General features: G+C 57.4%; 118 protein-coding genes (2 of these 118 running past the window's edge). 47 read left to right on the top strand and 71 right to left on the bottom strand.

Features of this window, described 5'->3' with window-relative positions; all coding sequences use genetic code 11:
- The 8 genes from dagF to ACJ8HT_RS14990 all read right to left on the bottom strand — a co-directional run.
- Positions 1–547, bottom strand: partial view of a 2-dehydro-3-deoxy-phosphogluconate aldolase gene (dagF, locus tag ACJ8HT_RS15025; protein WP_194572449.1) — the 5' portion only. 194 nt of this gene lie to the left of the window's left edge; the window shows 547 of its 741 coding nt (coding positions 1–547); it begins with the start codon at positions 545–547; its stop codon lies beyond the left edge, outside the window.
- Positions 544–1,662 (bottom strand): DgaE family pyridoxal phosphate-dependent ammonia lyase, encoded by a 1,119-nt coding sequence (locus ACJ8HT_RS15020; RefSeq protein WP_126180454.1) that lies wholly within the window; start codon positions 1,660–1,662, stop codon positions 544–546. Before ACJ8HT_RS15020 ends, dagF begins: the two co-directional genes overlap by 4 nt.
- Positions 1,646–2,785 carry an amidohydrolase/deacetylase family metallohydrolase gene (locus ACJ8HT_RS15015; RefSeq protein WP_055316837.1) on the bottom strand — a complete coding sequence of 380 codons (1,140 nt, stop codon included), beginning with the start codon at positions 2,783–2,785 and terminating at the stop codon, positions 1,646–1,648. The genes ACJ8HT_RS15020 and ACJ8HT_RS15015 overlap by 17 nt, the downstream gene beginning before the upstream one ends.
- A 63-nt stretch (positions 2,786–2,848) precedes the next feature.
- Positions 2,849–3,499, bottom strand: a complete 651-nt coding sequence (locus tag ACJ8HT_RS15010) for a DUF4310 family protein (protein ID WP_004937013.1) — start codon at positions 3,497–3,499, stop codon at positions 2,849–2,851.
- A gap of 11 nt (positions 3,500–3,510) precedes the next feature.
- Positions 3,511–4,287 carry a DUF4311 domain-containing protein gene (locus ACJ8HT_RS15005; RefSeq protein ID WP_197653042.1) on the bottom strand — a complete coding sequence of 259 codons (777 nt, stop codon included), beginning with the start codon at positions 4,285–4,287 and terminating at the stop codon, positions 3,511–3,513.
- A gap of 30 nt (positions 4,288–4,317) precedes the next feature.
- Complete coding sequence (locus ACJ8HT_RS15000; RefSeq protein WP_004937003.1) at positions 4,318–4,614, bottom strand: DUF4312 family protein; 297 nt, start codon at positions 4,612–4,614, stop codon at positions 4,318–4,320.
- Positions 4,614–4,979, bottom strand: a complete 366-nt coding sequence (locus ACJ8HT_RS14995; RefSeq protein ID WP_019453148.1) for a glycine-rich SFCGS family protein — start codon at positions 4,977–4,979, stop codon at positions 4,614–4,616. The genes ACJ8HT_RS15000 and ACJ8HT_RS14995 overlap by 1 nt, the downstream gene beginning before the upstream one ends.
- A gap of 36 nt (positions 4,980–5,015) precedes the next feature.
- Positions 5,016–5,342, bottom strand: a complete 327-nt coding sequence (locus tag ACJ8HT_RS14990; RefSeq protein ID WP_369803947.1) for a glycine dehydrogenase — start codon at positions 5,340–5,342, stop codon at positions 5,016–5,018.
- Positions 5,343–5,786: 444 nt separating this feature from the next.
- Here ACJ8HT_RS14990 and rnk point away from each other — a divergent pair, with 444 nt between their 5' ends.
- Positions 5,787–6,197, top strand: a complete 411-nt coding sequence (gene rnk, locus ACJ8HT_RS14985) for a nucleoside diphosphate kinase regulator (protein WP_004936993.1) — start codon at positions 5,787–5,789, stop codon at positions 6,195–6,197.
- 37 nt (positions 6,198–6,234) lie between these two features.
- Here the strand turns inward: rnk and ACJ8HT_RS14980 are convergent, their stop codons facing one another.
- The 3 genes from ACJ8HT_RS14980 to ACJ8HT_RS14970 are packed head-to-tail and all read right to left on the bottom strand — an operon-like array spanning position 6,235 to position 9,348.
- Positions 6,235–7,023 carry a sulfite exporter TauE/SafE family protein gene (locus ACJ8HT_RS14980; protein WP_197653043.1) on the bottom strand — a complete coding sequence of 263 codons (789 nt, stop codon included), beginning with the start codon at positions 7,021–7,023 and terminating at the stop codon, positions 6,235–6,237.
- Entirely contained in the window at positions 7,016–7,897 is an 882-nt protein-coding gene (locus tag ACJ8HT_RS14975) for a formyltransferase family protein (RefSeq protein ID WP_194572451.1), read from the bottom strand. The genes ACJ8HT_RS14980 and ACJ8HT_RS14975 overlap by 8 nt, the downstream gene beginning before the upstream one ends.
- A complete protein-coding gene (locus tag ACJ8HT_RS14970) occupies positions 7,894–9,348 on the bottom strand; it encodes an FAD/NAD(P)-binding protein (protein WP_194572452.1) in 1,455 nt (484 codons plus the stop codon). Before ACJ8HT_RS14970 ends, ACJ8HT_RS14975 begins: the two co-directional genes overlap by 4 nt.
- Before the next feature lie 283 nt (positions 9,349–9,631).
- On the opposite strand from ACJ8HT_RS14970, the gene ACJ8HT_RS14965 reads away from it, so the two are divergent.
- Positions 9,632–10,414, top strand: coding sequence for an AraC family transcriptional regulator (locus ACJ8HT_RS14965; RefSeq protein WP_194572453.1), 783 nt, complete (start codon positions 9,632–9,634; stop codon positions 10,412–10,414).
- A 4-nt stretch (positions 10,415–10,418) separates the two neighbouring features.
- Here ACJ8HT_RS14965 and cybC read toward each other — a convergent pair whose 3' ends face one another.
- Together cybC and pmbA are read right to left on the bottom strand one after the other, a co-directional pair.
- Positions 10,419–10,805: a cytochrome b562 gene (cybC, locus tag ACJ8HT_RS14960; RefSeq protein ID WP_049273716.1), complete on the bottom strand. Its 387-nt coding sequence runs from the start codon at positions 10,803–10,805 to the stop codon at positions 10,419–10,421.
- A gap of 138 nt (positions 10,806–10,943) precedes the next feature.
- The gene (pmbA, locus tag ACJ8HT_RS14955) at positions 10,944–12,284 is read right to left on the bottom strand and encodes a metalloprotease PmbA (RefSeq protein WP_194572454.1); all 1,341 of its coding nucleotides are present in this window, start codon (positions 12,282–12,284) and stop codon (positions 10,944–10,946) included.
- 179 nt (positions 12,285–12,463) lie between these two features.
- Here pmbA and yjgA point away from each other — a divergent pair, with 179 nt between their 5' ends.
- Positions 12,464–13,012, top strand: a complete 549-nt coding sequence (yjgA, locus tag ACJ8HT_RS14950) for a ribosome biogenesis factor YjgA (protein ID WP_049198541.1) — start codon at positions 12,464–12,466, stop codon at positions 13,010–13,012.
- 30 nt (positions 13,013–13,042) lie between these two features.
- Here the strand turns inward: yjgA and ACJ8HT_RS14945 are convergent, their stop codons facing one another.
- The 5 genes from ACJ8HT_RS14945 to aaeX all read right to left on the bottom strand — a co-directional run bounded on the left by ACJ8HT_RS14945 (position 13,043) and on the right by aaeX (position 17,208).
- A complete protein-coding gene (locus ACJ8HT_RS14945) occupies positions 13,043–13,342 on the bottom strand; it encodes a barstar family protein (protein WP_047730838.1) in 300 nt (99 codons plus the stop codon).
- A 5-nt stretch (positions 13,343–13,347) separates the two neighbouring features.
- Positions 13,348–13,815 (bottom strand): ribonuclease, encoded by a 468-nt coding sequence (locus ACJ8HT_RS14940; RefSeq protein ID WP_141960343.1) that lies wholly within the window; start codon positions 13,813–13,815, stop codon positions 13,348–13,350.
- A 279-nt stretch (positions 13,816–14,094) separates the two neighbouring features.
- Entirely contained in the window at positions 14,095–16,062 is a 1,968-nt protein-coding gene (aaeB, locus tag ACJ8HT_RS14935; RefSeq protein WP_049273719.1) for a p-hydroxybenzoic acid efflux pump subunit AaeB, read from the bottom strand.
- On the bottom strand, positions 16,062–16,997 hold the full coding sequence (aaeA, locus tag ACJ8HT_RS14930) for a p-hydroxybenzoic acid efflux pump subunit AaeA (RefSeq protein ID WP_123892736.1): 936 nt from the start codon (positions 16,995–16,997) through the stop codon (positions 16,062–16,064). Before aaeA ends, aaeB begins: the two co-directional genes overlap by 1 nt.
- Positions 16,998–17,004: 7 nt before the next feature.
- A complete protein-coding gene (gene aaeX, locus ACJ8HT_RS14925; protein WP_004936952.1) occupies positions 17,005–17,208 on the bottom strand; it encodes a p-hydroxybenzoic acid efflux pump operon protein AaeX in 204 nt (67 codons plus the stop codon).
- A 314-nt stretch (positions 17,209–17,522) separates the two neighbouring features.
- Here aaeX and aaeR point away from each other — a divergent pair, with 314 nt between their 5' ends.
- A complete protein-coding gene (gene aaeR / locus ACJ8HT_RS14920; RefSeq protein ID WP_194572455.1) occupies positions 17,523–18,434 on the top strand; it encodes an HTH-type transcriptional activator AaeR in 912 nt (303 codons plus the stop codon).
- Here aaeR and ACJ8HT_RS14915 read toward each other — a convergent pair.
- A complete protein-coding gene (locus tag ACJ8HT_RS14915; RefSeq protein ID WP_194572456.1) occupies positions 18,425–18,769 on the bottom strand; it encodes a hypothetical protein in 345 nt (114 codons plus the stop codon). The two genes, aaeR and ACJ8HT_RS14915, sit on opposite strands and share 10 nt — an antisense overlap.
- Positions 18,766–19,041, bottom strand: coding sequence for a zinc-ribbon domain-containing protein (locus tag ACJ8HT_RS14910; RefSeq protein WP_197653044.1), 276 nt, complete (start codon positions 19,039–19,041; stop codon positions 18,766–18,768). Before ACJ8HT_RS14910 ends, ACJ8HT_RS14915 begins: the two co-directional genes overlap by 4 nt.
- Positions 19,042–19,248: 207 nt before the next feature.
- Here ACJ8HT_RS14910 and uriH point away from each other — a divergent pair, with 207 nt between their 5' ends.
- The 3 genes from uriH (at position 19,249) to ACJ8HT_RS14895 (ending at position 21,625) form a co-directional block, all read left to right on the top strand.
- A complete protein-coding gene (gene uriH, locus ACJ8HT_RS14905; RefSeq protein ID WP_197653045.1) occupies positions 19,249–20,190 on the top strand; it encodes a uridine-preferring nucleoside hydrolase UriH in 942 nt (313 codons plus the stop codon).
- 186 nt (positions 20,191–20,376) lie between these two features.
- Positions 20,377–21,156 (top strand): winged helix-turn-helix domain-containing protein, encoded by a 780-nt coding sequence (locus ACJ8HT_RS14900; protein WP_195873713.1) that lies wholly within the window; start codon positions 20,377–20,379, stop codon positions 21,154–21,156.
- Positions 21,137–21,625, top strand: a complete 489-nt coding sequence (locus tag ACJ8HT_RS14895) for a hypothetical protein (RefSeq protein ID WP_195873714.1) — start codon at positions 21,137–21,139, stop codon at positions 21,623–21,625. Before ACJ8HT_RS14900 ends, ACJ8HT_RS14895 begins: the two co-directional genes overlap by 20 nt.
- A gap of 69 nt (positions 21,626–21,694) precedes the next feature.
- On the opposite strand, the gene ACJ8HT_RS14890 is transcribed toward ACJ8HT_RS14895, so the two are convergent.
- Positions 21,695–22,471: a winged helix-turn-helix domain-containing protein gene (locus ACJ8HT_RS14890; protein ID WP_195873715.1), complete on the bottom strand. Its 777-nt coding sequence runs from the start codon at positions 22,469–22,471 to the stop codon at positions 21,695–21,697.
- A gap of 461 nt (positions 22,472–22,932) precedes the next feature.
- On the opposite strand from ACJ8HT_RS14890, the gene ACJ8HT_RS14885 reads away from it, so the two are divergent.
- From ACJ8HT_RS14885 to ACJ8HT_RS14830, 12 genes are all read left to right on the top strand, one after another.
- Positions 22,933–23,490, top strand: a complete 558-nt coding sequence (locus ACJ8HT_RS14885; RefSeq protein WP_195873716.1) for a fimbrial protein — start codon at positions 22,933–22,935, stop codon at positions 23,488–23,490.
- An 82-nt stretch (positions 23,491–23,572) separates the two neighbouring features.
- Positions 23,573–24,118, top strand: coding sequence for a fimbrial protein (locus ACJ8HT_RS14880; RefSeq protein WP_195873717.1), 546 nt, complete (start codon positions 23,573–23,575; stop codon positions 24,116–24,118).
- A gap of 37 nt (positions 24,119–24,155) precedes the next feature.
- Positions 24,156–26,696: an outer membrane usher protein gene (locus ACJ8HT_RS14875; RefSeq protein WP_197653046.1), complete on the top strand. Its 2,541-nt coding sequence runs from the start codon at positions 24,156–24,158 to the stop codon at positions 26,694–26,696.
- 11 nt (positions 26,697–26,707) lie between these two features.
- Positions 26,708–27,472 carry a fimbria/pilus periplasmic chaperone gene (locus ACJ8HT_RS14870; RefSeq protein ID WP_274611581.1) on the top strand — a complete coding sequence of 255 codons (765 nt, stop codon included), beginning with the start codon at positions 26,708–26,710 and terminating at the stop codon, positions 27,470–27,472.
- A gap of 36 nt (positions 27,473–27,508) precedes the next feature.
- Positions 27,509–28,156, top strand: coding sequence for a fimbrial protein (locus ACJ8HT_RS14865; RefSeq protein ID WP_197653047.1), 648 nt, complete (start codon positions 27,509–27,511; stop codon positions 28,154–28,156).
- Between the two features lie 94 nt (positions 28,157–28,250).
- A complete protein-coding gene (locus ACJ8HT_RS14860) occupies positions 28,251–28,739 on the top strand; it encodes a fimbrial protein (protein ID WP_197653048.1) in 489 nt (162 codons plus the stop codon).
- A 10-nt stretch (positions 28,740–28,749) separates the two neighbouring features.
- Positions 28,750–29,283 (top strand): fimbrial protein, encoded by a 534-nt coding sequence (locus ACJ8HT_RS14855; protein ID WP_195873721.1) that lies wholly within the window; start codon positions 28,750–28,752, stop codon positions 29,281–29,283.
- 62 nt (positions 29,284–29,345) lie between these two features.
- Positions 29,346–29,867 carry a fimbrial protein gene (locus ACJ8HT_RS14850; protein WP_195873722.1) on the top strand — a complete coding sequence of 174 codons (522 nt, stop codon included), beginning with the start codon at positions 29,346–29,348 and terminating at the stop codon, positions 29,865–29,867.
- Positions 29,868–30,006: 139 nt separating this feature from the next.
- Positions 30,007–30,831, top strand: a complete 825-nt coding sequence (locus ACJ8HT_RS14845; RefSeq protein WP_197653049.1) for an MrpH family fimbial adhesin — start codon at positions 30,007–30,009, stop codon at positions 30,829–30,831.
- Positions 30,832–30,929: 98 nt separating this feature from the next.
- Positions 30,930–31,538 (top strand): helix-turn-helix transcriptional regulator, encoded by a 609-nt coding sequence (locus ACJ8HT_RS14840; protein ID WP_197653050.1) that lies wholly within the window; start codon positions 30,930–30,932, stop codon positions 31,536–31,538.
- 266 nt (positions 31,539–31,804) lie between these two features.
- Complete coding sequence (locus ACJ8HT_RS14835) at positions 31,805–32,053, top strand: hypothetical protein (RefSeq protein ID WP_195873725.1); 249 nt, start codon at positions 31,805–31,807, stop codon at positions 32,051–32,053.
- A 215-nt stretch (positions 32,054–32,268) separates the two neighbouring features.
- Positions 32,269–33,951, top strand: a complete 1,683-nt coding sequence (locus ACJ8HT_RS14830; protein ID WP_197653051.1) for a PglL family O-oligosaccharyltransferase — start codon at positions 32,269–32,271, stop codon at positions 33,949–33,951.
- A 60-nt stretch (positions 33,952–34,011) separates the two neighbouring features.
- Here ACJ8HT_RS14830 and ACJ8HT_RS14825 read toward each other — a convergent pair whose 3' ends face one another.
- The 10 genes from ACJ8HT_RS14825 to csrD all read right to left on the bottom strand — a co-directional run bounded on the left by ACJ8HT_RS14825 (position 34,012) and on the right by csrD (position 48,184).
- Positions 34,012–34,776 carry a CDP-diacylglycerol diphosphatase gene (locus ACJ8HT_RS14825; protein ID WP_194572964.1) on the bottom strand — a complete coding sequence of 255 codons (765 nt, stop codon included), beginning with the start codon at positions 34,774–34,776 and terminating at the stop codon, positions 34,012–34,014.
- Positions 34,777–34,884: 108 nt separating this feature from the next.
- A complete protein-coding gene (tldD, locus tag ACJ8HT_RS14820) occupies positions 34,885–36,330 on the bottom strand; it encodes a metalloprotease TldD (protein WP_197653052.1) in 1,446 nt (481 codons plus the stop codon).
- Between the two features lie 7 nt (positions 36,331–36,337).
- Positions 36,338–37,198 (bottom strand): deaminated glutathione amidase, encoded by an 861-nt coding sequence (gene nit1 / locus ACJ8HT_RS14815; RefSeq protein WP_194572963.1) that lies wholly within the window; start codon positions 37,196–37,198, stop codon positions 36,338–36,340.
- On the bottom strand, positions 37,195–40,998 hold the full coding sequence (gene yhdP, locus ACJ8HT_RS14810; protein WP_197653053.1) for an AsmA2 domain-containing protein YhdP: 3,804 nt from the start codon (positions 40,996–40,998) through the stop codon (positions 37,195–37,197). Before yhdP ends, nit1 begins: the two co-directional genes overlap by 4 nt.
- Positions 40,999–41,084: 86 nt before the next feature.
- Positions 41,085–42,554: a ribonuclease G gene (gene rng / locus ACJ8HT_RS14805; protein WP_025304418.1), complete on the bottom strand. Its 1,470-nt coding sequence runs from the start codon at positions 42,552–42,554 to the stop codon at positions 41,085–41,087.
- A gap of 38 nt (positions 42,555–42,592) precedes the next feature.
- Positions 42,593–43,177 (bottom strand): Maf family protein, encoded by a 585-nt coding sequence (locus tag ACJ8HT_RS14800; protein ID WP_004936921.1) that lies wholly within the window; start codon positions 43,175–43,177, stop codon positions 42,593–42,595.
- 10 nt (positions 43,178–43,187) lie between these two features.
- Positions 43,188–43,676, bottom strand: coding sequence for a rod shape-determining protein MreD (gene mreD, locus ACJ8HT_RS14795; RefSeq protein ID WP_004936918.1), 489 nt, complete (start codon positions 43,674–43,676; stop codon positions 43,188–43,190).
- Entirely contained in the window at positions 43,673–44,698 is a 1,026-nt protein-coding gene (mreC, locus tag ACJ8HT_RS14790) for a rod shape-determining protein MreC (RefSeq protein ID WP_038879731.1), read from the bottom strand. The genes mreD and mreC overlap by 4 nt, the downstream gene beginning before the upstream one ends.
- Before the next feature lie 94 nt (positions 44,699–44,792).
- Positions 44,793–45,836, bottom strand: coding sequence for a rod shape-determining protein MreB (mreB, locus tag ACJ8HT_RS14785; protein WP_003855260.1), 1,044 nt, complete (start codon positions 45,834–45,836; stop codon positions 44,793–44,795).
- A gap of 413 nt (positions 45,837–46,249) precedes the next feature.
- Positions 46,250–48,184: an RNase E specificity factor CsrD gene (gene csrD / locus ACJ8HT_RS14780; protein WP_049201458.1), complete on the bottom strand. Its 1,935-nt coding sequence runs from the start codon at positions 48,182–48,184 to the stop codon at positions 46,250–46,252.
- Positions 48,185–48,388: 204 nt separating this feature from the next.
- Here csrD and acuI point away from each other — a divergent pair, with 204 nt between their 5' ends.
- From acuI to fis, 11 genes are all read left to right on the top strand, one after another.
- Positions 48,389–49,366: an acrylyl-CoA reductase (NADPH) gene (acuI, locus tag ACJ8HT_RS14775; RefSeq protein ID WP_126179170.1), complete on the top strand. Its 978-nt coding sequence runs from the start codon at positions 48,389–48,391 to the stop codon at positions 49,364–49,366.
- A 156-nt stretch (positions 49,367–49,522) separates the two neighbouring features.
- Positions 49,523–50,524: a protein-methionine-sulfoxide reductase catalytic subunit MsrP gene (gene msrP / locus ACJ8HT_RS14770; RefSeq protein ID WP_197653054.1), complete on the top strand. Its 1,002-nt coding sequence runs from the start codon at positions 49,523–49,525 to the stop codon at positions 50,522–50,524.
- Positions 50,525–51,124, top strand: a complete 600-nt coding sequence (gene msrQ, locus ACJ8HT_RS14765; RefSeq protein WP_064290496.1) for a protein-methionine-sulfoxide reductase heme-binding subunit MsrQ — start codon at positions 50,525–50,527, stop codon at positions 51,122–51,124. It begins immediately after the preceding gene.
- Between the two features lie 287 nt (positions 51,125–51,411).
- Positions 51,412–51,864: a type II 3-dehydroquinate dehydratase gene (gene aroQ / locus ACJ8HT_RS14760; protein WP_004936891.1), complete on the top strand. Its 453-nt coding sequence runs from the start codon at positions 51,412–51,414 to the stop codon at positions 51,862–51,864.
- Positions 51,865–51,896: 32 nt separating this feature from the next.
- Entirely contained in the window at positions 51,897–52,364 is a 468-nt protein-coding gene (gene accB, locus ACJ8HT_RS14755) for an acetyl-CoA carboxylase biotin carboxyl carrier protein (protein ID WP_019453176.1), read from the top strand.
- Between the two features lie 12 nt (positions 52,365–52,376).
- Entirely contained in the window at positions 52,377–53,726 is a 1,350-nt protein-coding gene (gene accC / locus ACJ8HT_RS14750) for an acetyl-CoA carboxylase biotin carboxylase subunit (protein WP_004936886.1), read from the top strand.
- Between the two features lie 152 nt (positions 53,727–53,878).
- Entirely contained in the window at positions 53,879–54,121 is a 243-nt protein-coding gene (locus ACJ8HT_RS14745) for a YhdT family protein (protein WP_004936865.1), read from the top strand.
- On the top strand, positions 54,111–55,556 hold the full coding sequence (gene panF / locus ACJ8HT_RS14740; RefSeq protein WP_042785452.1) for a sodium/pantothenate symporter: 1,446 nt from the start codon (positions 54,111–54,113) through the stop codon (positions 55,554–55,556). The genes ACJ8HT_RS14745 and panF overlap by 11 nt, the downstream gene beginning before the upstream one ends.
- A gap of 11 nt (positions 55,557–55,567) precedes the next feature.
- Positions 55,568–56,449, top strand: a complete 882-nt coding sequence (gene prmA, locus ACJ8HT_RS14735) for a 50S ribosomal protein L11 methyltransferase (protein WP_194572962.1) — start codon at positions 55,568–55,570, stop codon at positions 56,447–56,449.
- 393 nt (positions 56,450–56,842) lie between these two features.
- Positions 56,843–57,847 carry a tRNA dihydrouridine synthase DusB gene (gene dusB / locus ACJ8HT_RS14730; RefSeq protein WP_004936856.1) on the top strand — a complete coding sequence of 335 codons (1,005 nt, stop codon included), beginning with the start codon at positions 56,843–56,845 and terminating at the stop codon, positions 57,845–57,847.
- A complete protein-coding gene (gene fis / locus ACJ8HT_RS14725; RefSeq protein ID WP_000462905.1) occupies positions 57,829–58,125 on the top strand; it encodes a DNA-binding transcriptional regulator Fis in 297 nt (98 codons plus the stop codon). The genes dusB and fis overlap by 19 nt, the downstream gene beginning before the upstream one ends.
- 176 nt (positions 58,126–58,301) lie before the next feature.
- On the opposite strand, the gene ACJ8HT_RS14720 is transcribed toward fis, so the two are convergent.
- Entirely contained in the window at positions 58,302–58,991 is a 690-nt protein-coding gene (locus ACJ8HT_RS14720; protein WP_197653055.1) for a hypothetical protein, read from the bottom strand.
- Between the two features lie 107 nt (positions 58,992–59,098).
- On the opposite strand from ACJ8HT_RS14720, the gene ACJ8HT_RS14715 reads away from it, so the two are divergent.
- On the top strand, positions 59,099–59,797 hold the full coding sequence (locus tag ACJ8HT_RS14715) for a hypothetical protein (RefSeq protein ID WP_197653056.1): 699 nt from the start codon (positions 59,099–59,101) through the stop codon (positions 59,795–59,797).
- 9 nt (positions 59,798–59,806) lie between these two features.
- On the opposite strand, the gene ACJ8HT_RS14710 is transcribed toward ACJ8HT_RS14715, so the two are convergent.
- The 6 genes from ACJ8HT_RS14710 to ACJ8HT_RS14685 form a co-directional block, all read right to left on the bottom strand.
- Positions 59,807–60,349 (bottom strand): hypothetical protein, encoded by a 543-nt coding sequence (locus tag ACJ8HT_RS14710; protein ID WP_197653057.1) that lies wholly within the window; start codon positions 60,347–60,349, stop codon positions 59,807–59,809.
- Between the two features lie 151 nt (positions 60,350–60,500).
- Positions 60,501–61,085 carry a hypothetical protein gene (locus ACJ8HT_RS14705; protein ID WP_197653058.1) on the bottom strand — a complete coding sequence of 195 codons (585 nt, stop codon included), beginning with the start codon at positions 61,083–61,085 and terminating at the stop codon, positions 60,501–60,503.
- Between the two features lie 398 nt (positions 61,086–61,483).
- Positions 61,484–63,304, bottom strand: a complete 1,821-nt coding sequence (locus ACJ8HT_RS14700) for a lytic transglycosylase domain-containing protein (protein ID WP_197653059.1) — start codon at positions 63,302–63,304, stop codon at positions 61,484–61,486.
- A gap of 14 nt (positions 63,305–63,318) precedes the next feature.
- A complete protein-coding gene (locus ACJ8HT_RS14695) occupies positions 63,319–63,783 on the bottom strand; it encodes a hypothetical protein (RefSeq protein WP_197653060.1) in 465 nt (154 codons plus the stop codon).
- A gap of 20 nt (positions 63,784–63,803) precedes the next feature.
- Entirely contained in the window at positions 63,804–64,574 is a 771-nt protein-coding gene (locus ACJ8HT_RS14690) for a hypothetical protein (RefSeq protein WP_306377770.1), read from the bottom strand.
- 12 nt (positions 64,575–64,586) lie between these two features.
- A complete protein-coding gene (locus tag ACJ8HT_RS14685) occupies positions 64,587–64,763 on the bottom strand; it encodes a hypothetical protein (RefSeq protein WP_197653061.1) in 177 nt (58 codons plus the stop codon).
- A 193-nt stretch (positions 64,764–64,956) separates the two neighbouring features.
- On the opposite strand from ACJ8HT_RS14685, the gene ACJ8HT_RS14680 reads away from it, so the two are divergent.
- Positions 64,957–65,406, top strand: coding sequence for a hypothetical protein (locus tag ACJ8HT_RS14680; protein ID WP_197653062.1), 450 nt, complete (start codon positions 64,957–64,959; stop codon positions 65,404–65,406).
- Positions 65,407–65,465: 59 nt separating this feature from the next.
- Here ACJ8HT_RS14680 and ACJ8HT_RS14675 read toward each other — a convergent pair whose 3' ends face one another.
- Positions 65,466–65,756 (bottom strand): DUF3892 domain-containing protein, encoded by a 291-nt coding sequence (locus ACJ8HT_RS14675; protein ID WP_129993453.1) that lies wholly within the window; start codon positions 65,754–65,756, stop codon positions 65,466–65,468.
- A gap of 298 nt (positions 65,757–66,054) precedes the next feature.
- Here ACJ8HT_RS14675 and ACJ8HT_RS14670 point away from each other — a divergent pair, with 298 nt between their 5' ends.
- Entirely contained in the window at positions 66,055–66,555 is a 501-nt protein-coding gene (locus ACJ8HT_RS14670; protein WP_129993454.1) for a hypothetical protein, read from the top strand.
- 101 nt (positions 66,556–66,656) lie between these two features.
- Here ACJ8HT_RS14670 and ACJ8HT_RS14665 read toward each other — a convergent pair whose 3' ends face one another.
- The 6 genes from ACJ8HT_RS14665 to ACJ8HT_RS14640 all read right to left on the bottom strand — a co-directional run bounded on the left by ACJ8HT_RS14665 (position 66,657) and on the right by ACJ8HT_RS14640 (position 71,165).
- Positions 66,657–67,799 (bottom strand): Fic family protein, encoded by a 1,143-nt coding sequence (locus ACJ8HT_RS14665; protein ID WP_197653063.1) that lies wholly within the window; start codon positions 67,797–67,799, stop codon positions 66,657–66,659.
- A 585-nt stretch (positions 67,800–68,384) separates the two neighbouring features.
- Positions 68,385–70,115, bottom strand: a complete 1,731-nt coding sequence (locus ACJ8HT_RS14660) for a DNA primase family protein (protein ID WP_197653064.1) — start codon at positions 70,113–70,115, stop codon at positions 68,385–68,387.
- Complete coding sequence (locus ACJ8HT_RS14655; RefSeq protein WP_047729758.1) at positions 70,112–70,450, bottom strand: hypothetical protein; 339 nt, start codon at positions 70,448–70,450, stop codon at positions 70,112–70,114. The genes ACJ8HT_RS14660 and ACJ8HT_RS14655 overlap by 4 nt, the downstream gene beginning before the upstream one ends.
- On the bottom strand, positions 70,450–70,737 hold the full coding sequence (locus ACJ8HT_RS14650) for a hypothetical protein (RefSeq protein ID WP_197653065.1): 288 nt from the start codon (positions 70,735–70,737) through the stop codon (positions 70,450–70,452). The genes ACJ8HT_RS14655 and ACJ8HT_RS14650 overlap by 1 nt, the downstream gene beginning before the upstream one ends.
- Positions 70,730–70,903 carry a hypothetical protein gene (locus ACJ8HT_RS14645; protein WP_197653066.1) on the bottom strand — a complete coding sequence of 58 codons (174 nt, stop codon included), beginning with the start codon at positions 70,901–70,903 and terminating at the stop codon, positions 70,730–70,732. The genes ACJ8HT_RS14650 and ACJ8HT_RS14645 overlap by 8 nt, the downstream gene beginning before the upstream one ends.
- Positions 70,896–71,165 (bottom strand): host cell division inhibitor Icd-like protein, encoded by a 270-nt coding sequence (locus ACJ8HT_RS14640; protein ID WP_197653067.1) that lies wholly within the window; start codon positions 71,163–71,165, stop codon positions 70,896–70,898. Before ACJ8HT_RS14640 ends, ACJ8HT_RS14645 begins: the two co-directional genes overlap by 8 nt.
- A gap of 130 nt (positions 71,166–71,295) precedes the next feature.
- On the opposite strand from ACJ8HT_RS14640, the gene ACJ8HT_RS14635 reads away from it, so the two are divergent.
- Positions 71,296–71,475, top strand: coding sequence for a hypothetical protein (locus ACJ8HT_RS14635; protein ID WP_037431781.1), 180 nt, complete (start codon positions 71,296–71,298; stop codon positions 71,473–71,475).
- A gap of 106 nt (positions 71,476–71,581) precedes the next feature.
- On the opposite strand, the gene ACJ8HT_RS14630 is transcribed toward ACJ8HT_RS14635, so the two are convergent.
- From ACJ8HT_RS14630 to ACJ8HT_RS14610, 5 genes are all read right to left on the bottom strand, one after another.
- Entirely contained in the window at positions 71,582–71,797 is a 216-nt protein-coding gene (locus tag ACJ8HT_RS14630; protein WP_197653068.1) for a helix-turn-helix transcriptional regulator, read from the bottom strand.
- A 114-nt stretch (positions 71,798–71,911) separates the two neighbouring features.
- A complete protein-coding gene (locus ACJ8HT_RS14625; RefSeq protein ID WP_197653069.1) occupies positions 71,912–72,793 on the bottom strand; it encodes a DUF6387 family protein in 882 nt (293 codons plus the stop codon).
- Positions 72,790–74,010: a tyrosine-type recombinase/integrase gene (locus ACJ8HT_RS14620; RefSeq protein WP_197653070.1), complete on the bottom strand. Its 1,221-nt coding sequence runs from the start codon at positions 74,008–74,010 to the stop codon at positions 72,790–72,792. Before ACJ8HT_RS14620 ends, ACJ8HT_RS14625 begins: the two co-directional genes overlap by 4 nt.
- Before the next feature lie 274 nt (positions 74,011–74,284).
- Positions 74,285–74,446, bottom strand: a complete 162-nt coding sequence (locus ACJ8HT_RS14615; protein ID WP_194572961.1) for a hypothetical protein — start codon at positions 74,444–74,446, stop codon at positions 74,285–74,287.
- Positions 74,447–74,664: 218 nt separating this feature from the next.
- Positions 74,665–75,006 (bottom strand): hypothetical protein, encoded by a 342-nt coding sequence (locus tag ACJ8HT_RS14610; RefSeq protein WP_049201465.1) that lies wholly within the window; start codon positions 75,004–75,006, stop codon positions 74,665–74,667.
- Positions 75,007–75,254: 248 nt separating this feature from the next.
- Here ACJ8HT_RS14610 and lpxO point away from each other — a divergent pair, with 248 nt between their 5' ends.
- From lpxO to ACJ8HT_RS14590, 4 genes are all read left to right on the top strand, one after another.
- Positions 75,255–76,160: a lipid A hydroxylase LpxO gene (lpxO, locus tag ACJ8HT_RS14605; protein WP_194572960.1), complete on the top strand. Its 906-nt coding sequence runs from the start codon at positions 75,255–75,257 to the stop codon at positions 76,158–76,160.
- Positions 76,161–76,460: 300 nt separating this feature from the next.
- Positions 76,461–77,381, top strand: coding sequence for a kdo(2)-lipid IV(A) palmitoleoyltransferase (lpxP, locus tag ACJ8HT_RS14600; RefSeq protein WP_126179224.1), 921 nt, complete (start codon positions 76,461–76,463; stop codon positions 77,379–77,381).
- A gap of 113 nt (positions 77,382–77,494) precedes the next feature.
- The gene (locus ACJ8HT_RS14595) at positions 77,495–78,190 is read left to right on the top strand and encodes a CTP synthase C-terminal region-related (seleno)protein (RefSeq protein ID WP_422663509.1); all 696 of its coding nucleotides are present in this window, start codon (positions 77,495–77,497) and stop codon (positions 78,188–78,190) included.
- A 701-nt stretch (positions 78,191–78,891) separates the two neighbouring features.
- Positions 78,892–82,830 (top strand): non-ribosomal peptide synthetase, encoded by a 3,939-nt coding sequence (locus ACJ8HT_RS14590; RefSeq protein WP_194572958.1) that lies wholly within the window; start codon positions 78,892–78,894, stop codon positions 82,828–82,830.
- A 40-nt stretch (positions 82,831–82,870) separates the two neighbouring features.
- On the opposite strand, the gene ACJ8HT_RS14585 is transcribed toward ACJ8HT_RS14590, so the two are convergent.
- The gene (locus ACJ8HT_RS14585; RefSeq protein ID WP_004936833.1) at positions 82,871–83,560 is read right to left on the bottom strand and encodes an LrgB family protein; all 690 of its coding nucleotides are present in this window, start codon (positions 83,558–83,560) and stop codon (positions 82,871–82,873) included.
- Positions 83,553–83,975, bottom strand: coding sequence for a CidA/LrgA family protein (locus ACJ8HT_RS14580; protein ID WP_004936830.1), 423 nt, complete (start codon positions 83,973–83,975; stop codon positions 83,553–83,555). Before ACJ8HT_RS14580 ends, ACJ8HT_RS14585 begins: the two co-directional genes overlap by 8 nt.
- A 140-nt stretch (positions 83,976–84,115) precedes the next feature.
- Between ACJ8HT_RS14580 and ACJ8HT_RS14575 the strand changes: the two genes are divergently transcribed.
- Positions 84,116–85,003, top strand: coding sequence for a LysR family transcriptional regulator (locus tag ACJ8HT_RS14575; RefSeq protein WP_025304429.1), 888 nt, complete (start codon positions 84,116–84,118; stop codon positions 85,001–85,003).
- A gap of 76 nt (positions 85,004–85,079) precedes the next feature.
- Here the strand turns inward: ACJ8HT_RS14575 and ACJ8HT_RS14570 are convergent, their stop codons facing one another.
- From ACJ8HT_RS14570 to ACJ8HT_RS14550, 5 genes are all read right to left on the bottom strand, one after another.
- The gene (locus ACJ8HT_RS14570; RefSeq protein WP_025304430.1) at positions 85,080–86,729 is read right to left on the bottom strand and encodes a Na+/H+ antiporter; all 1,650 of its coding nucleotides are present in this window, start codon (positions 86,727–86,729) and stop codon (positions 85,080–85,082) included.
- A gap of 198 nt (positions 86,730–86,927) precedes the next feature.
- Entirely contained in the window at positions 86,928–88,289 is a 1,362-nt protein-coding gene (locus ACJ8HT_RS14565; protein WP_110158506.1) for an NCS2 family permease, read from the bottom strand.
- Between the two features lie 332 nt (positions 88,290–88,621).
- Positions 88,622–89,029, bottom strand: a complete 408-nt coding sequence (locus ACJ8HT_RS14560) for a VOC family protein (RefSeq protein ID WP_038874298.1) — start codon at positions 89,027–89,029, stop codon at positions 88,622–88,624.
- Positions 89,030–89,076: 47 nt separating this feature from the next.
- Complete coding sequence (locus tag ACJ8HT_RS14555) at positions 89,077–89,745, bottom strand: glutathione S-transferase family protein (protein ID WP_049201475.1); 669 nt, start codon at positions 89,743–89,745, stop codon at positions 89,077–89,079.
- Positions 89,742–90,185 (bottom strand): lipocalin-like domain-containing protein, encoded by a 444-nt coding sequence (locus ACJ8HT_RS14550; RefSeq protein ID WP_194572957.1) that lies wholly within the window; start codon positions 90,183–90,185, stop codon positions 89,742–89,744. The genes ACJ8HT_RS14555 and ACJ8HT_RS14550 overlap by 4 nt, the downstream gene beginning before the upstream one ends.
- A 196-nt stretch (positions 90,186–90,381) precedes the next feature.
- Between ACJ8HT_RS14550 and bhsA the strand changes: the two genes are divergently transcribed.
- Complete coding sequence (gene bhsA / locus ACJ8HT_RS14545) at positions 90,382–90,642, top strand: multiple stress resistance protein BhsA (RefSeq protein ID WP_060440954.1); 261 nt, start codon at positions 90,382–90,384, stop codon at positions 90,640–90,642.
- Between the two features lie 55 nt (positions 90,643–90,697).
- On the opposite strand, the gene ACJ8HT_RS14540 is transcribed toward bhsA, so the two are convergent.
- Positions 90,698–91,615: a LysR family transcriptional regulator gene (locus tag ACJ8HT_RS14540; RefSeq protein WP_049201481.1), complete on the bottom strand. Its 918-nt coding sequence runs from the start codon at positions 91,613–91,615 to the stop codon at positions 90,698–90,700.
- 132 nt (positions 91,616–91,747) lie between these two features.
- Between ACJ8HT_RS14540 and ACJ8HT_RS14535 the strand changes: the two genes are divergently transcribed.
- On the top strand, positions 91,748–92,497 hold the full coding sequence (locus ACJ8HT_RS14535; RefSeq protein WP_197653071.1) for a 3-oxoacyl-ACP reductase family protein: 750 nt from the start codon (positions 91,748–91,750) through the stop codon (positions 92,495–92,497).
- A gap of 62 nt (positions 92,498–92,559) precedes the next feature.
- Here the strand turns inward: ACJ8HT_RS14535 and ssb1 are convergent, their stop codons facing one another.
- Complete coding sequence (gene ssb1 / locus ACJ8HT_RS14530) at positions 92,560–93,090, bottom strand: single-stranded DNA-binding protein SSB1 (protein WP_004936793.1); 531 nt, start codon at positions 93,088–93,090, stop codon at positions 92,560–92,562.
- A gap of 277 nt (positions 93,091–93,367) precedes the next feature.
- On the opposite strand from ssb1, the gene uvrA reads away from it, so the two are divergent.
- The 3 genes from uvrA to ACJ8HT_RS14515 all read left to right on the top strand — a co-directional run bounded on the left by uvrA (position 93,368) and on the right by ACJ8HT_RS14515 (position 98,366).
- Entirely contained in the window at positions 93,368–96,196 is a 2,829-nt protein-coding gene (uvrA, locus tag ACJ8HT_RS14525; RefSeq protein WP_049201484.1) for an excinuclease ABC subunit UvrA, read from the top strand.
- 329 nt (positions 96,197–96,525) lie between these two features.
- Positions 96,526–97,332 carry a MipA/OmpV family protein gene (locus ACJ8HT_RS14520; protein ID WP_204276035.1) on the top strand — a complete coding sequence of 269 codons (807 nt, stop codon included), beginning with the start codon at positions 96,526–96,528 and terminating at the stop codon, positions 97,330–97,332.
- 236 nt (positions 97,333–97,568) lie between these two features.
- Positions 97,569–98,366, top strand: coding sequence for a M48 family metallopeptidase (locus ACJ8HT_RS14515; RefSeq protein ID WP_197653072.1), 798 nt, complete (start codon positions 97,569–97,571; stop codon positions 98,364–98,366).
- Positions 98,367–98,381: 15 nt separating this feature from the next.
- On the opposite strand, the gene maa is transcribed toward ACJ8HT_RS14515, so the two are convergent.
- The 5 genes from maa to ACJ8HT_RS14490 all read right to left on the bottom strand — a co-directional run bounded on the left by maa (position 98,382) and on the right by ACJ8HT_RS14490 (position 101,739).
- Positions 98,382–98,939 carry a maltose O-acetyltransferase gene (maa, locus tag ACJ8HT_RS14510; RefSeq protein WP_049201487.1) on the bottom strand — a complete coding sequence of 186 codons (558 nt, stop codon included), beginning with the start codon at positions 98,937–98,939 and terminating at the stop codon, positions 98,382–98,384.
- Between the two features lie 151 nt (positions 98,940–99,090).
- Positions 99,091–99,444 (bottom strand): MmcQ/YjbR family DNA-binding protein, encoded by a 354-nt coding sequence (locus ACJ8HT_RS14505; RefSeq protein ID WP_038874311.1) that lies wholly within the window; start codon positions 99,442–99,444, stop codon positions 99,091–99,093.
- Positions 99,445–99,448: 4 nt separating this feature from the next.
- A complete protein-coding gene (locus tag ACJ8HT_RS14500; protein WP_004936779.1) occupies positions 99,449–99,865 on the bottom strand; it encodes a secondary thiamine-phosphate synthase enzyme YjbQ in 417 nt (138 codons plus the stop codon).
- Between the two features lie 126 nt (positions 99,866–99,991).
- Positions 99,992–101,185 (bottom strand): amino acid aminotransferase, encoded by a 1,194-nt coding sequence (locus tag ACJ8HT_RS14495; protein WP_123892777.1) that lies wholly within the window; start codon positions 101,183–101,185, stop codon positions 99,992–99,994.
- Positions 101,186–101,265: 80 nt separating this feature from the next.
- Positions 101,266–101,739 (bottom strand): Lrp/AsnC family transcriptional regulator, encoded by a 474-nt coding sequence (locus ACJ8HT_RS14490; RefSeq protein WP_049201491.1) that lies wholly within the window; start codon positions 101,737–101,739, stop codon positions 101,266–101,268.
- A 215-nt stretch (positions 101,740–101,954) separates the two neighbouring features.
- On the opposite strand from ACJ8HT_RS14490, the gene ACJ8HT_RS14485 reads away from it, so the two are divergent.
- Complete coding sequence (locus ACJ8HT_RS14485) at positions 101,955–102,722, top strand: transporter substrate-binding domain-containing protein (protein WP_194572951.1); 768 nt, start codon at positions 101,955–101,957, stop codon at positions 102,720–102,722.
- Positions 102,723–102,766: 44 nt separating this feature from the next.
- Here ACJ8HT_RS14485 and alr read toward each other — a convergent pair whose 3' ends face one another.
- Together alr and dnaB are read right to left on the bottom strand one after the other, a co-directional pair.
- Positions 102,767–103,846, bottom strand: a complete 1,080-nt coding sequence (gene alr / locus ACJ8HT_RS14480) for an alanine racemase (protein WP_194572950.1) — start codon at positions 103,844–103,846, stop codon at positions 102,767–102,769.
- Between the two features lie 17 nt (positions 103,847–103,863).
- Positions 103,864–105,288, bottom strand: coding sequence for a replicative DNA helicase (gene dnaB / locus ACJ8HT_RS14475; protein WP_025160134.1), 1,425 nt, complete (start codon positions 105,286–105,288; stop codon positions 103,864–103,866).
- 167 nt (positions 105,289–105,455) lie between these two features.
- Here dnaB and ACJ8HT_RS14470 point away from each other — a divergent pair, with 167 nt between their 5' ends.
- On the top strand, positions 105,456–106,439 hold the full coding sequence (locus ACJ8HT_RS14470; protein WP_015379219.1) for a quinone oxidoreductase: 984 nt from the start codon (positions 105,456–105,458) through the stop codon (positions 106,437–106,439).
- Between the two features lie 300 nt (positions 106,440–106,739).
- Here the strand turns inward: ACJ8HT_RS14470 and pspG are convergent, their stop codons facing one another.
- The 3 genes from pspG to ACJ8HT_RS14455 all read right to left on the bottom strand — a co-directional run bounded on the left by pspG (position 106,740) and on the right by ACJ8HT_RS14455 (position 108,810).
- Positions 106,740–106,958 carry an envelope stress response protein PspG gene (gene pspG, locus ACJ8HT_RS14465; protein WP_025304448.1) on the bottom strand — a complete coding sequence of 73 codons (219 nt, stop codon included), beginning with the start codon at positions 106,956–106,958 and terminating at the stop codon, positions 106,740–106,742.
- A 157-nt stretch (positions 106,959–107,115) separates the two neighbouring features.
- Complete coding sequence (gene dusA / locus ACJ8HT_RS14460) at positions 107,116–108,126, bottom strand: tRNA dihydrouridine(20/20a) synthase DusA (protein WP_019453217.1); 1,011 nt, start codon at positions 108,124–108,126, stop codon at positions 107,116–107,118.
- Positions 108,127–108,237: 111 nt separating this feature from the next.
- Positions 108,238–108,810 (bottom strand): sugar O-acetyltransferase, encoded by a 573-nt coding sequence (locus ACJ8HT_RS14455; RefSeq protein WP_194572966.1) that lies wholly within the window; start codon positions 108,808–108,810, stop codon positions 108,238–108,240.
- 245 nt (positions 108,811–109,055) lie between these two features.
- On the opposite strand from ACJ8HT_RS14455, the gene zur reads away from it, so the two are divergent.
- Complete coding sequence (gene zur, locus ACJ8HT_RS14450) at positions 109,056–109,568, top strand: zinc uptake transcriptional repressor Zur (RefSeq protein ID WP_015379223.1); 513 nt, start codon at positions 109,056–109,058, stop codon at positions 109,566–109,568.
- Between the two features lie 102 nt (positions 109,569–109,670).
- Here the strand turns inward: zur and ACJ8HT_RS14445 are convergent, their stop codons facing one another.
- A complete protein-coding gene (locus ACJ8HT_RS14445) occupies positions 109,671–109,880 on the bottom strand; it encodes a CsbD family protein (RefSeq protein ID WP_004936743.1) in 210 nt (69 codons plus the stop codon).
- Between the two features lie 315 nt (positions 109,881–110,195).
- Positions 110,196–111,039, bottom strand: partial view of an MATE family efflux transporter DinF gene (gene dinF / locus ACJ8HT_RS14440; RefSeq protein WP_194572949.1) — the 3' portion only. The gene runs 494 nt beyond the window's last position; only the last 844 of its 1,338 coding nucleotides appear in the window; its start codon lies off the right edge, out of view; its stop codon occupies positions 110,196–110,198.

The following is a 111,039-nucleotide window of genomic DNA, read 5'->3' as shown; positions in this document are numbered from 1 at the left end:
GCTCGGCGCAGGCCTTGGCTACGTACTGGTATTCGTCCTTGCACTTCAGGCCACCCATCGGGAAATACTTGATCGAGCTGCCGCCCATGTCCTTCAGCAAGGCGATGGCGGTTTCCACCGGCACGATGCCGTCAGGCGCTGCGGCACTCAAGGGGCCGGTAGAAATCTTCACCCAGCCGACGCGGCCGGTCGGCGATACCAGGCCGTTGACCACGCTGTCGTCCTGGCCCAGCAGCGCGCGGCTGGTGCCGACGCCGGTGAACACCTGGTTAACGTGCTGCGGCTGCACCTGCTGAGCGATCAGGCTGACCATCGCCGACTGCTTCGGATCGCCAGCGCCCAGGCCGACCGAGAGCGCGTTTTCAATCAGGCGCGCATAGCGCAGCATGTCGGTCACCGCGCTGTCGACGTCCGGGTAGTTCTTGGAGAGCACACCCACCAGCACATGGCCTTCCGCCGCGGCGTAGATCTCCTGCGCGTTGGCTTTGGAGCCGGCCAGCACGTTCAGGCAGACGCGATCGCGATAATAGTTAGGCTGCAGCTTCATGCTTGTTTCTCCGTAAACAGGTTTTTGATACAGGTAAAGACGGTCATCAGCTGTTGCTCGTCGACGCTGCGCACGTCGACCTCAATCTTGCCCTCGTTGGCCTTGTAGCCGCGGAAGTAGATGGCAATATCGCCGGTTTTCAGCGCCTGAACGATGTCATAGGTCGACCGCCCCAGCACCGCTTCGTCGAAAGTGATCTCGGCGCGGGCGATATCGCGGCCGGCGCTGTCCCAGACGGTTTTGGCGCTGACGCCGGTCAGAGTGTTGAGGCTATCGAGGAACGGCGTCATCCGCGCCACCATCTGTTGTCCGGTGGTTTTCTCAAGCGTCAGATAGCTTTCAATCGCCTGCGTCAGGCCGAGGATGCCCTCTTTGCCGACCTTCATCGCCCGACCGATACCGCCGGACTGCAGCTTCACCCACTCGACGTACTGTTTCTTGCCGATAACCAGGCCGCTGGTCGGCCCTTCAATGGCTTTGGCGCCGCTGTAGATCACCAGATCGGCCCCCATCTGGTAGTAACACATCAGATCTTCTTCCGCCGCGGCGTCGACGATCAACGGCAGATTATGTTTGCGCGCCACCACCGCCGCCTGTTCAACGGACAGAATGCTTTTCTGCACGCAGTGGTGCGATTTGACGTACAGGATCGCCGCCGTCTGCGGCGTGATGCAGGCTTCAATCTGCTCCGGCGAACATTCGTTGGCGTAGCCCGCCTCCACCACCTTGCCGCCGCCCAGCGCCACCATGGTGTCTACCGGTGCGCCGAAGTTGACGTTGTGACCACGCGGCAACACGATCTCGCGCGGCACGGCGATCGGCGCCGAGTGCAGGTTCACCAGCAGATTGGCGTTATCTTTGACGATCGCTGCCGCCACCGACTGGGCGATGCCCGCCGAGGCGCAGGAAACGATCACCGCGTCCTCCACGTTGAGCAGATCGGCGATGTAGGCGCCGGTCTTGTTGACCAGATCCTTGATTTCGAAATAGTGATTCAGGCCGTAGTCAACGGCGTCAATCACGTCCTGGCGCGGCGTGGAAACGCCGAGAATGGTCATGCGGCCGGAGGTGTTGATCACCTGCTTCAAACCGTATTTTTCATAAATCGAAGACATGGGCTGCCTCCCCTTGTTCGGTTAATAGGATTTCCCCGGCCACCACCGCGGCCAGCGGCACCAACAGCTGTTCGCCCTCGGCGGTTTGCCCTTCGGCGTCGGCGAACACCTGCGGTTCGCGGCGCAGTTCAAACAGCGTGAAATCGGCGTCATAACCCGGCTCCAACCGCCCTTTGCCGCTCAGTTGCAGCGCCGACGCGGCGTTCTCCGTCACGCAGGCGATCACCTGCGGCAGCGTCAGGCCAACGCTGAAGAATTTGGACATCACCGTCGCCAGGCTGTGCACCGGCCCGTTCATGCGGTTGCGGCAGTAAATATCGGAGCTGATGGTATGCGGCAAAATGCCCAGCTTGATCGCCTGGCGCGCCACCTCGAAGCTGAAGCTGGCGGTGCCGTGCCCCACGTCGAGCAACACGCCGCGCCGCAGCGCGCGCTGGATCGATTCGCGCAGCGTGCCCGCCGGCGTCAGAATGCGGTTCGGTTTGCCGTTGTAGCAGTGGGTGATAATGTCGCCACGGGTCAGCAGATCGGCGATCTCGTCCAGATTCGGCGGGTTGTTGCCGATATGCACCATCAGCGGCAGCTGGCGGTTTTCCCGCTGGATCTCTTTGGCCAACACCAGCGGCCGGGTGCCGTTCTTGCCCACCACGCTGCTGCTCATGCGCGCCTTGATGCCGATGATAAAGCCGGGATGGTTGGCGATGGCCTGGCCGGCCTCGTGCTTGTCGATGTCCGTCAACTCCGCCAGCTCGTTCTGCCGCAGCAGGCCGATGCGCGAGATGTTGAGGAAGGCGAACACGTTGGTTTTGGCGCTGCGCGTCAGCTGATAAAAGGCGTCGATATCGTCGGCGCCGGTGCTGCCGGCATCGACCACGCTGGTAACGCCGCTGGCGACGCCGACCCGATCGGGCTCGTCATGGTAAATCGGCGAGTCGGGATAGCAGTGCACGTGCGCATCGATCCAACCGGCGCTCAGGCGGCAGTTGCCCGCCAGATCCAGTTGGCGAACGGCGCTGACGTCCGCCGCCAACCGCCCGACCGAGGCTATTTTGCCGTCTTTCACCGCCAGATCGATCAGCGTGTCGTCCGCCAATCTGGCGCCTCTAATTACTAAGTCATACATACCGCATTGCTCCTGTTAGCCCGGGCGCCGCCGCAGCATCGGACGGCGCCTGGCGCAGGCCTCTTAAGAAATGGCTACCGGGAAGATCGCCCCCAAAATCATCGCGCCGAGGATCGCTCCGCCGGTGATCGGTTTACCCCAGATATAGAACAGCAGCGCGCCAAGCAGCGAACCGATGCCGATCGGGATCGAGGCGGTCATCGCCGACAGGATGATCAACGGCCCGAGGAAACGGCCCGACGAGTTGCCCGCGCCCATCATCACGTCCGCCCCATAGGTGGAGTTGCTCTGATTAATGGTGAATTTGCGCGCCAGGATGATCACGTAACCGATCGCCAGGCCGATGATCAGCCCGGTGGCCAGCGAAGCGGCGAAGTTGGCGACCGGGAACACGATGCCGGCCCCCAGCAGCAGCGCCGGCACGCCCAGCCCGACGCCGGTCTGGATCGCGCCGCCGATGTCCAGGATGCCCACCAGCGAGCCTTCGATGATGCGCGCGAACAGGAAGCTGGCGCCGAACGCCGCCACCGCGCCATACACGCCGGTGTCCATCCCCGCCCGCAGCATGGAAACGAACGCCACTTCGTTAAAGGCGCCGATGCCGTACAGGTAGTACATGTGCGTCCCGGCGAACACGCCGGAGGACAGCAGGCCAACAAAAATCGGGAATGACCAGTCGGCGTACCAGAAGCCTTTTTGGGTTTGCTCTTCCATCATCCCGCTCCTTATTTACCGCTCAGGGTGTTGTGAATGGCGTCCAGCCAGCCCGGCACGCCTAGGCTGAAGGACTCGAGAACTTTCATGTCGAAGCCGCGGAAGAAGCCGCTCAGCACGAACAGCAGCACGATTACCGCCATCATGATCTTGGTGATCTTGTTCCAGCCACTCTCTTCCACGCCTTTGCCGATCAGAATGCCCAGCACCAGGCCCGGTACGGCGTTGCCCATGATCAGCTGCGCCAGGCCGCCGAAGATGGTGCCCCAGAAGCCGGAACGGCGCCCGGCGTCGATCGCCGCCAGCCAGAAGATCACCGGCATCACGGTGTTCACCAGCAGGTTAGCCGCCGGCACCAGCACCTTGATCGCGGTGACCTGCAGCGCGGCAGGCACGGCGGAAGCGGTGGTATTGAGGAACGTCACCACCAGCATGCCGATGATGCCGCAGGCAATGGCCATTTTTTTCGGATCGTGCAGCGTTTGCGCCAGATTGCGGTTCTTGACCATCAGGGCCGCCGCGCCCCAGTGCGGGATGATGCGGTGGTCGACGTCCTGCGTGAAGGAGCCCGCCGCCACGGAAGACGCCCAGGCGTTGAAGAAGAAGCCCAGACCGAATGAGAAGTGGGAAGCCGGATCGCCCTCGCAGGAATTCAGCTCGCCCAGGGTGCGAAACGCCCCCATGCCCTGTGTTGTCGGTGCGTGGAACATGCGCGCGGCGCCGGCCCCTACGCCGACCCCCACCAGCCCACCGATAATAATCGATTTAAATAAGATGATTAAAAACATCAGTATACCCTTTCATTTATGCTAACGTTTTTATTTCGTGACGAAGACAACCTTCTCGGTATTGATAATGGTTACGTTCACGGTTATTTCCAGAGAAACGGCATAGCTCTTTCTTTCACGCGGCAAAAAGAAGAAAAGAAATTTCTCTTTAGTTATTTTCTCTTCCGCTTTCACTACGCTGACGTCCTGCGGCTCGATACGCAGCAGAATATTGTTGGTGGACTTTAATACCGCGCCCTGCACATTAGCCAAGGCGGAAGCAAAAGCTTTCGCTTTGCTGTCGCCTTTACCCTCCACCTTTACCGATGTGGTATATTGCTCTTTCATTATGGATTGCCATGTTTTTTGACGTAGGCTTCCACCAGTTTCTGGCCCAGCTCTTCTTTATCCATAAAGCCGAAGCCCAGCACGTTGTAGCCTTCGTTAATTGCCGTCACGCCCTCTTCCACCGAACGCATGCCATATTTAGCCTTGTAGCCGTGTTTGGTTTGCGCGGTAATCGCGCCGGCGCCGCCGCTGCCGCAAAAAGAGATGCCCAGCTGCGCGTTTTCCGCTTTCATGACGTCGCCCAGCTTCATGTCCGCCGCGACGCCGGGGATGACCACCGCTTTTCCGCCTGCGCTTTCAACGCCTTGGCCAACTTTTTGCCCTTTGCCCAGACGATCGCCGATCACTACGGTAATTTGACCCATGGTATATTCTCCTGATTGAAATCGATGCGTTAACCGCTATGCGTTATTATCTTTCGCCACTTCGAAGTGCACTGACAGCAAATAGGCTTCTTCGATAGGCAATGTGCCAAACTGATTCACCACACGTTCCGCCATTTGCATGGATTCTGCAGAGATTTCGTCGAACAACGATTTATCCACCTCCGGCAATGGCTCACCGGTTATTGAACGCAGCACCATGGCGCGAATATGCGATTCCAGCATCTGTTGCTGCACCGCATTGGTATAAATATTTTCAGCATTTAGCATCGCGGTAATATCCGCCAACACCCGAGCAGCGATCGCTCCGGCTTCGCTGACATCGGATTGTTCAATTTCTTTTATCGAAGCAGATCCATCATTCACTTTTCAGTACCCCTAGATCCTACATTAATCAGTAAGCCGTAAAGCGCATCACCTGAATAACCCGCTTTCTGTGATGTCTTTACCCTACCCCCGGTAGGATTTTCTGTGTAGACCGGTTTTTTCCAGTTCGAAGTGGAAATCGAATGACGCGCGGGGATCCATTTCGCAAAACGGCGCGGCGGTGAAAAAGTCAATGAGATAACAAATAGATAACCGGGCTAACCGTTTCTTTTGCCACGATTGACGATAAAAGCCTTCGTGATCGGGATCTCTTTCTTTTCTCGCCCCAACCGCCTACTATCAATAGGACAAATCGACATTACCCACACCCCCGCTCCTCTGGCGCGGGGGTGTTGCTTTGTGTTGTTTTTCCGAATTTATGGGTGCACAGACTGGCACCCTTTGATTTGACTGGAGAGTGGAATGACCAAACCCATCATTACTATTAATGAGCTGGATGCGGAACGCCTGGATGCGCTATTGGAACAACCGGCCTTTGCCAACACAGACGTCGCCGCCGCGCTGAACGACGAGTTGGATCGCGCGGAAATCCTGCCGCCGGAGAAAATGCCGGCCAACGTGGTGACCATGAACAGCCGCGTGCGTTTTCGCGATCTGCACACCGATGAAGAGCACGTGCGCACGCTGGTTTACCCGGCATCGCTGAAAGACAGCCACGATCAGCTGTCGGTGATGGCGCCGCTCGGCGCAGCGCTGCTCGGCATGCACGTCGGCAAGCAGATCTCCTGGCAATTGCCGAACGGTGAAGAAGCGCGGATTGAAGTGCTGGAATTGCTGTACCAGCCGGAAGCGGCGGGCGAATACCACCGTTAAGCGGTTCTCAGGGCGGCATCCGGCCGCCCTTTCTGTTTCAGAGGCAAATAGCGATCAGCACGGCGATCAGCAGCAGCACGTAGATTTTGGCATGCAGCGCATCGCTCACCTTAGGCAAACAGCGCCTAGCAAACACGATCCCCGCAATCCCCGCGACCACCAGCAACCCCAGAATGTTCAGATTGACGTAGCCCAGATACTGCGGCCCGCTCATCTCGTGCCACCCCAACACGATATACATCATCGCCCCGATCACCGCCACCGGGATCGACAGCGGATTAGCGGCGCTGACGCAATACTTCATGTCGTAACCATGGCGGCGCAGCAGCGGCACGGTCATCACGCTGCCGCCCACCCCCAGCAGGGTGGCGATGCCGCCGATCAGCGGCCCACCGCCCCACAGCGTAACGGGGGACAGTTCGGCGCGCGCCGGTTTGATCAAAAAACCCCGGCGGAACAGGCAGTCGGCGATGGTCACTGCCATATAGACCACAAACAGCCCGCGGATCACGCCGTCCGCCAGCAGCGAAGAGGCGAACGCGCCCAGCGCCGCGCCGATGCCGATGAAAAAGATCAGCGGCACGATGGTTTCACGCAGCAGGTTGCCGCTGCGCCAGTTGGTCAGCGTGGCGTAACTCGCGTTGAGGATCATCACCGACGTCGAGGTCGCCACCGCGATATGCATCGCCTGGCCGGGCTGCTCGCCCGAGGCGGAGATCAAGTGGTAGACGAAAGGCACCACCACAAAGCCGCCGCCGAAGCCGAACAGAATGGTGGTGATGCCGGTCAGAAAACCGGCACACAGTACAATCAAGGTTTCAATCATGGCCGTGCGCCCGCACGAAGTCGTCGAACCCGGCGCAGAACTGCCCCGCCAGCGGGTGGAAGCGATCGCCGACGAACAGCCCCAGATACTGCTCGCGCACGGCGTCATGATCCACCAGCTCAATGCCCGCCTGTTCCGCCCGTGCCAGCGTCTGCGCGTCCGGGAAGCCCCAATAGCGCGAATCGCCCTGCTTTTCCGCCGCTATCGCTTCGCTATGCTCCGTCCGCATCAGCTGACGCGCCAGGAAAGTGCCGCTCTGCACGCCCAACAGCATCATATTTTCCAGGAACGACAGATCGTGACGCAACTCGGCGGGCAGGCGGGCGATCACCGGGCCGGCGTCCCAGTGCTCATCCATTTCATGCAGCGTTACCGCACAGTCCCTGTCACCGTTCATCATCGCGCGGAACAGTGTCATCACCCCGCGATAGCGCGGTAAATCCCCCGGATGCAGGTTCCAGAGCAGCTTGCCGCGTCGGCTGAAGGCGCGCACATAATCGGCGGAGAATTTCTGATAACAGCGCAGGGAGATCACCCCATCCATATGCTCCAGGCTGCTGATAAACGCGGCGTCATTGATGTCGAGAACGCGATGCGCTTTAACCCCGGCGCCGGCCAGGAACAGCGCCGGCGGCTGATAGGCGCCCTCGCAGGCGGCGGCGTTGCGGCCCACGAACGGGAACACGAAATCGTTCAGCACTTCGCGCTCATACAGCCCCAGGCGGCGAACCGCCGGCTCCTGTGTGCGCCCGGCGCTTTTCGCCAGGGGGAAATATACCGTAAAGGCACACTCGTCCTTCAGAGCGGCGATCAGATCCTGACACACCAGCCAGGAGAAAATGTCGTTGCCGACAAAGAGCGCTACGTTTTTCATACTTCAGCCTTCTTTGCGTTGAAAATAGGGTTGTTAAACACGATCTTGCTGATATCCCGCGTGATGGACTCCATCGCCGAGGTGTAAAACAGATCGCCCTTGGCGGGCGCGCCGAGCGAGTAGAGATGCTGCTCGCGGCCGCGCCGGTCGGCGATTTTCAGCGTGTGCGGATTGCACTTCACGCCGCCGAACAGGTTCTCTTGCACCAGCCCGTCTTGCAGCAGCTGATGGCTCAGGCGGTTAGGCGGCAGTTGATAGGAAGGCGTGGTGCAGTTGAACAGATACTGCGCGTGCACCCGCGTCTCATGGCAACGGAGGGTAAACCCGTCCGCTCCCTTGCTGATATCCGCCATGCCGCCGCAGGCGCGCAGGCGTTGGCTCTCCAGCGCCGCCACGATCTTGTTGGCGTTCTTGATCGGCATGGCGTGCCGATTGCGCATCCAGGAGGAGTTGTAAAAACGCATGAAGACCTGCCGGTTGTTGGCATCCATCTTGACCCAGGCGGCGCACACCGCCGGGTGGATCGCCGCCAGATAGCTGCAAATATGCTCCCGGGCAAAACGCGCGCGATCGAGGCTGTCCGCCAGATCGCGGTAACAATCGCGCCTTTCCCCCAGCGCCGAGAGCACCGTCAACCGCTCCGGCCCCGGATAGTGGCGCGCCAGCGCGGCATTGATCGCATGCACCAGCTGATGCGCGTCAATGAAATCGCTGCCGGCGACAAAGCGCCGCACCCCCTCCACAAACGCCTCCGGCGGCGGACGCATCAGCGCCGGCTGCACGCTGGGGAACAGGCCCGAGCGCGATAAAGCGCAGATGTCGGTCGCCCCCAGGCGCTCCATCAGCTCTACGATGGCGTCAATCGCCGTCAGGCTGCAGCCGATCACGCCGATGGTCGAATAAGGGTTGATCGGCGGCAGATCCTGGTGGGCCTGATAAGCGATCACCCCCTCCACCGGATAGAGACATTCCGGCGGGTTGTGCCCTGAGCACAGCACCAGCGCGTTCATCTGCTCGGCGCCGCCGCAGGCGGTGGTCAGCCGATAGCCGGCTTCGTGCGGCGCGATGGCATTCACTTCGGCGGTCACGAAATTCAGCGTCACATTACTGTCCGCCGCCATATAAATCGTCATGTCGCGAATAAAATCGAGATATTCCCGATACAGCCAGCGCGGCGGATAACGATCCTGGCAAAACTGCGGGAAATGCATGGCAATCCAATCAACAAAGTGAGCATCGTCGAAAATATCCGCCGACATGTTTTCCGGCGTCATGTTTAATATATGGCTGTCAAAATCGCTGCTGTATGCCATACCGCCTTTGAAGCCCTGCTTGTCGAAAACCTTCAGGGAAAGCGGTCTTTTGCAATGATTAACCGACTTATTTTTTATAAAGTTATACGCAAAAGAGATCCCGGCGGCTCCGCCGCCAATCACACCGAACTTATACATGAAATATCACCTTATAGTCATTGAACTGCACTAAGAACTATTGCTTCAGGTGTTGGAATAAAATGACGCTTTATTCCTTATTAACTTCTTGTATTGCGAGAACGAGAACGTTCGTCCCACCCCGGTGTGAAAACTTGCATGGGTTGCCTGGCCGATAAAATAGCGGCGCCCCGAACAAGCGTTATTTTTCTGCCCCGATAGTAGGGCGACGACCGTTGGCTTGCTTTATATGAAGGGCCAACTATCATTGCGTTTCGGCCAATCTGCCCGCTAAAGAGGACACATGCGCAATGTCCGCATTGATGACATCGACCACGTAACGCGCGCGGTGATCGCCATCGGCACCGACTACCCGCCGGGGCATCTGTTGCCGATGCACAACCACCGGCGCGCGCAGTTGCTGTACGGCGCCACCGGCGTCATGCACGTATTCACCCAGCAAGGCAATTGGGTCGTCCCGCCGCAGCATGCGGTGTGGCTGCCGCCGCAGATGCCGCACGCGGTAAGGATGGTCGGCGTCACCACCCGCAGCCTGTACCTCGAACCCGGCGCGTTGCCCGCCGAACGGCCGCAGGTCTGCCAGGTGGTCAGCGTCACCCCGCTGATGCGCCAGCTGTTGATGGCGGCGGTGGATATGCCGCTGGAGTATGAGCAAGACGGGCGCGACGGAGCGCTGGCAACGCTGCTGCTGCATGAGCTGGCCCGGCTGCAACCTTTACCCTTGCACATTCCGCTGCCCGCCGATCCTCGGCTGGGCGAGCTGTGCCGCGCCTTTTTGCAGCACCCCGATGCCCATGACTCCGCGCAGCGGTGGGCGCCTCGTCTGTACATGAGCATTCGCACCTTCAGCCGCTTCTTTCGCGCGCAGACCGGCCTGCCGTTTTCGCAATGGCGCCAACGCGCCTGCGTGGTGCTGGCACTGGCGCTGCTGGCCGAAGGGCGCAGCGTAACGCAGGTGGCGATGGAAATGGGATATGACAGCAGCGCGGCGTTTTCAACCATGTTTCGCCGCGTGCTGGGGCAAGCGCCCTCCTCCTATCTGACGGAAGACGGGCGCGACGGTTGACGGGTTAGCGGAATTTCTTGTGGTTGGCGTCGCGGGTCTGTTTAAATCCCTGCGCCAACTGCTTCGCTTCGGCGACTTTGCCCTGATTGGCCAGCGCCAGCGCCTGATCGATCTGGCCGATCAGGGTATCCAGCCCGTGGCGGAAATCTTTCATTTCCGGGCTGTCGGCGGCTTTGTCCTCCAGCTTCGGCGGGGTGCCCTGTTTGGCGTCCTGCGCGGCGGTGCGCATGTTTTGCAGGCTCTGTTTGAGGGTAGCGGCGGAATCGGTATTCAGCACCGTTTTGTAGTTTTCCGCCAGGGTATCCATATCGTCGCCCAGATCGGCGGCGGCCGCCAGCGAACTGGCCGCCAGCAGCGTCAACGCCGCCAGCGCTTTCAGGGTATTCTGCATGTTTGCTCACCTTCCAGTTATTGTTTTAATTAACCCACCGTTACCATAGGCAAGGCCGGGCAAAACCGAAACCGGAGATTTGTAAGCAAGGTTGAGACGGGATAACGTGCGACCGGTAGGCACCGGCCGCGCAGAGGATCATTGACCGGCGATCTTCATTTCCGGCAACAGCACCGAACCACACTGGATATTGCTGCGGGTTTCGATATCGCTGCCGACGCTGACGATATTGCGCAGCATGTCTTTCAGGTTGCCGGCGATGGTGATCTCGCTGACCGGATATTGGATCTCGCCGTTTTCGACCCAGAAACCGGCGGCACCGCGCGAGTAATCGCCGGTAACGCCGCTGACGCCCTGGCCCATCAGCTCGGTCACCACCAGGCCGGTGCCAAGCTGTTTCAACATGCCGGCGAAGTCCGCGCCCTGCCCGGCAATGCGCCAGTTATGGATGCCGCCGGCATGGCCGGTGCTGTGCAGGCCCAGCTTGCGCGCCGAGTAGCTGGTCATCAGCCAGGTCTGCAGCACGCCGTCCTTGACGATATCGCGCCGCTGGGTGCGCACGCCCTCGCTGTCGAACGGCGTCGACGCCAGCCCTTTCAGCAGGTGCGGATGCTCCTCGACGGTCAGCCACTCCGGCAGGATCTGCTGGCCGAGCGAGTCCAACAGGAAGGTCGACTTGCGGTAAACGCTGCTGCCGCTGATGGCGCCTACCAGATGGCCGAACAGCCCGGTGGCCACCTCGGAGGCGAACAGCACCGGCGCCTTCATGGTCGACAGTTTGCGCGGCGCGAGACGCGCCAGCGTGCGGCGGGCACACTCCTGCCCCACCCACTCGGGGCTTTGCAGATCGCCCATCGCACGGCCGATGGTGTAAGCGTAATCTCGCTCCATATCGCCGTCCTGCTCCGCAATGACGCAGCTGGACAGCGAGTGGCGGCTGGAACAGTAGCTTTGCAGCATGCCGTGGCTGTTGCCGAACACCTTGATGCCGTAGTGGCTGTTGAAGCTGCCGCCTTCGGTGTTGGTGATGCGCTTGTCCGCCGACAGCGAAGCCTGCTCGGCGCGCGCCGCCAGCTCGATGCCGCGCTCGGCGTCCAGTTCGATCGGGTGGAACAGATCGAGATCCGGCGCCTCGAACGCCAGCAGATCTTTCTCCGCCGGGCCGGCGCAGGGATCTTCAGAGGTGTAGCGCGCGATATCCAACGCCGCCTGCACGGTGCGGGCGATGGCGTCCGGGCTGAGATCGGTGGAAGAGGCGCTGCCTTTGCGCTGACGGTGATACACGGTGATGCCCAGCGCGCCGTCGCTGTTGAACTCGACGTTTTCCACCTCGCCGAAGCGGGTGCTGACGCTGATGCCGGTCGATTTGGTGACCGCGACTTCCGCCGCGTCGGAACCGGCGCGTGCCAGCTCCAGCGCCTGAGAAACGGCCTGTTCCAGCGCCTTGCGCTGTTCTGCAACTTGAGTGACTACTTTCATCAATCTGCCATAATTAATCAGAAAATCGTTGAGAAAAGTGCCGGAGCGGCGTAGTTGTGCACGCGGGGCGGCGCGCAAAAATCCTGAGATCTCTGCCGTTGAGTCTAACAGGAACCGCGTTGAATTTCGCATAAAGCCGGCAACCTGTTAGGATTAGCCTCTTTTTAACGGAGCCTACCATGAACAAACAGCCTGAAGACTGGCTCGACGATGTCCCGGAGAATGAAAACGAGGACGATGACGAGATTATCTGGGTCAGTAAAAGTGAGATTAAACGTGATGCCGAAGCGCTGAAAGACCTGGGGGCCGAAATGGTCGATCTGGGCAAAAACGCGCTGGACCGCATTCCGTTGGACGAAGATCTGCGTGCCGCTATCGAGCTGGCGCAGAAGATCAAAAAAGAGGGCCGTCGCCGTCAGCTGCAGCTGATCGGAAAAATGCTGCGCGCCCGCGATATCGAGCCGATCCAGACCGCGCTCGACAAGCTGAAAAACCGCCACAACCAGCAGGTTTCGCTGTTCCATAAACTGGAAGCGCTGCGCGACCGCCTGGTGGAAGAAGGCGATGACGTCATTCCATCAATCCTGGAGCTGTACCCTGCCGCCGATCGCCAACAGCTGCGTTCACTGGTGCGCAACGCGCAGAAAGAGAAGGCCGCCAACAAGCCGCCTAAGGCTTACCGCCAGATCTTCCAATACCTGCGCGAGCTGGCCGAAGCGGCTGACTAAGCGCCGCCGCCATCCCGGGATGGAGCCGTTTCATCCCCGGTGATGGGCCGGCTCGCCGCTGCTTTCGCGGATATTGAAGCGCAGGCTGCCTTCCAGCTCTTCTTCCGCCTCTTCAAACAGCAGAATGATCGCGCCGAAACGACGTTTGCTGCGGGCATTCAGGTGGGTGAATTCGATTTCCACCGGCAGGCCAATATCGCCGGTCACCACGTCCCACAGCGCGTCGAGGTTGGCGCCGAACCCCTCGTCCAGCGCAAACTTGCGCGCGAAATCGCGGTAGAAGGCCGGCACATCCTGGATCTGTTCAAAATCAAACTCTACTTTTGCCATCAAACTCACTCCACACGAATGAAGTTTTTGTAATGGTCGCGCGTGACGAAGATCAGACCGTCGCTCGAATACAGCAGGCGATCGGCGCCGCGCCGGCCACACTGGTAATTGATGTCCGCTTCGCGCCAGACCCGGCCGCCGGCGGTCGGCAATTGCCCTTCACGGTTAGAGAATCGATCGCCGCCAATCGCCTTGCCCGGCAATACCGCACAGAGGTTGCCTGAACGCGGATCCCAGCCCTGCTCGCGTGCCTGCTTCTTGGTGACGTAATAATCCGGCAGCCGCTGATGCTGCTGCAGGTAACTCACCACCGTTTGCTGCTGCGTGAGCCGATCGATGCTCTGCTGCTGCCCCGCCGGGGCCTGGACCACCGCCGGGTTGCCGCCGATCGCACGGTGCTCGTTGCCGCGCAGCGCGCTGAAGACGGCGATGACCACGGCGATGACAATCGCCACCAGAATCCGCTTGTTCATGACATTCCCTGAAATTATGCCGCCGAAGGCGCCGCAGCTCCCCCAGGCTAGTTAGGTATATAGTCGACCTGGATGAAACTAAGATGACCGGCAAGTAACGTTTTCGCGGCGGTTAAGGTTTCATCCATTCATGACAATGATGCCACTTTCCAGCCGTTCTGGCACTCGGAGTCTCTCTGAAAACGGGCCGCCTCTTATGAGACGGCCGCCGAACCAGGCGCTGCTTTCAGTATAGTCAGGGAAGGCGCCGCACAACGCGGCGCAACAGGAGGGAACGCATCAATCGATCAAGGCGTGGCGATAGCGATGCAGCATGTCGGCCAGGCGTTTCACCGGCCCGGTGACGCTGAGCGGCGCCTGATTGTCCACCAATTTTTGCTGGTACTCGTTCATTTCACCCAGCAAGCGATCGTAGTAATAGGCGCGCTTGACGTCGTTCTTGGCCGAGACCACCCGATCGGCGGTGCTGCGGATCTGGCGATGGAAGGCCGACAGCTCTTCGCTGACCGGGATTTCCGCCCGCTGCATACGCTGGTGGGCGATGATCAGGTTCAGCGCCAGACGATACTTGGCGATATCATTCGGGAACATCATCAGCAGCTGGTTGAGCTGTTGATACAGCGCTGGCAGGTGGTTCTGCCGACGGCGCGCCGCCTTGGTGGTCAGCGCCGACACCGCGCTGCTGACGAACTGGTTGAGCAACGTGCGGCCGGTACGCTCGCGCGAATTGTCGCGGATCAGCAGCAGCACCATCAACCCGACGCAGCTGCCGAGGAACTGGCCGAGCGCCCCATCGAGAAACTGGGTGACGTTGAACTCCATCGGGTTGCTCAGCACCAGAATGTTGATCGTCCCTGCCAGCAGCCCCAGCGAACCGAGCCGCCGCTTTTGCACCTCAATGCCGATGAAAAACGCCAGCAGGCCGAGGCTGAGACACAGCAGCAAAATGCTCTGCTGCGTCGCCGGCAGGATCACCATGAAGAACAGGGAACCGACCGGGATCGCCGCCAGCATGCCCAGCACAAAATCCATCGCCACCATGCGCGGCGCCGGGGTGCGCATTGCCAGCGAGGTGATCACCGCAATGATCACCATAAAACCGCTGCCGGACGTCCAGCCGGTCCACAGCCACAGCAGGCTGCCGAACGCCGTCGCCACAAAGGTGCGCAGGCCGTTGATCATCGCGTGGTGCCCTTCCGCCGAGGTCGGCTTGACCACGGTTTCATTGCTCAACACGCCTTCTTCCACCGCGCTGATGCTGCCGTTGGTGTGTACGCCCTTCGACAGCAACAGGTAGCGCGTCGCCGCGCCGACCCAGCCGGTGAGAGTCGGCAGCGTTTCATCGGAGCGATGCGTGGTCAGCACCTGGCGCAACAGCTTCATGCGCTTGTGGATCTCCTGCGGGGTTTCCGCCGGCACCATCAGTTGCTCCCGCAGGCTCGCTTGCAGCGCGTCCGGGTGATTCAGCAGGATCAGATAGGTTTCGCAAGCCTGGGTGATCAGCGTCAGCGACAGGGTATGCAGCGCCTTCACCCGACGGTTGACCTTCTGCCAGCGCGAGGACTCCATCATCAGGTTGTTGCGCATGCCATCCAGCGCTGTGGTGCTCTTCACCAGATTGCTCCAGGCACGGTCGATGTCTTCTTTGTCGGCGTTGCTGATGCACATCTGCATCAGGCGATATTGATCCACCAACAGCTGATCCACCGCCCGATCGATGTCCTGCTTGATCGAACGCGGCGAGAACAGCAGATCCGCCAATACGGCGCTGACGATGCCCAGCACGATCTCGCTGCAACGCTCGATGGCGAACTGCGGCGCTTCCAGCAGATGGGCCTCGCTGGTGGCGACCGTCACGATGATGATCAGCGCGGTATAGCCGGCCAGGCCCCAGGCGTAGGAGTTCTCGACCTTGATCAGCGAAGAGAGCCAGGTGCAGAAGCCGGCCCAGATGCAGCACAGCAGCAGCATCACCACCGGCGCGCGGGCGGTGGTGATGATAATGATCAGGCCGACAAAGCAGCCGATAAAGGTGCCGATGATGCGCAGCCAGCCGCGGTGGCGGATGGCGCCGGAGAAGGGTTCACCGCCGGCGGCAAAGGCCGGGCCGGCGGCGACGATGGCGGCGGTCATCGCCGACCAGCGCGGGGTTTCCAGGTTGAGATGGAAACCGACGAACAGCGCAAACACAATCGCGAAGCTGAGTTTGAAGGCAAATCTCAGCCGGATAAAGGTTGGGCTGTTCATTAGCCGAACTCACGCAGCCGGTGCATCAGGCGCACAAAGGGCGAGCCGCTGTCGGCATTGCGATCGTTCTTGCCGACGATCACCACGGTGGCGGTGGTGCCGGCCGGGTACGGATGCTGTTGGTCCTTGGCGTCCAGCAGGATCTTCACCGGCACGCGCTGCGCCAGACGCACCCACTCCAGGTTGCTGTCGATCGAGGCCAGCCCTTTGCTGTTGACCGTGCTGCTGCTGTTGTTCACCGCCGCCGCCACGCTGTCGACGGTGCCGTGCATGATGCGGTTGCTGCCGAGCGGGGTAATCTCCGCGCGGTCGCCCTTATTCAGGCCGTTCAGCTTGGTTTCTTCCAGATACGCCAGGATGTAGAAGGAGTCTTTCTTCACCAGCGCTACCGCCACCGACCCACGGGTGATGTACTCGCCGGCATGTACGTTGAGGTTGGTGATCCAGCCATCGGACGGGGCGCGCACCGTGGTGCGCTCCAGATCCAGCTGCGCCAGTTCGCGCGCAGCCACGGCCTTCGCCAGCTGGTGTTGCACGGTCTGCAGCGAGTTGTTCGACTGGTCGATTTCCTCCTGCGACATCGCCTGCACGCCCAACTTCACGCGGCGGCCGGCCTCGCGCCGTTTTTCCGCCGCCAGCGTTTGATAGTAGGCGACATCTGCACTGGCTTCCGCCAGCGCCTGCTCATAGCGCGGCCTGTCGACCACGAACAGCACCTGGCCTTTCTTCACCAGTTGGTTGTCCACCACCGGCACTTCGGTCAGCAGGCCGCTGACGTCCGGCGCGATCGCCACCACGTCGGCGGTGAATTTGGCGTCACGCGTCCACGGCGACTCGGTGTAGAACACCCAAGCCTTGAATACGGCGGCGATGCCCAGCAACACAAGAATCAAAGTGATCGCGATTCGGGTTATTTTTATCGAAAAATTTTTCACAGCGACCTCAAACAAAAAGACACGAAATCAGATAAAACAAGCAGCAATACAGCGCGGTGTTAAACAGCGCCGGATGCCAGACAAAATCGTAAATCCCCGTTGGCTGCAACAGGCGGCGCAGGAGAAAAAACAGCGCCAGCGACACCAGCAGCTCAAAAAACACCGGCGGAAACGACAGTCCGAAGATGACCATAACCGGAAGCAAACTCATCACTTTTTCCTTATTGTTCACTGCGCCGGGAAAAGACACATCTCGCCATTCACATTCTCTTTACATTCTAGCGTGCGCGCGCCACAAATCTTGACCAGACAGCTTGTCCAGGTCACGAACCCGAAAAAAGGTTAAACTTTGGGGCAGACATCCACGACAGGGATTGCGAGGGTGCCGGAGGAGCAGCAGGATTGCGGCGCCGCTCGCTCTCGCACGTTGGTAAGGTCTATTAACCCGACCACGTTATATTAGCCTGCTTACTATCAAGGCATCAACAATCTGTGATCTAAATCACTTTTAAGCCAGAGTGAATAATGGAAAGATTAAAACGGATGTCGGTATTCGCCAAAGTGGTTGAGTTCGGGTCGTTTACCGCGGCCGCGCGCCAACTCGGCATGAGCGTTTCATCGATCAGCCAAACCGTCTCGAAACTGGAAAATGAGCTGCAGGTCAAGCTGTTGAACCGCAGCACGCGCAGCATCGGCCTGACCGAGGCCGGCAAAATCTACTATCAGGGCTGCCGGCGCATGCTGCAGGAAGTCAGTGAGGTACATGAGCAGCTGTACGCGTTTAACAATACGCCCGCCGGCACGCTGCGTATCGGCAGCTCATCCACCATGGCGCAAAACGTGCTGGCGAACATGACCGCCGAAATGATGAAAGAGTACCCGGGCTTGACCGTCAACCTGGTGACCGGCATTCCGGCACCGGATCTGATCACCGACGGATTGGATCTGGTGATCCGTACCGGCGAGCTGCAGGACTCCAGCCTGTTCTCCCGCCGCCTGGGGCAAATGCCGATGGTGGTGTGCGCCGCCAAAAGCTACCTGAGCCAATACGGCACGCCGCAGAAGCCAAGCGACATGGTCAACTTCTCCTGGCTGGAGTACAGCGTGCGGCCCGACAGTGAATTTGAACTGATGTCGCCGGAGGGCATCACCACGCGCATTTCACCGCAGGGGCGCTTCGTGACCAACGACTCCTCCACCATGATCCGTTGGCTGAAAAACGGTGCCGGCATCGCGTACGCCCCGCTGATGTGGGTGATAGAAGAGATCAAACGCGGCGAGATCGAGATCCTGTTCAAAAGCTACCATTCGGCTCCGCGACCGATCTACGCGCTCTATACCGAGAAGAACAAATTGCCGCTGAAGGTGCAGGTGTGCATCAACTATTTAACCGACTATTTCGAACGCGTAGCGGCGGTCTATCAGGGTTATCGCTGAGCGGCGCTCAAATAGCGGTGCGCCAGCGCGCCCAGCAGCATCAGCGCCAACATGCCGAGGCCCCACAGCAGCCAGACAGCGTAGCCCGCCCAGTTCAGCAGCAGAGGAAAATAGCTCGCCAGCCCGCTGCCCAGCTGTTTCAACCACGGCAGCCAGGCATCCAGCACCGCCTGCGGTACCAGACTCAACGCACCGTTCACCGGCAGCGATGCGCCGCCGGCCGCTTCCGCCAACGCCGGGAGCCAGGTCAGTACGCCGGCCACGCCCCAGGCCAGCAGCGTCCATAGCGCCATGGCTCCCAACAGCAGCGCTACCGTCCAACCGCCCCGGTTCACGGCACACCGCCGCCGCACTGTGGGCAAAAGCGGCTGCCCGGCGGCAGCGGCGCAGCGCACTGGCCGCAGGTGGCGCTCACCGCGACAAACGGCCGACCGCAGCGATGGCAATAACGTGCGCCCGGTTTATTCACCGCATGGCATTCCGGACACTGCGGCCCCGGCTCGCCATGCTGGTTATAGCGGTTGCCATGATGCCCGCCGCGGTGACCCGCGCGCTGATGACCGCCGTTAATAGCGCCTTGCCCCAACAACCTTTTCAGTAAGCTCATTCCGCCTCTCCTCTGTACATTGACGCTGAAGCTCACTGTAAACCCTGGAGTAAACTCCAGGGTAAAGCCCGGCGATGAGGATTTACGTTTCATTACATCGAAAAAGTGGCAAGGCTTTGATGCCGTTAACAAAAGCACCATCGGTATTATCCCACGCCGCCACGCTGCGTTATGCTGCGGGAACCTCCCCCTGCATCAGGAATAACCATGAAAAAAATCATACTGGACTGTGACCCGGGGCATGACGACGCCATCGCCCTGCTGCTGGCCTGGGGCAATCCGCAGATCGACCTGCTGGCGGTCACCACCGTGGTGGGTAACCAGACGCTGGACAAAGTGACACGCAATGCGCTGGCGGTGGCGCGCATCGCCAATATCACCGGCGTGCCCTTCGCCGCCGGCTGCCCGCGCCCGCTGGTGCGCAATATCGAAGTGGCGCCCGACATTCACGGCGATTCCGGCCTCGATGGCCCGGTGCTGCCGGAACCCCACCTGCAGCTGGACTCGCGCCACGCGGTGGATCTGATCATCGATACCGTGATGGCCCACCCGCCCGGCAGCGTGACGCTGATGCCGACCGGCGGCCTGACCAATATCGCCATGGCGGTGCGCAAAGAGCCGCGCATTGCCGAGCGGGTCAAGGAAGTGGTGCTGATGGGCGGTGGCTATCACGTGGGCAACTGGAGCGCGGTAGCGGAGTTCAATATCAAAATCGACCCCGAGGCGGCGCATATCGTGTTTAACGAAAAATGGCCGCTGACCATGGTCGGCCTCGATCTTACCCATCAGGCGCTGGCCACGCCGGCAGTCTGCGAGCGCATCGCCGCTCTCGGCACCCGGCCGGCCGCCTTCGTCGGCGAACTGCTGGCATTCTTTGGCCGTATGTACCAACAGGCTCAGGGTTTCAGCGCCCCGCCGGTGCACGATCCTTGCGCGGTGGCTTACGTGATCGATCCGAGCGTGATGACAGTGCGCAAAGCGCCGGTGGATATCGAACTGACCGGCACCTTGACGCTGGGTATGACGGTCGCGGACTTTCGCGCGCCGCCGCCGCCGGATTGCCACACCCAGGTCGCGGTCAAGTTGGATCAGGATAAATTCTGGGATCTGGTGGTGGATGCGCTGGAACGAATTGGCGAGGTGGAGTGAGGTTCAGGAGCATTGATAAAGCCGCCCGGTTTGGCATCGCCGGGCCGGCCATACATTTCCCTCGCGTGTAACAACACGCCTCTCACCGGCGGCCCACAAAATATTCCCATTTCCCCCCCGCCTCATTACAATGTTAGGAATATTCTTATAATAAAAATATTTTTTCTCTAGGGCCAAATTAACTCCATGAAATTTATCATTAATAAGAGAATCAGGTATCACGAGGATAATTCCAGCATAGACACGCTGGACGACTCGGCGGAACCGATTATTCTGACGGCTACGCTCAACCGGCTATTGGCGCTGTTCGTCAAAAACAACAATCAGGTACTTTCCAGAGAACACGTGTTGGCGAAAGTTTGGGAAGAACACGGGCAGGTCGCCTCCGACAATAACCTGAATAACTCGATGTCGGTACTACGCAAAATTCTGGCTGCGCTCGGTGAAGAAGATATTCTGGTCACGCTGCCCCGACAAGGTTTCTCATTCACTGCAAAAGAAATCAATACGATAGATGATCAAACGATCATTAATGAGCAAGCAAGTCCCTTCCAGGCCGCCGCCGCCCCATCTTCTCATCCTCGACTCAAGGCTGCGCTGTTGCTGCTAACGCTCTTGCTCAGCGGATGGCTGGCATTTCTGTTGCTGACCTATAAAAATAACGCCGGTATCTCTCCGGATGACTCTTTGGAACTTGGCACGATTGACCACTGCCAGGTCTACATCATGTCGCCGCATCATAAGGTTTCCCGCAATCAGCTGGATATTGAAAAGGTGGCGGACAAAGCCCGACAGTTCGGGCTGGACTGCCACATAGCCGCCAAACTCTACTATTACGACGTCGGCCTGCTCACCAGAGGGAACGGCGGCAAAGTTCAAACTCGTTTTATCGCCTATTGTCCGCTGACACCTGGCACCGGCAAGATCTTCCGCTGCGAAAATTATTATGAAAATGAAACGATTTAACGCTATTCCGATCAAGGCCTACGTTGCCATCTTACTTGTGCTCTGCATCGCCATCGTATTGCTGTCTATGCAAATACGCCGCGGAAATACGCCAGGTGCCTGCGCAACCATACTGCAAACGTTCATCACCGTCGCTCAACGGCCTACGCATGGGGTTATCCTGGTGAACACCGCCCCCTCCGCCCCAGGGAAAATGAAAATGTTGTTTAGCGGCAAGATGCAAGAGGGAGAAAAATCGTATACCGTCTCCAGAGAGCTGCTTATGCAATATGATTACAACGATACGTATTACCCCATGACAGTGGAACAAAGCATCACCAGGGCCAGAGATACCCTTTCACAAACTCAGCTGGATAAGCTCTTTCCACGAGAAGGGCAATACCTGCATATCAAGATCGACCGCCTTGACGAAAATACTTACGCTTTTTCAGACAATCATTCCCCTATGTTCGTCTGCACCACAAATTAAAGTCATGACGATCTGATAAGGAGAGGCGTTTTATCCTCTTCCTTATCAAAATATTCAGGAAAAAATGAATTAATTTCTACGCCCATTCTTGGGTTGTAGTTCAGCACCCGAGTTTTTACAGGGTGAAAGCACATCTACTGGGCAATAGGCCAGCATCATTCTCTGTCCTTCGACTCTGCCATAGTAATAGACATTCGCGCTCTGACTGCAATCAAAACCCGCCTGAGAAATCGCTTTGCCTATCTCACCCAGGTCCGCACTCTCATTCTTGATAATGTAAATCTCACAGCGTTTATAAAAACCTTTTCGAGCAATATTCATCGTTGCCGCCGATTGTTGGCTCATTCTACCCATAAAGAGGAAGATTTCCATCAACAGCAACGCCAACAGAATAAAAATCGTCAAGGCACACACAACAACACCCATGCCTTTCTTATCACCTCTAAACCCACCTTTACGCCATCCGAAGCGTTGTACAGGATCACTTGCACTCTCATCATCAGCATTCACGGGAGCGTTCTCTTCCCTGATGCTGTCGGCAGAAAATTTAAACCCCTGCCTTGGATAGGTAATTAAAATATCGTCTTCCCCCAATTTGGCAAACGAACGTCTCAAACTGGAGGCATAGGTATTTAGGTTATTGTTTGACGCTTTAAGACCGTACTCTTCCCAAACATCACTCAACAGTTTTTCCCGGTGAACAATCTCCCCATTGTTACGAACAAAAATGGACAGCAGACGGCGGGTTGGATTTTGCAGCAAAGCCTTGCTGCCGTCATCATTTACCCGCTCAAGCGTGCCCTCCCCCTCATTATAAACAATGGTTTCATTTATTATAAATTTCATACTTCAGTCCATTTAACCTACCTGTCCGATGTCAATATTGCTGCCTTCTAAGTTTTTTTTCAATTCATCAAACCACTATAACATCAGATTAATCCCAATAAATGCTAGAGCAAGGTTAATTTAACCTAATAAAAATCACCCCATTCACTTTTACATTCGGGTAAAAGAATAACAAACAGAATAAAAATCTATAAATAACTAATTATTTTTATATAAATCCTAAGTTTTAATAAAAACCATTGTTAATATTTCGAAAAAGAGTTTCCCCGGGTAAATTGGAGTCACTGCCAAAGCACGGGAAAACGGCTTTGCCAGAAAACTGACATCCATGGCGAAAATATGAAAACGCGAAAATCAGCAACAAGCAGGAACATCCCCTCTTAGCGCTGAAAGTTACTTATTATCGCCAATCGGAAAATATCTGAAGACACTTATCCTTTTAAGGAACGTAAGGGATTTATATGAAACTGAACAAAATTATGATGGCAGCGGTATTGGCTTTCGGCGCGACCTCCATGATGGTGAACGCTGCACCTAAAGATCAGGGTCACGGCACCGTGACTTTTAAAGGTTCCATTATCGAAGCTCCTTGTTCCATTACCCCGGAAACCGTGGACCAGACCGTCAACCTGGGCCAGGTGTCCAATGTCGTGTTGAAAGATGGCGGCCAGTCTTCGCCTAAATCTTTCCAGATCAAACTGGAAAACTGTGATCTGATCACTGACGATCAAGATCCGGGTAAAAACAATACCGTTTCCATTACCTTCACCGGCGCAGCTTCTGCTACCGACGCCAAACTGCTGGGTATGACGGGTACTGCGAAAGGCGCCGGCATTGCGATTACCGACGGTTCCGGCAGCCTGGTCGAACTGGGCAAAGCCTCCAGCGCGCAGACCCTGGGCAGCGGCAACAACACCCTGAGCTTCTCCGCTTACCTGCAGGGCAGCACAGCCTCTGGCGCCACCATCACCCCAGGTGATTTCCAGTCCGTCGCCGACTTTACCCTGGCTTACCAGTAATCGGCGATTGGCTATAACTCAGCATGCGGGTTACCCCGCATGCTTTTTAACGACGGGAGCGTTTTTAAATAGGGTGCCTCACATGAACTATTTTCCGGGAAAAACAGTACTCCCCTGCATATTGATTTCTGTATCGCTAAATCACGCCGCGTTAGCAGCCGACTTCACCCCATTCCAGGGGCACGTCAATATGCAAGGGACTATTTTGGATGCCGCCTGCGCCATTGCCGCCGGAAGCAGAGAGCAGGTTATCGACCTGGACATATTTCCGACGGCGGAAATCGTGCGTAATGGCCAGGGCATCTCTCATCCGTTCTCGATTGAGCTGATTAATTGCCTGCTCACTGCGTCAGAAATTGAATCACAGAATTCACAGCGTTTTCAAATGACCTTCGATGGCGAAACGGACGGTAAGTCATTTAGCGTTCAGGGTGAAGCAAAAGGGATTGCATTACAAATTATCGACGACCGCGGAAATATCGCCACACCAGGGGCACCATTATCGCATGAAGGGTTTTCGCTAAACGAGATGCAACTGAGTTATAGCCTGAGGTTAATCAGCAATAACCAGCCGCTGCATGCCGGTGCTTATTCATCCGCCGTACGTTTTAAATTGGATTATTACTGAAACAGATAAAAACGATTAAATAACAGGGTTGATGGCTATGGTGTTTTCTTTCACAGGGAAGCGGTTTCGCATACGTTTATTAAATGTCTGCCTCCTTCTGGCATACGGCGGTGTTTTATCGCCGGCTTATGCCGAAGACGGCATTCAGTTTAATACCGACGTGTTGGACGTTAACGATCGGAAAAACATCGATCTGAGCCAGTTTACCCGTAGCGGTTACATCATGCCGGGGGCTTACACCATGGCGGTGCATCTGAACAAAAACGAATTGCCAGAGCAAAGCATCTACTTTTATCCGCCGGATAACGATGCACAGGGTAGTCAGGCCTGTTTGCCCGTGGCGCTGGTGGAAAAATTGGGTCTGAAGCCCGGTATGCGGGACAAATTGACCTGGTGGCACAACGGCGAATGCCTGGATCCCTCCAGCCTGAAGGGCATGGAAGCGCGCGGCGATCTAGCGACGTCTGCGCTATACCTGAGCATCCCGCAGGCTTACCTGGAGTACACCGCGGAAAACTGGGACCCGCCCTCACGCTGGGATGAAGGCATCCCCGGGCTGTTGTTTGACTACAACCTCAACGGCCAGGCCCAGCGCCAACAGCATAACGGTACCCGCAGCTACAACCTCAGCGGCAACGGCACCGCCGGCGCCAACCTGGGCGCCTGGCGATTGCGCGCCGACTGGCAAGGCCGGATTGAACACCAAACCGGTTCCGGCCAAGGCACCGAGCAGCGGCTGGACTGGAGCCGTTACTACGCCTACCGCGCGCTGCCGGCGCTGCGTTCGCGGCTGACGCTGGGGGAGGATTACCTCAACTCGGGCCTGTTCGACAGTTTCCGTTTCAGCGGCGCCAGCCTGGTCTCGGACGACAACATGTTGCCACCCAACCTGCGCGGCTATGCGCCCGAGGTGGTGGGGATCGCCAAAAGCAACGCGCGGGTCATTATCAGCCAGCAGGGGCGGGTGATCTACGAAACCCAGGTGGCGACGGGGCCGTTCCGCATTCAGGACATCAGCGAAGCGGTATCCGGCGAACTGGACGTGCGGGTGGAAGAGCAAGACGGCAGCGTGCAGGCGTTCAAGATAAACACCGCCAGCATCCCGTACCTGGCGCGCCCCGGATCGCTGCGCTATAAGCTGGCCGGCGGCCAGCCGACGGATTGGCGCCACCGCAGCTACGGCCCCATGTTTGGCACCGGAGAATTTTCCTGGGGGGTGAGCAACGGCTGGTCGCTGTACGGTGGCGCCCTGTTCGGCGGCGATTACAACGCGCTGTCGCTGGGGATTGGCCGCGACCTGATGGCGCTGGGCGCGCTGTCGTTCGATGCCACCCAATCGCGGGCGCGCCTGCCGCATCAGGACGGCACACTCAGCGGCGGTTCATATCGTCTGAGCTATTCCAAACGCTTCGACGACTACGACAGTCAGGTGACGTTCGCCGGCTATCGCTTCTCGGAGCGGGAGTTTATGAGCATGAGCGAATACCTGGATGCGCGCAAACAAAACTATCGAAACGGCAACAGCAAAGAGATGTACACCGTCACCTTTAACCAGCAGTTCCGGGATATCGACCTGAGCATGTATCTGAACTACGACCACCAGACCTACTGGGATCGGCCGGTGAACGATCGTTACAGCCTGACGTTGTCGCGCTATTTCGATATCGGGCGCTTCAGGAACCTGAGCGTGTCGTTGATGGGGTACCGCAACAAGTACTACGGCACCAACGACGATGGCGTCACGCTGTCGCTGTCGATGCCGTGGGGCAACAATGCCACCCTGAGCTACAACGCGACGGCCAACCGGCGCGACAACAGTCACCGGGTCGGCTATTACGACCGGATTGACGAGCACAACAACTATCAGCTGAGCGCAGGCACCGCACGCCAGGGCGTCAACATGAACGGTTATTACACCCACGAAGGGGATATGGCCCAGGTCAGCGCCAACGCCAGCTACCAGGAAGGCAGCTATCGATCGCTCGGCTTCACCGCCCAGGGCGGCATGACGGTCACTCCGGAAGGTGGCGCGCTGCACCGCAACGGCATGCCGGGCGGCACCCGCCTGCTGCTGGACACCGACGGCGTGGCCGGCGTGCCGGTGCGCGGCTATGGCAGCACCGTGGAAACCAACCGTTTCGGCAAGGCGGTGGTGAGCGACGTCAGCAGCTACTACCGCAACAGCGCCAGTATCGACGTAAACAAGCTGCGAGACAACGCCGAAGCCACCAAGTCCGTGGTGCAGGCTACCCTGACCGAAGGGGCTATCGGCTACCGCAAGTTCGATGTGATTGCCGGGGAGAAGGCGATGGCGGTCATCAGGCTGGCGGACGGCAGCACGCCGCCGTTCGGCGCCACGGTGATGAACGCGAAAAAACAGGACACAGGGATCGTCAACGACGGCGGCAGCGTCTACCTGAGCGGCATCCAGCCAGGTGAAAGCATGACGGTGCACTGGAACGGCGCGGCTCAGTGCGCCATCAAGCTGCCGAACACGCTGCCGGAAGGCGAATTGAACAGCCTGCTGCTGCCGTGCCGTACGCAGCCGGAAAACATAAACCCTAATTTGAATCAGTAAGAGTGAGCTTTATGAAGATGAAATCGGTAATGCCCCCCTGCAACCTGGCCCTGCTCTCTGTGCTGGGCGCCCTATTGACGCCCCAAGCGCAGGCCGCGATTGCGCTGGATCGCACCCGCGTGGTGTTCGACGGCGGGCAAAACTCGGTGAGCCTGAACATCAGCAACCAGAACAAACAGCTGCCATACCTGGCGCAGGGCTGGTTGGAAGATGAACAGGGCAACAAAATCCAGAGCCCACTGGTGGTGTTGCCGCCAGTGCAACGGGTAGAGCCGGGCAAGCCGAGCCAGGTGAAGATCCAGGCGCTGCCGGCCGCGAAGCAACTGCCGCAGGACCGCGAGACGCTGTACTACTTCAACCTGCGCGAAATCCCGCCGCGCAGCGACAAACCGAACACCCTGCAGATCGCGCTGCAGACGCGCATCAAGCTGTTTTACCGCCCGGCGGGGATCATGCCGACCCAGGCGCAGATGGCCGTGCCGTGGCAGGAGCAGCTGACGCTGAGCAAGCAGGGCGACAAGTATCAGGTAAACAACCCGACGCCGTACTACGTCACGCTGGTGGATGCGGGCAGTAAAAAAGGCGTTCCGGGCGTGAAAGACTTTGCGCCGCTGATGGTGCCGCCAAAAGGTTCTGCGGCGCTCGGCGTCAATGCGGCTGCACTCGGCGCCAGCCCGGTGCTGACCTATATCAACGACTACGGCGGCCGGCCACAGCTGACTTTTAACTGCAGCGGCAGCGCCTGCCGGGTCGCGCCGGAAAAGAGCAAGTCCTGATCCGAACGATTGCAACCGATGCCAGGAGACAAGGCGATGCAAGACACAAACAACAAACTGGGTTGCCTCGACTGGCAGTACTACCTGACGCTGGCGGCGCTGGTTGTGATGATCCCCCTCAGCACCGTTACCGCACTGTGGCTGCTGCCCGAAGCGCGAGGCCAGACGCCGGATGGCCACTATGCCGACGGCAGCAGCGGCGTGTTGTACGTGCGCGGCGCGCTGACCGAAAGCGCCTGCCGGCTGGAAATGGCCAGTGCGCGGCAGGAAATCCGGCTGGGCGACGTCGCCACCGGGCGGTTGCAGCAAATGGGCGATCGCGGCACACCGGTGACATTCCGGCTGCAGCTGCAGGATTGCCTGCGCAGCCCGGTGGGCGGGCGGGATTACCGTACCGGCGCACTGGCCTGGGCCCCACAGCAGCCGGCGGTTGCAGTGAGCTTCAGCGCGCCGGCGGATGCGGATAACCCGCAATTGGTGCGGGTCAACGGCGCCGGTGGCCTGGGGCTGCGCCTGTTGGACGCCGCCGGGCAGGACGTGCGCCTGGGCAGCCGCGGGCGGCCGCTGCTGCTGACGCCGGGGCAAAACAGCCTGAACTATACGGTAGCGGCGGAAAGAACGGCGGCGCTGCTCACCCCCGGCGCCTATCGCGCCACGGTCGATTTTCGGTTGAGCTATGACTGAGCGGGGCCCCCGCCAGAAAGAAACGGTGCGCTTTGCCGGGCGACTACATCGATGGAGCGTTAATCGGCATAACAAACGCCGTAAGGAAGAAAACATGAAGCGGTCGCGGTTGGCATTATTACTCCTGCCGTTCATCGGCGGCATGATTGCACAGGCAACAGCCGCCGAGAACATGCGCTTCTCCGGCACCCTGATCGCCCCACCGCCCTGCACCATCAACAACGGGCAGATGGTGGATGTGGATTTTGGCCAGCGCGTCGGGGTGAAGAAGGTGGACGGCAAAAACTACCTGCAGGAAGTGAAATACGAGATTAAGTGTGAGGATGGCATCAGCGGGCTGGTATTGGGGCTGACGGTCATCGGCACGCCTGCGGGTTTTGACGATGCGGCGTTGAAAACGGATATCACCGATCTGGGGATCCGGATACTGCGTGACGGGCAGTCGTTCAAGCTGAATCAACGCATTGCCATTGATGCCGAAAACCTGCCGGTGCTGCAGGCCGTACCGGTGAAAAAACCCGGCGTGGAACTCAATACCGGGGCATTCGTCGCTTTGGCAACGCTGCTGGCGGACTATCAGTAGGAGAAATGGTATGGGCAACAATATGATTTCGCTGGGCGGTTTGCTCATCACCCTGCTGGTGGCCTCTTACGGCGCCACTGCGGCGGAGAATTTTAAGCTGCATGGCGCGTTGGTGACTGAACCCTGCTCGCTCGAAGCCGGTGACGAGAATATCGAGCTGGATTTCGGCAGCGTGGTGGATAAATACCTGTATCAGCACCAGCGCACCAACAGCAAATCTTTCACCCTGCGCCTGATGGATTGCGATATCAGCCTGGGTAACACGGTGCAAATCAGCTTTAGCGGGGCAGAAAATCCTGCACTCCCGGGATTGCTGGCCCTAGCCGGCGGCAGTGGGGCGCAAGGGGTGGCGATAGGATTCGAAACCGCTTCGGGGCACGCGCTGCCGCTCGACGCCTGGAGTGCGCAAGAGGCGCTGAGCGACGGTGACAATATGATGGCGTTAAAGGCTTATATTCAGGCAGAACCCAATGCCATTGCCAATAAAAACATCCAACTGGGTGAGTTCCATGCCGTCGCCACCTTCAGCCTGCGATATGAATAAGCCCCTATTTATCGCACTGCAGGCTATTTTCAACTTCTGGCGATAAAAATAAGGAGAACGCCATGCGCTCATTTAGCTATAACCCAGCCAACCGCCGGAGAAAAATACATCCCGCGTTGTTCACGGCACTTCTGACTTGCTGTTTTTTCGCTCGGGCAGACATTGCAGTATATATCTCTGGGACTATCACGGCTCCCCCTTGTGTGATTAATGCTGATCAAATGATCAACGTAGACTTTGGTGACAGCCTTGTCACCACCCGGATCGATGAAGACGCCGCCACTGGGCAGCAGAACGTAAAAACCATTGTCTATACGCTGCAATGCGACCGGAATATCAAGGCAAGAATGAAAATTTTGGGTCCGCCAGCCCCCTTTGATCCACGTTTGTTAGCTGCCGGACAAGATAATTTAGGCATTGCGATACGCATAGATAACAAGGTGATAGAGGTAAACAACACCGAGTATGAATTTACCTATCCGAACTCCCCCAAGCTGGTCGCGTTGCCGGTTAAAGCAGCGAATACAGTACTGGAAGGAGGTAGGTTTGATGTCGGTGCAACTATGGTACTGAGCTTCCCGTAATAACAATAAAAATTACCTTTCATTATTCGGGGTTCTGGTAGCTATCTTCACCAACATTGTTAAGAGAAAAGAACATTGGGTTGAGTATAGATGGTCAGACAATTTCCTAATTCAACCATAAAAAACATTCGGAGAAAAAATGAAAGCTGGAATCCTATCAACAATACTTTATTTATGCATTGGCATTAGCAATAACGCTTTCGCTAACTATAGCATGTACCCTTCCCCTCCTCTATACAACGTTAATAACGAGACAATACGTCAAAGTTTCACTTTGGGTTATTGGGATCCCAAGGACCCTCGCTTATTTCCATGCGGACCACGGCCTACCGGCAACCCAGAATTATTCTGTGACTTCAGATTAATTATTTCCACTTCAAGAGGAGAGACAATAGAAACTTTAGAAAACCAGGGATTTGTTGTCGTCGCCAACTCAGGTTTCAAAACGTTTGGTGAGCTTGCCGCTAACAATCTGAATATAAACACTCAGAATGTTTTTGTGGTCTATCGACGCAATCTATGGGAGCCTGGGCTATGTGCCAGACTCATGGTGAATAAGGTTCCTATCGAGGGAAACAGCTGCGTACAGCTTCCCCCAGTAGACAGCGGGGTTTGTAATTTTAAAACCAGTTATATCACATTGCCGCATAATATTGTTTATCGCGATGCGATTGATGGTAACAAAGCTGCGGCAACGATAACGATAGACTGTGAATATAAACCGTCCAATATACGCATCAAGTTATTTGAAGCCATGACAAAAAGCAACGAAGTCAAACTGCGCCCGGATGGCAGCCTGTTTTCTAAATTAAAGATAAACGGTGTTGATGGTGAGACGGGCATTAGCATTTCCAATGCCATAGGCTCTCATACGTTTGAGATAAGCTCGACACTACGCAGCGTCGGGCAGCCCGCAACTGGCGCCTTCTCCGGCAGTGGCGTTGCCGTTATGGAGTATTACTAGAGACGTATTAAAAATAACATTAGGTCAATACCCCCGGATAAAAATCATCAGGTGCATCAAAAAATATGAGGGCCACTCGCAAAAATGAGGTGAATAATATGAAAGAAGAAATCAACATTTTCATTCAAGACAACAACGTTTTTTTTGCCAATGGTATTAAATTCGCGCTGATGGACTATTTCCGCCAGCAAGAAAGGAAAATAAAATTTATCCGCCAGGACGACTATGGGGCTCGGATAGATTTCGCCTTTATCTCGGCGCCGCTGGCCAAACGAACCTGTTACTGCCATACGTTGCCGCACGCCGTCCATCATGACACCCGGTTTTTTACCATCAGGGAGCGGCAACATCACAGCCTGGATAATCTTCCGAAATGCGCACTGGAATGTGGCACCTTATACCGTCGGGAGCCCGGCGATGCCATTGTTCAACTGCTGGAAAACGTGGTGGATAAGCCTTTCACCGGCAGGCGTGAGCAGTGCAAAACGTGTTCCGGCAAGCGGTTGACGCGGCGGGAAAGGGAAGTGCTTTCCTATCTGTGCACCGGAGCAAGCCAAAGCAAAACCGCCGAATATATGCATATCAGCGTGAAAACCGTGCATGCCCATAAGCAGGCGATGATGAAAAAGATGGATCTGAGACGAAAACAGGACTTTATCTATTGGGTGCTAAAAAACCGGACTCATGGCGCATTTCAGCTTGAATAGCAGCGAATGCCAGCATTAATCTTATTGTTGATAATAATACCCACTACGCCAGGCACAGTTAACGAGCACTGAGAGTTAACATCGGCGAATTAATACGATGCAAAACTCGACGATAAAAACGCGATTCCATTAATTACAATTAACACATTCACTAAATATATACTTTCATGTCAAAGATGAAAGGTGACTGCATTGTTACTCACTGAGGAAAGCGATAAATTGTCGCTGCGATAATCATCATCTCTCATCAATAAAAAGGACTTAAAATGAAAAAGACTCACCTGCTCATCGCCGGATCGCTGTTTTTCCTCTCCGCATTATCACAGGCGGCCGTAACGATTAACGGCGAATCCGTCGCTCCCGGCAGCCACACCGTCGACAGTTCAGGTAAAATTACCCAAACCGGCACAACCGACGGCCAGGGCAACGCCGCCGGCGTTATCGTTGGCGACGGCGCAAATTCAACGTTGTGCGCCAATCCGTTCTTCAAAAAAGTGCTGCCTCAGTGCCGTTAATTGCTATTATTTTATTTTTAATGCAATACGCCCCACCAGGCGTATTTTTTATGGGAACAGAGCATAGTCGAAACGTTGCTTTTTCCGGCTTCATGGACAGAACCTGAGCGATTTGCGAAAATCCCGAACGGCAAATTTTGACAACACGGAATATCGATAGGGAAAAATCAATATATGTTCGCAATTAACACCCGGTTCAAACGGCGGGTTTTCGCATGACCGAGAAATCTGCCTTTCCGGCGCCGGCTATCGCCGTGCTGCCCCTGCTGCTAACCTGGATGGCGGCGATCCTGCCGTTTTATCACCCCAACATGGGCGGCGGCGGCCTGGCGCTACCGCAAAATATTCTGGCTTGGGGCGCCATGGCGCTCACCACGCTGATAGTAACCTTCACCGTTTGCCTCGGCCGCGCCCGTCTTTCGCTGACTCCTACCGCACGCCTGTTATTGCTCGGCATCGCCGTGCTGGCGCTGCCGCTGCTGTATACCCGCCCCGAATGGCGCGAAGATGCCCTGTGGCGCTGCGCCGGTTTGTTCGGCGGTTGGCTGTTCTATATTGCCTGCCTGCAGCTGCGCCTAACTCCCCGGCAGCGCGAGCTGTTGCTGTACGGCCTGCTGTTCGCCGTCGGCGTTCAGGCGCTATTGGCAGCTCTGCAGCTGTTCGCCCCAACTTTGGCCTGGGTGGCCCCCAATGGCAGCCGCGTTTACGGCGTCTTCCAGCAACCGAACGTGCTGGGCAGCTTTATCGCCACCGGTCTGGCTTTGGCGCTCTGGCTACTGCTTGCCCCTCTCTCTGCGCCAACGTGGCGGCGGCAGCTCCCGCTGCTCGCGTTGCTGGCCGCTTTCTCCGCCCTGCTGGTGCTGATCCAGTCGCGCGCCGCCTGGTTGGGGGGCGCCTTGGCGGCAGTGCTACTGCTGTGGCGTTTTGCCCGCCAGCACCCGGCCGTGAGCCGCTGGGCCGGCGGTGCGCTGCTGCTGGGTATCGCCCTTGGCCTGATAGTACTGTTCACCGGCTTTGGCCTGGATGGCCGCTCAGGTCTTATCGCACGCGAAGGTTCTAATTATTCACGTCTGACTATGCTGCAAGATACCCTAAGTATGATCCTGGCCAAACCGCTGCTGGGCTGGGGCTACGGCGGCTTTGAATACAGCTTCGCGCACTTCCGTCTGCAGACAATGCCCTGGCGAGAAGTGCTGGAAGTCGCCGGGCATCCGCACAATGAAATCCTGCTATGGTGGGTTGAAGGCGGCCTGCCGGCGCTGACGGGTATCGCTATCGTCCTCGTCGCCGGCGCGTTGCTGTTGAAACGCGCCTGGCAGCGGGATCGCAAGCAGCCGGCCGGCGCCCGCGTCGGCCTGTTCCTGGTGCTGCTGCCAATGCTGGTACACACCCAACTGGAATACCCTTTCTATCTGTCTGCGCCGCATTGGCTGGCGTTTCTGCTGCTGCTGGCGCTGCTGGACGGCCAAACCAGCGAGCCCCGCCCGCTGCCGTTCGCCAAAGCCCTGAGCCTGCCGGTGGCGATGGCGGCGGTCGGCGTGCTGGTGATGGCGGTCTTCGCCTGGCAAGGGCGCATGGCGCTCACCCAATCGGAGCGCACCATGCTGGCTACCATCGACAGCATCGAGCAGATGCCGCCGCCGGCCGCCTGGATCTATCGGGAGCGCAAAACCTTCGACGAACAATCTCACGCGCTGCTGGTCTATAACCAAACGCGTGATGATGCCCTGTTGATCGGTTATCGGCAGTGGGCCAATGCCTATCTGCAGCGCCGCATCGACGCCAACGTCTACGCTACGCTGATCATGATTTTGCGTTACCAGGGCGCTCAGGTGGAAGCCGACGCTCGCCTGCGGGAGGCCGCTTTCCTGTTTGCGCGGGATGCACGGTTCAGATAGGGCCCATGCAGGTGGGGCGATGCCTCGCCGCTCTCACCTGCAGGGCTTACCGCCTAGAGATTAACGAGGCAAAATCGCGCATTCTTTATCCAGCAGCGACTCTACCGAGGCGCGGTTGCCAACGTCCCACCCGCGCTTCGAAGCCAGCAAGATAAAACCCCGTTGGCCAGCAAACGTGGTCGGGACGACGGCAACGCCATATTCCGCCAGCTGCTGCGGCGACAGTTGAAAATAATCCGCAAGATCCTTAATCGGGTAGATGCCCATCGCGGTCGGTTGCATCACGCGGCGGGCATAGTAGGTGTGACGCAACAGTTTATCCGGCAAAGGTCGCCATTGCTCCTGTATGTAGGGGCGTTCCGCCTGCAATTGGCGCCGTACATCTTCGCGCAGACAGGTCAGGTGAATGTGCAATTGGTTCTGGCTGCGGCCATAAGCGGAGTTAATTGCCATGCCCAACCTGTCGTCCGGCACCGGCCCGCCATACTCGGCGGCCAGCCGGTAACGCATCAGCCACGCATAGCCAAAATAGTCCGTCCGCTCCCTGGCCAGCAACTGCGGGCTTTCAATACCGGAGAGTGGCGCCGTCGGCACCAGAATGAAGTGGTAGGGATAACGCGGGTTTTGCAGCACGCTAAAGCCCTGCGCTTTCCCCTGCGGCATATAAATCTGCTCACACGGGGCTGGATCGCGCTTTTGCTGATAGTTGGCCATGCAGAGCTTATCGACCACGCCCCACAGCGCATCGGAACGGGCGCAGCCCGTCAGGGAAAGAGCGCCCAGCAACAGCAGCCAACGCTGGGCAGACACACCAAAGCACGCCATCGTCATCTTTCTCGGAATCATCGCCGCACAGCACTCTTTGCGTGGGCGAGAAAAAACTCAAAATGGGGGAATGAACAAGGGGCCAGTGCATGGCCCCTTGAGGAAAGATTACGCCGTGCCGCCGACGGTCAGCGTATCCAGTTTCAGCGTCGGTTGGCCGACGCCCACCGGCACGCTCTGGCCTTCCTTGCCACACACGCCCACGCCTTTATCGAGCGCCAGATCGTTGCCAACCATCGAGATCTGCTGCATCGCCTCGATGCCGGAGCCGATCAGCGTCGCCCCTTTCACCGGCTTGGTGATGCGGCCCTTTTCGATCAGGTAAGCTTCGGTGGTGGAGAACACGAACTTGCCAGAGGTGATGTCCACCTGGCCGCCGCCAAAGTTCGGCGCGTACAGGCCGTATTCGACGCTGGCGATGATCTCTTCCGGTGTCGATTGGCCCGCCAGCATATAGGTGTTGGTCATGCGCGGCATCGGCAGATGCGCGTAGGACTCGCGGCGGCCGTTGCCGGTCGGCGCGACGCCCATCAACCGCGCGTTGAGCTTGTCCTGCATGTAGCCTTTCAGCACGCCGTTTTCGATCAGCACGTTGTACTGGCCCGGTACGCCTTCGTCATCGATCGCCAGCGAACCGCGCCGCCCTTGCAGGGTGCCGTCATCCACCACGGTGCACAGCTCGGAAGCCACCAGCTCGCCCATATGGCCGCTGAACACCGAGGTGCCACGCCGATTGAAGTCGCCTTCCAGGCCGTGGCCCACCGCCTCGTGCAGCAGGACACCCGGCCAGCCGGCCCCCAGCACCACCGGCATATTGCCGGCCGGCGCAGCCACCGCGCCAAGGTTGACCAGCGCCATGCGCACCGCTTCTTTGGCGTAAGCATCGGCGCGCACGTCATCGTCGACGGTTTCCAGGAAGTAGTCATAGCCGAAACGGCCGCCGCCGCCGCTGGAGCCGCGCTCACGCTTGCCATCCTGCTCCACCAGCACGCTGACGGAGAGGCGTACCAGCGGGCGAACGTCCGCCGCCAGCGTGCCGTCGGTGGCAGCCACCAACACCTGCTCGTAAACGCCGGTGATGCTGGCGTTCACTTCCTGCACCCGAGCATCGGCGGCGCGCGCCACCTTGTCGACGCGGTGCAGCAGGGCAATTTTCTCTTCGCGTGGCAGGCTTTGCAGCGGATCGAGCAGCGGGTACAGCGCCCGATAGCCGATCTCGCCCAGGGTGTGCGCCCGCCCGTCGCCCTGCTCACGCACGATGCTGCGCGCCGCCTGGGCGCTCTGCTGCAGCGCATTCAGGGTGATCTGATCGGCATAGGCGAAGCCGGTCTTCTCGCCGCTGACGGCGCGCACGCCGACGCCCTGGTCGATATTGTAAGAGCCATCCTTGATGATGCCGTCCTCGATCACCCAGGCTTCGTGATAGCTGGACTGGAAATAGAGATCGGCGTAATCGATACGGCGTTCTGCCAGTTGACCCAATACCTTGTACAGGTCTTGATGACTCAGCTTGTTGGTAGCGAGTAACTGCTCACTGACAAACGTCAGGCTCATAATGGTTTCACTCTTGATTGGAGGATAACTTGTCAGACGGCGCCGTCAGCGACGTCTGGAATCGGTTGTGCTGCAATACCGGCATCTGTTGCCGCAAGGGCTGCAGGCTTGCGGTGTCCACGCGCACCTTCAGCGCCGCCACGGCGTCCGCGTTCTCGGCCAGCACCTTGCCCCAGCCGTCGACAGCCAGCGTGTGGCCCCAGGTGCGGCGGGTCGGCCCGTGGCGCCCCACCTGTGCCGGCGCCAGGATCATGCACTGGTTTTCGATCGCCCGGGCACGCAGCAGAATTTCCCAATGCGCCTCACCGGTGACCCGGGTAAAGGCCGCCGGCACCGAAATCAGCTCGGCGCCCTGCGCCCGCAGTGCCTGGAATAGCGCGGGGAAGCGCAGATCGTAGCATATGGTCATACCCAAACGCCCGACCGGCGTATCCACTACCGTCAGGTGCTGCCCGTGCTGGTAGGTATCCGACTCGCGGTAGTGGCCGTGCGCATCGTTGATGTCCACATCGAACATGTGCAGCTTGTCGTAGCGGGCGCGGATTTCGCCCTGCTCGTCGAACAACAGGCTGCTGGTGGTGATAAGCTCCGGGTTTTCGCGGCTGATCAAGGGCATCGAGCCCACCAGCAACCACACGCCATAGCGGCGCGCAAGCTCGCGCACCGCGTTTTGCAGCGGACCGTCGCCCTGTTTTTCCGCCTGTTGGCGGTAGGCCGCAGAGTTGGCGAACAGCAGCGCGTTCTCCGGCGTCATGACCAGTTTTACCCCGGCATTGAGCTGTTTGATCTGCTGTTCAATCTGGGCCAGGTTATCGCGCACCTGATCGCCACTGCACAACTGCAACAACGCAACGTTAGCATTCCTCATGACGCCTTATCCTCCTTTGCCTTACGAAGTACCTCATTGATCTTCGGCTGGTCGAGATCGCCGCCGATATGGTAGCGAATCAGCGAAATCTTGCTCCACAGCGGCCCCAGCACCTGCGAGGCGGCAAATACCGCCGCGCCGACGATCGGGTTGACGACAAACGCCGTGGCCACGCCGACGGTCGCCGAAATCGCCGGCGCCACAACCGCCTCCATATCAATACGGCGGCGCGCCAGATCGATCTGGCCACTCATGGCGATATCCGCCGCCAAGCCGTCGATCAATAGATTATCAGTATGCATTATGCCATCTTTCAGCCAGGCAGTGCTGCGGATGGAGTCAAAGTAGAAGCCTTTGCCGAAGGTATCGCTGAAATCGAACTGCAGCTTGCGCAGCAGGGCGTCGAAGCTGACCAATCGCAGCAACTGACCGGCGCGGCCGCCGCCCATGCTGTCGATCTCGCCCTTGCCCATCTTGACCTGCAGCGCGCCGCTCAGCGTATTGACCTGCGGCTGCCACGGTGCGCCGTGCCAGTACAGATCGAAGTCCACGTCGTAAGGCGCGCCTTTCAGCGGGATAGTGATGCCGAAGAAGGCCGCAGTTTCATCGATTTTGCCGCCGAGCAGCTTGCCTTTCAGCGAGCTGCGCTCTTCCTGCGCATTTTGCTTCCACAGGCCGGTGGCGCTCACGCGCCCTTTGCCGGTGTCGACCAGGCCGTGATCCAGCGTCAGGGTATCCCCCCGATTGCTCAGATCCGCCTCGACCTTGCCGAAGTTCTGCCCCAGCACCCAGCACGACTTGCAGCGCAGCATCAGCGAAGGCCAGTCGCGGAAGGAGACTTTCTCGGTCGGCGGTGTCGGCGTGCCCGCCGCGTTTTTCGTCTCAGCGAACTGCGGGTTGTAATACAGGTAGTTGATATCGGCGCGCCACGGCCCGCGATCGGCCACCCGCAGGCTGCCGTCCACTTCATCGCTCTTGGCGCTCACCACGGTGGCACCCAGCTGTTTTTCGGCCGACAGCGTCAGCTTATGCCAGGCCTGGCCGCCCAACAGCAGCTGCGGCGTAGTCAGCGCCACGGTGGTGGGGAAGCTGAAACCGCCCACCTGACCGCTGCCGCCGCCCTGTTTCAGCGCCGGCGCCAGCAGCGCCAGCCACTGCTCGCCGTCCAGCGCCGGCAGGTTCAGCGTCATCGACTTGCCGGCCGGCAGCGGCGGCGTGCCGCCACCGTTGGTTTGCCAGGCGGCGCGCGCCAGATTCACCTGTTTTTTGTCGAAGCGCCATTCGCTGTTGAAGCGGTTTTGCTTGCCCGCGCTGCCGGTCAACATGAAGCCGTTCAGGCCACCTTTGACCTTAACGTTCACCGGCAACGCCTCGCCCGGCGTTTTGTCCAGTGGTGAAGGTAAGTGACTGCTCACTTTTTTCAAATCCGCGTCGATGCCGATATCGTAGCTGGCCGAGCCCTGATGCGGCAGCGTGATGGCCACCTGGCTCTGCCAGGGCGCGCTGCCGCTGAGCGCATCGGCGGCCTCTTTCGGCAGGCCGGGGAACTTGCCCGGCTGCCAATCGCCCTTCAGGCCGACGTCAATCTTGTAGTCGCGAGCGCCTTCCTGCGTGGAGAAGTTGACCGCCACCGGCTGCCCGAACCAGGTGGCCGACAGCGGGTCGCTCTGCAGGTTACCGTTGTCGAAGCGGAACTTGCCGCTGAGCTTTTGCAGTTCGCTGTCCAGCGGCTTGATCAGCAACGAGTTGTTGTTCAGCGCCACTTCACCGGTGGCTCTGACCTGCTCGCCGTCCAGGGGAATATCGAGATGTAAGCGCCCACTGACATCACCGCCAATCTGCAGCTGATCCAGCGCCGCCCCCAGCGAATCGTGCAGCGGCGTCTGCATGAAGTAGTCGTGCACGTCGCTGCCCGCGCCCGCCACCTCGGCGTCGATCAGCAGCCGCTCTTTCAGGTAATCCGGGATCACCGCGCTGATATTTTTGCCCGCCACCTTGCCCAACCGGGTTTGCGGCGCATGCATCCACAGCCCCTCGTTGGCGAAATCGAGATCGATCGCCAAATCGGTCAGCGCCGGCCAGCCCGGTTGGAACTGGAAGGTGGCGTGACGCAGCGGCACGAAGACTTCGAACTGCCCTTCGTTTTTACGGTACGGGAAGTGCTGCGGATCGCCGGAATAAATCAGCGTGGCGTTATCCACCTGGCCGCCCTGAATGGCGCTGCTCAGATAGTCCACCAGATGCTTGCCCATCAGCGGTTCCGGGAAATAGCGCCAGGCGTCGGCGCCGTCATACAGGCGGATGCCCGCCAGAATGTTCAGCCACGGTTCGCCCTTGGCCGGCTGCTGATAACGAAAATCGCCGTTGACCCACAGCGACTTCGCCTTGACATCCAACCCCTGGCTCGCCAGCTCCCAACCTTGATCGTTGTAACGCCAGGTCAGCGCGCCACGCGCGCTGCTGACTTCAAGCGGCGCGCGGAACATATCGCCGTAAGGCAGGGTGCTGCCTGCCAGCCCCAGCGTCAGGCGGCCGTTCTCCACCCCGCCGCTCAGCGCCCCGGAGAAATGGTTGACGCCCGGTAACAGCTCCCAACGTTGCCAGCTGACGTCGTGCCACAGCGCCTGAAAACGGCTCTTTTCCGGCTGGTTCAACGGAATGTCCAGCGCCAGGGCCTCCATCGTCCCCTGTGGCTGCAGGTCGTTCCAGCGATCGAGCACGTCCGGGCTGAGGAACGAGAAGGTCGGCAGCAGCGCCGACAGGCGCTCCAGCTGAAGGTTAGTCGCGCGCACCCGCAGCTCTTCATTCTGCGCCGGCCCCATGAACTCGGTGTTTTCCGGCAGCCACAGGACGGAAAGCGTGCCCTGCGGCCAGGCCTGGCCGTCGGTGCTCAACCGCAGCTGCGGCACGTCGAGCTGCCAACCGGTGCCCTGGCGGCGCAGCGACAGCGCCAGATTGTCCACGTCCAGCCGGTGCTGCGCGGCGCCGGTATCCCAGTTGGCCGCCCCCTGCTTGAGCAACGCGTGGCCGCCGGCAATCTCGCCGTTCTGCACCTGCAGCCAGGCCGCCAGGCTGAAGTCGGCGCTTTCCAGCCCGGTGTTGGTGCGCAGCCAGCGGGTAAACCAGGGTTTCATGTCGATGTTATCGGCCTGCAGGTAGACCGTGCCGGTGTCCAACAGGCCCTGATTGTCGCGCAGGTCCATGCGCAGCTGCACCACGCCGTGTTGGCCGTTCAGCGTCGACAGGCTGATCTGCCCCTCGGCGCGGTGACGATCGCGCCCATTGAGCCAGGTCAGCTGAGGAATGTCGAATTCGGCGCGCGCGCCGGCGGGCGTCAGGAACGAGATACGGCTGTCGCGCAAATCGAAGTGGTCGAGCTGGCGCAGCATCAGATCGCTGATTTTACCCGGTTCAAGGCCTTCGCCCTGCCGGTCACCGCCCAGCGTGGCGTTCAGATCAAGGCGGAATTGATAGAAGGTCAGATCGCGGAACTGCCAGCGCCAGTGCAGCAGCGATTGCCACACGTCTAGCGCCAGCGTCACGCGTTCGATATGCACATCGCTTTTGGGCAGCGTAACGCTCAGGTTACGCACTTCAAGCTGTGGGCCGAACGTTTCCCAACTGCCCTGCAGGAAATCCATCTGCACGGGCACGCCGGACAGCTTCTCCACCTGCGCCAGCAGTTGGGGACGGTAGTCGTTCAGCTTCGGCAGCATCAGGCGCAGCCCGCTGATCAGCAGCGCCACAATCACGATTAGGGTGGCGCCTGTTGCTAACAGAATCCCAGGCAGTCGCCTCACGCAGTTCTCCTTGCTCCGCTGCCTGGCAACGGGAATATCTATGCACTGACGGGCCCGGCATGCGGGCCCTTACGATGTCGGGCGGGCTACATCATGACGACGTCGAACTGCTCCTGGCTGTACAACGGTTCGATCTGCACCTTCACCTGTTTGCCGACGAAGATCTCCACTTCGGCCAGCGCATGCGACTCTTCGCTCTTCAGCGCTTCGCCGACCGCCGCCGAAGCGTACACCAGGAAGCGATCGGAATCGTAAGCATGGTGCACGCGCACAATCTCGCGCAGGATCTCGTAGCACACGGTTTCCACCGTTTTCACGGTGCCGCGCCCATTGCAAGTAGGACAATCGTGACAGAGCACATGTTCAATGCTTTCACGCGTTCGTTTACGCGTCATTTCAACTAAGCCTAGCTGAGAGAAGCCGTTGATCGTGGTTTTTACCCGATCTTTACTCAACGCCTGCTCCAGCGAGTGCAGCACCCGGCGACGATGCTCTTCGTTGTTCATATCGATAAAGTCGATGATGATGATGCCGCCCAGATTACGCAGCCGTAGCTGGCGCGCGATGGCCTGCGTCGCCTCGATGTTGGTATTGAAGATGGTTTCGTCGAGGTTGCGGTGGCCGACGAAGGCGCCGGTGTTGATGTCGACCGTGGTCATCGCCTCGGTCTGATCGATGATCAGATAGCCGCCGGACTTCAGCTCCACCTTGCGTTCCAACGCGCGCTGGATCTCGTTTTCCACATCGTACAGATCGAAAATCGGCTGGCTGCCGGTATAGAGTTCGAGCTTGTTGGTAATGTCCGGGATGTACTCGCCGGTAAACTCCACCAGCAAATCGTGCGTCAGCCGCGAATCAACGCGGATGCGATCCAGCGCCGCGCCGGCGAAATCGCGCAAGATGCGCTGCGCCAACGCCAGCTCGCCGTACAGCTTGTATTTGGTCTGGTTGCGCTTCTTGCGCTCCATTACCTTGGTCCACAGGCGTTTAAGGAACGCGGCGTCCTGCGCCAGCTCTTCCTCGCCGATGCCTTCCGCCGCGGTGCGGATGATAAAACCGCCCAGCTCGTCGCAGTGCGGCGCAACGATGGATTTCAGGCGCTCGCGCTCGGCTTCGCTGTCGATACGCTGTGAAACGCCGACGTGCGCCGCGCCCGGCATGAAGACCAGATAGCGCGATGGCAGCGTGATGTCAGTGGTCAGGCGCGCGCCCTTGGTGCCGAGCGGATCTTTCACCACCTGCACCATCAGGTCTTGCCCCTGGCGCACCAGCTCGGCGATGTCGCGCACGTGGAAGTTTTTCCGCTCGTCGCCGGCGACGCATTCGGTATGCGGCATGATGTCGGAGGCGTGCAGGAAGGCGGCCTTGTCCAGGCCGATGTCGACGAACGCCGCCTGCATGCCCGGCAGGACGCGGCTGACGCGCCCTTTATAGATATTGCCGACGATGCCGCGTTTGGATTCGCGTTCGATATGAATCTCTTGCAGAATGCCGCCATCGATATAGGCGACCCGCGTTTCAGACGGTGTGATATTAACCAGTAGCTCAGCTGTCATGCCTTCTCCTCAGAGCCGGTCGATAATGGCAGCGCCCATCAACCGGTTCTTACATCACGTAATGCGACAAAATTACTGAGCAGCTCATGTGTTTCGACCAGCGGCAGACCGACCACCGCGTGATAACTCCCGGTTATCGTTCTGACGAAACAACCACCCTTTCCTTGAATTCCATAGGCGCCCGCCTTATCCATCGGTTCGCCCGTAGCAATATAGTCGCGGATATCCTGTTGTGACAGGCTGCGGAACGTCACGTCGGTCACCACCAGCTGGCAGCGCACGTCGTGGCGATCGGCGATCGCCACCGCCGTCATCACCTGATGCTGTTTGCCCGACAAAGCCGCCAGCATATCCGCCGCATGGGCTTCGTCGCGCGGCTTCTCCAGCACCCGGCCGTTGAGCACCACGATGGTGTCGGCGCCCAGCACCGGCCGATCTTCCTGCGCCAACGCTACACCCGCTTTGGCCTTGTCCTGCGCCAGGCGGCGCACATAGGCTTCGGCGGCTTCGCCTTCCCGGCGCTGCTCTTCGGTATGCGTCAGCAGAATGTCGAACGACACGCCCAACAGGGTCAGCAGTTCACGTCGACGTGGGGAGCCGGAGGCCAGATAAAGCGAAGTCATTGAGATACCCTTACTGTACGGCGAACTGACGGCGGATTTTGCGCATCAACAGGAACAACCACGGCCACAAAATGCCGTTTACCACACTACTCCAGAACACCTCTGGGCGGAAAGAGACGTTGATCACTAAAAACTCAGCCCAGAACACCACCACGTCCATCGACAGCGACAGCAGCACGACGATCAGCGCCTGTTGCCACAGCGCCATATTGCGGAACAGTTGGAATTTGAACGCCACCAGGTAGGCGATGATGCCCAGCGCCAGCGCGCGCACGCCCAGCGTGGAGCCGAGGATCAGATCCATGATCAGCCCCAGCACGAAGCCGGTGCCGACGTTGACCCGGTGCGGCAAGGCCATCACCCAGTAGATCAGGATCAACACCAGCCAGGAAGGTCGGAACATGTAGATTTGCTCCGGCCACGGCATGATTTGCAGCACCAATGCCACCAGGAACGACAGCCAGATTATCCAGCGCCCATGGCTGCGGTAGCTGTTCATTGCACCACTCCCGCCGCGGCAGGCTGAGCTTGAGACTGGGCAGACGCCGGAGCGGCGGTTTGCGGCGCCACGCCGGTAGCCGGAGCCGGCAGCTGAGGCCCGACCGAACCGGCAGGCGGCAGCACCTGCGGCATCATCTGCATCAGGCGTTCATTGGCCACGCGGTGCACTTCGTCCGGCGGCAGCGGCATATCGCCGTTGCGATCGGCGCCCCACAGCAGCAGCAGGTAGCGCAAGCGCTGCAGACCGGCGGTCGGCCGCGCCTGAATCACGGTGTAAGCGCGCTGGTTGTCGACCTTGACCGAGGAGACCACCGCCACCGGATAGCCTTCCGGGAAGCGGCCGCCGAGGCCGGAGGTCACCAGCACGTCGCCAACGCGGATATCGGTATTGTTCGGCAGGTGCTCCAGCTGCAGATCGTCGGCGCAGCCGCTGCCTGCGGCGATCACCCGAATATCGTTGCGCAGCACCTGGATCGGCAGCGCGTGCGAGGCATCGCAGATCAGCAGCACGCGGCTGGTGACTTTCGCCACCGCCACCACCTGACCGACCACGCCTTTGTCGCTGATCACCGGCTGGCCTTCATAGACGCCGTTGTCCGACCCTTTGTCGATCACCACCTGATCGCTGTACGGATCGGAACCGGTGGAGATCACCTGGGTCACCATCTTGTGTTCGTCCTGGCGCAGCGGAGAACCCAGTAGCTCGCGCAAGCGGGCGTTTTCCTGCTTGAATTGGCCAAGAAGAAGAATATCGCTGTTTTTCAGCAGCAGTTCCTGCCGCAGAGCTCGGTTTTCCAGCTCCAGCTGTTGGCGGGTGGCCAGCGTTTCTGACACGCTGTCCAAAACTTTACGCGGCCCGTTGGCCAGAAAATAGAAAGGGCTGACTGCGGTGTCCATGTAGTTGCGTATCTTCACGAACGTGCCGAGCCGGCTGTCGGCAACGATCAGGCCAATGGCCGCGATCACCGCCAAAAAAAGTCGCAGTTGCAGGGAAGGCCCCCTGCTAAAAATCGGCTTCATAAATTATGCGAGTTCCTCGACAACAGAAAGAGGAACCGTACCCGATTTTCGCTGTGCGCATTCATCCGATACGATTCCTCCTTCCAGGGGCTGACTATTCTTCGCTGAACAAATCGCCGCCGTGCATGTCGATCATTTCCAACGCCTTGCCGCCGCCGCGCGCTACGCAGGTCAACGGATCTTCCGCCACCACGACCGGAATGCCGGTTTCTTCCATCAGCAGGCGATCGAGGTTGCGCAGCAGCGCGCCGCCGCCGGTCAAGACCATGCCACGTTCGGAAATGTCGGAGGCCAATTCTGGCGGGCACTGCTCCAGCGCAACCATCACCGCGCTGACGATGCCGGTCAGCGGCTCTTGCAGGGCTTCGAGGATTTCATTGGAGTTCAGGGTAAAGCCGCGCGGTACGCCCTCGGCCAGGTTACGGCCACGGACTTCGATTTCACGCACTTCGTCGCCCGGATAGGCAGAACCGATTTCGTGCTTGATGCGCTCGGCGGTCGCTTCGCCGATCAGCGAGCCGTAGTTGCGGCGCACATAATTGATGATGGCTTCATCGAAACGGTCACCACCGATGCGCACGGAAGAGGAGTACACCACGCCGTTCAGAGAGATCACCGCCACTTCAGTGGTACCGCCACCGATATCCACCACCATGGAACCGGTCGCTTCGGAGACCGGCAGACCTGCGCCGATCGCTGCCGCCATCGGCTCTTCAATCAGGAACACTTCACGCGCGCCGGCCCCTTGGGCGGACTCGCGGATAGCGCGGCGTTCAACCTGGGTTGCGCCGACCGGCACACAGACCAGCACGCGCGGGCTTGGGCGCATAAAGCTGTTGCTGTGAACCTGTTTGATAAAGTGCTGCAGCATTTTTTCGGTCACGAAGAAGTCGGCGATCACGCCGTCTTTCATCGGGCGAATAGCCGCGATGTTGCCGGGGGTGCGGCCCAGCATCTGTTTGGCGTCATGACCGACGGCCGCTACGCTCTTTGGGGAGCCGGCACGATCCTGGCGAATGGCAACCACCGAAGGTTCATTCAGTACGATGCCTTGCCCTTTAACATAAATCAGGGTATTGGCGGTACCCAAGTCGATGGACAAGTCGTTGGAAAACATGCCACGAAATTTCTTAAACATAACGAAAGGATAATCCTGCAAGCTGGGGGCGGAAAATAAAATCCGCCTACTTTACCAACCACACGAAGCAGCGACAAGGCGCAAAAACGTTCTACTTCGGTGAAAAATAGTCTGTATTGTTTCTGCTCGAATGCACGGAAATTGGATGAGGCCTGAATTCCCTGAACAAAGGCTCAGTTTACCACCCTGTCAACGCACGAAACGGCGTAACACAGCTCATAAAATCTAACATATTCCCTGATTGCCGCCGATGGTAAGCACCTACCAACGTCAACCAGATAAAAGCTGACAAGAGCCTATCTCAAATAGGCGTCGTTGTCGCAGGCAGATTGGAGAAAACTCCAAAATGACGGGTGACATGGCCCAGATGGATCCGGCGCTCATTCTACGTCAATTATTGTCCGGCAATCAGCTTAAACGCGATAACGACGTGAATATTTTTTACGCCCCACGTCGATCGGTTCCGGCGCCGCGAAAAAGTCGCCCTGCCCACCGTGAATGCCACGCTCTTTCAGCGTCTGCCACTCATTGCGCGTGCGTACGCTGGCAGCGAACACCTGCGCATGCGTGCCTGCGCAGGCGCCGGTGAGGCTCTGCACGAACAGCTGATTCTCGTCCCGCTTATCGATACTCCGCACCAATCCCGGGTGGAGCTTGACGATCTCCACCTGCAACGACTTGATATAGGATGTACTGACCACGGTTAAACCCGCTTTGGACACCGCAAGGCGGCAGCCCAGCCCTGACAACAACCTCAGCACCGGACGCAAACGGTCGATATGTTGACACACATCTGCCTCCGCAAGTTCAATCAGAATTCGCCTACGCTGACTTTTTTCGCACTGCAACAGCGTATCGCGCAGCCAACGCTGGAAAGAACGCTGCAAAATCGAGTCCACACAGAGCGGGAACGCCAGCGTTTCCTCAGGCCATTGCGCCAGCAAGGGGATGATGCGGCTCACCTGTTGGCGGTCGTAACTTTCCGCCAACCCCAGCTGCTGCACCAGCGGCATATACTCCGACGGCAGCAATTCCTGAGTGCCATCATAAATCCGGCTCATAATCTCGCGATGGTGTACCTCGCCTGCTACGGTCACCGCCGGTTTCTGATACAGCCGCGGGCCGCCGCGCGCCAGCACCTGTTCCAGGAGCGTGCGCCACTTGACGCTGCCGCGCCCCCTTTCCGGCACCTGACTGTCGTACACATACCAACCGTTCTCGCCCTGCAGCGTAGCGTGGCGCGTCGCCTGCTCCGCGTAATCAATCACCTGCTCGGTGGTTTGGCCGCTGCGGTACGCCACGATGCCGATGTGCAGGAAAGCCTCACGATCGATCAGCGCCGTGGAAGGCAAGGCATCGATGGCGTTGACCAGCTGCGACGCGATACCGTCGGCCTCCTTCAGGGTTCGATGCGGCAATAGCACGGTAAAATCGCTGTGGAAATAGCGCGCCAGCAGCGCCGACGGGTAACGCATCACGAAGGTAGACAGCAGATTGACCAGCGAATACATCAGCTCCTGCACCGCCACGCTGCCGTGCGTGTCGCGCAAGGTCTCAAAATCGGGCAACCGCACCATCATCACGATGCCGTGCGAGCCTTCGTCTTCCAGCTGAGTGGTCAATTGATTATCGAAGAACAGGCGATTGTTCAGCCCGGTTTTGGCGTCCTGCGCGGCGAAGGCGCGGATCAGCGTATCGACCCGGCTGCGCTCTTCCCGCGCTTCCGCCAGATCGGCCAGCAGGCGGTCGAGCGCGCCGCTGACGTTGGCCGGCCACTCACGCACGTCGCCCTGCATAACGTTTTCACGTTCGCCGTTCAGAATGCGCCGCGCGCGGCGTTCCAGGCGATCTTCACCGTCGGCCTGCTCACGCAGCCAGCGCAGGCTGAACAGCAAAACCACCACCATGACGACGATCGACAGCGTGACGGCGGCGGTGGACTGCAACGTGCGCACGTCGCTGGCGAAGGGATCGAGGTAGGTAATGTACAGCGTGCTGCCCGGATGCTGCAGCAATGGCCGCGAGACCTGACGATAGCCGTTCAGCGCATCCCAGGGCTCTTTTTTCAGCGTTGGCAATTTATAATTGAGGAGTTGACTGGTGCCGGCCTCTACGCGGATCGACACGATGCCGAGCGGGCGCATGACGATCGGCAACCATTTCTCCTGATCGCGCGGCGACTCGCGCAACATGGCCTGATCGAGGGAGGTGACCAGCGAATCAAAGCGACGCTCCTGGCGATCCTGGGTAACGTAAAAGAAGCTGTATGAGCATCCCATCAGCATCAAAAACATCGCCAGCGCGACCAACAGAGTGATCAATGCAGAGAGTTTGGTGGTAAATCGCATCCCTGTGCCTTGTCCGCTATGGTTAAGTGAGTGTTCACCCTTTAGCTAAAAAGGGCCGTCCAACCCTAACAAGCCTTGCTGAAGAATTAAACCTGCAAGCGCCGTTTTTGTCCTTTATCAGGACTTGGGCCGCTTATTATGCATATAGTCAAATAAATGTGATTCAGCCATTGATAGAAAAGTGTAAACGAGAGGAAGAGTGACATGCGTGCACTGTTATTGGAACAACAAGACGACCAAACTCTGGCTCAAATCAAAGATATCGGCAGCGATCGGTTGCCGGAAGGCGATGTCACCGTCGACATCAACTGGTCCAGCCTGAACTATAAGGATGCGCTGGCGATCACCGGCAAAGGCAAGATCGTGCGCAACTTCCCGATGGTGCCGGGCATCGACTTCGCCGGCACCGTGCGCCACAGCCGCGACGATCGCTTCAAAGAAGGGCAAAGCGTGGTGCTCACCGGCTGGGGCGTGGGGGAACATCACTGGGGCGGCCTGGCCGAGCAGGCGCGCGTCTCGGGCGAATGGCTGGTGCCGCTGCCGAACGGCCTGGATGAGCGCAAGGCGATGATCATCGGCACCGCCGGCTTTACCGCCATGCTGTGCGTCATGGCGTTGGAGGAAGGCGGCGTGCACCCGGACGACGGCGATATCCTGGTCACCGGCGCCAGCGGCGGCGTGGGCAGCACCGCCATCGCCCTGCTGGCGGCGCTGGGTTACCGGGTGACCGCCATCAGCGGCCGCGACAGCAATACCGACTACCTGAAAGCGCTCGGCGCCAAAGAGGTGATGTCGCGCGATGGCTATATCGACACGCCGCGCCCGCTGGAGAAACAGCTGTGGGCCGGCGCGGTGGACACCGTCGGCGACAAGCTGCTGGCGCGGGTGCTGGCGCAGATGAACTATAACGGCACCGTCGCCGCCTGCGGCCTGGCGGGCGGTTATCAACTGCCGACCACCGTGATGCCGTTCATTCTGCGCAACGTGCGTCTGCAGGGCGTGGATTCGGTGCATACGCCGCTGCATCGTCGCCAAACCGCCTGGGAACGGCTGGCCGGTATTCTGCCGGACAGCTTCTATCAGCAAGCCACGCATGAAATCGCCCTCGAGCAGGCGCCGGCCACCGCCGCCGCGCTGCTGAACAACCAAATCACCGGCCGCACCCTGGTGAAAATCCGCTGACCTTCTCCCCCCGGCAACGGGGGGATCGCCCGCTTCTGCGAAATTTCATATTTTCCCGCCCCCCCTCGCTTCCGGCCGGCTTTAGCGCCATGCTTATTTCATGGAGACCCGTTAGCCGCTCGCAGGCGGCGGGAATCAGTCGCGGAGAACATAAGCATGAACAAACACCCGAAATTGACCGAGGCCGACGTCACGCCGGAGAGCGTGTTCAACCAGCGGCGCAAAGTGCTGCAGGCGCTCGGCATCACCGCCGCTACGCTGGCGCTGCCTACCGGCGCACGGGCGGACCTGCTGTCGTGGTTCAAAGGCAACGATCGCCCCAAGGCGCCGCCGGGCAAAGCGCTGGCATTCAGCAAACCGGCCGCCTGGCAGGCGCAGCTGGCGATGACGCCGGAAGACAAGGTTACCGGCTACAACAACTTCTATGAATTCGGCCTCGACAAAGCCGATCCGGCCGCCAACGCCGGCGGGCTGAAAACCGAAGGCTGGAAAGTGCGCATCGACGGCGAAGTGGCAAAGCCGATAACGCTGGATATCGACGATCTGATGAAGCGTTTCCCGCTGGAACAGCGCATTTACCGCATGCGCTGCGTCGAGGCCTGGTCGATGGTAGTACCGTGGATCGGTTTCGAACTGGGCAAGCTGCTCAAGCTGGCCGAGCCGAACAGCAACGCGCGCTACGTGGCCTTCCAGACGCTGTACGATCCGGAGCAGATGCCCGGCCAGAAAGATCGCTTTATCGGCGGTGGCCTGAAATATCCCTACGTCGAAGGGCTGCGGCTGGACGAGGCGATGCATCCGCTGGCGCTGCTGACCGTCGGCGTGTACGGCAAAACCCTGCCACCGCAAAACGGCGCGCCGCTGCGGCTGATCACGCCGTGGAAATACGGCTTTAAAGGCATCAAATCGATCGTGCATATCCGTTTGGTACGCGATCAGCCGCCGACCACCTGGAACCAATCCGCGCCGAACGAGTACGGTTTTTACGCCAACGTGAACCCGCACGTCGATCATCCACGCTGGTCGCAGGCCACCGAGCGTTTCATCGGCTCCGGCGGCATTCTCGACGTCAAACGCCAACCGACACTGCTGTTCAACGGCTATGCCGATCAGGTGGCGTCGTTATATCGCGGCATGGATCTGCGGGAGAATTTCTAAGTGCGCCTGACGCCTGTTCATATCAAATGGCTGAAAGCCGCCCTGCATCTAGCGGCGTTCTTGCCCTTTCTCTGGCTGGTGCTGGCGGTGGATCAAGGCTGGTTCAGCGCCGATCCGTCCAAGGACATCCAGCATTTTACCGGCAGGATGACGCTGAAACTGCTGCTGGCCACGCTGATGATTGCCCCGCTGGCGCGCTATGCCCGTCAGCCGTTACTGATCCGCTGCCGCCGTCTGGTGGGACTGTGGTGTTTTGCCTGGGGCACGCTGCACCTGATAAGCTACTCCACGCTGGAGCTTGGGCTGAGCAACCTCAGCCTGTTGGGCAGCGAGCTGGTGAATCGGCCTTATCTGACGCTCGGCATCCTCACCTGGCTGATTCTGCTGGCGCTGGCGGCCACCTCGACGCTGTGGGCGATGCGCAAACTGGGTGCCAAATGGCAAACGTTGCATAACTTCGTCTATCTGGCAGCGATCCTCGCCCCCATCCACTACCTGTGGTCGGTCAAAACGTTTTCCCCCCAGCCGTTCATTTACGCGCTGGTGGCGGTGGCGCTGTTAGGCCTGCGTTACAAGAAATTCCGCGCCTGGTGGCGCTGAATCGCGCGGCGGCACGCGCCATCGCTGCGGAAAAACGCGCGTCGCCGACGGGAACTTTTTCTGTGTTCCAGCGCTCATATTCCTGTCACGGAACCCCGAGTTCGTCGATTTGGGGTTGAATATCTTCGCTGATAAGACCAGTATTTAGCTGCGAATTGCTACGATATCGTTATAATGCCCGACCTTGTTTCTGTTCTCAGGGTGAATTTGCCCCTTAACAGGTGACAAATCGGTAACATCGGGTTATTTTCTACGATGATGGTTTTATTGCCGGAGATACCAGCACAATGGCGGATAAGTTTCACATTTTGCTTCTGAACGGCCCCAATCTCAATCTGCTGGGGACGCGTGAGCCGGAGAAGTACGGCAGCACGACGCTGACAGAGATTGTTAACGGATTGGAAAACCAGGCATCCGCATTGGATATTACCCTGAGCCATCTGCAGTCCAACGCCGAGCATCAGCTGATCGATCGCATCCATCAGGCGCGCGGCAATACCGATTTCATTCTGATAAACCCGGCGGCGTTCACGCACACCAGCGTGGCGCTGCGCGATGCGTTGCTGGCGGTGCAGATCCCGTTCATCGAGATCCACCTGTCCAACGTGCACGCCCGCGAACCTTTCCGCCATCACTCTTATCTCTCAGACGTAGCGGTAGGCGTGATTTGCGGCCTCGGCGCGGATGGCTACGCTTTCGCTTTACAGGCAGCGGTTAACCGTCTGTCGAAAACCCACTAATTGCTCCACAAAAAGAGTACGGAATCACACTCATGGATATTCGTAAAATCAAGAAACTGATCGAACTGGTTGAAGAATCAGGTATTTCTGAACTGGAAATCTCTGAAGGCGAAGAATCGGTTCGCATCAGCCGCGCCGCACCGGCGCAGGCTTATCCAGTCATGCAGCAGGCATACGCGATGCCGGCACAGCAGCAGCCGGCCCTGGCTACCGCCGTTGCCACCGCACCTGCGGCAGAAACTCCTGCGGCACCGGCGGCCATGAGTGGCCACGTCGTTCGTTCTCCAATGGTAGGCACCTTCTACCGTACCCCAAGCCCAGACGCGAAAGCCTTCGTGGAAGTGGGCCAGAAAGTGAACGCCGGCGATACCCTGTGCATCGTTGAAGCCATGAAAATGATGAACCAGATCGAAGCGGACAAGTCCGGCGTCGTGAAAGCCATCCTGGTGGAAAACGGCCAACCGGTCGAATATGACGAGCCGCTGGTCGTCATCGAATAACGAGGCGCCCCCATGCTTGATAAAATTGTTATCGCCAACCGTGGCGAGATCGCGCTTCGTATCCTGCGTGCCTGTAAAGAACTGGGCATCAAGACCGTTGCGGTTCACTCCGCGGCCGACCGCGATCTGAAACACGTTCTGCTGGCCGACGAGACCGTCTGCATCGGTCCTGCGCCATCGGTAAAAAGCTACCTGAACATCCCGGCCATCATCTCTGCGGCGGAAATCACCGGCGCAGTGGCGATCCACCCGGGCTACGGCTTCCTGTCCGAGAACGCCGACTTCGCCGAGCAGGTTGAACGCTCCGGCTTCATCTTCATCGGCCCGAAAGCCGAAACCATCCGCCTGATGGGCGACAAGGTTTCCGCGATCAACGCCATGAAGAAAGCCGGCGTGCCTTGCGTACCTGGCTCCGACGGCCCGCTGACCGACGACATGGATAAAAACCGTGCCTTCGCCAAGCGCATCGGTTATCCGGTGATCATCAAGGCGTCCGGCGGCGGCGGCGGCCGCGGCATGCGCGTTGTGCGCAGCGACAAAGACCTTGAACAGTCCATCAACATGACGAAAGCGGAAGCCAAAGCGGCTTTCAACAACGACATGGTGTACATGGAAAAATACCTGGAGAATCCGCGCCACATCGAGATTCAGGTATTGGCCGACGGCCAGGGCAACGCCATCTATCTGGCCGAGCGCGACTGCTCCATGCAGCGCCGCCACCAGAAAGTGGTCGAAGAAGCGCCGGCACCGGGCATCACCAGCGAAATGCGCCGTTACATCGGCGAGCGCTGCTCGAAAGCCTGCGTGGAAATCGGCTACCGCGGTGCAGGTACCTTCGAGTTCCTGTATGAAAACGGCGAGTTCTATTTCATCGAAATGAACACCCGTATTCAGGTAGAGCACCCGGTTACCGAAATGATCACCGGCGTGGATCTGATCAAAGAGCAGCTGCGCATCGCTGCCGGTCAACCACTGTCGATCAAACAGGAAGAAGTGAAGATCCACGGCCACGCGGTAGAATGCCGTATCAACGCCGAAGATCCGAACACCTTCCTGCCGAGCCCGGGCAAGATCACCCGCTTCCACGCGCCAGGCGGTTTCGGCGTGCGTTGGGAATCTCATATCTACGCCGGTTATACCGTACCGCCGTACTATGACTCCATGATCGGCAAACTGATCACCTTCGGCGAAAACCGTGACGTGGCGATTGCCCGCATGAAGAACGCCCTGGCTGAACTGATCATCGACGGCATCAAAACCAACGTTGAGCTGCAGCAGAAGATCATGAACGACGAAAACTTCCAGCACGGTGGCACCAACATCCACTATCTGGAGAAGAAGCTGGGTCTGCAGGAAACCTAAGGCAGCCACGCAGCATCGTCTGACGAAAGGCCGGTTAATCACCGGCCTTTTTCTTTGGCGTTGCCGCCAGTAACGGCTTGGCAAAACGCCGTCATGCCGTAAAATTCCCTACTTTTGATGAATCCATCACCGTAAACCTATGGGAGACACTGATGGACAAACGTTTTATCCAGGCGCACCGCGAAGCGCGCTGGGCGCTGGGGCTGACGCTGCTCTACCTGCTGGCCTGGGGGCTGGCGGCCTACCTGCCGGACAGCGCTATCGGCGTCACCGGTCTGCCGCATTGGTTCGAAATGGCCTGCCTGCTGGTGCCGCTGCTGTTCATCGGCCTGTGCTGGCTGATGGTGCGCACGGTATTCCGCGACATTTCCCTGGAGGATCGCGATGCAAACTGAAGTGATCCTGCCGCTGGTCGCCTACCTGCTGCTGGTGTTCGGCCTGTCGGTGTACGCCTACAGCCGCCGCCAGAGCGGGAATTTCCTCAGCGAATACTTCCTCGGCAACCGTTCGATGGGCGGCTTTGTGCTGGCGATGACCCTGACCGCCACCTACATCAGCGCCAGTTCGTTTATCGGCGGCCCCGGCGCCGCCTACAAATACGGCCTGGGCTGGGTGCTGCTGGCGATGATTCAGCTGCCGGCGGTGTGGCTGTCGCTCGGGGTGCTGGGCAAGAAGTTCGCCATCCTGGCGCGGCGCTACAACGCCATCACCCTCAATGACATGCTGTACGGCCGCTACCAAAGCCGCCTGCTGGTGTGGCTGGCCAGCCTCAGCCTGCTGGTGGCGTTCCTCGGCGCCATGACGGTGCAGTTTATCGGCGGCGCCCGCTTGCTGGAGACCGCCGCCGGCATTCCTTACGACACCGGCCTGCTGATCTTCGGCATCAGCATCGCGCTGTATACCGCCTTCGGCGGCTTCCGCGCCAGCGTGCTGAACGACGCCATGCAGGGGCTGGTGATGCTGCTCGGCACCGTGCTGCTGCTGGTGGCGGTGATCCACGCTGCCGGCGGACTGGACAGCGCGGTGAGCAAGCTGCAGCAGATCGATCCGGCTCTGGTGTCGCCGCAGGGCGGCGATCAGATCCTCAGCCTGCCGTTTATGGCGTCGTTCTGGATCCTGGTGTGCTTCGGGGTGATCGGCCTGCCGCACACCGCCGTGCGCTGCATCTCCTACAAGGACAGCAAGGCGGTGCATCGCGGCATTCTGCTCGGCACAGTGGTGGTGGCGGTGCTGATGTTCGGCATGCACCTGGCCGGCGCGCTCGGCCGCGCGGTGTTGCCGGATCTCAAGATCCCCGATCAGGTGATCCCGACGCTGATGATCACCGTGCTGCCTCCGTACGCCGCCGGGATCTTTTTGGCGGCGCCGATGGCGGCGATCATGTCGACCATCAACGCCCAGCTGCTGCAATCCTCCGCCACCATCATCAAAGATCTCTACCTGGGTGTGCGGCCGCAGCAGATCCACAACGAGCGGTTGATCAAGCGCTTCTCCAGCCTGACCACGCTGATCCTCGGCCTGCTGGTGCTGCTGGCTGCCTGGCGGCCGCCGGAGATGATCATCTGGCTCAACCTTCTGGCTTTCGGCGGGCTGGAGGCGGTGTTCCTGTGGCCGCTGGTGCTGGGCCTGTATTGGGAACGCGCCAATGCTCAGGGAGCGCTTAGCTCAATGGTGTCGGGTGCGGTATGCTATACGCTATTGGCCAGCTTCAACCTGCAGCCGGCGGGGCTGCACCCTATCGTGCCTTCGCTGTTGCTCAGCCTGTTGGCGTTTTATCTCGGTAACGTCGTCGGCGAAAAGCGCCGGGCGGCGTCATCATTACCCTCTTGAAGAGAATTGCTATGCCTTGGATCCAACTCAAACTGAACACCACCGGCAGCCAGGCGGAAGACCTGAGCGATGCGCTGGTGGAAAGCGGCGCCGTGTCGGTGACCTTCCAGGACACCCACGACAACCCGGTGTTCGAGCCGCTGCCGGGTGAAACCCTGCTGTGGGGCGATACCGACGTGATCGGCCTGTACGACGCGGAAACCGATATGGCCGAAGTGGTGGCGATGCTGGAACAGCACCCACTGCTGGGCGCCGGTTTCCGCCACAAGATAGAACAGCTGGAAGACAAAGACTGGGAGCGCGAGTGGATGGACAACTTCCACCCGATGCGCTTCGGCGAGCGCTTGTGGATCTGCCCGAGCTGGCGTGACGTGCCGGATCCCGACGCGGTCAACGTGATGCTCGATCCGGGCCTGGCGTTCGGCACCGGCACCCACCCGACCACGGCGCTGTGCCTACAGTGGCTGGACGGCCTCGATCTGGCCGGCAAAACCGTTATCGACTTCGGTTGCGGTTCCGGCATCCTGGCAATCGCCGCCCTGAAGCTGGGTGCAGCGCGCGCTATCGGCATCGACATCGATCCCCAGGCCATTCAGGCCAGCCGCGACAACGCGCAGCGTAACGGCGTTTCAGAGCGTCTGGAGCTGTATCTGCCAAAAGACCAGCCGGCGGACCTGCTGGCTGACGTGGTGGTCGCCAACATCCTGGCCGGCCCGCTGCGCGAGCTGGCGCCGCTGATCGGCTGCCTGCCGAAGGCCGGTGGTCATCTGGGGCTGTCCGGCGTGCTGGCCAGCCAGGCCAGCAGCGTTGCGCAAGCCTACGAAGAGAAGTTCACGCTCGACCTGGTCGCCGAGCGTGAAGAGTGGTGTCGTATCACCGGCCGCCGCAAGTAAGCGTCACGGTCTATTGCCCCCTCATCCACCGGCCCTGCGCCGGTGGATTTTTTTTGCCTGGCGATCGGCCTGCGGGCGAGACAAAATTTTATGCAATTTTTCGCCGTTCAACGACGGATCGCCCTGACAATGCGCCTTCCAGACAGGTTATCTCGGCAAAAAACGCGGGTGAATGCAGATAATATTCTGCGCAAAGGCGAATATTTTGCCGCACACAAAATAAGCACTTTTCGTCAACTTATTGTAAAATATATATAATATTTTTATGAATCACCGCGTAGCGCATTTTTCGTCCTAATATCGGGCCAATTGGTTAAAGTTTGGCCTTTCATCTCGACGCAAAAATGCGTAATATACGCGCCCTTGCGGACACAGTATGGTCACTCTTTGTCTATGCGCATTGGACACCACCAGCTTACTAATTGCCTGATTGCGGCCCCGATGGCCGGTATTACAGATCGCCCGTTCAGAACCCTCTGTCATGCAATGGGTGCTGGGATGGCTGTATCCGAAATGCTCTCCTCCAACCCGGAGGTGTGGCGGACGGATAAGTCGCGTCTGCGTATGGTGCATAGCGATGAACCAGGGATCCGCTCCGTGCAGATTGCCGGATGCGATCCTGATGATATGGCCGCCGCCGCGCGTATCAACGTGGCCAGCGGCGCGCAGATCATCGACATCAATATGGGATGCCCTGCCAAAAAAGTGAACCGGAAGCTTGCCGGGTCCGCCTTGTTGCAGTACCCGGATCTGGTAAAACGGATCCTCCACGCGGTGGTTGACGCGGTGGATGTGCCGGTAACGCTGAAGATTCGCACCGGCTGGGCACCAGAGCATCGTAACTGTGTAGAGATTGCCCAACTGGCCGAAGACTGTGGTATTCAGGCCCTGACGATTCACGGCCGAACCCGCGCCTGTCTGTTTAACGGCGACGCGGAATACGACAGCATTCGGGCAGTTAAGCAGAGTGTTTCCATTCCGATTATCGCGAATGGGGATATTACTGACCCGCATAAAGCCAGAGCAGTGCTCGACTACACCGGGGCCGACGCCCTGATGATAGGCCGCGCTGCTCAGGGGAGACCCTGGATCTTCCGGGAAATCCAGCATTATCTGGACACTGGGGAGCTGCTGCCGCCGCTGCCGCTTGGCGAGGTGAAGCGCTTGTTGATTGGGCACATTCGGGAATTGCACGGCTTCTATGGCCAAGGCAAGGGATTCCGGATTGCTCGTAAGCACGTGTCCTGGTATCTCCAGGAACACGCTCCGAATGACCAGTTTCGGCGCACATTCAACGCCATAGAGGATGCCAGCGAACAGCTGGAGGCGTTGGAGGCATATTTCGAAAATCTTAGCGTAAAAAAAGAGCTGACAGAACTATGTTCGAACAACGCGTAAATTCTGACGTACTGACCGTTTCTACCGTTAACTCACAAGATCAGGTGACTCAAAAGCCTCTGCGTGACTCGGTTAAACAAGCACTGAAGAACTATTTTGCTCAACTGAACGGTCAAGACGTAAATGACCTGTATGAGCTGGTACTGGCTGAAGTTGAACAGCCACTGTTGGACATGGTGATGCAATACACCCGTGGCAACCAGACCCGCGCAGCCCTGATGATGGGCATCAACCGCGGCACGCTGCGTAAGAAGCTGAAAAAATACGGCATGAACTGATACTAGTCAGTTAACGTGTTGATAAAAGGCGCTTTATCTCATTTGATAAGCGCCTTTTTCTTTTTTACGTGATACACCACGTGATATACAACAACGTGATTGTCTCCCCCTGTTCACACCACACCAAGAGAAACAAAAAAAGGCCGCCTGAGCGACCTTGTTCAACTCTGCCGAAATTAGAGACCTAAGCTTCTCTTAACAAGCTCACCAACAATGGGCCACATAACCGGCTGTACAGACTCCCAAACGGGCCCACAAACCTTCGTCAGTAAAGATTTTGCCCCTCGACCATCACCGTCATTTGCAGCAGCAACAGCGGCGATAATATCGGCTCGCTGAGAGCCATCAACCGGATGCCCGTGTTTCTCAAGGATCGAAATCAGCTTTTCCACAATTTCAGAGTCAGAATTGTTCATGGTAACGTTCATTGACTGGTTAAGACTCTCACCTTGTCCGAGTTGCATGTTACTGAACTGCCCCCCAGTAATAGTTAGGTTGTTAACTATTCGCTGGACTCTTTGCGGGCGATTAGGCACCTTTCTAGATTCCTTGTAACCAGCCTCTGTTAAATACACATATTCACGCTTGCTATACGATCCAATGATGATAACGGAACTATTCCTGTCATTATCGTACATCTCCATAGGGCCAGTTTTAATCAGTTTACCTTTTTCAAGGTCTGAGAAGGCTACGTCAAAATCGACAGTTGTAAAATCTGCAACATTGCATACAGCCGTTGTCAAGGCTTCAATTTTTGGCCCTTCATAGCCAGATTTCAAATCTTTAGCGGTCAACCCTCTATCGGTAAAATCTGCTAACAATGTCCCCAGGATTTGCTTTGCTGCTTCGTCTAATTGGCCTGCCACAAAATGCTCCTTCTAAAAGATTGCGCACTTCCGCGATCTGGTGTACAAAAAGTAACCACAAAAATGCATATAAAATAATCTGATGTAGTCTAACCAAGGATTGGGATATGAACAACAAACTGATTTTTAAGGACTTTCAATTTTCACCTGTTATCTTACGTCGAAGAATATGGCTAAAAAGCACTGACATATTTCAAGCATTAAATTACAAAAGAACAATTTACTTCCATAAGAAATTTATTAAGCATAAAGAGATATTTAGTTCATCACAAGTGCAGAGGCTAGTATCTATATCACCATATCTTTCTGATAATACTATTTTTTCTCTTAGCGGTGCATACTTATTATGTACATTTCTCAACACATCAAGAGCATCCGATTTTAAACTATGGTTGGTCAACACTCTTGATCGCGAAGTCGCTAACTTACCTATCAAAAAGAAGCCTAAATATCACTATCCTATTGAGACTGCAGATCCTCATGACCGGAAATTCGGTAATGATTGGCTTACCCCGAGAAAAATTCTGGACGAACGTAACTCCGCACCAGAACAAGAGCTCATTGAGCAGCTTGAAAGTGATGGATTTGACGTTACTGGCGCGAAAGTTAGAATCTACGCGATGTATGACATTGCTAGAATGTCTATACATATGCAAGAAACATTAGCAGAATCACGGATTATCCTTCATCGCTTCGAAGATAGTTTCCGCTGGGGGAGTGAAGAAAGAGGTATGAATGTATGCTTCACAGGAAAAGATGAAGGAAAGGCCTATGGAGGCTATCCCCGTCGATCATTGCGAAAATAATAGTTTTCTTTAGTGTGATACAGGGAAAGTTGCCAATACCTCTAACTGCTCTACCGCAGAGCCATCAATAGTAATCTCATATTCACCCAGATATTGACTATGCGGGTGAACTCCAGCCAATATTACGTGGGCCGGTGCCCAGCCCCGTAGTAAAACACCACCTGATTTATAAGCGTTTAAACCACTAGCAAATTGCCTAGCTTTCCTTTCATCCAAAGTCCAACAAAACCCTATCCTATCCATACGATAGCGTTCGATATTTTCACCTCTATATAATATTAAACCATCCCCTTCATAAGGAGGCATAAGTAAACGCAGTAATTTTAGGAGTTGAGAGTCATCATTCATTTTTTCTCGAATAAAGTGCCCTCTTTCTACCCATAAAAGATGAAATGCCTTCTGCAACGCAGGGGTACATATTTCTTTCAAGTAGTTCGATTCTACTAACTCTAGCCAGGCACCTCGTTCATAAAAATCCTCTAGGACTAGTTGACTATCAGAAGTAGTTTTTTTTTCGTAATGCGAAAATTTTTCTTCAAAATCTAAGGTCATAAACTATCTGCCGTTAAGTAGGTTAGTGTCAATGCTATCATTTCCTACAAAGTGCAAGCACCTCAAAAACTTTGCATTATCCAATATCATATTGAAAAAAAGCCAGCGGCTAAGCTGGCAAATGCAGGAGCATGCGGGCTTTCACGCCCATCTAGTTATCGTCAGACAGTACATACAGCAGCGAAGGGATCACTTCGCGCATGGCGCTATCCTCTGCCTCATCGCTCATCAGCATCAGGGTGTAATCCCGACACTCAAAGATCACCTCATCATCAGATAGGCCAAAAGCGCCGCCAGCGATGATCTGCCCAACTTCACATGTTGGGGTTTCAACGATCGAGAGGCGATAGCCCCCAAACGTCACAGGAGGGTTATCAGGCCCCTCACTCAAAAAGAGACCCACAGCCTTGGCCGCCAGCTTCACGCGCTCGCCCAGGTCCATCTCTGCCGCCTGACCGACACATGAAGCCAAATGCTGCTTGATATCGGTTACGCTCATTTCCATCAGCTCGTTACCCGCTTTAGCTTTACCTCTGGCTGGCGCCAGTTTGCCCTTCGCATTTTTCGTGCGCAGATCATGACTATCCCGATATCGAGCCAAGTAAGCGTCGCTGGCCACCTGATCGATCTTGCCCTCCACTCGGGCCGGGAAACCCTGCTTGGCCTCCCAGCTGTACAACGCCTGGCGGCTCATACCTGCGTGTTTTGCATACTGGCTTACGCTCATCAGACCCATCTTGTTTACTCCCGTTCTGACCTGGCCACCCGCGCAATGTTTCAACCTGCCGGCGGCAAAGTGTCAATCAAAATGTAAAGTGTCAACCGCTTGACACTTTTTCTGTCAACTTGACGCTTTCAGCCCGAAAAGTGTCAATCAAACTGTCAATCAAAATCCCCTATCAACTTGCCACAATCCCTTGCTCTGCGCGGCTTCCGGTGACTCAGCGCCCCAAACTGTCAAGTGTAAAGTGTCAATCAAATTCAAAATTTCATAGCTAGACGCAGAACACGGCGCGCAATGCCCGTGAGATAAAAAAGTGCCAGGAAGGACCCATTTTTTTCTGGGGGGCCCATGGAGGGGTAACTCCATCCGAAAGGTCACCTCATGATCTTCCCTGCACCTGCAGGCCTGAACTAAGAAAACGGCATTGAAGTTGATACTCGCCCCCCACCGCCACCAACAATGGTCTTGCGTTCACCTGTCTTGCTATCAATCAGCGTTAGTTCTATCTGCATCTTACTGTCCTGCATTGTCTGATTGAGCGATGTCATAGCTGACACAAGGTCCTGGTTTAATCCAACTGTATCGCCATGATTGGCGGGCCCGCTGAAGAGCGAGTTAGGATTTTCCTTTGACTGCTGAGGATTGTTGGCATCGAATGTCTCACCTTGTGGGTAGAAAGCTGGTAACCCAGGCATAATTCGCTGTAAATAGTTGCGAGTTTCACGCGGAGCTCTATCCAATCCCAGTTTATCAACCCGGTCTGGCCCCCAGTTATATGCTGCAACGGCTTTCCTTACATCGCCGCCAAATCTTTTCAATTGGTCGGATAGATACCTTGCTGCCGCATCGCTGGACTTGTTGAAGTCCATTCGATCAGAACGATTATTAAGCCCATAATCCCTGCCAGTGGCAGGCATGAATTGGAATGGACCTTCTGCACCCGCTGGTGAAAAAAGTTTTTTCCCCCGTGAAGATTCAGTATCCCAAACTTTATCCAGCAAGCCTGGTGGGAGATTGTGTCGTGTCTCTAGCTGGGACAAACGCTGCTGTTCAGGAGTATTGCCCAACGCACGGTCAAGAGGGTTGATAACATTTTGAGGTGTTGGGAGTGACATTCCCTCTAAATCGGTCCTCAGTTGATCCGCCCGCCAAACCGGCTTGTAATACCCGTTGAGTTTTTTGATTAGGTCTTCCGAGGCGTAACCAATATTTAAATCCATCTGCTCTTTCCATGACAGTGTGTCTTTAAATTGTTTGTCATCCTTCGCCTTACGGAGCAGATCAGCCTGTTTACCTCCTGAATTGAGCGTAAATATTGAACCTACCGTAGCGCTGTCCAGGCCGTGAGACATGATCTGCGTTACCTGATCAACAGACGCCTTTATGGTTTCCGACTGTCCCAACCACGCCTGACCCTTCATCAGCATACCGTCATAGGCGGCACTGATCTGGTTCAGTTGCTGCTTAAACGCCGCCGCGTTCTGCAGATCCTTGCCACTCCAAACAAGGCCATCACGGCGAGCCTGATCCTTCAGTCGCTGCACTTCATTAGTGGTGTTGCGCAGATAGCTGAGCAACTCCGGCGACATATTTAACTTATTGCTAAACAACGCTTGCAGTCCTGGTGATAAGGTCTGCATTTTGCGGTTAATGTCTTCGGTTAATTTTTCAACATCCGCCAGGCCTTCTTTCGTCAGGCTGATATCTATGTCATTCGTTTTAAGGAGGGCAAGAAATGGTTTATTGCGCCCATGGGCTGCGTCATTTGCTTTCTCGAACAAATCGACAACAGAGCTCTCTGCAGCTTCACGGGCGCTGCCGTTTTCAATCATCGCGCCAGTCAGCTCCTGAAAGGCATCAGCCGTCATACTGACGTTTTTGGCTATCGTATCGATGCGATAGCCAGCATTGGCGAATTCAGTCAGATTATTTCTAACGACATTAACCGCGGCAGCAGCACCACCAAGCCCCAATGTTAAGCCACCGACCATTTTCAGCGGCGGGACCAGATCACCGACAAATTGCACACCAGTGCGGGCATTCCGGGCCAACACGTCAAACTGGCCACCTAGTTCCTCTAACTTGTCTCTGGACTCCTGTCCACCCAGCGCCAAACCATCACGTGTCTTATTCAGCAGTGGATTAAGGTTCTTTACTACCTCCTCAATTCGCTGGATAGAAGCCGAGGCTTCGTCTTTTGCTGTCAGCTCAAAATCAAATGAATTACCCATACAATGACCTCAATCTAATTGGCCAGGCGCGTGATATCTTCCAGCGTTAGCGGCTCTACGAATTTATCCAGGGCCACCAGCGCCGCCTTGAGCCCGGCCTGATAACCATTACCGTCGTTATGCAGCATGCTGTATTGGAAGGCCGCCACGTTTTGATCTTCGGTGTCGAGACACTCCCAGCCTGGATAGCTTTTTGCCATGATCCGCTGAGTGAATCGGCTAAGGTGACGAGTGCTGGACTGGAGCTTCTGCATGACTTGCTGATATGGCTTACCTTGCTGAATAAGCCGCAACGCCAGCACAGGATTGCTCTTGGCCTCTTGGCTTACCGCTATCTTGTGGGCGTCAGAATGACTATCGACCGCCGGAATAACATCAACCTCTGCCTGTGACAACCGCTCCAGACGCTGCATATGACGTCCCAGCGAGCCAGTCCCGTATGCTTTTGGTTGGATTGAACATAGATGTTGATAGTTCATAGCGACACCTCAGCGCCACATTAGAGGGAGATCTGCGACTTAAGGCGGTCAATTTCGCCTGCGGGACCTTCTACCTTGCCGTTTACGCGCTTGGCATCACCAGGCAACATCTGACCAGTGGCGCGAATACGATCATTGCGACGAGCCATTGCCTGTGCCACTTCCTGCTTATAATCCTCATCAGCCTGTCGGCGAGCATTAACGTTATCTGGAGTGTTAGGGTTGGAGTCGTTTAGCAGTTGAGTCGTGCGCTCTGCCAGTGCCTTAACTTCGTCCTCGGTGAGTGGCTCTTCCATTTTCTTCAGTGCCTTGGTGGCGCTGATACTGGCAGCACTGTAACCGTTCTTATCGCTGTTCTGCACAGAATAAGTCAGCGCAGTTCGGGCCTTCTCTTCATCGCTCTGGAATTCCCAGGTAGGATCGTTCTCTTCCATGAAGTTCTGCGTGAACTTGGAGAGTGCCTGTGGCGCCGAAGCCAGTTTCGCCTTAATTTTCTTGGATGAGAGGTCAGTATCCTTCAGCAGCCGGATGGCCAGCACCGGGTTAGCTTTCGCTTCGTCAGAAACCGCTACGTTATGTTCACGGCTGTGCTGAGCGGGTTTGGCTACTTTGACCGGCTCATCGTCAACAAACTTGATCTCGGTGTCGTCACCGCCGTTTGCGCCTTTGGCTTTAGCGCTATCGAAAAGGTGTGAAAAGTTGAACATGGATTGTTTTTCCTCGGATATATGGAAGACAAAGAGCTTTGCCTCAGCCTCAAAAAACGTTGGTAGCAGCGTGGACAAACTCATATGTGCCACCGGCTATTCCTTCACTGCCGCATGCTTGCTGATGCCCTGGCGCAAAATGTGCCGCGCCAGTTCCTGAATGCTGGGAGCCGCGCCAACCGTTGATCGCTTGCTCTCCTCTTCCCGTAGACGCTTTAACCCATCAAGAATGGGCTGATCTACAAGGATGGGTCTTTTGTTAACTACTGCCATCTTGGGGCCTCCAGTAACTGTTTGGATGAACAGTACTACGTTTGATGAGGTGACTTTATGATCAATATTTTTAATCGTCAAGATTAATTTTATTTTCTTAATGCAGATGGGATATGCTCAGATTGAGGCTGTATACACGTATACATGCAGGCGTTACCCCTACGCCCCACAACTGTTTACAAGGTTTACGCAGATGGCACAGAAGCAACCAAGCAAGCTGTTTTCGTTCCGGGTTCCCGGCGATGTAGCACAAGAAATTGATGCAGACGTAAGGCGTTCGGGAAAAGATAAATCCGCATGGCTGCTCAGCGCCGTGCTGGAGGCGTTAGGCAAGCAGGATGGCTACTGTTCGCCTGAATCACGTCTTGAGATGCTCATAGGCAAAATGGAAGGGTTACTGCATGGTGTTGTGGGTTCGGACAACAAAGCACTGAGTCTCCCCCTGCCGATCAACGAACCGGCGTTAACCGCAAAGGAAGTCATTGCTCAGATGGTCGAAGAGTCCAGACGGCTTGGTATCCAGTCTAGCAATAAAACGATTATTGCCAGGTTAAACGAATTGGGACTTCGGCCGGCCCGCAGTGGCGTTTGGACCACCAGCACAGTTGATAACATGAAGCGCAGAATGAAGAATTCTGGGTAAAGCCACTATGCAGTGGCTTAATAATTGTCCTTGTCTGGAGACCCAGAGTAAATCATTATTTATTGGCTAGGGCACTCTGGTAAGCTAAGTAAATTATTAGGTTGCTCACCATCGTTTTGAGTTTTGATATACTTATTGCCTGCAGCACTGGTAGCAACAATCACCTTAACTTTGTGAATTCCTGTCCCTACGTAAAAACTCCATTTCCCAGACTCGATTCCCTCAATAGCGGATTCTTGAGTAATCTTCCAACGCTCAGTAGGTGAGTTAAGCCCTCCAATATGAGTAATTCTCTCATGTGCGCTTTGCCTGTTACTTTTATTGATGCAAAGAATCTGATGCTCAGACATATCAATTTCCTTCTTAACCATTTAAATAATATAAAAAATTCTTTTTATGCTGCATATCTACAAACGCAGCAATGGTCATGAGTTAATTTTTCTGAACGCAAAATAACAATAGCAATGAAATAATTTCAATTAAAACAATATGTAGCCATATGAACACTCTATTAACTCAGCATATCCAGTATGCATAATTTACATTTCATTTCCATATGCAAGAATATTATTATATCAATGGAAACGAAATCTATGCTATTTGGCACGAAACAATTACTGAAAAATCAAATGATAACGAGATAATACCATGAAGAAACTAATTAAATACACATTACTCTCCTCAGTGTTGTTCGCATCCTTTGCACACGCACAATGGCTTACTCAAGTAGATGACGATCTTTTTACTGGTGGCAAAAAAGCGACCTTGATAGGAGACTTGCAGGGTGCTGATTCCGCATTGATTTTTGACTGTACGAAACAAAAACTAACCATATCCTATGCAGAAAGATATGGGGAGCAAGAACCCGTATCCGCTACCCCATTCAATCTGATTGTGAAAGTAGATTCTGGTGATGCCCATAAAATGGATGCTCAATCTAAGAGGCGTAACAGTAAATACCTTGAAGTTTCATCCGATGACAGAGAACAGATAGAGCCAATACTCAAAAGCCTGCTACAAGCCAAAAACAAGGTTCTCGTTGGACTGGAGACCAAAGACGGTGGTAATCAATTCTCAGCATCGGGTAGTGTCGCTGGCTCAACAAGATCTGCCGACCAGTTTATTAAAGCATGTGAACTGAAAATTTAAGACATTCGTAGCTGGATGGGGCATTTCAGCCAAAAAAATTGCCACATCCAGCCATAGAAACCAATTCAATCATACTTTCTATATTTTATATCGACAAATAATCACAGCTCAGGAATAAATCCTTCATCTTTCAATGAGTTGATGACCCCACGGATAAGGTAAGAATTTGAAAACTTTGCTGTATATGTTCGAGCACCAGGTTCAACAGGTTGTAGAAGACCACGCTCAACCAATTTACCGATTTGATAAGTGATCTGTGCAGACTTCATCCCCGGCAAAGCCTCCCTTAAGTCACCAGCCCTGACAGTCCCCATACCTACGGTTCGTTTTAAAACCTGAGTCTCTATTTCATTGATAAGCCCTCGACCTTGGGAAAAATCGATAGCAGGGTATAGAATTTTTGAGCTAAGAAACTGATGGTTGGTCAGTTGGTCAACTTTCTTCAGCTCGGACGATATACCCGCCAGAACGTACAAGCACCAGTTTTCCAGGCCCTGTTCCGTTCCAGTATCCGCTTCTGCAAGCATTGAGTAATAGCGTTCTCTGTCATTGCAAAACACAGCCGTAGGATTCAACACGCGGCCACCAGCCTGGACGTTGAAACCATATTTGATCAGCAAGGCGTACGTGAGTAGTCGAACAGTCCTGCCATTACCATTGCCGAATGGGTGCACCCAACCAAATCGGTGATGTGCCAAAGCTATCTTCATCAGGTCATACTTTGGTCTGTCTTGGCGATTGATGAATTCCGTCAGCTCTTGCATGTAGCCAGCAACATGGATGAAGTCTGGGGGCAGATGCTCTGATTGCGCAATGCTCACACCATGCTGCCGATAAGCTCCTGGAGTTCTATCCCCTTCCCGTTCCAATCCGACAACGGCTATCGCATGTAGCTCGCGAACAAAATGCTCGGTAATATCGTCACCAGATTTAAGGTGTTCATCAATGAAGTTCATCGCATTTTCAATGTTACCGATCTCTTTGAGCTGGTCGCTGGAAGACTCCGTGCCATCGACCTTACTTTCCACATAATCTGCTAAGGTTGTATGGTTCCCCTCAATACGGGCGGACCCCAGACTCTCGAGCATGTGGAAAACGGCCTTCAACTGTACAAAAAGCAATGGGTGCACATCGGTTTCAAGACGTAAATGGCGTAAAAGCTCAAGTTCAGTTAATACATCAACTAAAGGAGAGTCAAAGCTAGGGTTGAGCAAGTTGAGATCAAAGTGTGTGAATTGCGGCATCGAAGTTAACCTATCTTAACTAGTAGTTAAATACTATCTCAAAAAACCAATAAAAAGCAGTTAAATAACAATAATATTGAAAAAACACCACTGTTCAACATCTCAAAAACCACCAGTTAGGTAACTCAAATATGCTTACTGAACAAATTTAAACACTGGTTAGATGAACAGCTAAATCACCACTTGTTAACTAAGTGTTAAATATGGTTAATGCGATTTTGTACCCCCTGGTTACCAATATCGAGTAGCCTGGCAACGGACTACAGTTTCCCATTCTCACCCTACAACTACCTACCTCGATAGTTCACAATATAGCCCTTCCCGTATAAAAAAATAAAATTATGCGTTTAACTGTCCACCTATCCACTTTCCTTATTTTTATCAATTAAATCATGATATTGATAGGTGGTCAGTTAATTTTTAAGTGTCCGTAAGTCTCCACTCCAACTCACCACCCTTTTTCAAAATAGGTGGAGAGGTGGATACTTAGTGGAGAGTTGAAATTAAACTATCCACCCACTAACCATATGTTTTTAAACATATAATTTACTAGGTGGACAGAGGTGGATACTTATCTAATAACTTCTACTCCGTACCCCCTGTTGCTGCTGGCAGCCATTCCTCCGCATCGTCGCTCAAACTGACATTGGACCGAATGTTCCCCTTGGTGCTTTTCTTCCTGAGATACTCCTTCCCATACTCAGCCATTGCGCCAGGCATATCCGTACCAAATCGGGTTAGGGACACAGGTTTGTTCAACCCGTTGCTCTGCATATACGCCATGTAGGCGTGATAAAGATACTTGCGGGGGCTGAACGGGATCACGCTGGCGTTACCGACAAACATGCCATCACACTGCACAGAGGCCATCAGATAGCCGCAGAAGTCCACCAGCGAATCACCCTCACGCTTGATAGCCAATGCCTCTTCTGATTTCTGCTGCTCGAACAACAGCCGTTTGGCCTCGCCCTGGTCAGCAAACCGGGTCAACAGGTGACGAATGATGACGGCCAGCTCCTCTTCAATTTTTTCTGCCAACATCGGATCACGGTCATTCTCCGGCACAACCTCGGCAAAATTGAAGATAACCCGCCTCCTGCTGATCCCCCCGCTGCGGTCGCTAAAACTCATGGCATTGTTGTTGACTGCCAAAATTACCGCAGGGATGCGAGTGGAGTAAGGCGCTTTGTGTTTGGGATCGATGGCAACCTTGTCGCCGCCAGTGATCGCCTTGATACCTGCCCCGTCACCGGCGTAACGAGACATATCCGGCATGATGATCAGCGAATAGCCCACCACCAGCGCCCTCTCCCTTGGGTTCTCTAATGCCGCCATGCTGGCCGAAACGGTATTAGCCTTGCCTGCCAACATGGTGCAGATCTCCGCCAGCACGCTCTTACCGCTACCACCAGGACCGGTTATCTCAAGGAATAGCTGCCAGTCATAGCGGTTGGCCATCACCATATACAGCGCCGATAGCACTCGATCGGCCTTACGGGCATTACCGCCAGTGGAACGGGTGAGCCACTTCCAGAAGTTCGGCGCATGACTTGCCAGTGTTTCCCCTGCCTCCGCTTGGTTGAACTCGACACCACTGGCGATCAGCAACCAATCTTCACGGCGATGCGATCGGAACTCCCCAACTTTGGTATCAAATACACCATTGCTGAACCCGATCAAGTTGCGAGCAGTATTACCCATCAGCGGCAGGCTCAGTTTCATCGTATCTACGGCCGACTTAATGCCGTTCTGAGAGTAGGAGATCTCAGACTCGATGAAGATGGCGGCCATTTCCCTCTGCAGTTCTTTGTCAGGTACTGGCTTCCAGATCACGCCATCGTAATGGTGAACAGTGTCAGAATCGCCATGTATGGCCAAAGCCCCATCATAGCGAGCCAATAAAACCTCACCGCGCTGGCTGGCGCCCATTTGATTTAAAGCTGGTGTTACCGCCGGCTCAACAGCTGGGGGGATAGCGTTGAAGATACGGTTAATACGAGCGGCATCCGCCAGCACGCCCACCAGCTCTTCCCGGCTGATAAATTCCAGCACAACTGCTTCACGCTTTTCTCTGGCTGCCTCGGGGGCCTTAGCAGAATAGAAGCCGTTATCGGTCAACCACTCAGGCGTTACATTACCGACAGCAAATGAACGCAATTTGACAGCTAGATTGCTAATAGCAGTATTATCCTGGGAACGTAGCTGCGCAGCTTCCGCCTCTTCCATTTCAATCGGTCTACCAACTACCCAACGGTAAACACAAGAAAACAGGGCATCAGGCCACTGATTGATATTCACCTTCTTCGCGTTGCTCATGCCTGCGCCCCCTTGACCATAATGAATTTACCGATCAACGGGTGGAACCAGTATTTACTGCCGTATTTGCGCTTTGCACCGCGGATCACTAACAACGCTGCCTCGCGGAATTTGGCTTCATGCACAATGTGACCGCTCCCCTGCTTCACAATCATCACGCCACAGTTACGCGCCAGTTCTTCCGCCTTGCTGGTAGATAGGCCCATTTCTGCCGCCAGCGTTGTTAGTGGCGCCATGCCTTCCGGCATATCACCTTTACGCTGCATCGCCGACAATGCCAGCTCAAGCGCTTCTACGCGCTTTTCCAGTTCGTTGAACTTCACTTGGCTGATCATTATTTTCCCTCCCGAATCCGGTAAGAGATCGATGCCTCTGCGTGTTTTGCTCCCAACGCCAACCGGGAAATCGTGCTTAGCATGTCGCCTAGTTTGAGCATGTCCTTCTTGGATTGCTCAGGGGTGTAATTCTCGTTTTCCGCAGCCCAAAACATGATGTTGCCAATGGCATCAACCCCTTCAAGGATGGTTTCTGAGGTCCCCGCTGCTGCTATCTTCAACTCTGCTGCTTCAGCCAAAGTCATCTTTGTGCAATCGTTGATCAACCAGTAAGCGTCTTTATGCATGGCTACGCTCCTCCACGCATTTACGAGCTGTTTGCAAAACGATATCCATCAGATGTAGAGCAAGATCTTCTTCCACTTCACTACTATGGAGATATAAGGCTGCACTGGTAAGTGCGGCTATCTTGTTAAGGGCATCAATAGCCTCAAGGCGTTTTTGCTCACACATAGTTCACCTCCTGAACTGATGCGCTATCGAATTCCCAACCACTGCGGGTGGCATAGTCAAAGAAGGCAACACGACAAGGGGGTTGAGTGCGGATTTTTGCGGCAAATATCAGATCCCAACCAGGGAATGCATTACGCGCGGCCGCTTCTGTATCGGCATCAAAGCGCAGCACAACCGGTGCACATTCGGGTGTATGGTCTGGGGTAGCCAGGAACAGGAATGTAAATTTAGAGCGAGTTTGGGTAGACTTGATGTCAGCCATGATCGTTACCTCGTATAACGGTTTGGTGAGACGCCTCGGCAGTGTTACAGCACTCCGGGGCGTTGCCTTTTCATTCATGTGCATGTAATGTGTAATTACACATAAACACATTACATCTGGTGTACTGAACGTGTCAACACACAAAAATGAAAGACGTGGGAATCCGCCATTCCAATTTCGGTTAGATCCTGAACTACGTGATTCGATGGAAGAAGCACAGCGGCAAGATGGTGATGAATCACTTGCTGCCTGGATTAAGCGCATTATCCGCAAGGAGCTACAGCAACGTGGCATCGAGCCAAAGGGCTGATAGTTGACCAGATCCGCCAGCATGCTATGCTGAGTTAGCTTAAGTTTTGTGCTTTGACATTGGCGGCCCTGCAAGGCCGCTTTTGTTTTATCTGACATACCCCACCTCACGCCGCTTTGCCAATTTTTGACTTTGGCTGCAACTTCAACCATTCCTGAACCTCAGAATGTATCCAGCCCACAGATCGCCCACCGAGCTGGCGTCGTGTTGGAAACATGCCTTTCTTTTCCAGGTTGTAGCGTTGCATTCGGCAGAGGCCGGTAATTTTTCTGCATTCCGGTTCACGGATTATGCGGTCAGTCATGGATTGCTGATTGTCCATACAAAAACACCCTCGTATACTGTTGTAAACGAGGGCATTATTTATTCATTAAAAAATGCTTGCGACGGTAGAAATCTAAATTATTTCATACTGGTAAATATTCATTTTAATTTCCTATTTAGAAATTTCTCTTCTTATTTTTTCTATAGACTCATAAGCCATCAATTTTTCTACGAATGGTTTAACTGTCTGAGGTATGGCATAACTATCTCGTTCACCATCAGGGAACAATGCAACAGCCATTACACCATGAGGTATAATTAACTTGTTGATGTTAGCCCATATAGTTAGATCAACGTATGCTAATACTTTATATTCAACTATTTTTTTCTTAACAACATCCCAACTACTGCTCATACCTATTTCAACTGAATTAACGCCTAGTTCTTTTCTCCATATTGGCAACAACCTTTTAAAATCATCAATTAGTATCTCATCTGGCGTATTTAAATCCACTTCCAAATATAATTCATGATTAGAGATCATATTGATTGAATCTGTTAGCCTGGCCATCAATAGACCGTGATTTTCATCACCAGAATTTAATATTTCAGTTGTTTCATCCTCACTAATTATTAGTGGCTTTCCCTTTCTGTCACCGAATTCATCATTTTCTTCAGCGAGGCACATAACGGTATATCTTCTAAGTCCACTTATACCGTAACCGTAACTTAATCTGTTTGATTTATCTATATTTTTTTGATATCTATCATGAAAATCCTTACCACCATTAAAGTTATAATACTCCTCTGGCATCTCTATATCGTGCTCATCAAAAGGATCCTCACAATCATATTGAATTGGGAGATTCACTCCGTGTTCCAAGTAATAAGTGCTTAATTCATAATCCCAATTACTTTCAAGTGACTCTACGAATGGATACTTCCTTCTGTGAATCTGTCTAAATAAATCTTTATCAGATAGAGTTGAAAGAACTTCGTACTTTTCAAGATTAAACTCTTTAGGTAAGTCTTTTTTACTGTTAATTCTCTTCATTTTCTCACCTGCAATAATATAACGTTTTCATGTTCGCCAGCGAGCAAGGATAAGCGCTCACACCACATATTCAGGGCCACCAGCTTTTCAGGCATGTACTGGCTGAGGTTATAAACCGCCATAACGCCGGGCATGGTGTGGCCCAATAGTTGTTCAACTACGTGCGGAGCAATACCCAGATCATTCAACTTTGTTGCGAACGTGCGCCTAATATCGTGCAATGACCATGATTCCGCGTGCCCAAGTCGTTTCCACACCAGACGGCCCCAGGCGCTGACAGCGCTTGATTGCTTTAACTCTCCCAGCAATAAACCACTGTCTTTATTTTGGCTATGCAGCTCCGCAATGAATGGCTGCATTTCATCCGGCACCGGCCGCAATATTTTTGCGCCTCCCTTGCTGTGTTCCTTGGGTACCGTCCAAACCCACTTTTTTAGATCCCACTCAGCCCAGGTAGAGAGCCTCACCTCTTGAGAGCGGCACCCAAACACCACCAGCAAGCGCAGCAGGGCGGCGTAGTACGGTTTAAACTTCATTTGCTGGCAAGCCAGCCAGATCTGGCCTATCTCATCGTCTGTGTGGTCCCTGTCGCCTTTATCCTGCTTACTGCCTACATCGGGTATGGTTAGGTCGTCCAGAGCGTTGCTGATGGCATAGCGGCGCACTCGGCAGAATTTGAGAGCCTGCTTACACATCTGAAAAACGTAGCCAGTGGCCACAGGAGCGTTTTTCTTTGCCCGGTCGAAGCATTCCAACCAATAACGGGTTTCACACTGCGAGAGTGGCATAGCGCCGATGTATGGGTATATATGCTTTTCGAGCTGGGCTTTGTGGCGCTCAACGTTGGCGCGATTATCTTCAGCGTACTCAGTGATCCAGTATTGAAGGGCGTCTTTCACCGTCACCGGCTTGAGGGATGTTGCTGCAGTGAGATTTAATTGGTGCTTTGGGTCTTTGCTTTCGGCCAACCAGGCGCGGCACTGATCCCGTCTATCTCTGGCCAGTTTCAGGCTCATGTCTGGGTAGTTACCAAGCTTCAGGCGCTCCAGTTTTGCCCCACGACCACCGATGCGGTAAGCAAATACCCAGCTTATTACCCCGGATTTTGATACCCGGATGCTCAAGCCGTCGCCGTCTGCTATCAAAATTTCTTTTTCTCGGGAACCATCGAGCAACGCCCGGATCTTCCTGTCACTTAGCTTGTTAGTTCCAGCCATTACACCGCCCAAAAACTCAGTTCATATCTTCCACGTGATACACCACGTGATACACCGTCAAGTGTATGAGCATGTACCATCATATACAAGGATGCGCAAAGAAAGACAATTATCCCTTACATTTCAATAAGGTGACACAACAAGCATGTACCAAGATTTACATCGGTATACTATGCTTTTCATAATACGGCATGAACTGATACTAGTCAGTTAACGTGTTGAAAAGGCGCTTTATCTCATTTGATAAGCGCCTTTTTCTTTTTCTGGCCTGTGCCTACATTGACGGGGCTTTACGCGGAATGCGCTTATCAATATATCCGGCAATGAAATAGCACATACCCGCCACGCCCGCGATCATCACGTAGCGCTTCCACCCGTCCAACTCCACACCCAGGCTATCCAGCCCGCTCAACACCACAAACACCAGCAGACCCAAGATAACCGATGCTCTGCCTGTCCAGGTTGGTGAGGGTGTAAATAAACGCCTTACCCAATAGGGCCTCATAGGGCTTCCTTCTTACTTGCGACGGAGTCACCAATCGATGAAGGATACTCTCACGTTTTAATCAGGGCGACAAAGCACGACATCGGCGCGGCGGATTACAACCATAAAAAAGGCCGGAAACCCGGCCCTCTTGTTGTGACGACAGTAAATTACTCGGTCGCTTTGTTCTTGAGGCTTTCCGCCCCTTGCTTGGTCTTATCCCAAGCCTTCTCCGTACCCTGTTTGGTGGAGTGCCAGGCCTTTTGCGAGCCTTCGCTCACTTTGCTGCCGACGCTGTCGCTCTTGCCTTCGGCGGCGTGCTTGGCTTTCAGCTTCAGCTCTTCACCCTTGTCCTGAGACTGGTGCAGCTTTTCTTTGGCGGTATCCGCCCCTTTGTGCGCTTCGGCAACGACCTCGTTGCTGGCATGAGTGGCGGTGTCGGTCGCGGTCTCAGCGGCGAACACCGGGGAAGCGAGCAGCAGTGCAGACAAGGCAATGATTGATTTCTTCATAAGTCCCTCTTTTCTCAGATACGTGCCATTCATCATGAAATAAGATGGCACATAACACCGTGTAAGAAACCTAAGAATAGTACGAAACTCAAAAACACCCACACAAAACTTCAACCAGAAAATAGTTATTAACTTTTTATGCTATCAACACCCAACGACCGCGCAATGGCACGAAAAAGTTAAATTTTTTCTGTCACAAAACTATAATTTGTACGATTTCTTAACAAGCATTAACAGGGATGGATTCTATGGTTGCCGCGATCATTATCGGCATTTTCATCGTCAGCTTCCTCTACGCGCACTCCCGCGGCAAAGAGAAGCAAAAGTTTACCCGTCAACTGTTCGATCACTCCACGTTTATGGGGCCGATCAACATGTTTATGACCGGTTTCTCCCGTTTGCCCGCCAAACAGCCCTATTTCGACGAAAAAGGCTTCCCGGAGCTGCAGACGCTGACCGACAACTGGCAGGTGATCCGCGAAGAAGCGGTGCGCCTGCAGGATCACATCAAAAAGGCGCAGTCGCACAACGATGCCGGCTTCAACACCTTCTTCAAACGCGGCTGGAAGCGTTTCTATCTAAAATGGTACAGCGACAGCCACCCTTCGGCGCAGACGCTGTGCCCGCAAACCGTCGAGCTGCTCAACCGCATTCCGTCGGTCAAGGCGGCGATGTTCGCCGAGCTGCCGCCCGGCAGCCATTTGGGTAAACACCGCGACCCTTACGCCGGCTCGGTGCGCTATCACCTGGGGCTGATGACCCCCAACGACGATCGCTGCTTCATCGAAGTGGATGGCGAACAGCACAGCTGGCGCGACGGCGAGGCGGTGATCTTCGACGAAACCTACGTGCACTGGGCACAGAACGCCACCGACCAGACGCGTATCATTCTGTTTTGCGACGTCGAGCGGCCGATGAAGTGGCGCTGGGCGCAGGCGGTCAACCACTGGGTCGGCTCTACGCTGATGTCGGCGGCCAGCTCGCCGAACGACGACCAGGACCGCACCGGCGGCATCAACCGCATTTTCAAATACGTCAACGCGGTGCGCGATGCCGGCCAGCGCCTGAAAGCGCGCAACCGCCGCGGTTACTACCTGCTGAAATGGCTGGTGATCGCTGCAATCTTCGCCGCGATTATCATTCCCAGCCTATAAAACGCGCCAATCTTCAACTTAGGGGCAACGCGAATGAGAATATTCGCATGCCCCTCTTCCTCTGTACCCCGTACCCTGTGCTAGCATAAGCATTCCTAGAGCCGCCTCCGCTGGCCAACAGCTATCCCTCCGAAGCCTGATAGCAGCGCAAACCGCCCTTCGAATGTAAATGTTTAGTCAATTATGGAATTCCGACTAAACCCTGGTCGTGCCCGGGTGTCTGAGTGGTCGTATCGCTATCGAGTGGAACCTTTATGCGTTACAGCTTGCTGCCCCTTTTAACGTATAAAACGAGTTTCTATGAAATCAGCCAAAGCATTTCAACTGGCCTTGCTGCACCCGCGCTACTGGCTCACCTGGTTCGGCCTCGCCCTGCTGTTCCTGTTGGTCCAGCTCCCCTACCCGTTGCTCTACCGGCTGGGGGTGTGGATGGGGCGTACTTCGATGCGTTTTCTCAAGCGCCGCGTCACCATCACCCGTCGCAACCTCGAGCTGTGCTTCCCCGAGATGGACGAAGCGCAGCGCGAGCGCAAAGTGGTGGGCAACTTCGAATCCCTCGGCATGGGCCTGTTGGAAACCGGCATGGCTTGGTTCTGGCCGGATAAACGCGTCAAGCGCTGGTTCAACGTCTCCGGCATCAACCACCTCAACATGGCGCAGCGCGACGATCGCGGCGTACTGGTGATCGGCGTGCACTTTATGTCGCTGGAGCTGGGCGGCCGGGCGATGGGCCTGTGCCAGCCGATGATGGCGATGTACCGCCCGCACAACAACAAGGCGATGGAGTGGGCCCAGACCAAGGGCCGCATGCGCTCCAACAAGGCGATGATCGATCGCAAGGATCTGCGCGGCATGGTGCACGCACTTAAGCGCGGCGAGGCGGTGTGGTTCGCCCCGGATCAGGACTATGGACCGCGCGGCAGCGTATTCGCTCCGCTGTTCGCTGTCGATCAGGCCGCGACCACCAGCGGCACCTTTATGCTGGCGCGCATGGCCAACCCGGCGCTGGTGCCGGTGGTGCTGATCCGCCGTGAAGGTGGCCGCGGCTACGACCTGTTGATACAGCCGGCCCTGGAAGACTATCCGCTCAGCGACGAGCAGGCGGCGGCGGCTTACATGAACAAAGTGATCGAAAAAGAGATCATGCGGGCACCGGAGCAATATCTGTGGCTGCACCGCCGCTTCAAAACCCGGCCGGTCGGCGCGCCGTCGCTGTACTGACCCTTTTTTCCAGCCCGGCCGACGCCGGGCTTTTTTGTGTGCAGCGTTTAAAAATCTGCGGCTCAAGATCCCGCTTTCCTGTAATCTCCTTCTTTACCCGCACAGGAAAGGAAATGATGAAAGCTCAAGTCCGCATTGCTCTGGTCGGTGATTACAATCCGCAGGTCGTGGCCCATCAGGCCATCCCCGTGGCGCTCCAGCTCACCGCCGCCCACCTCGATATCGACGTGCAGCCCCAGTGGCTCCCCACCGAAACCCTGACTACCCCCGAAGTGCTGCAAGATTTCGACGCCATCTGGGTGGTGCCGGGCAGCCCGTATCGCTACGACGACGGCGCCTTTATGGCGATCCGCCATGCGCGGGAAAACGACGTGCCGTTTCTCGGCTCCTGCGGCGGTTTTCAATACGCCATCGTCGAGTACGCCCGCAACGTGATGGGCTGGCACGACGCCGGCCATGCGGAAACCGACAGCGGTGGCCGGCTGGTGATCGCTCCGCTGAGCTGCTCGCTGGTGGAAAAAACCGGCGACATCGTTTTCCGGCCTGACACCCGCGTCGCGCGGGCCTACGGCAGTCTGAACACCCATGAAGGCTACCACTGCAACTTCGGCGTCAATCCGGAATTCGTCGCCGATTTGCAGCGTTATCCGCTGATCATCAGCGGCCACGACACCGAAGGCGACGTACGCGCCATCGAACTGCCGGCTCACCGTTTTTACGCCGCTACGCTGTTCCAGTCGGAACGCGCCGCGCTGCGCGGCGAGCTTTCGCCGCTGGTGGTGGAGCTGGTGAAAACCGCCGCCAGTTAACTCGCTCTTTCCTCCCCGCATACCGGGAGTGCTGCGGCGCAGCGAGACACCGTTCGCGTTGCGCCTTTTCACGCCGTATATCAATCAGCGACAACACCTTTCATTATTATCTCGTTAAAGTTAATCAATTAATTATCCAATAACGGATCATTCATCTCAGTTTAATTTAATCGTCATACTAACATGGCCGCTAACAGCAACATTAACGATTAAAGAAATACATAAAGTGGCAATAAACGTGATTTTCATTATTTTCCTTATAATAATATAAGATAAGAAATTCTTTATAATTTTTATGATTCAGCCTGTTACCCCTTCCTGAGAAGTGAAAGCTCATATTCACCCCAATAACGGCCCCATCCTCTGCAATCAGTTATCGCCATACCCACCTTACACGCACAAACAAAAAAAAGGCTAATAAACAAAGTCATAAACAAAACCGGGTTCACTGCGCTCCCCGTAAAAGCAGCAATCCACGATGGGCAGCCTATAAAAAAACAGCAAGAAAATCAGATTACAAATAAATGATTTCGAAATAATTAATTAAATAACAAATACAAATATGATAATTTAATGAAACCATTAAAAATATTTAATGTAAAACCAGGCTAATTTAACAACCACCTTTTATAATGTTCGAGTGCCTGGCTACGACTCACTTTATTTAATTCGCTTAATTCCTTATTTTTGGAGGTGGTTCCGTGTCCGCTTATTCCCTGACGACCGTGCAACAAGCCGTGTGGCTAGACCAATCTTTAAACCCCGATATCCCCTTATATAACATTGGGTGTTTGTGGCGCGTAGAGCGCGAGATTTCGTTGCCACTGTTTCAAGAGGCCATACGGCAAATACAGCAACAACATGATGCGCTGCAAACCACGCTGAAAGAAACGCCGCAAGGCATTACTCAGGAAACCCGCGACCGGGCCTATATCGACTTGCACTACCATGATTTTTCGCGCAGACAAGATGCCGTCGGCCAGGCGGAAGCACACCTTCGTTCTCAATTCCTGCAGCCTTATTCACTGTATGACAGCCAGCTCTGGCGCTGTCACCTGGCCAAAGTCGGCGAATCCAGCACGCTATGGCTGCTTGCTTCCCATCACCTGATTGCGGACGGCACCTCAATTTCCCTGCTGAGCAAAATGATCATGGAGCGTTATAAGCAATTAAAAATAGGGAAAAAAAACGAAGTCACCCGCTCACGTTACCAAGACTTCGTCACCAGCGATCGAACCTATCAGCAATCGCCACGCTACGAGCGCGATCGTGATTTTTGGTTGGAACGTTTCACCAACGCCCCCCCCTCCATGCTGGAGCGCCGCCAAAATCACTGTGAGCAGCAAACCTACCCCAGCAGCCAGATAATCAAGCGGTTGCCACGCGAGCGTTTCCTTCAGTTGGAGCAATACGCCGCCGCACAGGGCGGTTCTGCGATGCATTTTTTGAGCGCTCTGCTCGCCACGTGGTTCTCCCGGATTTGGCAAACCGATCAATTCACGCTGGGCGTGCCGGTACATAACCGCAGTACCGCCGAGCATAAGCAAACGCTGGGCATGTTTTCCTCGATGATCCCACTGCGCATCACGGTCGATTCGCAGCAACCCTTCGGTCACTTACTGCGGCAAATCGGCAGCGAGCTGCGTCAGTGTTATCGCCACCAACGTTTCCCCATTGCCGAACTCAACCGCCATCTGAATCTGCATCAGCAGGGGCGGCGCCAGCTGTTCGACATCAGCTTTTCGCTGGAGGTTTTTCCGACTGACATCGAACTGGAAGGCTGCCAGTTCAAGGTTGAAAACCTGCACCACGGTCAGGAACAGCTGCCCCTCGGCATCTACCTGCGCCATTACCATCCGAATGACGATCCGCTGCTGGAGTTCAACCTCAATCAGGCCTGGTTCAGTCAAGAAGACGGTGAACGCATCGCCGCACGCATACTGCACCTACTGGACACGCTGCTGGACGGCGATCCGGCGCTGCCGCTGGCGCAGTTATCGCTGCTGTTGCCGCAGGAAAGAGAGCAAATCTTCCATCAATGGAATGACACCCGACAAACATGGGCAGACATGCCGCAAGGCATACATCAATTCCTGGAACGGCAGGCTGTGCTGACGCCGCAGGCGCCGGCGCTGTGCTACGAAAACCACGAAATCAGTTATCAACAGCTGAATCAGCGGGCCAATCGATTGGCCGCCTTTCTACGGCTGCAGGGCTTACAGCCTGACGATCGCATCGCAGTATGCGTCAGCCGCAGCCCGGAGATGGTGATTGCCCTGTACGCCATCCTAAAGGCGGGCGCCGCCTATGTTCCGCTCGATCCCGACTATCCACAGGACCGCCTGCGCCACATGCTGGAAGATTGCGGCGCCAAATTCGTTTTAATCGACGATGGTGGCGAACAGGCGCTGCATCCGTTGCGGGATATCGCCGTGCCACGGTTACATCTGCAGCGTGAAAGCTACCTGTGGCGACAAGCGTCGGATGATAACCCACCGCCGCTGACCGCCGAGCTGCAGCGCTGCCTGGCTTACGTGATCTACACTTCCGGTTCAACGGGAAAACCCAAAGGGGTAATGAACGAACACCGCGGGGTGATCAACCGTTTACTGTGGATGCAGCAGGCTTACCCGTTGACGCCGGAGGATGTCGTGCTGCAGAAAACGCCGTTCAGCTTCGACGTCTCGGTCTGGGAGTTTTTCTGGCCGATGATGGTCGGCGCCCGGCTGGCCATCGCCAAACCGGGCGGTCACCAGGAACCGGATTATCTCAGCGCCTGCATCGCACAACATGGCGTCACCACGCTGCATTTCGTCCCCTCGATGTTGCAGCTGTTTTTACGTCACGGCGATATGGCGCAATGTGCCTCCCTGAAACGCATTATGTGCAGCGGCGAAGCATTGCCGCTCGCCACGGTACAACGCTGCCTGCAGCAGTTGCCGCAGGCAGAACTGCACAATCTCTACGGCCCGACAGAAGCAGCCGTTGACGTTTCCAGCTGGCAATGCCTGCCCGATGATCCACGTCCCTTGGTACCGATCGGTAAACCGATTGCCAATACCCAGCTCCACATTCTGGATGATCAACTGCAGCCATTACCGCCTGGCATCGCCGGCGAATTGCATATCGGCGGTATTCAGGTTGCTCGCGGCTATCTGAACCGCGCAGAGCTGAGCGCCGAGCGATTTATCGCCGATCCCTTCAGCCCTGAGCCGCAGGCTCGCCTGTATAAAACCGGCGATCTGGCCCGCTGGCTGCCGGATGGCAACATTGAGTATCTGGGCAGAAACGATTTCCAGGTCAAAATCCACGGCCTGCGTATTGAATTAGGCGAAATCGAACAGCAGCTCAGACAATGTCCGGGCGTTGAAGATGCGGCCATTCTGGCGCGGGAAGATGAGAGCGGCGGCAAGCGCCTGATAGCCTATGTCGTCGCCCCTGTGCAGGGTGCCGGCGCCACCGAATGGCGTCGGCAGTTGCAGCAGCACCTGCCGGACTTTATGGTGCCGTCCTGCTTTGTCCGGCTGGATACTTTCCCGCTGTCCCCCAACGGGAAGCTGGATCGCAAGGCTTTACCGGCACCTGCCAACATGCAGGAAACCGCCGCTTATGAGGCCCCGCAAGGCGAGCTGGAACTGCAGCTTGCCGAACTGTGGAGCGAACTGCTCGGCACAACGCGCATTGGCCGTGACGATGACTTCTTCGCGCTGGGCGGCCATTCGCTGCATGCCATTCAGCTGCTGGTCAAACTCAAGCGATATGGGCATTCGTTAGGCATTAAAACGCTGTTTGCTCACCCGACGCTGCGCGGCCAAGCCCGTGTTATCACCGACGGCGTACCCGCAATGGCTCCTGTCACCTCCGAGCCCCTGCAGCAGCTGTTGACGCGTCTGAATCAGGCCAGTTTCACCTTTAAACAGGTAGAGCGCCTGAACCATGCTATCAGCCCCGACAGCGTCTGGATGATCCACCCTGCCGTCACCGGTTGCGATGTTTACCGCGATTTGGCGAACTATTTGGAGAAGGATTTCCAAGTCTTAGGCATCAACAATTACAACCTGTTCCAGCAGCCGCACATCACCTCACTGCGCGAGCTGGCGTCGTATTACCTCGGCCATATGCGGCTGTCGCCGGCGCGCCCCGTGCGTCTGTTGGGTTGGTCGCTAGGAGGGCTGATCGCCCTGGAGATGGCAGCTCAACTGGAAAGCCAAGGCTATCGCGACATCCAGCTGTTCCTGCTTGACACTTTCTACCGAACCCCGTTCCAAATCCGCAGCGAGCCGGGCATGCTGGCGGCGATGCTGGCCATGCTGGGCATTGACGGCGAGGCCGCAGAGCGGGCGTTAAAGGCAGAGCCGACGGAGCTGGCATTGGCGAAGCAAACGCTCAGCGCACCGTTGCAACATGCCCGCATCACGCTGTTCAAAGCGACCGAAGATGCAAACCTGAATATCACCGGCCTGGGCGATGAACGGGAACTGCTGGCGATTGCCGACAATGGCCTGTCGGCAATCAGCCAACATCTGCAGGTGCATCCGCTGGCCTGCAACCATCACTCTATTATCTTCAGCCACGAGGAAATAGGGCGCGCCTTGCGACAGTCGTCGCGCACACCGGCGATGCTCGGCAATCTTCCCTGACGCTATACGGTCTGCGGCGTTGTTCGCTGCAGACCGCCCCCTACCACATCAACCGGCCGATCAGCGGCGCGGCCACCACCGTGATAATGCCGGCCAGCATCATCACCAGGCTCGACACCACGCCCTCCTGCGGCCCCAGCTCATAGGCGCGGGCGGTACCGGCGCCGTGCGACGAGGCGCCAAATCCGGCCCCCTTCGCCAGGCGGCTGCGCACTGCCAGGCGCAGAAACAGAATGTCGCCCACCGCCATGCCGAACACCCCGGTGATCACCACGAACAGCGCCACCAGATCCGGCTGCCCGCCCATCTGTTTGGCGGCCTCCAGCGCGAACGGCGTAGTAATCGAACGCACCGCCAGGCTGCGCTGCACCTCTTCCGGCAGCGTCAGCAGGCGCGCCAGCCACACCGAGCTGTACACCGCCACCAGCACCGCCGTCGTGACGCCGGCGGTCAGCGACAGCCAGTGGCGGCGGATGATATGCAGGTTCTCATATACCGGCACCGCGAAGGCGATGGTCGCCGGCCCCAGCAGCCACAGCAGCCAGTGGGTTTCACCGATGTAGTCCTGATAAGAGATGTGGGTGACCACCAGCAGCAACACCAGGATCATCGGCGTCAGCACCAACGGCATCAGCAGCAACGTGCGGCGGCGGCGGTACAGCTTCTTGTTGGCGAAGTAGAGCGCCAGCGTCGCCAAAAAACAGGCCAGGCTGAGGATAAAATCATTCATGGCGCTGCTTCCGTCGCTGCAGCCAAATCTCCAGCCGATACACCCTGTCCACCACCAGCCCGGTGGCGCCCAGCGTCAGCATGGTGCTGACCGCGATCACCAGAAAGATCTTCCAGCCCTCGACCATCAGCAGCTGGGCATAGTTGACCACCGCCACCACCGCCGGCACGAAGAACAGCAGCATTTCCGCCAGCAGCCAGCGGGAACCGGCCTTGACCCAGCTCAGCGGCAGAATGCGCAGCAGGATCAGCGCCAGCAGCATCAGCATGCCGACGATATTGGCGGGGAGCGGCAGGTGGAATTGTTGCACCAGGCGATCGGCGATCAGGAACAGCGCCGCATACAACGCCACCTGAATCGGCACCTGCAAACGGGTCAGCAGGGAGGGGGCAACGCGGCGTAACGCCAGAGACATGAAAGATGACCTCAAACAATAAATTAACGGCCTACAGTATACGCAGCCGGGAAACCACGCCTGAAATGAATTAAAATTATCGACATCATGCCGTCCGGGAATAGTTTCCCGCCGGTAGCGTCCCCAAGGAGAACCCTAACGTGGATGTCCGCACCCTGCGCTACTTCGTTGAAGTGGTGCGCCAGCAAAGCTTCACCCGCGCGGCGGAAAAACTGTTCGTCACCCAACCCACCATCAGCAAGATGCTGCGGCATCTGGAAGAGGAGCTGGAATGCACGCTGCTGATCCGCGAAGGCCGCAAGCTGCGCCTGACCGACAGCGGCCAGGCGGTGTATCAGCGCGGCCTGACGATCCTCGACGAGTTCCGCCAGCTGGAGGCGGAGCTGGAAGACATCAGCTCGGTGAAAAAGGGTGTGCTGCGGCTGGGCATTCCGCCGATGGTCGGCAGGCAGATCGCCGATCTGATCCGTCGCTTTCGCCAGACCTACCCCGGCATCGAATTAAAAATTTCCGAGCTGGGCGGGCTGTCGGTCGAACAGGCGGTGATGTCCGGCGAACTGGATCTGGCGATGACGGTGCTGCCCTTCGATTCGGAACAGCCGCTGACCTTTCTGCCGCTGCTGGGCCATCCGATGTGCGTGGTGGCGCCGCGCACGCCGCAGTGGCTCAACCGCACCCGCATCAATATCGCCGAACTGGCCGACAGCCCGATCCTGATTTATAACGAAGACTTTGCGCTGTACAAGATGCTGATGAAGGCGTTTCGCCAGGCCGGTTTTGAACCGCAAATCGCGGTGCGCAGCGGCCAGTGGGATTTCCTCGCCTCGATGGTGCAGGCCGGCGTGGGCATCGCCATGCTGCCGGAGCCGGTCTGCCGTTGGCTGGACAAGGAAAACCTGGTCTGGCTGCCGCTGGAGCCGCGCATGGAGTGGAAAATCGGGCTGATCTGGCGCCAGGGCAGCTACCTGTCGCACAGCGCGCAGGCCTGGATCGCCTGCTGCCGCGACTACTGGCCGCCGCTCAAGTAGCCAAAAAACAAGGGCCGCACAGGCGGCCCTTCGGGACAGAAATAGAGAGGAAAAACGTTAATTCCTCGTCTGAAGTTTAGCCTTCGCGCTCGATCAGCAGCGCTTCGAGCAGGTCGAGATCGTGCAGCAGTTTTTGCAGCGTCTCGTTGCTGATTTTCTGCGTGGCGCGCAGGTGGTACAGCTCGCCGCGCTCGGCGCGCAGCGCCGTCAGGCGGAAACGCCGCTCGAGGTTTTCCATCGCCAACGCATTCTCGATATCGTCTTTCGACGCGATGCGCCGCCGCAGCATGCCCGTCACCCGCGAGCTGACCTCTTTCAACACCTGCGGATCGAGGTTCTCCTCGGTATCGGCGACCAGACGCTCTTCCATTTTATTCACGCTCTCGATCGCCACTTCGGCCGCCATGGCGATCGCCATGCGCTCTTCGTGCTTGCTGGCGCTCTTGTCGGCCACCTGCACGCCGCGCAGCAGCAGCGGCAACGCCAGCACACCGACGATCAACGACAGCAGGATCACCCCGGCGGCGATAAACACCAGCTGATAGCGCGCCGGGAAGGCGGTGCCGTCGCTCAGCAACAGCGGTATCGACAGCACACCGGCCAGGGTAATCGCCCCGCGCACCCCGGCGAACGACGCCACCCACAGCTCACGCGTGCTGTAGTCGCCAAACTGCAGCGGGCGCTTTTTCATAAAGCGGTTGCTGGCCTTCTTCATCACCCACAGCCAGGTGAAACGCAGCACCAGCAGCGCGGCGTAGATGGTGGCCACGTCGGCGAACAGGTACCAGGTCTGGATGGTCGGATCCAGCTCCGCCTGCAGGATAGAGGTTTCAAGAATGCCCGGCAGCTGCAGGCCCAACATGATGAACACCATGCCGTTGAACACGAACTCCAGCATCGCCCATACGCTGTTGGCGCGCAGGCGCATCGCCAGCGGCGCGTTGCGGATCACCCCGGATTGGCTGATGGTCATCCCCGCCGCTACCGCCGCCAGGATGCCGGAAACGCCGATATGTTCGGCGATCAGGTAGGAGGCGAACGGCAGCAGCAGCAGGAATACGATCTGGGTCGCCGGATCGTCGCCGCTCCAGCGGCTCATCACCCGCAGCGATTTACTGTAGGTCCAGGTGACCGCCACGCCGGCCAGCAGGCCGCCGATCGCCACTTTGAGGAACTCGAGGGTTGCGCCGCCCACGGTGAACACCATGGTGCCCATCGCCACCGCGATGGCGAACTTGAGCGACACCAGGCCGGACGCGTCGTTCATCAGCGCCTCACCTTCGAGCACGCCCATGATCGGCTTGGGAATGCGCCCTTTGCCGACGATGCCGGACAGCGCCACGGCATCGGTCGGCGACAGCACCGCCGCCAACGCGAAGGCCGCCACCAGCGGAATGCCCGGCACCATGGCGTAGATCAGATAGCCGACGCCGACCACGGTGATCAGCACCAGCACCAGCGCCAGGCCGAGAATTTCACGCCCGTGGTGCAGGAATTCGCGCGTTGGCGTTTTCCAGCCGTCGGCGAACAGCAGCGGCGGGATGAACAGCACCAGGAACAGTTCGGGATCAAAGTCGACGTGCAGCCCGAAATGCGGCCAGGCCAACAGGGCCCCGATGGCGATTTGCATCAGCGGCAGCGGCACCTGGAACGGCAACATGCGCGTCACCACCCCGGACAGGGAGACCACCAGGATCAAAATGAGGATTGTAAAAAAGATTTCCATGCTTTCCTTAGACTCTACGATTCAGACGACATCGGCTCAGGGCCTGCGTTGGTTCCGATAGTAGATCACTTTTTTTACAGCCGTTAAAGCTTGTTGTGCCTTTCAAAACGCGGTGCAGAGCAGAAGAAGACTTATCTTAAGAAGGGAAATGCCGCAGCACGTTTCCCCCGCCCGCCGGGCGAGGGAAACCTGAGGGCCTTAAATCGCCCAGCCGCCGGCGTAGAACGCCACCAGCGCCACGGCGATCAGCACGGTACCGATGTTCAGCTTGCGCCATTCGCCGGAGAAGATGCGGCCGATGACCAGCGAGCTGAAGCCCAGCATGATGCCGGTAACGATGTTGCAGGTCAGTACGATGAACACTGCGCACAGCAGGCCGGCCATCGCATCAACGAAGTCGTTGAAGTCCAGCTTGGTGACGTTGCTCAGCATCAGCAGGCCGACGTACATCAGCGCCGGTGCGGTGGCATAGACCGGCACCAGATAGGCCAGCGGCGACAGGAACAGGATCAGCAGGAACAGAATGCCGACCACGGTGGCGGTCAGGCCGGTCTTGCCGCCCGCGGCGGTGCCGGCGGCGGACTCGATGTAGACCGCGGCGGGCGCGGCGCCCACCAGGCCGGAGAAGATGCTGCTCAGGGAATCCGAGGTCAGCGCCTTGCCACCGTTGATGATCTGCCCGTCTTTATCCAGCAGGTTGGCCTGCCCGGCCACCGCGCGGATGGTGCCGGTGGCGTCGAACACCGCGGTCATCACCAGCGCCAGCACGCTCGGCAACACCACCGGCTGCAATGCGCCCATGATATCCAGGCTGAAGATCAACGATTTGCCGTCAGCGTCCGCCAGGCTCGGCATGGCGAACAACCCTTGGTATTTCACCGCCGGATCGAAGATCAGGCCGATGATGGAAATGGCGATGATCACCAGCAGAATGCCGCCGGGCACGCGCAGTTTTTCCAGGCCGAAGATCACCGCCAGGCCGAGCAGCGTCATCACCACCGGGAAGGAGGTGAACGCGCCGAGCGCCACCGGCAAGCCGTCCAGCGGGTTCTTCACCACCAGGCCGACGCCGTTGGCGGCGATCAGCAGCAGGAACAGACCGATACCGATGCCGGTGCCGTGCGCCACGCCCATCGGCAGGTTGCGCAGGATCCAGGCGCGGATGCCGGTGACCGAGATAATGGTAAACAGTACGCCCATCAGGAACACCGCACCCAGCGCCACAGGAATGCTGATGTGCTGGCCCAGCACCAGGCTGAAGGCGGTGAAGGCGGTCAACGAAATTGCACAGCCGATCGCCATCGGCAGGTTAGCCCACAGCCCCATCAGCAACGAGCCCAGACCGGCCACCAGGCAGGTGGAGACGAACACCGCCGCCGGCGGGAAGCCCGCTTTGCCCAGCATGCTCGGCACCACGATCACCGAGTACACCATCGCCAGGAAGGTGGTCAGCCCCGCCACCACCTCCTGGCGCACGCTGCTGCCGCGCGCGGAAATTTTAAAATAGCCATCAAGCCCGCCGGTTGGTTTTGCGGCGTGGTTCGCTTGAGAGTTCGACATAGGTTACTTCCCCTGTGTTTCATGAATCGGCCCGTCGCAGCAGGCCTGTAATCTCGCCCGCGCCCGATCGTCACGTAATCGTTTACGTCACGTTCCGCATCCTTGCCCTTCTGTCGCAGCGCCAACGGCGATGCGCACCAAGGCAAACGTTTAACTCGCAGCGCGCGGTACGGGTGATTTATGGTGGTTTATTCAAGGCAAACGATTATCCTGCCTTCCATAGCGTCTAATCAACTAAAGATCGCGGCAATTTATGCAGAAAGCGGCGGGAATAGCGCCAGCACGATAAAACCGGGGCGACGGGCGCCCCGGCGAACGCCGTCACGGCAGGGCTATTGCGTCTGCACCGCGGCGGGATCCATATACATCAATTCCCAGATATGGCCATCCAGATCCTGAAAACCGTGGCCGTACATCACGCCGTAGTCCCGCGGCGGGTGGTAGGTGTTGCCGCCGCCGGCGACCGCCTTGCGCACCAGTTCGTCCACCGCCGCCCGGCTGGGTTGCGACAGGCATACCAGCACTTCGGTGGCCTGCTTGGCGTCGCCGATCGGGTTCGGGGTAAACATCCTGAATTTGTCGTGGGTCAGCAGCATCACGTAAATCGTGTCGCTGACCACCATGCACGCGGCGGTGTCATCGGTAAATTGCGGGTTAAAAGTGAAACCCAGGTGGGTGAAGAACGCCATCGAGGCGGGCAGATCGCTTACGGGCAGGTTAACGAAGATTTGCGTAGCCATGGGCTACCTCCGATGAAGAATGACCCCATCGAGTATAGCCCATCCGGTTAGCTCAGCAGGTCGTAAGGGCCGCCCTGCTCCAACGCCCGCTGATAGGCGGGCCGGGCGTGAATGCGCTGCAGAAAACCGCGCAGTTTCGGGCAATCATCCAACGCGCCGCGCGCCGCCATCGCCTCCAGCGGGAAGCTCATCTGAATATCCGCCGCGCTGAAGTCGTTGCCGACAAACCAGCTGCCCTTGTTCAGGTGCTGTTCGAGGAATTCGCAGTGCGGCGCGATCTGCTTGTCGAGATATTCGCGCTGCACGCCCTTGCCGATCGCGCCGGCCACCGGCCGCAGCAGCCAGGGGATCGGCGGCTGCCCGAGCCGGCTGAACACCAGTTTCATCACCAACAGCGGCATCAGCGATCCTTCGGCGTAGTGCAGCCAGTAGCGGTATTGCTGGCGCGCGTGGAAGTCGGTCGGCATGAACATCCCTTGCGCGTCATAGGCTTCCTGCAGGTATTCGATGATGGCGCCGGATTCCGCCAGCGTCAGATCGCCGTCGACGATCACCGGTGATTTGCCCAGCGGGTGGATCTTTTTCAGCGCCGCCGGCGCCAGCATAGTCTGCGGATCGCGTTCGTAGCGTTGCACCTGATAGGGCACGCCCAGCTCTTCCAGAAACCACAGAATGCGCTGCGACCGCGAGTGATTGAGATGATGAACAATGATCATGAAGAAACCCCTGTCCGCTGCCACACCAGTTCGCCCACCTGCACGCCGTTGCCGAGCTGCAAGGGCACCGTGCGCAACGTCAGCCGATCGCCGCTGAAAGCGTAAAAACGCACCTGACGGCTGCCTACCCAGTTGGGGAACGAACAGCCTTCGACCTGATGCACCACCCGCTGTTCGCTTTCCTCCACCTGATAGCGGCCGAAGTAGCAAATCATATTGATGAAGGCCGCGCGGATCTCCCGCTCGGATCCCTGCGCCAAATCGTCGGCGGCGAAACGCGGCCGCACGGCGCTGTACAGCTGCGCCGCCATCGTGCCGTTGGCCTCATAGTGGATGCGCCCCAGCACCTGCTCACCCAGCGGGTAATTCAGCTCGCCGTCCTGGTTCTCAAATACCGAGGACACCAGCGCCCAACTGCCGATAAATGCGTTTACCGTCATTACGCTTCTCCGGTTAAGGATCGTCTGTAAAGGGTAGTGGCGATTTTTACCGCGCGCCAGCGGGTTAAAAAACAATCAATTTATTTGACAGAGATACTCAAAACTCTCCGATTTTTTATTCCAGCCTGCCGCACTACTATTTAACACATCGAGAGACAACGGGCTCTCACCCAATCAATACGCTGAGGAATACATCATGAAAAACGTCAAAATTTTTGCTACCGCTGCACTGCTGGCTACCGCTTCTTTTGCTACCTTCGCCGCCGATATGCCTTCCAGCCAACCCGCTGCAGACGCCCAGAAAATCGGCGTAGTTTCCGTTAGCGGCGCCACCAACCTGAGCGCGCTGGAAAGCGAACTGGCCAGCAAAGCCGCCGCATCGGGCGCCAGTTCATACCGCATCGTCGCCGCCGGCGGCCAGAACAAACTGTACGGCACCGCAGAAATCTTCAACTGATCGTCGAACAGCCAACCGACGGAAGAAAGAAGCCCCGCAAGGGGCTTTTCTCGTTTTAGCGGGCGTCGAAGCGTGTCGCCAGCTTCTGCAGGCGAAACTGCTCGGTGATGAAATCGACAAAAACCCGGGTTTTGGTCGGTAAGAATTTGGTGGTGGGAAAATAAAGGTGCATGCTGCCGCGATCGACATACCAACCCGGCAACACCCGCACCAGGCGGCCGTTTTCCAGATAGGGCACCGCATTCGGCATGGCGATCAAGGCAATGCCCAAGCCCATTTCCGCCGCCCGCGCCGCCGCCTCCGGCTCGTTTACCGTCATGCCGATCGCCATCGCCGGCGCATGCTGCTCGTTTTCCGCATTGCGCAGCGGCTGATGGCGGATGCGCCCGGTCTGCGGCGAACGGATGAAAATCCCGGTGTGTTGCGCCAGCTGTTCCGGCTGCCGCAGCGGCGGCCGTTGCCGCAGATAATCCGCCGAAGCCACCAACACGCCGTGTGCGGGCGCCAGCTCGCGCGCAATCATCCCCTGAGCCAGTTCGATGCCGCCGCCCAACGCGGCGTCAAAGTGCTCGCCGATCAGATCCACCTGGCGATTATCGAAATGCCAGTCCGGCACGATCGCCGGATAACGCGCCAGAAAATCCGGCAACATCGGCAACACGAAATTCAGACCGAAAGCGGTACCCATGCTGATCCTCAGACTGCCGGCCGCCACGCCGCCGCTGCTGCTCAGGCCCTTCAACGCGCACTGAATCGACTGCAGGCCGCCGCTGACTTCCTGCAAAAAACGCTCGCCCTCTTCGGTCAGGATCAGCTGGCGAGTGTTGCGCTGGAACAGGCGCACGCCAACCAGCGTCTCCAGCCGGGTGACATTTTTGCCCACCGCCGCCGGGCTGAGGCCCAGCTTGCGGCCGGCGGCGGAAAAGCTGCCGTTTTCCGCGCTGCTGACGAAGCATTCCAGGTGTCCCAGCATACTTTTCCTCTATGGATTTCAAACTAATGGTTTGAACTGATTATAGCTCTTTGTGGCTAGTGGCCGTGCCGGCGATCTCCGATACTGAATGCCGGCACTTTACTTTACCCTCACCCACTTTGGAGAAATAACATGACCACAGCACACCCTCTGCAAGGCAAAGTCGCGTTCGTTCAAGGCGGTTCACGCGGCATCGGCGCCGCCATCGTTAAACGGTTGGCGAGTGAAGGCGCCGCCGTCGCCTTTACCTACGCCGCCTCGACCGATCGCGCCGAAGCGGTGGCAAGCGCCATCACCGCCGCCGGCGGCAAAGCCCTCGCCATCAAGGCCGACAGCGCCGATGCGGCGGCGCTGCAGCAGGCGGTGCGCCAGGCGGTCAGCCAGTTCGGCAATCTGGATATTCTGGTGAACAACGCCGGGGTGTTTACGCTGGGCAGCACCGAGGAACTGGCGTTGGAAGACCTGGATCGCATGCTGGCGGTCAACGTGCGCAGCGTGTTCGTCGCCAGCCAGGAGGCGGCGCGCCACATGAACGACGGTGGCCGCATCATCCACATCGGCAGCACCAACGCCGAGCGTGTGCCGTTCGGCGGCGCGGCGGTGTATGCGATGAGCAAATCGGCGCTGGTCGGCCTGACCAAAGGCATGGCGCGCGATCTCGGCCCGCGCGGCATCACCGTCAATAACGTGCAGCCCGGCCCGGTGGACACCGAAATGAACCCGGATGCCGGCGAGTTCGCCGATCGGCTCAAGCAGCTGATGGCGATCGGCCGCTACGGCAAAGATGAAGAGATCGCCGGCTTCGTCGCCTACCTCGCCGGCCCGCAGGCGGGTTATATCACCGGCGCCAGCCTGAGCATCGACGGCGGCTTCTCGGCGTAACTGCCCCTGAAATGCAAAAAGCCCCTTTCGGGGCTTTTCTGTTGGCTGCAAACGGCCGGATATCAGAACGGGATATCGTCGTCGAAATCCATTGGCGGTTCGTTGCTGGTTGCCGGAGCGCTGTTCTGCGCCGGGCGAGACTGCTGCTGGCCGCCGCTGAACTGGTTGCCGCCCTGTGGCTGCTGAGGCTGGCCCCAACCGCCCTGGCCGCCGGCAGATTGACCGGCCGGTGCGCCGCCGCCCTGACGGCCGCCCAGCATCTGCATGGTGCCGCCGACGTTAACCACGATCTCGGTGGTGTAGCGATCCTGGCCGCTCTGATCCTGCCATTTACGGGTCTGCAGGGAGCCTTCGATGTAGACCTGAGAGCCTTTACGCAGGTATTCGCCCGCCACTTCGGCCAGTTTGCCGAACAGCACGACGCGGTGCCACTCGGTCTTCTCTTTCTGTTCGCCGGTCGCCTTGTCACGCCAGCTTTCGGAGGTCGCCAGGGTAATGTTGGCCACTGCGCCGCCGTTCGGCATGTAACGGACTTCTGGATCCTGACCCAGATTCCCGACCAGAATTACTTTGTTTACGCCTCTGCTGGCCATGAGCACTTCTCCCGATGATTGATTTCTACACAGTATAAACGCGTCAGTTTACCACGCTGAGTGCGAAACCACACCCGTGTTAATAAGTGCGAATTGCATTCCAGAATTGTCTTTTCGATCGACCTTGTTGCATTCGCATACTGGATATTCATTCAGGTTTTTTTGTGTCATAATTATGCGTTTCGACCAGGCTGTGCCGGTTTTTTGCGAGATCCATCACAAAATCCCCCGCAAAAATCGCGACAGGCGCGGTGTATCATCAAGACGGGAAGTGTAAATGGACAATATCGAAGTTCGTGGTGCTCGAACCCATAATCTGAAAAACATCAACCTGATCATCCCGCGTGACAAACTGATCGTCGTCACCGGCCTGTCCGGTTCCGGCAAGTCATCGCTGGCTTTCGATACGCTGTATGCCGAAGGGCAACGCCGCTACGTCGAATCGCTCTCCGCCTATGCGCGCCAGTTCCTGTCGCTGATGGAAAAACCGGACGTCGACCATATCGAAGGCCTGTCGCCGGCGATCTCCATCGAGCAGAAATCCACCTCGCACAACCCGCGATCCACGGTCGGCACCATCACCGAGATCCACGACTACCTGCGCCTGCTGTTCGCCCGCGTTGGCGAACCGCGCTGCCCGGATCACCATGTGCCGCTGGCGGCACAAACCGTCAGCCAGATGGTCGATAACGTGCTGAGCCAGCCGGAAGGCAAACGCCTGATGCTGCTGGCGCCGGTGGTGAAAGACCGCAAGGGCGAGCACACCAAAACGCTGGAAAACCTGGCCGCCCAGGGCTACATCCGCGCGCGCATCGACGGCGAAGTGTGCGATCTGTCCGATCCGCCGAAGCTGGAGCTGCAGAAGAAACACACCATCGAAGTGGTGGTCGACCGTTTCAAGGTGCGCGACGACATGGCGCAGCGCCTGGCCGAATCGTTCGAAACCGCGCTGGAACTGTCCGGTGGCACCGCGGTGGTGGCGGACATGGACGACGAAAAAGCGGACGAGCTGCTGTTTTCCGCCAACTTCGCCTGCCCGATCTGCGGCTACAGCATGCGCGAGCTGGAACCGCGCCTGTTTTCCTTCAACAACCCGGCCGGCGCCTGCCCGACCTGCGACGGCCTGGGCGTGCAGCAGTTCTTCGATCCGGATCGCGTGGTACAAAACCCCGAGCTGTCGCTGGCCGGCGGCGCGATCCGCGGCTGGGATCGCCGCAACTTCTATTACTTCCAGATGCTGCGCTCGCTGGCGGAGCATTATGAGTTCGACGTCGAGGCGCCGTTCAACACCCTGAGCGCCAACGTGCAGAAGGCGGTGCTGAGCGGTTCAGGCAAAGAGTCGATCGAATTCAAATACATCAACGATCGCGGTGACACCACCGTGCGCCGCCATCCGTTCGAAGGCGTGCTGCACAACATGGAGCGACGCTATAAAGAAACCGAATCCAGCGCGGTGCGCGAAGAGCTGGCGAAGTTCATCAGCAACCGCCCTTGCGCCTCGTGCCACGGCACTCGCCTGCGCGAAGAAGCGCGCAACGTGTTCGTCGAAGACACCACGCTGCCGGAGATCTCCGATTTGAGCATCGGCCATGCGATGACCTTCTTCCAGAACATGAAGCTCAGCGGCCAGCGTGCCAAAATCGCCGAAAAAGTGCTGAAAGAGATCGGCGATCGCCTGAAATTCCTGGTGAACGTCGGCCTGAACTACCTGTCACTGTCCCGCTCGGCGGAGACGCTCTCCGGCGGCGAAGCGCAGCGTATCCGTTTGGCCAGCCAGATCGGCGCCGGCCTGGTGGGCGTGATGTACGTGCTGGATGAGCCGTCGATCGGCCTGCACCAGCGCGACAACGAGCGCCTGCTGGAAACGCTGATCCACCTGCGCAACCTCGGCAACACGGTGATCGTGGTGGAGCATGACGAAGACGCCATCCGCGCCGCCGATCACGTGATCGACATCGGCCCCGGCGCCGGCGTGCACGGCGGCCAGGTGGTGGCGGAAGGCACCGTCGACGACATCATGGCGCAGCCGGACTCGCTGACCGGCCAGTTCCTCAGCGGCAAGCGCGAGATCGCCATTCCGGCGCAGCGCGTGCAGGCCGATCCGACCAAGGTGCTGAAGCTGAGCGGCGCGCGCGGCAACAACCTGAAAGACGTGACGCTGACGCTGCCGGTTGGGCTGTTTACCTGCATCACCGGCGTTTCCGGCTCCGGCAAATCGACGCTGATCAACGATACGCTGTTCCCGATCGCTCAGCGCCAGCTCAACGGCGCCACCATCGCCGAACCGGCGCCGTTCCGCGAAGTGACCGGCCTGGAACATTTCGACAAGGTGATCGACATCGATCAGAGCCCGATCGGCCGCACGCCGCGCTCCAACCCGGCCACCTACACCGGCATTTTTACCCCGGTGCGCGAGCTGTTCGCCGGCGTGCCGGAATCGCGCAGCCGCGGTTATACGCCGGGCCGTTTCAGCTTCAACGTCAAGGGCGGGCGCTGTGAAGCCTGCCAGGGCGACGGGGTGATCAAGGTCGAGATGCACTTCCTGCCGGACATCTACGTGCCGTGCGACCAGTGCAAGGGCAAGCGCTATAACCGCGAAACGCTGGAAGTGAAGTACAAGGGCAAGAGCATCCACGAAGTGCTGGAGATGACCATCGAAGAAGCGCGTGAGTTCTTCGACGCGGTGCCGGCGCTGGCGCGCAAGCTGCAGACCCTGATGGATGTCGGCCTGTCGTACATCCGTCTCGGCCAGTCGGCCACCACGCTCTCCGGCGGTGAGGCGCAGCGCGTCAAGCTGGCGCGCGAGCTGTCGAAACGCGGCACCGGCCAGACGCTGTATATCCTCGACGAACCGACCACCGGTCTGCACTTCGCCGATATCCAGCAGCTGTTGGCGGTGCTGCATCAGCTGCGCGATCAGGGCAACACCATCGTGGTCATCGAGCATAACCTGGATGTGATCAAGACCGCCGACTGGATCGTCGATCTGGGGCCGGAAGGCGGCAGCGGCGGCGGCGAAATCCTGGTCGCCGGCACGCCGGAAACCGTGGCCGAGTGTGAAAAATCGCACACCGCACGCTTCCTGAAACCGCTGCTGGAAAAATAACGGCGGGTAATCCCTCTCAACGAGGCGGCCTATTCCGCCTCGTTGAGCAATCAACATATCCCTTTCTGAAAAACATTAAATCATCTTCTCTGCATCATGCCTTTAAAAACAGGCGCTTTGAACCCTGCCAATAATAAACTCGCCCAATCATGCCATTCGTTTGGTTATTGTTTATTCCCCATGCGTTTCACTGTTGCGGTGAAATAACGCCAATGACGCGCCGTCGTCTGTCAATTAATCAATATAAACCTGGCGTTTATAAATAAGCTGCAATTAATCGCCGGCCTGCGGGCCGTATATTCAATGGGATGATATAAAAGGTGTTTAACGTGGATACTAAACTGGGAACCTCTGTCGCCGCGCTGTTATTTCTGTTTCCTTTCGCCGCTCAGGCGCAGGACGGCGAGGCCTCTTTAACGCTCGCCGGCGGCCTTGCCGTCGCCCCCGCCTATGAAGGCTCTTCTTTTTACAGCATTGAACCCTTGTATCAGGTGAATGCCGGCTACCAAAACGCCAGCTGGGGGGAGTTCAGCGCAGGCAGCGAGGGGGCACGCTGGCAATTCCCGCTTGCCGGCCCCGTCGGCATCGCGTTATTGCTCAACTATGACGCCGGCCGTGACGAGGAAATCAGAACCTTGCGCGGGCGCAACACCCGACTCAAGGGCATGGGCAAGCTGGGTGGCGCACTGGAGGCCGGCGCCGAACTGAGCTACCAACTCGATCCCTTCCGCGCCTACGTAAAAGGCATGCAGGCAACGCGCAAGCGCAGCTACGGCGGGGAAGAACTGGGCCACACAGCCTATGTGGAAACCGGGCTCACCGGGCAATATCCACTCAGCGAACAGCTGACGTTGATCGGCAACCTCTCCACCACCTGGGCCAACAGCGGCTATCAGCGCGGCTATTTCGGCGTGACGTCGCAGCAGGCACAACGCAGCGCTTTCAGCGCTTATCGGCCGGGCAGCGGCTTCAAGGACGCGACCCTCACCGCCGCGCTCAATTACCAATGGCGACCGAACGTGGCCTTCCAGGCCGGGGTCGGCGTGACCCGTCTGCTGGGCGACGCGGCCGACAGCCCTATCGTCGAAAAAACCACGTCGGGTATGGCCTTCACCAGCGCCAGCTACAGCTTCTGACGTTTTACCCAATGAGAGTGAGCGCATACGCCCGTCAGATAACGCTATAACGCGACGGTGAAAAAATAAACTAGAGGTTAACGAATTGTGAGGTAAACAGGCGGATAATTAAACCATGCCATATTTACCTGACAATATCTGCCGTTGCTCTCCCTTATTAAGGATATTTTATGTGCCAACATCATTCGACAGAATGTCGTAACTTCACGGCATTTCGCCACCGCTGGGAAATGCCCATGATCTGGCTATCGGCGATAATAACGCTTCTCGGTTTTTTATTTGGCATCGCCGCTATCATCGCGTCCTCGGACGAGACGATTCTGGGATTAGGCTCGGAAGCCAAAGAAACATTGGATACGCTCAGCCTGTTCGCCTTATTACCGCTGATCCCTATCGCTTTCTATATTTATCGTTTCTATCTCGCCGCCCAGGCGAAATCCAACGCCTTGCGCGTCGGGCCGGCGCAATTTCCCGAGCTGTTCGCGCTGTATCAGGATATTGGCCGCCGCCTGGAGCTCAAGACGCTGCCGAAACTCTACCTGACCAACGGCAACGGCGTGGTCAACGCCTTCGCGCTGGAATGCAACCGCCGTCAGCGCTATGTGGTGATCCACGCTGAAATCGCCATGCTGATGCCCACCGCGCCGGAGATCGTGGAGTTCGTGCTGGCGCACGAGCTGGCCCACCACAAGCTGCGCCACGTGTCGCTGTGGCGCCTGGCGATCGGCGTCGTACCGCAATCGCTGGTGCTGCCCGGCCTGGCGACCACCCGCGCACAGGAGTATTCCGCAGACCGCGTGGCGCTCGCCGTCTGCCCGAATTACGCCGACACGGTGCGGCTGCTGGCCGTCGGCCCCTGGATGCAGCACGGCGTGAACCCGCAGGCCTGGCTGGAACAGTGCGAAGAAGAGAACAAGGAGCTGTTTGTCCGCATCAGCAACCTGCTGTCGGATCATGCGGTGATGGTCAAACGCTTCAAGGCGCTCAAAGACATTGAGATGCACGGCTTCGAGCGCCACGGCAGCATGTTTTAATCCGCCCCGCCGGGCCTACAGCGTTTTCAGCACCCGCGCGGGGTTGCCGCCCACCACGCAGTTGGCCGGCACGTCTTTGGTCACCACCGCGCCGGAGGCCACGACCGCATTGTCGCCGATGGTCACGCCCGGATTGATCACCGCGCGTCCGCCGATCCATACGTTGTCGCCAATCTTGACCGGCTTACCGAACTCCGCGCCGCCGACGCGGGTCTCAGCGTCCAGCGGATGGGTCGCGGTGTAAATATGCACGCCCGGTGCCAGCAGGCAGTTGTCGCCGATATGCACCTCGCACACGTCGAGGATCACGCAGTCGAAATTGGCGTAGAAGTTCTTGCCGAGATAAATGTTATAGCCATAGTCGCAGCGGAAGGTCGGCTCGATGGTGCCGCCCTGATAGCCGCCCAGCAGCTCACCCAGCCACTGTTTGCGCAGCTCGCCCTCTTCCGGCGAGGAGTGGTTATAGCGATGCGTCAGCTGGCGCGCGCGCCGACGCTCGCTGCGCAGCAGGTCATCGCCGGCGTCGTACAGCTCCCCGGCGATCATCTTGCGCTTTTCTTCGCTGATGGCCATGTCGGCCTCCTTATGTTATCCGCGTTTCTTGAATGCCCCAAGCGTAGCCGCTTTTGCCTGACGACAAAAAGGGAACGTTCCCAATTTAAAATCACGATCACGCTTTGACGCGAAAAACAGGAGAAAAACGGGCGGCGCCGCCGCCCGGCAATCAGGCGCGCAGTTCCTGGCGCACGTGTTCGGGCAGGCCTTCCACCACCAGCTGATAGGAGCTGTCGATCAGCGTGTAAAACTGCGAGTTCGGCAGGTTGCCGTCGAGAAACACCGTGTTCCAGTGCGCCTTGTTCAGGCCGGCGCAGGCGACGATCTCAGGATGGTGTTCACGCAGGCTTTCCGCCAGCTCCGGGCTGGACTTGACCGCCAGCGCCGGCCGCCCTTCGACCTCGCACACCATGGCGAACATCACGTCGCCTACCTTGATCTGACTGGCCTGCCACTGGTTCTGGTCGCTTTGTTCCGCGCCCGGCTTCGCCATGCAGTACTCCAGCAATGCGCTGTTATTCATTGGGTTATTCCCCCTGTAAAGTGGCCACAATACGGCGTGCTCCGCCGTGGATGCGGTGCTCCCCCAGCCAGATACCCTGCCATGTGCCCAACATCAGCCGCCCGTGCCTGACGGGCAGCGTCAAGGACGCGCCCAGCAGCGAGGATTTGATGTGCGCCGGCATGTCGTCCGGCCCTTCGTAGTCATGCTGATAGGGTGCGTTTTCCGGCACCTGACGCAGGAAATGCTGCTCCATATCGGCTCGCACCGTGGGATCGCAGTTCTCGTTGAGCGTCAGCGAGGCCGAGGTATGCTGCAGCAACAGATGCAGCAGGCCGGTTTGCAGGCGGTGTAAGTGGGTTAACTGGTTGACGATCTCGTCGGTAACCAGATGAAAGCCACGCGCTTTTGCGCTGAGGATTAGCGTTTGCTGATGCCACATGAGTGAGCGCCCCTCAATCAGTATATTCTCTCTCCGGTTTGCGGCAACTTCGGCGGCGCGCCGGCAATAAAAAAGGAGCGATATCGCTATCGCTCCCCGATGAACGTCCGTTCAGACTAACAGGCGTTACTGCACCGCGGCAAACGCCTCGGCCACCTGACGCACGTTGTTGTGGTTCAGACCGGCCACGCACATGCGGCCGCTGTGGATCAGGTAGACGCCGAACTCTTCACGCAGGCGATCGACCTGCGCCGCGCTGAAACCGGTGTAGCTGAACATGCCGCGCTGCGCCAGCAGGTAATCGAAGTTGCGCTGCGGCAGCGCGCTCTTCAGGGTGTCCACCAGCGCGTGACGCATCTCGAGAATGCGGGTGCGCATGCTCTCCACTTCGTCCAGCCATTGGTTTTTCAGCTGGGCGTCGTTCAGCACCTTGGCCACCAGCTGCGCGCCGAAATTCGGCGGGCTCGAGTAGTTGCGGCGCACGGTGGCCTTCAGCTGGCCCAGCACGCGCCCGGCCGCCTCTTCACTTTCGCACACCACCGACAGGCCGCCGACGCGCTCGCCGTACAGCGAGAAGATCTTCGAGAACGAGTTGCTCACCAGGCACGGCAGGCCGGCCGCCGCGATGGCGCGAATGGCGTAGGCGTCCTGCTCCATGCCGCCGCCGAAGCCCTGGTAGGCGATGTCGAGGAACGGAATGATTTCACGCTCGGCGATCACCTTGACCACCTCATCCCACTGGGCAGGGGTCAGGTCGGAACCGGTCGGGTTGTGGCAGCACGGGTGCAGCAGCGCGATGCTGTGCTTCGGCAGCTGTTTCAACGCGGCGAGCATGGCGTCGAACTTCACGCCCAGGCTTTCGCTGTCGAAATACGGGTAGGTATTCACCTTGAAACCGGCGCCGCTGAAGATGGCGACGTGGTTTTCCCAGGTCGGATCGCTGACCCACACCTGTGAATCCGGGAAGTAGCTTTTCAGGAAGTCGGCGCCCACTTTCAACGCGCCGGAACCGCCGACGGTCTGAATGGTGGCGATGCGCCCCTGCTGCAGCATCGGGTGCTGCGCGCCGAACAGCAGCTGCTGGATGGCGGAACGGTAGGGTTGCAGCCCTTCCATCGGCAGGTATACCGAGGCGCCGTGCTCGACGCTGTTCAACTGCGCTTCCGCCGCCGCGACCGCCCGCATCTGCGGAATGATGCCCTGCGCATCGTAGTACAGGCCGATACTCAGGTTTACCTTGTGCGCGCGCGGGTCTTGTTTGAATTTTTCCATCAGCGACAGAATGGGATCGCCGGCATAGGCGTCAACGTTCTGGAACACGGGGTTTTTCTCCTGGTTTATTTATTGTGGTTTGGGCACAGCGTTACGTTCCTAATATAGACGGAAAACCGCGTTAGGTTTTAGCTTTCTCGCGCCACCGGCAATAAACCGTTTTCCTTGATGCGATTGAGCACCACCGCCGTTTTGATATGCGCCACGCTTTTGTGCGGCGACAGCGTCTGGCTGATGAATTCGCTCAGCGCCGGCAGGTCCGCCACCGCCACTTTCAGCAGGTAATCGGCGTCGCCGGTGGTCTTGTAAGCGTCGAGGATCGCATCCACCTCTTCCAGCATCTGATGAAAGCTGTCGATCTGCTCCTGGGCGTGCGTGATCAAGCTGACTTCGATCAGCCCCACCAGCCCCAGGCCGACCGCCTCCGGCGCCAGCCGCGCGTGGTAGCCGCGGATCAGCTGCGCCTGCTCCAGGCTGATGCGCCGCCGCGAACACTGGGAGGCGGAGAGCCCCACCAGCTCACTCAGCTCCTGATTAGTCAGACGGCCGTTGGCCTGTAACAGCGTCAGGATTTTCATATCAAAATCGTCAATGTTGTACATAGCCACCTGTAAACTGTGTTAATAAATGTTGACGTTACAGCCTACCAGTTTTTTTACCGTTGCCGACGTCACACCCTGGCGCTTAAATCGCGTACAGCAGCAACGCCCGGCGTTTTCGCCGGTAAGCGGCATAAAAAACGGCTAACTCATGCAGGCAAACGACAATTAACGGCGAAATAACGCATAAAACCACGAATGTATAAAAAGGACGCCAGATGAAAAAGTTACTCCCTCTCGCGCTGCTGCTCGCCGCCGGCAGCGCCGGCGCGCAATCCCACCTGGATAAGGTGCTGCAGCAAAAGACCCTGGAGGTCTGCACCACCGGCGACTACAAGCCCTATACCTTCCTCAAGGGAGACGGCAGCTATGAAGGCATCGATATCGACATGGCGGAATCGCTGGCCAAGAGCCTGGGCGCGAAAGTGAAGTGGGTGAAGACCAGCTGGAAAACCCTGACGCCGGACTTCACCTCCGGCAAGTGCGACATTGCGATGGGCGGTATCTCCGTCACGCTGGAACGGCAAAAACAGGTGTTCTTCGCCGACAAGCTGGATACCGACGGCAAGATCCCGCTGGTGCGCTGCACCGACGTGAAGAAATACCGCACTCTCGAGCAGATCAACAAACCGTCGGTGCGCCTGCTGGAGCCGGCGGGCGGCACCAACGAAGCCTTCGTGCACGCCTATCTGCCGAAGGCCAAACTGACAGTGACGCACGACAACATGAGCATTTTCCAGCAGCTGGTGGACCGCAAGGCGGACGTGATGATCACCGACGCCTCCGAGGCGCTGTACCAGCAGAAGCGCTATCCGAAGCTGTGCGCGGTGAATCCGACCAAACCGATGCAGTACGGCGAGAAGGCTTACATGCTGCCGCGCGACGATCTGAGCTGGAAACTGTATGTGGATCAGTGGCTGCACCTGGCTAAAGCGACCGGCGAGTATCAGAAGATTATCGACAAGTGGTTGGCGGTAAAGAAGTAACGCGCTGAGAAACGGGGCCGACGCGCGTCGGCCCCTGCGGCGTATCAGTCGCCGATATATTCCATCGCCACGCGCTGCGTGAGCTTGGTGATCAGCTCGTAGGCGCTGATGCCGGTGCAGGCGGCGATGCGCTCGACCGGCAGCGCCTGGCCCCACAACACCGCTTCATCCCCCACCTTATCGGCGGCGTCCGGCCCGAGATCGACCGAAATCATGTCCATCGACACCCGGCCGACGATCGGCACTTCGCGGCCGTTGATCAGGATCGGCGTACCGGTCGGCGCGCTGCGCGGGTAGCCGTCGCCGTACCCCATCGCCACCACGCCCAGCCGGGTATCGCGCGGACTTACCCAGGTGCCGCCGTAGCCGACCGCTTCGCCGGCCTTGTGCTCGCGCACCGCGATCAGGCTGGACTTCAGCGTCATCGCTGGCTGCAGCCCATGCTCGGCGCCGCTGCCGTTATCCAGCGGCGACACGCCGTACAAAATAATGCCGGGGCGCACCCACTCGTTGTGGGCATCCGGCCACAGCAGCGTGCCGCCGGAGGCGGCGACCGAGCGCTGGCCCGGTTTGCCGCATGCGAACTGCTCGAAGCAGGCGATCTGTTTCAACGTGGTGTTGGATTCCGGCTCGTCGGCGCGGCTGAAGTGACTCATGATATTGACCGGCTGCGCCACGTTGCGGCAGGCGCACAGGCGCTGATAAAACGCCTCCGCATGTTCGGGGCGCACCCCTAGCCGATGCATGCCGGTATCGAGCTTCATCCACACCGGTACCGGGCGCGCCAGCTCCGCCTGCTCCAGCGCTTCGAGCTGCTCGATGCTGTGCACCGCGGTTTCGATGTTGTTCGCCACTAGCACCGGCAGATCTTCGGCACTGAAGAAGCCTTCCAGCAGCAGGATCGGTTTGACGATGCCGCCTGAGCGCAGCATCAGCGCCTCGCCGATGCGCGCCACGCCGTAGCAGTCGGCGTCTTGCAGGGTGTGTGCTGTTTCCAGCAGGCCATGTCCATAAGCGTTTGCTTTCACAACGGCAATCAGGCGGCTTTGCGGCGCCTGGCGGCGCACCTGTTGCAGATTATGTCGCAGAGCGCGGCGGTCGATTACAGCGGTTGCCGCTTTCATTTCAGTTCCTTAGCTGATTATTCGTCATCGTATTGTGGCCCCGCGTAGTTGTCGAAACGCGACCACTGGCCGTTAAAGGTAAGGCGCACGGTGCCGATCGGGCCGTTACGCTGCTTACCGATAATAATTTCCGCGATCCCTTTCAGATCGCTGTTCTCGTGATACACCTCATCACGATAGATGAACATAATCAGGTCGGCATCCTGCTCGATAGAGCCGGACTCACGCAGGTCGGAGTTGACCGGACGCTTATCGGCGCGCTGCTCCAGGCTTCGGTTCAGCTGCGACAGCGCCACTACCGGCACCTGCAGCTCCTTCGCCAGCGCCTTCAGAGAGCGCGAAATCTCGGCGATCTCCAGCGTACGGTTGTCGGACAGGGCCGGCACGCGCATCAGCTGCAGGTAGTCGATCATGATGAGGCTAAGCCCATCGTGCTCGCGGAAAATGCGCCGCGCGCGCGAGCGCACTTCGGTCGGCGTCAGGCCGGAGGAGTCGTCGATGTACATGTTGCGCTTCTCCAGCAGGATACCCATGGTGCTGGAAATGCGCGCCCAGTCCTCGTCGTCGAGCTGGCCGGTACGGATGCGCGTCTGATCCACGCGCGACAGCGACGCCAGCATACGCATCATGATCTGTTCGCCGGGCATCTCCAGGCTGAAGATCAGCACCGGTTTTTCCTGGGTCATCGCGGCGTTTTCGCACAGGTTCATGGCGAAGGTGGTTTTCCCCATCGATGGACGGGCGGCGACGATGATCAGATCGGACTTTTGCATGCCCGCAGTTTTCTTGTTGAGGTCCTGATAGCCGGTATCGACCCCGGTCACGCCGTCGTGCGGCTGCTGATACAGCTGCTCGATACGCGATACGGTGTCTTCCAGGATGCGCTCGATGCCCTTCGGGCCTTCGTCTTTGCTGGCGCGGTTCTCGGCGATTTGGAATACGCGAGATTCCGCCAGATCGAGCAGGTCTTCGCTGCTGCGCCCCTGCGGATCGTAGCCGGCGTCGGCGATCTCGTTAGCCACCGAGATCATCTCGCGCACCACCGCGCGCTCGCGCACGATGTCGGCGTAGGCGCCGATGTTGGCGGCGCTCGGGGTGTTTTTCGACAGCTCGGCCAGGTAGGCGAAGCCGCCGACCGAGTCCAGCTCGCCTTTCTGCTCGAGCGATTCGGACAGGGTGATGAGGTCGATAGGCTTGCTCATCTCCAGCAGACGCTGCATCTCGGTAAAGATCAGGCGATGCGGGCGGCTGAAGAAGTCGTTGGCGACCACGCGCTCCGCCACGTTGTCCCAGCGCTCGTTATCCAGCATCAAACCGCCCAACACCGACTGCTCGGCCTCCAGCGAGTGCGGCGGCATCTTCAGCCCTTCCATCTGACGATCTCTGGAACGCTCTCTGGTTTCGTCCGCGTTTGTTTTGTTGGTTGGTTTTTTTCCTGCCATGAAACGTAGTCTTTATCCGGTTGCGAATGAAGGATCTTGACGCGAGAGTATACGTGATTTTTGCGTCATAACCGATGCAAAAAAGGTATTGAATCCCGCACGGGTGAACTGGATCTCCGATACTAAAAAGAATAGGGTGAAATCAGACACTCAAACGAGGTAACGATATGGCCAAGCGCATTCAGTTTTCCGCCACCGGCGGGCCGGAAGTCTTGCAATACGTTGATTTTACACCGCTCGATCCCGCCGCCGGCGAAGTGCAGATCGAGAACAAGGCGATCGGCATCAACTACATCGACACCTATGTGCGCAGCGGGCTGTACGCCCCGGCGAGCCTGCCGAGCGGCCTCGGCACCGAGGCGGCCGGCGTGGTGGTCAAGGTTGGCGCCGGCGTCAGCGCGATCAAACCGGGCGACCGGGTGGTGTATGCGCAGTCGTCGCTCGGCGCCTACAGCGAAGTCCACAACGTGCCGGAAGAAAAAGTGGCGCTGCTGCCGCACAACCTCAGCTTTGAGCAGGGCGCCGCTTCTTTCCTCAAAGGGCTGACGGTGCACTACCTGCTGCGCCAGACCCACGACGTACAGCCGGGTGAAGTGTTCCTGTTCCATGCCGCCGCCGGCGGAGTTGGGCTGATCGCCTGCCAATGGGCCAAAGCGCTGGGCGCGCGCCTGATCGGCAGCGTCGGCTCCGACGAAAAGGCCGCGCTGGCGAAACAGGCCGGCGCCTGGGCCACCATCAACTACCACAAAGAGGATATCGCCCAGCGGGTGGCCGAGCTGACGCACGGCGAGAAGGTCGGCGTGGTGTACGATTCGGTAGGGCAAAGCACCTGGCAAGCCTCGCTCAATAGCCTGAAACGGCGCGGCCTGATGGTCAGCTTCGGCAACGCCTCCGGCCCGGTGACCGGCGTCGATCTGGCGCTGCTCAATCAGAAGGGCTCACTGTACGTCACCCGCCCTTCCCTTAACGGCTACATCACCAACCGCGCCGAGCTGCAGTACGCCAGCAACGAGCTGTTCTCGCTGATCGGCAGCGGCGCCATTCGGGTGGAGGTGAGAGACGAGCAGAAATTTGCGCTGGCCGACGCCCAGCGGGCGCACCAGGTGCTGGAAAGCCGCAGCACCAGCGGCTCCAGCCTGCTGATTCCCTGATAGCGGCAAAAGAAAAGGGCTCCTTGCGGAGCCCTTTCTGTTACTGCGTTTTGTAGGGGTAGAGCAGAGTCCGCCAGAGACAGGGGGTTGCTTCAGCAACACGAATTTTGGTTGTCTCTCACGGTGATGAAATCGGTCGCATCACTGCATCGACAAACATCCTAACAGCCCCGTCCGGCAAAAAACACGCTTTATGTGCCACATCGCGCGGCAAAACTGCCAAGCTGTGATCGCTGCCGCATTAGCGGGGCGGCAAGTTGTGCAAGTTTCATCGCGACTGACTGATTATTCAGCAAAAAATCAGTAACGCCTGGCCTGCGGTTTCTGCATCGAACGGTAAATCCATACCCCGACGACCGCCAAAATCAACCACGGCAGCAGCTTGATGACCACCGCGAACAACCCGCCCAACAGCATGAACGCCGCCGCCACCAACAGCGCAGCGAAGATCCCCAGCAGCGAGATGCCGGTCACCATCAGCATCACCACAAAGCCAATGAGAAAGAAGATTTCCAACATGATTGCTCCTTTGCAATACAACGTATCTGCTGAGGGAATTACAAGAAGCGTGCCAGAATGGCGGAAGGGCTAACCTATTGAAAAGATGGGGTAGGCATCCGGCAACGCGCCGAATGCCTGGCGAAAAAGACTAACTGTTAGTCAAAATTTTTGTGGGTTACGCCATTTCCACACGCGGCTGACGCACCAGCGCCAGCGCCTGCTCCACCACCCGCGCATCGGCGCCCGGCTTGTGGGCGTTCTCGCTCAGGTGGCGACGCCACTGGCGCGCGCCCGGCACGCCCTGGAACAAACCGAGGATGTGGCGGGTGATGTGGCCGAGATAGGTGCCGTTGGACAGCTCGCGCTCGATGTACGGATACAGCGCTTCGACGATCGCCACGCTGTCCGGCACTGCGGTCTGCGCGCCGAACAGTTCGCTGTCGACCCGCGCCAGGATGCCCGGATTCTGGTACGCCTCGCGCCCCATCATCACGCCGTCCAGATGCTGCAGATGCTGCTGCGCCTCTTCCAGCGTTTTCACTCCGCCGTTAATGGCGATGGTCAGCGCCGGGAAATCCCGCTTCAGCTGATAAACGCGCGGGTAGTCCAGCGGCGGCACTTCGCGGTTCTCTTTCGGGCTGAGGCCGGAGAGCCAGGCCTTGCGCGCGTGGATGGTGAACATGTCGCACTCGCCGCGCCCGGCGACGGTTTGGATAAAGTCGCACAGGAAGGCGTAGCTGTCCTGATCGTCGATGCCGATGCGGGTCTTCACCGTCACCGGGATCGACACCACGTCGCGCATCGCCTTGATGCAGTCGGCGACCAGCGTCGCCTGCCCCATCAAACAGGCGCCGAACATGCCGTTTTGCACGCGATCGGACGGGCAGCCGACGTTGAGGTTAATCTCGTCGTAACCGCGCTGCTCTGCCAGTTTGGCGCAGTGCGCCAGCGCGGCCGGATCGCTGCCGCCCAGCTGCAGCGCCACCGGATGCTCTTCTTCGCTGTAGGCCAGGTAGTCGCCCTTGCCGTGAATGATCGCGCCGGTGGTCACCATTTCGGTGTACAGCAGCGTTTCCTTGGTCAGCAGGCGGTGGAAGTAACGGCAATGACGATCGGTCCAGTCGAGCATCGGCGCGATGGAGAAGCGATTGGCGGCGTAAGTTGGGGCGTGGTTGTCTTTCGTCATGCTGAGTTACTGGCTACCTGAGTCTGTCTGGGTTTAACGAACGGCGCGCGGCCGCAAACGGCTATTATAACGACAATCGGCGCCGTTGGGAAAACCGCCTTCGCTTCCCCCCTATTCCAACGTGCGGATAACCCGGCACGGCTGCCCCAGCGCAAGCACGTTGGCCGGGATGTCGCCGGTCACGATGCTGCCCGCGCCGATAGTCGTGCCGTCGCCGATGGTCACGCCCGGCAAGATCACCACGTTACCGCCGATCCACACGTTGCTGCCGATGGACACCGGCTGCGCCGAGGTGCGGAAAGGAAAGACCGGGTCGCCGGTAAAGCGTTCGCCGGCCTTCAACGGGTGGCTCGGCGTGTAGATTTGCACATTGGGGCCGATCAGCGTGTTGTCGCCGATGGTGATGGTATTGCAGTCGAGAAACACTGCATTGACGTTGATAAAACAGTTTTCACCGATGCGGACATGCTGCCCGTAATCGCACCAGAACGGCGTTTCGATCCAGCTCGCCTCGCCCCAGGCACCGAACAGTTCGCCGAGCAGGCGGTTTTTCTCGTCCACCTGATGCGAATCCAGCGCCCCCAGGCTTTTGGTCAACGCCCTGGCCCGATGGTACATCGCAATCAATTCTTCATCGCGGCTGTTGTACTCCAGGCCGCTTAACAGCTTCTCTCTTTCCGTCATCACACAAGGCTCCTGTTCGTCACGCGGGTGAAGCGCGTTATACCGCTCTCGCCCGCCGCTCTCCAGCGCAAAAATCGGCAACGTTGATTTGCCGCCCGGCGGAGGGGAAAAGTTGTGATGCATCTCTCTTTTAGCGCACTCAGCGTGCCTTTCCCTGCGCAATCCTCAGGGGAAAAGGGGGCAACTCTCGGCGATTCGCCGTAATCATGGTAAAATCGGCTTTTTTACGTACCGGGATATTTGCGATGAACTCAACCACCCAGGAAAAGCTGCTGGCGCAGGCGGAACGCCTCTGCCAACAACGCAATGTGCGATTGACGCCGCAACGGCTGGAAGTGCTGCGTCTGATGACTCAGCAACCCGGTGCAATCAGCGCTTATGACCTGCTCGATCTGCTGCGCGTCGCCGAACCGCAGGCCAAGCCGCCGACTGTCTATCGCGCGCTGGATTTTCTGCTGGAGCAAGGGTTTATCCATAGAGTGGAATCCGCCAACAGCTACGTGCTGTGCCACCACTTCGAACAGCCGATGCACACGTCCGCACTGTTTATCTGCGACCGCTGCGGCCAGGTGACCGAACGCACTACCGAAGGCGTAGAGGAAACGCTGCAGAAGCTGGCGCAGGAAGCCGGATTTGCGTTGCGGCACAGCGTGGTGGAAGCGCACGGCCTGTGCGCCGGCTGCGTGGAGGTTGAGGCATGCGACAGCAAGCATGACTGCGCCGAACACGATCACAGTATCGCCATCAAGAAGAAGTAAGACGAAGTCAGGTACCTCCCTGTACCTGCGGCCGGGGCGCCAGAGGATGAGAGCGACGCCGGCCTGCGCTGGGCAAGCCGCCTTCAATGGCGGCCCTGCAGATTACCAGCGGTGTTTGGTGTGATCTTCCCAGGCTTTCACCTCTTTCTCGGCCGCCTCTTTCTGGTAACCGTAGCGCTCCTGGATTTTGCCGACCAGCTGTTCGCGTTTCCCTTCGATGACCGTCAGATCGTCATCGGTCAGCTTGCCCCATTTTTCCTTCACTTTGCCTTTAAGCTGCTTCCAGTTACCGTCGGCTTGATCTTTATTCATAGTCTCTCCGTTAACCTGTGGTGAATCAGTGATCCCTGTCGCCGGCCGGGGTTAACCAGAAATCTTTCTGACCGATATACCCTTCACCTTAAGGAATACCGCTCCCCTTCATTCGCCAGCCACATGACTCATTCTAGTTAAACATGGAAATAAAAAAGCCAAATACCAGAATAAAAAACCATTAAGTAATAAAATAAACATAAAAAACGCCAACAAACAACGAACTAAGCCGGGCAAAGCCTAGCTGAAAACATGTAAGCAAACATGAATAAAAACATAAAACAAATTAATTATTAACCCAACAAAGCGCCCGGTTTAGCGTGCGGCAAACCAGCTGCCGCGCACCTGATGGCGGTGCCAAATCCAGCCCAGCGCCAGACCGCGCAGCGCCAGAAACACCGCCAGCGCCAGCCAGAGCCCGTGGTTGCCAAGCAGCGGCACGCTGAACAGCACCAGACCGTATCCCGCCGCAGCCACCGCCATGCTGTTACGCATCTCGGCACCGCGCGTGGCGCCGATAAACATGCCATCCAGCAAATAGCACCACACCCCGACCAGCGGCAAAATGACCTGCCACGGCAAATAGTGGGCGGCTAATGCACGCAGCTCCGGCAAGGAGGTCAACGCTGCCACGATCTGCTGGCCGGTAACGGCATAGGCCAGGCCGAAGGCCAGCGCGACCAACCCTGCCTGCCTGCAGGCCGCGTGCCACACCTTACGCAGCTGGCTGTCGTCCCGGGCACCGTAGGCGTGGCCCGAATGGGCCTCCACCGCATAAGCGAAGCCGTCGAGCGCATAGGCGGTGAACGTCAGCAGATTCATCAATACCGCGTTGACCGCCACCACCTCGCTCCCCAGGCGAGCGCCGAAGATGGTCAGCGATGCAAAGCACAGCTGCAGCAGCAATGAACGCAACATGATGTCGCGGTTAAGCGCCAGCAGCCGGCGCAGATCGCCACGCCAGGCCTGGCGCAGCATCGACAGGGTAATACCGCGCAGGCGCATCACCCGCCATGCCAGCCACAGGCCGAGCAGCAGCGTGGCGTATTCAGCGATGGCGGTTGCCGCCGCCGCCCCTCGCACGTTCCAGCCCAGGCCCATCACCAACCAGATATCCAGCACGATGTTCAGCAGGTTGCCGACGATCAGCAGGATCACC

The sequence above is a fragment of the Serratia sp. CY44782 genome, assembly GCF_052168715.1.
Lineage (GTDB): Bacteria > Pseudomonadota > Gammaproteobacteria > Enterobacterales > Enterobacteriaceae > Serratia > Serratia nevei.
Note: the sequence above shows the minus strand (reverse complement) of the source record. Positions and strands in the feature narration are given on the sequence as shown.

Bases quoted from the DNA above. Each gene is read 5' to 3' on its own strand.
- ACJ8HT_RS14665 (WP_197653063.1), bottom strand. From the start codon at position 67,799: ATGCCGCAATTCACACACTTTGATCTCAACTTGCTCAACCCTAGCTTT.
- maa (WP_049201487.1), bottom strand. From the start codon at position 98,939: ATGGCCATCAGCGAAGAAAAGCGCAAGATGATCGCCGGGGAGCTGTAC.
- ACJ8HT_RS14670 (WP_129993454.1), top strand. From the start codon at position 66,055: ATGAAGAAACTAATTAAATACACATTACTCTCCTCAGTGTTGTTCGCA.
- ACJ8HT_RS14970 (WP_194572452.1), bottom strand. From the start codon at position 9,348: ATGTATAAGTTCGGTGTGATTGGCGGCGGAGCCGCCGGGATCTCTTTT.
- mreB (WP_003855260.1), bottom strand. From the start codon at position 45,836: ATGTTTAAGAAATTTCGTGGCATGTTTTCCAACGACTTGTCCATCGAC.
- ACJ8HT_RS14550 (WP_194572957.1), bottom strand. From the start codon at position 90,185: ATGACGGTAAACGCATTTATCGGCAGTTGGGCGCTGGTGTCCTCGGTA.
- ACJ8HT_RS14565 (WP_110158506.1), bottom strand. From the start codon at position 88,289: ATGTCGAACTCTCAAGCGAACCACGCCGCAAAACCAACCGGCGGGCTT.
- ACJ8HT_RS14710 (WP_197653057.1), bottom strand. From the start codon at position 60,349: ATGACCTTAGATTTTGAAGAAAAATTTTCGCATTACGAAAAAAAAACT.
- ACJ8HT_RS14660 (WP_197653064.1), bottom strand. From the start codon at position 70,115: ATGAGCAACGCGAAGAAGGTGAATATCAATCAGTGGCCTGATGCCCTG.
- rng (WP_025304418.1), bottom strand. From the start codon at position 42,554: ATGACAGCTGAGCTACTGGTTAATATCACACCGTCTGAAACGCGGGTC.
- uvrA (WP_049201484.1), top strand. From the start codon at position 93,368: ATGGACAATATCGAAGTTCGTGGTGCTCGAACCCATAATCTGAAAAAC.
- mreC (WP_038879731.1), bottom strand. From the start codon at position 44,698: ATGAAGCCGATTTTTAGCAGGGGGCCTTCCCTGCAACTGCGACTTTTT.
- ACJ8HT_RS14490 (WP_049201491.1), bottom strand. From the start codon at position 101,739: ATGTACAACATTGACGATTTTGATATGAAAATCCTGACGCTGTTACAG.
- ACJ8HT_RS14890 (WP_195873715.1), bottom strand. From the start codon at position 22,471: ATGAAATTTATAATAAATGAAACCATTGTTTATAATGAGGGGGAGGGC.
- msrP (WP_197653054.1), top strand. From the start codon at position 49,523: ATGAACAAACACCCGAAATTGACCGAGGCCGACGTCACGCCGGAGAGC.
- alr (WP_194572950.1), bottom strand. From the start codon at position 103,846: ATGAAAGCGGCAACCGCTGTAATCGACCGCCGCGCTCTGCGACATAAT.
- ACJ8HT_RS14515 (WP_197653072.1), top strand. From the start codon at position 97,569: ATGATCTGGCTATCGGCGATAATAACGCTTCTCGGTTTTTTATTTGGC.
- yjgA (WP_049198541.1), top strand. From the start codon at position 12,464: ATGAACAAACAGCCTGAAGACTGGCTCGACGATGTCCCGGAGAATGAA.
- pmbA (WP_194572454.1), bottom strand. From the start codon at position 12,284: ATGAAAGTAGTCACTCAAGTTGCAGAACAGCGCAAGGCGCTGGAACAG.
- ACJ8HT_RS15020 (WP_126180454.1), bottom strand. From the start codon at position 1,662: ATGTCTTCGATTTATGAAAAATACGGTTTGAAGCAGGTGATCAACACC.
- ACJ8HT_RS14650 (WP_197653065.1), bottom strand. From the start codon at position 70,737: ATGCATAAAGACGCTTACTGGTTGATCAACGATTGCACAAAGATGACT.
- accC (WP_004936886.1), top strand. From the start codon at position 52,377: ATGCTTGATAAAATTGTTATCGCCAACCGTGGCGAGATCGCGCTTCGT.
- ACJ8HT_RS14895 (WP_195873714.1), top strand. From the start codon at position 21,137: ATGAAAATGAAACGATTTAACGCTATTCCGATCAAGGCCTACGTTGCC.
- ACJ8HT_RS14620 (WP_197653070.1), bottom strand. From the start codon at position 74,010: ATGGCTGGAACTAACAAGCTAAGTGACAGGAAGATCCGGGCGTTGCTC.
- ACJ8HT_RS14845 (WP_197653049.1), top strand. From the start codon at position 30,007: ATGAAAGCTGGAATCCTATCAACAATACTTTATTTATGCATTGGCATT.
- ACJ8HT_RS14560 (WP_038874298.1), bottom strand. From the start codon at position 89,029: ATGGCTACGCAAATCTTCGTTAACCTGCCCGTAAGCGATCTGCCCGCC.
- ACJ8HT_RS15005 (WP_197653042.1), bottom strand. From the start codon at position 4,287: ATGTTTTTAATCATCTTATTTAAATCGATTATTATCGGTGGGCTGGTG.
- ACJ8HT_RS14690 (WP_306377770.1), bottom strand. From the start codon at position 64,574: ATGAGTTTGTCCACGCTGCTACCAACGTTTTTTGAGGCTGAGGCAAAG.
- ACJ8HT_RS14540 (WP_049201481.1), bottom strand. From the start codon at position 91,615: ATGCTGGGACACCTGGAATGCTTCGTCAGCAGCGCGGAAAACGGCAGC.
- ACJ8HT_RS14880 (WP_195873717.1), top strand. From the start codon at position 23,573: ATGAACTATTTTCCGGGAAAAACAGTACTCCCCTGCATATTGATTTCT.
- aroQ (WP_004936891.1), top strand. From the start codon at position 51,412: ATGGCGGATAAGTTTCACATTTTGCTTCTGAACGGCCCCAATCTCAAT.
- ACJ8HT_RS14595 (WP_422663509.1), top strand. From the start codon at position 77,495: ATGATGAAAGCTCAAGTCCGCATTGCTCTGGTCGGTGATTACAATCCG.
- fis (WP_000462905.1), top strand. From the start codon at position 57,829: ATGTTCGAACAACGCGTAAATTCTGACGTACTGACCGTTTCTACCGTT.
- ACJ8HT_RS14840 (WP_197653050.1), top strand. From the start codon at position 30,930: ATGAAAGAAGAAATCAACATTTTCATTCAAGACAACAACGTTTTTTTT.
- ACJ8HT_RS14570 (WP_025304430.1), bottom strand. From the start codon at position 86,729: ATGGAAATCTTTTTTACAATCCTCATTTTGATCCTGGTGGTCTCCCTG.
- acuI (WP_126179170.1), top strand. From the start codon at position 48,389: ATGCGTGCACTGTTATTGGAACAACAAGACGACCAAACTCTGGCTCAA.
- lpxO (WP_194572960.1), top strand. From the start codon at position 75,255: ATGGTTGCCGCGATCATTATCGGCATTTTCATCGTCAGCTTCCTCTAC.
- dnaB (WP_025160134.1), bottom strand. From the start codon at position 105,288: ATGGCAGGAAAAAAACCAACCAACAAAACAAACGCGGACGAAACCAGA.
- dusA (WP_019453217.1), bottom strand. From the start codon at position 108,126: ATGACGAAAGACAACCACGCCCCAACTTACGCCGCCAATCGCTTCTCC.
- ACJ8HT_RS14640 (WP_197653067.1), bottom strand. From the start codon at position 71,165: ATGGCTGACATCAAGTCTACCCAAACTCGCTCTAAATTTACATTCCTG.
- rnk (WP_004936993.1), top strand. From the start codon at position 5,787: ATGACCAAACCCATCATTACTATTAATGAGCTGGATGCGGAACGCCTG.
- ACJ8HT_RS14680 (WP_197653062.1), top strand. From the start codon at position 64,957: ATGGCACAGAAGCAACCAAGCAAGCTGTTTTCGTTCCGGGTTCCCGGC.
- ACJ8HT_RS14645 (WP_197653066.1), bottom strand. From the start codon at position 70,903: ATGTGTGAGCAAAAACGCCTTGAGGCTATTGATGCCCTTAACAAGATA.
- ACJ8HT_RS14455 (WP_194572966.1), bottom strand. From the start codon at position 108,810: ATGACGGAAAGAGAGAAGCTGTTAAGCGGCCTGGAGTACAACAGCCGC.
- uriH (WP_197653045.1), top strand. From the start codon at position 19,249: ATGAAAAAAATCATACTGGACTGTGACCCGGGGCATGACGACGCCATC.
- ACJ8HT_RS14910 (WP_197653044.1), bottom strand. From the start codon at position 19,041: ATGAGCTTACTGAAAAGGTTGTTGGGGCAAGGCGCTATTAACGGCGGT.
- ACJ8HT_RS14855 (WP_195873721.1), top strand. From the start codon at position 28,750: ATGGGCAACAATATGATTTCGCTGGGCGGTTTGCTCATCACCCTGCTG.
- ACJ8HT_RS14745 (WP_004936865.1), top strand. From the start codon at position 53,879: ATGGACAAACGTTTTATCCAGGCGCACCGCGAAGCGCGCTGGGCGCTG.
- ACJ8HT_RS14975 (WP_194572451.1), bottom strand. From the start codon at position 7,897: ATGAAAAACGTAGCGCTCTTTGTCGGCAACGACATTTTCTCCTGGCTG.
- zur (WP_015379223.1), top strand. From the start codon at position 109,056: ATGAACTCAACCACCCAGGAAAAGCTGCTGGCGCAGGCGGAACGCCTC.
- ACJ8HT_RS14995 (WP_019453148.1), bottom strand. From the start codon at position 4,979: ATGGGTCAAATTACCGTAGTGATCGGCGATCGTCTGGGCAAAGGGCAA.
- ACJ8HT_RS14980 (WP_197653043.1), bottom strand. From the start codon at position 7,023: ATGATTGAAACCTTGATTGTACTGTGTGCCGGTTTTCTGACCGGCATC.
- ACJ8HT_RS14630 (WP_197653068.1), bottom strand. From the start codon at position 71,797: ATGGACAATCAGCAATCCATGACTGACCGCATAATCCGTGAACCGGAA.
- ACJ8HT_RS14685 (WP_197653061.1), bottom strand. From the start codon at position 64,763: ATGGCAGTAGTTAACAAAAGACCCATCCTTGTAGATCAGCCCATTCTT.
- ACJ8HT_RS14695 (WP_197653060.1), bottom strand. From the start codon at position 63,783: ATGAACTATCAACATCTATGTTCAATCCAACCAAAAGCATACGGGACT.
- bhsA (WP_060440954.1), top strand. From the start codon at position 90,382: ATGAAAAACGTCAAAATTTTTGCTACCGCTGCACTGCTGGCTACCGCT.
- ACJ8HT_RS14505 (WP_038874311.1), bottom strand. From the start codon at position 99,444: ATGAATAACAGCGCATTGCTGGAGTACTGCATGGCGAAGCCGGGCGCG.
- dusB (WP_004936856.1), top strand. From the start codon at position 56,843: ATGCGCATTGGACACCACCAGCTTACTAATTGCCTGATTGCGGCCCCG.
- ssb1 (WP_004936793.1), bottom strand. From the start codon at position 93,090: ATGGCCAGCAGAGGCGTAAACAAAGTAATTCTGGTCGGGAATCTGGGT.
- csrD (WP_049201458.1), bottom strand. From the start codon at position 48,184: ATGCGATTTACCACCAAACTCTCTGCATTGATCACTCTGTTGGTCGCG.
- ACJ8HT_RS14470 (WP_015379219.1), top strand. From the start codon at position 105,456: ATGGCCAAGCGCATTCAGTTTTCCGCCACCGGCGGGCCGGAAGTCTTG.
- cybC (WP_049273716.1), bottom strand. From the start codon at position 10,805: ATGCAGAATACCCTGAAAGCGCTGGCGGCGTTGACGCTGCTGGCGGCC.
- ACJ8HT_RS14825 (WP_194572964.1), bottom strand. From the start codon at position 34,776: ATGGCGTGCTTTGGTGTGTCTGCCCAGCGTTGGCTGCTGTTGCTGGGC.
- ACJ8HT_RS14445 (WP_004936743.1), bottom strand. From the start codon at position 109,880: ATGAATAAAGATCAAGCCGACGGTAACTGGAAGCAGCTTAAAGGCAAA.
- ACJ8HT_RS14965 (WP_194572453.1), top strand. From the start codon at position 9,632: ATGCGCAATGTCCGCATTGATGACATCGACCACGTAACGCGCGCGGTG.
- aaeB (WP_049273719.1), bottom strand. From the start codon at position 16,062: ATGAACAGCCCAACCTTTATCCGGCTGAGATTTGCCTTCAAACTCAGC.
- pspG (WP_025304448.1), bottom strand. From the start codon at position 106,958: ATGTTGGAAATCTTCTTTCTCATTGGCTTTGTGGTGATGCTGATGGTG.
- ACJ8HT_RS14535 (WP_197653071.1), top strand. From the start codon at position 91,748: ATGACCACAGCACACCCTCTGCAAGGCAAAGTCGCGTTCGTTCAAGGC.
- ACJ8HT_RS14485 (WP_194572951.1), top strand. From the start codon at position 101,955: ATGAAAAAGTTACTCCCTCTCGCGCTGCTGCTCGCCGCCGGCAGCGCC.
- ACJ8HT_RS14850 (WP_195873722.1), top strand. From the start codon at position 29,346: ATGCGCTCATTTAGCTATAACCCAGCCAACCGCCGGAGAAAAATACAT.
- aaeX (WP_004936952.1), bottom strand. From the start codon at position 17,208: ATGAGTTTGCTTCCGGTTATGGTCATCTTCGGACTGTCGTTTCCGCCG.
- ACJ8HT_RS14835 (WP_195873725.1), top strand. From the start codon at position 31,805: ATGAAAAAGACTCACCTGCTCATCGCCGGATCGCTGTTTTTCCTCTCC.
- ACJ8HT_RS14675 (WP_129993453.1), bottom strand. From the start codon at position 65,756: ATGTCTGAGCATCAGATTCTTTGCATCAATAAAAGTAACAGGCAAAGC.
- prmA (WP_194572962.1), top strand. From the start codon at position 55,568: ATGCCTTGGATCCAACTCAAACTGAACACCACCGGCAGCCAGGCGGAA.
- nit1 (WP_194572963.1), bottom strand. From the start codon at position 37,198: ATGAGGAATGCTAACGTTGCGTTGTTGCAGTTGTGCAGTGGCGATCAG.
- ACJ8HT_RS14585 (WP_004936833.1), bottom strand. From the start codon at position 83,560: ATGAATGATTTTATCCTCAGCCTGGCCTGTTTTTTGGCGACGCTGGCG.
- ACJ8HT_RS14870 (WP_274611581.1), top strand. From the start codon at position 26,708: ATGAAGATGAAATCGGTAATGCCCCCCTGCAACCTGGCCCTGCTCTCT.
- tldD (WP_197653052.1), bottom strand. From the start codon at position 36,330: ATGAGCCTGACGTTTGTCAGTGAGCAGTTACTCGCTACCAACAAGCTG.
- ACJ8HT_RS14945 (WP_047730838.1), bottom strand. From the start codon at position 13,342: ATGGCAAAAGTAGAGTTTGATTTTGAACAGATCCAGGATGTGCCGGCC.
- mreD (WP_004936918.1), bottom strand. From the start codon at position 43,676: ATGAACAGCTACCGCAGCCATGGGCGCTGGATAATCTGGCTGTCGTTC.
- ACJ8HT_RS14625 (WP_197653069.1), bottom strand. From the start codon at position 72,793: ATGAAGAGAATTAACAGTAAAAAAGACTTACCTAAAGAGTTTAATCTT.
- ACJ8HT_RS14610 (WP_049201465.1), bottom strand. From the start codon at position 75,006: ATGAAGAAATCAATCATTGCCTTGTCTGCACTGCTGCTCGCTTCCCCG.
- ACJ8HT_RS14875 (WP_197653046.1), top strand. From the start codon at position 24,156: ATGGTGTTTTCTTTCACAGGGAAGCGGTTTCGCATACGTTTATTAAAT.
- ACJ8HT_RS14655 (WP_047729758.1), bottom strand. From the start codon at position 70,450: ATGATCAGCCAAGTGAAGTTCAACGAACTGGAAAAGCGCGTAGAAGCG.
- ACJ8HT_RS15010 (WP_004937013.1), bottom strand. From the start codon at position 3,499: ATGGAAGAGCAAACCCAAAAAGGCTTCTGGTACGCCGACTGGTCATTC.
- ACJ8HT_RS15015 (WP_055316837.1), bottom strand. From the start codon at position 2,785: ATGTATGACTTAGTAATTAGAGGCGCCAGATTGGCGGACGACACGCTG.
- ACJ8HT_RS15000 (WP_004937003.1), bottom strand. From the start codon at position 4,614: ATGAAAGAGCAATATACCACATCGGTAAAGGTGGAGGGTAAAGGCGAC.
- ACJ8HT_RS14715 (WP_197653056.1), top strand. From the start codon at position 59,099: ATGAACAACAAACTGATTTTTAAGGACTTTCAATTTTCACCTGTTATC.
- panF (WP_042785452.1), top strand. From the start codon at position 54,111: ATGCAAACTGAAGTGATCCTGCCGCTGGTCGCCTACCTGCTGCTGGTG.
- ACJ8HT_RS14900 (WP_195873713.1), top strand. From the start codon at position 20,377: ATGAAATTTATCATTAATAAGAGAATCAGGTATCACGAGGATAATTCC.
- ACJ8HT_RS14555 (WP_049201475.1), bottom strand. From the start codon at position 89,745: ATGATCATTGTTCATCATCTCAATCACTCGCGGTCGCAGCGCATTCTG.
- ACJ8HT_RS14865 (WP_197653047.1), top strand. From the start codon at position 27,509: ATGCAAGACACAAACAACAAACTGGGTTGCCTCGACTGGCAGTACTAC.
- ACJ8HT_RS14700 (WP_197653059.1), bottom strand. From the start codon at position 63,304: ATGGGTAATTCATTTGATTTTGAGCTGACAGCAAAAGACGAAGCCTCG.
- ACJ8HT_RS14885 (WP_195873716.1), top strand. From the start codon at position 22,933: ATGAAACTGAACAAAATTATGATGGCAGCGGTATTGGCTTTCGGCGCG.
- ACJ8HT_RS14940 (WP_141960343.1), bottom strand. From the start codon at position 13,815: ATGAACAAGCGGATTCTGGTGGCGATTGTCATCGCCGTGGTCATCGCC.
- ACJ8HT_RS14580 (WP_004936830.1), bottom strand. From the start codon at position 83,975: ATGTCTCTGGCGTTACGCCGCGTTGCCCCCTCCCTGCTGACCCGTTTG.
- lpxP (WP_126179224.1), top strand. From the start codon at position 76,461: ATGAAATCAGCCAAAGCATTTCAACTGGCCTTGCTGCACCCGCGCTAC.
- accB (WP_019453176.1), top strand. From the start codon at position 51,897: ATGGATATTCGTAAAATCAAGAAACTGATCGAACTGGTTGAAGAATCA.
- ACJ8HT_RS14830 (WP_197653051.1), top strand. From the start codon at position 32,269: ATGACCGAGAAATCTGCCTTTCCGGCGCCGGCTATCGCCGTGCTGCCC.
- ACJ8HT_RS14705 (WP_197653058.1), bottom strand. From the start codon at position 61,085: ATGGGTCTGATGAGCGTAAGCCAGTATGCAAAACACGCAGGTATGAGC.
- ACJ8HT_RS14860 (WP_197653048.1), top strand. From the start codon at position 28,251: ATGAAGCGGTCGCGGTTGGCATTATTACTCCTGCCGTTCATCGGCGGC.
- ACJ8HT_RS14500 (WP_004936779.1), bottom strand. From the start codon at position 99,865: ATGTGGCATCAGCAAACGCTAATCCTCAGCGCAAAAGCGCGTGGCTTT.
- aaeR (WP_194572455.1), top strand. From the start codon at position 17,523: ATGGAAAGATTAAAACGGATGTCGGTATTCGCCAAAGTGGTTGAGTTC.
- ACJ8HT_RS14800 (WP_004936921.1), bottom strand. From the start codon at position 43,177: ATGACTTCGCTTTATCTGGCCTCCGGCTCCCCACGTCGACGTGAACTG.